General features: G+C 53.4%; 67 protein-coding genes. 28 read left to right on the top strand and 39 right to left on the bottom strand.

The annotated features are described in order from the left end of the window. The first annotated feature begins 429 nt into the window (after positions 1 to 429). Positions 430 to 855, top strand: a complete 426-nt coding sequence (locus AC0Z7K_RS21475) for a hypothetical protein (protein WP_485615873.1) — start codon at positions 430 to 432, stop codon at positions 853 to 855. A 76-nt stretch (positions 856 to 931) separates the two neighbouring features. On the opposite strand, the gene AC0Z7K_RS21470 is transcribed toward AC0Z7K_RS21475, so the two are convergent. Then, entirely contained in the window at positions 932 to 2,443 is a 1,512-nt protein-coding gene (locus AC0Z7K_RS21470) for an anion permease (RefSeq protein ID WP_112167685.1), read from the bottom strand. Positions 2,444 to 3,013: 570 nt separating this feature from the next. Here AC0Z7K_RS21470 and AC0Z7K_RS21465 point away from each other — a divergent pair. Next, the gene (locus tag AC0Z7K_RS21465) at positions 3,014 to 5,791 is read left to right on the top strand and encodes a flavocytochrome c (RefSeq protein WP_485615872.1); all 2,778 of its coding nucleotides are present in this window, start codon (positions 3,014 to 3,016) and stop codon (positions 5,789 to 5,791) included. Positions 5,792 to 5,939: 148 nt separating this feature from the next. Here the strand turns inward: AC0Z7K_RS21465 and AC0Z7K_RS21460 are convergent, their stop codons facing one another. Continuing rightward, positions 5,940 to 7,088, bottom strand: a complete 1,149-nt coding sequence (locus AC0Z7K_RS21460; protein ID WP_485615871.1) for a NupC/NupG family nucleoside CNT transporter — start codon at positions 7,086 to 7,088, stop codon at positions 5,940 to 5,942. Positions 7,089 to 7,403: 315 nt separating this feature from the next. On the opposite strand from AC0Z7K_RS21460, the gene AC0Z7K_RS21455 reads away from it, so the two are divergent. The 3 genes from AC0Z7K_RS21455 (at position 7,404) to AC0Z7K_RS21445 (ending at position 11,271) form a co-directional block, all read left to right on the top strand. Then, the gene (locus tag AC0Z7K_RS21455; protein WP_413528810.1) at positions 7,404 to 7,712 is read left to right on the top strand and encodes a putative quinol monooxygenase; all 309 of its coding nucleotides are present in this window, start codon (positions 7,404 to 7,406) and stop codon (positions 7,710 to 7,712) included. Beyond that, positions 7,709 to 8,710, top strand: a complete 1,002-nt coding sequence (locus AC0Z7K_RS21450) for a Gfo/Idh/MocA family protein (RefSeq protein WP_485615870.1) — start codon at positions 7,709 to 7,711, stop codon at positions 8,708 to 8,710. The genes AC0Z7K_RS21455 and AC0Z7K_RS21450 overlap by 4 nt, the downstream gene beginning before the upstream one ends. A gap of 233 nt (positions 8,711 to 8,943) precedes the next feature. Next, positions 8,944 to 11,271, top strand: a complete 2,328-nt coding sequence (locus AC0Z7K_RS21445; RefSeq protein ID WP_485615869.1) for a molybdopterin-dependent oxidoreductase — start codon at positions 8,944 to 8,946, stop codon at positions 11,269 to 11,271. A gap of 173 nt (positions 11,272 to 11,444) precedes the next feature. Here AC0Z7K_RS21445 and AC0Z7K_RS21440 read toward each other — a convergent pair whose 3' ends face one another. Next, the gene (locus tag AC0Z7K_RS21440; protein WP_485615868.1) at positions 11,445 to 12,332 is read right to left on the bottom strand and encodes a LysR family transcriptional regulator; all 888 of its coding nucleotides are present in this window, start codon (positions 12,330 to 12,332) and stop codon (positions 11,445 to 11,447) included. Positions 12,333 to 12,437: 105 nt separating this feature from the next. Between AC0Z7K_RS21440 and AC0Z7K_RS21435 the strand changes: the two genes are divergently transcribed. Beyond that, positions 12,438 to 13,082 carry an NADPH-dependent F420 reductase gene (locus tag AC0Z7K_RS21435; RefSeq protein WP_485615867.1) on the top strand — a complete coding sequence of 215 codons (645 nt, stop codon included), beginning with the start codon at positions 12,438 to 12,440 and terminating at the stop codon, positions 13,080 to 13,082. Positions 13,083 to 13,153: 71 nt separating this feature from the next. Here AC0Z7K_RS21435 and AC0Z7K_RS21430 read toward each other — a convergent pair whose 3' ends face one another. Continuing rightward, positions 13,154 to 13,480, bottom strand: a complete 327-nt coding sequence (locus tag AC0Z7K_RS21430) for a SymE family type I addiction module toxin (RefSeq protein ID WP_485615866.1) — start codon at positions 13,478 to 13,480, stop codon at positions 13,154 to 13,156. A 319-nt stretch (positions 13,481 to 13,799) separates the two neighbouring features. Between AC0Z7K_RS21430 and AC0Z7K_RS21425 the strand changes: the two genes are divergently transcribed. Genes AC0Z7K_RS21425 through AC0Z7K_RS21415 form a run of 3 tightly spaced genes read left to right on the top strand, consistent with a single transcriptional unit; the run spans position 13,800 to position 15,608 of the window. Further along, the gene (locus AC0Z7K_RS21425; RefSeq protein ID WP_485615865.1) at positions 13,800 to 14,279 is read left to right on the top strand and encodes an Hcp family type VI secretion system effector; all 480 of its coding nucleotides are present in this window, start codon (positions 13,800 to 13,802) and stop codon (positions 14,277 to 14,279) included. A gap of 10 nt (positions 14,280 to 14,289) precedes the next feature. After that, the gene (locus AC0Z7K_RS21420; RefSeq protein WP_485615863.1) at positions 14,290 to 15,162 is read left to right on the top strand and encodes a hypothetical protein; all 873 of its coding nucleotides are present in this window, start codon (positions 14,290 to 14,292) and stop codon (positions 15,160 to 15,162) included. Positions 15,163 to 15,194: 32 nt separating this feature from the next. After that, a complete protein-coding gene (locus AC0Z7K_RS21415) occupies positions 15,195 to 15,608 on the top strand; it encodes a hypothetical protein (protein WP_485615862.1) in 414 nt (137 codons plus the stop codon). Between the two features lie 255 nt (positions 15,609 to 15,863). On the opposite strand, the gene AC0Z7K_RS21410 is transcribed toward AC0Z7K_RS21415, so the two are convergent. The 3 genes from AC0Z7K_RS21410 to ychF all read right to left on the bottom strand — a co-directional run bounded on the left by AC0Z7K_RS21410 (position 15,864) and on the right by ychF (position 18,325). After that, positions 15,864 to 16,502: a nitroreductase family protein gene (locus AC0Z7K_RS21410; RefSeq protein WP_413528816.1), complete on the bottom strand. Its 639-nt coding sequence runs from the start codon at positions 16,500 to 16,502 to the stop codon at positions 15,864 to 15,866. 199 nt (positions 16,503 to 16,701) lie between these two features. Next, on the bottom strand, positions 16,702 to 17,049 hold the full coding sequence (yajD, locus tag AC0Z7K_RS21405) for an HNH nuclease YajD (RefSeq protein ID WP_413528817.1): 348 nt from the start codon (positions 17,047 to 17,049) through the stop codon (positions 16,702 to 16,704). 184 nt (positions 17,050 to 17,233) lie between these two features. Then, on the bottom strand, positions 17,234 to 18,325 hold the full coding sequence (ychF, locus tag AC0Z7K_RS21400; RefSeq protein WP_112167694.1) for a redox-regulated ATPase YchF: 1,092 nt from the start codon (positions 18,323 to 18,325) through the stop codon (positions 17,234 to 17,236). Between the two features lie 216 nt (positions 18,326 to 18,541). Between ychF and AC0Z7K_RS21395 the strand changes: the two genes are divergently transcribed. Beyond that, positions 18,542 to 20,023 (top strand): SulP family inorganic anion transporter, encoded by a 1,482-nt coding sequence (locus AC0Z7K_RS21395; RefSeq protein ID WP_485615861.1) that lies wholly within the window; start codon positions 18,542 to 18,544, stop codon positions 20,021 to 20,023. A gap of 58 nt (positions 20,024 to 20,081) precedes the next feature. On the opposite strand, the gene fbpC is transcribed toward AC0Z7K_RS21395, so the two are convergent. From fbpC to pth, 7 genes are all read right to left on the bottom strand, one after another. After that, positions 20,082 to 21,158: a ferric ABC transporter ATP-binding protein gene (gene fbpC, locus AC0Z7K_RS21390; RefSeq protein ID WP_413529017.1), complete on the bottom strand. Its 1,077-nt coding sequence runs from the start codon at positions 21,156 to 21,158 to the stop codon at positions 20,082 to 20,084. A 23-nt stretch (positions 21,159 to 21,181) separates the two neighbouring features. Then, the gene (locus AC0Z7K_RS21385; RefSeq protein ID WP_485615860.1) at positions 21,182 to 23,260 is read right to left on the bottom strand and encodes an ABC transporter permease; all 2,079 of its coding nucleotides are present in this window, start codon (positions 23,258 to 23,260) and stop codon (positions 21,182 to 21,184) included. Between the two features lie 123 nt (positions 23,261 to 23,383). Then, a complete protein-coding gene (locus AC0Z7K_RS21380; RefSeq protein ID WP_413528819.1) occupies positions 23,384 to 24,424 on the bottom strand; it encodes an ABC transporter substrate-binding protein in 1,041 nt (346 codons plus the stop codon). Between the two features lie 44 nt (positions 24,425 to 24,468). Next, positions 24,469 to 25,785 carry an MFS transporter family glucose-6-phosphate receptor UhpC gene (uhpC, locus tag AC0Z7K_RS21375; protein ID WP_413528820.1) on the bottom strand — a complete coding sequence of 439 codons (1,317 nt, stop codon included), beginning with the start codon at positions 25,783 to 25,785 and terminating at the stop codon, positions 24,469 to 24,471. An 89-nt stretch (positions 25,786 to 25,874) separates the two neighbouring features. Further along, positions 25,875 to 27,404: an MASE1 domain-containing sensor histidine kinase gene (locus AC0Z7K_RS21370; RefSeq protein WP_485615859.1), complete on the bottom strand. Its 1,530-nt coding sequence runs from the start codon at positions 27,402 to 27,404 to the stop codon at positions 25,875 to 25,877. Beyond that, positions 27,404 to 28,027, bottom strand: a complete 624-nt coding sequence (locus AC0Z7K_RS21365; RefSeq protein ID WP_413528822.1) for a response regulator — start codon at positions 28,025 to 28,027, stop codon at positions 27,404 to 27,406. The genes AC0Z7K_RS21370 and AC0Z7K_RS21365 overlap by 1 nt, the downstream gene beginning before the upstream one ends. Positions 28,028 to 28,188: 161 nt before the next feature. Further along, positions 28,189 to 28,779: an aminoacyl-tRNA hydrolase gene (gene pth / locus AC0Z7K_RS21360; RefSeq protein WP_112167701.1), complete on the bottom strand. Its 591-nt coding sequence runs from the start codon at positions 28,777 to 28,779 to the stop codon at positions 28,189 to 28,191. A 290-nt stretch (positions 28,780 to 29,069) separates the two neighbouring features. Here pth and ychH point away from each other — a divergent pair, with 290 nt between their 5' ends. Continuing rightward, on the top strand, positions 29,070 to 29,342 hold the full coding sequence (gene ychH, locus AC0Z7K_RS21355; protein ID WP_413528824.1) for a stress-induced protein YchH: 273 nt from the start codon (positions 29,070 to 29,072) through the stop codon (positions 29,340 to 29,342). A 119-nt stretch (positions 29,343 to 29,461) separates the two neighbouring features. Here ychH and prs read toward each other — a convergent pair whose 3' ends face one another. From prs to lolB, 3 genes are all read right to left on the bottom strand, one after another. Next, positions 29,462 to 30,409 (bottom strand): ribose-phosphate diphosphokinase, encoded by a 948-nt coding sequence (gene prs / locus AC0Z7K_RS21350; protein WP_104921955.1) that lies wholly within the window; start codon positions 30,407 to 30,409, stop codon positions 29,462 to 29,464. 197 nt (positions 30,410 to 30,606) lie between these two features. Beyond that, on the bottom strand, positions 30,607 to 31,470 hold the full coding sequence (gene ispE, locus AC0Z7K_RS21345; RefSeq protein ID WP_485615858.1) for a 4-(cytidine 5'-diphospho)-2-C-methyl-D-erythritol kinase: 864 nt from the start codon (positions 31,468 to 31,470) through the stop codon (positions 30,607 to 30,609). Between the two features lies 1 nt (position 31,471). Continuing rightward, entirely contained in the window at positions 31,472 to 32,095 is a 624-nt protein-coding gene (lolB, locus tag AC0Z7K_RS21340) for a lipoprotein insertase outer membrane protein LolB (protein ID WP_413528826.1), read from the bottom strand. A gap of 297 nt (positions 32,096 to 32,392) precedes the next feature. Here lolB and hemA point away from each other — a divergent pair, with 297 nt between their 5' ends. From hemA to kdsA, 6 genes are all read left to right on the top strand, one after another. Then, on the top strand, positions 32,393 to 33,655 hold the full coding sequence (hemA, locus tag AC0Z7K_RS21335; RefSeq protein ID WP_413528827.1) for a glutamyl-tRNA reductase: 1,263 nt from the start codon (positions 32,393 to 32,395) through the stop codon (positions 33,653 to 33,655). A gap of 32 nt (positions 33,656 to 33,687) precedes the next feature. Then, complete coding sequence (gene prfA / locus AC0Z7K_RS21330; RefSeq protein ID WP_112167707.1) at positions 33,688 to 34,770, top strand: peptide chain release factor 1; 1,083 nt, start codon at positions 33,688 to 33,690, stop codon at positions 34,768 to 34,770. Further along, positions 34,770 to 35,600 (top strand): peptide chain release factor N(5)-glutamine methyltransferase, encoded by an 831-nt coding sequence (prmC, locus tag AC0Z7K_RS21325; RefSeq protein WP_485615857.1) that lies wholly within the window; start codon positions 34,770 to 34,772, stop codon positions 35,598 to 35,600. Before prfA ends, prmC begins: the two co-directional genes overlap by 1 nt. 44 nt (positions 35,601 to 35,644) lie before the next feature. Beyond that, on the top strand, positions 35,645 to 36,034 hold the full coding sequence (locus AC0Z7K_RS21320; protein WP_413528829.1) for a SirB2 family protein: 390 nt from the start codon (positions 35,645 to 35,647) through the stop codon (positions 36,032 to 36,034). A gap of 2 nt (positions 36,035 to 36,036) precedes the next feature. Next, the gene (gene sirB1 / locus AC0Z7K_RS21315) at positions 36,037 to 36,846 is read left to right on the top strand and encodes an invasion regulator SirB1 (RefSeq protein ID WP_112167710.1); all 810 of its coding nucleotides are present in this window, start codon (positions 36,037 to 36,039) and stop codon (positions 36,844 to 36,846) included. Between the two features lie 94 nt (positions 36,847 to 36,940). After that, positions 36,941 to 37,795 (top strand): 3-deoxy-8-phosphooctulonate synthase, encoded by an 855-nt coding sequence (kdsA, locus tag AC0Z7K_RS21310; RefSeq protein ID WP_413528830.1) that lies wholly within the window; start codon positions 36,941 to 36,943, stop codon positions 37,793 to 37,795. A gap of 64 nt (positions 37,796 to 37,859) precedes the next feature. On the opposite strand, the gene dauA is transcribed toward kdsA, so the two are convergent. After that, on the bottom strand, positions 37,860 to 39,521 hold the full coding sequence (gene dauA, locus AC0Z7K_RS21305; RefSeq protein WP_485615856.1) for a C4-dicarboxylic acid transporter DauA: 1,662 nt from the start codon (positions 39,519 to 39,521) through the stop codon (positions 37,860 to 37,862). 272 nt (positions 39,522 to 39,793) lie between these two features. Here dauA and AC0Z7K_RS21300 point away from each other — a divergent pair, with 272 nt between their 5' ends. Further along, complete coding sequence (locus AC0Z7K_RS21300) at positions 39,794 to 40,903, top strand: GGDEF domain-containing protein (protein WP_485615855.1); 1,110 nt, start codon at positions 39,794 to 39,796, stop codon at positions 40,901 to 40,903. A 71-nt stretch (positions 40,904 to 40,974) separates the two neighbouring features. Here AC0Z7K_RS21300 and AC0Z7K_RS21295 read toward each other — a convergent pair whose 3' ends face one another. The 10 genes from AC0Z7K_RS21295 to AC0Z7K_RS21250 form a co-directional block, all read right to left on the bottom strand. Beyond that, complete coding sequence (locus tag AC0Z7K_RS21295) at positions 40,975 to 42,294, bottom strand: c-type cytochrome (RefSeq protein WP_485615854.1); 1,320 nt, start codon at positions 42,292 to 42,294, stop codon at positions 40,975 to 40,977. Positions 42,295 to 42,312: 18 nt separating this feature from the next. After that, the gene (locus AC0Z7K_RS21290) at positions 42,313 to 43,917 is read right to left on the bottom strand and encodes a GMC family oxidoreductase (protein ID WP_413528834.1); all 1,605 of its coding nucleotides are present in this window, start codon (positions 43,915 to 43,917) and stop codon (positions 42,313 to 42,315) included. Further along, positions 43,910 to 44,467: a sugar dehydrogenase complex small subunit gene (locus AC0Z7K_RS21285; protein ID WP_485615853.1), complete on the bottom strand. Its 558-nt coding sequence runs from the start codon at positions 44,465 to 44,467 to the stop codon at positions 43,910 to 43,912. Before AC0Z7K_RS21285 ends, AC0Z7K_RS21290 begins: the two co-directional genes overlap by 8 nt. A gap of 59 nt (positions 44,468 to 44,526) precedes the next feature. Beyond that, positions 44,527 to 45,003: a GlcG/HbpS family heme-binding protein gene (locus AC0Z7K_RS21280; protein ID WP_485615852.1), complete on the bottom strand. Its 477-nt coding sequence runs from the start codon at positions 45,001 to 45,003 to the stop codon at positions 44,527 to 44,529. Positions 45,004 to 45,385: 382 nt separating this feature from the next. Next, the gene (locus tag AC0Z7K_RS21275) at positions 45,386 to 46,945 is read right to left on the bottom strand and encodes a serine hydrolase domain-containing protein (RefSeq protein WP_485615851.1); all 1,560 of its coding nucleotides are present in this window, start codon (positions 46,943 to 46,945) and stop codon (positions 45,386 to 45,388) included. Positions 46,946 to 47,012: 67 nt separating this feature from the next. After that, the gene (locus tag AC0Z7K_RS21270) at positions 47,013 to 47,798 is read right to left on the bottom strand and encodes an ABC transporter ATP-binding protein (protein ID WP_413528838.1); all 786 of its coding nucleotides are present in this window, start codon (positions 47,796 to 47,798) and stop codon (positions 47,013 to 47,015) included. Then, the gene (locus AC0Z7K_RS21265) at positions 47,795 to 48,625 is read right to left on the bottom strand and encodes an ABC transporter ATP-binding protein (RefSeq protein ID WP_485615876.1); all 831 of its coding nucleotides are present in this window, start codon (positions 48,623 to 48,625) and stop codon (positions 47,795 to 47,797) included. The genes AC0Z7K_RS21270 and AC0Z7K_RS21265 overlap by 4 nt, the downstream gene beginning before the upstream one ends. Then, positions 48,625 to 49,551 (bottom strand): ABC transporter permease, encoded by a 927-nt coding sequence (locus tag AC0Z7K_RS21260; protein ID WP_112167721.1) that lies wholly within the window; start codon positions 49,549 to 49,551, stop codon positions 48,625 to 48,627. Before AC0Z7K_RS21260 ends, AC0Z7K_RS21265 begins: the two co-directional genes overlap by 1 nt. Next, positions 49,548 to 50,561: an ABC transporter permease gene (locus AC0Z7K_RS21255; protein WP_485615849.1), complete on the bottom strand. Its 1,014-nt coding sequence runs from the start codon at positions 50,559 to 50,561 to the stop codon at positions 49,548 to 49,550. Before AC0Z7K_RS21255 ends, AC0Z7K_RS21260 begins: the two co-directional genes overlap by 4 nt. Further along, entirely contained in the window at positions 50,558 to 52,153 is a 1,596-nt protein-coding gene (locus AC0Z7K_RS21250) for an ABC transporter substrate-binding protein (protein WP_485615848.1), read from the bottom strand. Before AC0Z7K_RS21250 ends, AC0Z7K_RS21255 begins: the two co-directional genes overlap by 4 nt. Before the next feature lie 250 nt (positions 52,154 to 52,403). Here AC0Z7K_RS21250 and AC0Z7K_RS21245 point away from each other — a divergent pair, with 250 nt between their 5' ends. After that, positions 52,404 to 53,516, top strand: coding sequence for a dipeptidase (locus tag AC0Z7K_RS21245; RefSeq protein WP_485615847.1), 1,113 nt, complete (start codon positions 52,404 to 52,406; stop codon positions 53,514 to 53,516). Between the two features lie 91 nt (positions 53,517 to 53,607). Here the strand turns inward: AC0Z7K_RS21245 and ydgH are convergent, their stop codons facing one another. After that, on the bottom strand, positions 53,608 to 54,561 hold the full coding sequence (gene ydgH, locus AC0Z7K_RS21240; RefSeq protein ID WP_413528841.1) for a DUF1471 family protein YdgH: 954 nt from the start codon (positions 54,559 to 54,561) through the stop codon (positions 53,608 to 53,610). Positions 54,562 to 55,097: 536 nt separating this feature from the next. Between ydgH and pntA the strand changes: the two genes are divergently transcribed. Both pntA and pntB read left to right on the top strand, forming a co-directional pair. After that, complete coding sequence (gene pntA, locus AC0Z7K_RS21235) at positions 55,098 to 56,627, top strand: Re/Si-specific NAD(P)(+) transhydrogenase subunit alpha (RefSeq protein WP_485615875.1); 1,530 nt, start codon at positions 55,098 to 55,100, stop codon at positions 56,625 to 56,627. 10 nt (positions 56,628 to 56,637) lie between these two features. Further along, complete coding sequence (gene pntB, locus AC0Z7K_RS21230; RefSeq protein WP_213050656.1) at positions 56,638 to 58,029, top strand: Re/Si-specific NAD(P)(+) transhydrogenase subunit beta; 1,392 nt, start codon at positions 56,638 to 56,640, stop codon at positions 58,027 to 58,029. 90 nt (positions 58,030 to 58,119) lie between these two features. Here the strand turns inward: pntB and uspE are convergent, their stop codons facing one another. From uspE to AC0Z7K_RS21210, 4 genes are all read right to left on the bottom strand, one after another. After that, a complete protein-coding gene (gene uspE, locus AC0Z7K_RS21225) occupies positions 58,120 to 59,079 on the bottom strand; it encodes a universal stress protein UspE (RefSeq protein ID WP_413528842.1) in 960 nt (319 codons plus the stop codon). A 148-nt stretch (positions 59,080 to 59,227) separates the two neighbouring features. After that, on the bottom strand, positions 59,228 to 59,983 hold the full coding sequence (gene fnr / locus AC0Z7K_RS21220; RefSeq protein ID WP_112167729.1) for a fumarate/nitrate reduction transcriptional regulator Fnr: 756 nt from the start codon (positions 59,981 to 59,983) through the stop codon (positions 59,228 to 59,230). Between the two features lie 349 nt (positions 59,984 to 60,332). Then, entirely contained in the window at positions 60,333 to 61,553 is a 1,221-nt protein-coding gene (locus AC0Z7K_RS21215) for a glycosyltransferase family protein (protein ID WP_413528843.1), read from the bottom strand. A gap of 72 nt (positions 61,554 to 61,625) precedes the next feature. Continuing rightward, positions 61,626 to 62,447: a mannosyl-3-phosphoglycerate phosphatase-related protein gene (locus AC0Z7K_RS21210; protein ID WP_485615845.1), complete on the bottom strand. Its 822-nt coding sequence runs from the start codon at positions 62,445 to 62,447 to the stop codon at positions 61,626 to 61,628. Positions 62,448 to 62,482: 35 nt separating this feature from the next. On the opposite strand from AC0Z7K_RS21210, the gene AC0Z7K_RS21205 reads away from it, so the two are divergent. Together AC0Z7K_RS21205 and apbE are read left to right on the top strand one after the other, a co-directional pair. Continuing rightward, positions 62,483 to 62,614, top strand: a complete 132-nt coding sequence (locus AC0Z7K_RS21205) for a hypothetical protein (protein WP_485615844.1) — start codon at positions 62,483 to 62,485, stop codon at positions 62,612 to 62,614. Positions 62,615 to 62,706: 92 nt separating this feature from the next. After that, positions 62,707 to 63,756, top strand: a complete 1,050-nt coding sequence (gene apbE, locus AC0Z7K_RS21200; RefSeq protein WP_413528846.1) for an FAD:protein FMN transferase ApbE — start codon at positions 62,707 to 62,709, stop codon at positions 63,754 to 63,756. A 6-nt stretch (positions 63,757 to 63,762) separates the two neighbouring features. Here apbE and AC0Z7K_RS21195 read toward each other — a convergent pair whose 3' ends face one another. Further along, positions 63,763 to 64,665, bottom strand: coding sequence for a LysR substrate-binding domain-containing protein (locus AC0Z7K_RS21195; RefSeq protein WP_485615843.1), 903 nt, complete (start codon positions 64,663 to 64,665; stop codon positions 63,763 to 63,765). A 127-nt stretch (positions 64,666 to 64,792) separates the two neighbouring features. Here AC0Z7K_RS21195 and AC0Z7K_RS21190 point away from each other — a divergent pair, with 127 nt between their 5' ends. Further along, positions 64,793 to 65,407, top strand: a complete 615-nt coding sequence (locus AC0Z7K_RS21190; protein ID WP_485615842.1) for an FMN-dependent NADH-azoreductase — start codon at positions 64,793 to 64,795, stop codon at positions 65,405 to 65,407. 39 nt (positions 65,408 to 65,446) lie between these two features. Here the strand turns inward: AC0Z7K_RS21190 and glgX are convergent, their stop codons facing one another. Next, entirely contained in the window at positions 65,447 to 67,729 is a 2,283-nt protein-coding gene (glgX, locus tag AC0Z7K_RS21185; protein ID WP_413528849.1) for a glycogen debranching protein GlgX, read from the bottom strand. Positions 67,730 to 68,197: 468 nt separating this feature from the next. Here glgX and AC0Z7K_RS21180 point away from each other — a divergent pair, with 468 nt between their 5' ends. The 3 genes from AC0Z7K_RS21180 (at position 68,198) to cbl (ending at position 72,106) form a co-directional block, all read left to right on the top strand. After that, the gene (locus AC0Z7K_RS21180) at positions 68,198 to 69,868 is read left to right on the top strand and encodes a fibronectin type III domain-containing protein (RefSeq protein ID WP_485615841.1); all 1,671 of its coding nucleotides are present in this window, start codon (positions 68,198 to 68,200) and stop codon (positions 69,866 to 69,868) included. 212 nt (positions 69,869 to 70,080) lie between these two features. Then, positions 70,081 to 71,025: a 2-hydroxyacid dehydrogenase gene (locus AC0Z7K_RS21175; protein ID WP_485615840.1), complete on the top strand. Its 945-nt coding sequence runs from the start codon at positions 70,081 to 70,083 to the stop codon at positions 71,023 to 71,025. A gap of 121 nt (positions 71,026 to 71,146) precedes the next feature. After that, a complete protein-coding gene (gene cbl, locus AC0Z7K_RS21170; RefSeq protein WP_413528852.1) occupies positions 71,147 to 72,106 on the top strand; it encodes an HTH-type transcriptional regulator Cbl in 960 nt (319 codons plus the stop codon). Positions 72,107 to 72,904: 798 nt separating this feature from the next. Here the strand turns inward: cbl and AC0Z7K_RS21165 are convergent. Further along, complete coding sequence (locus AC0Z7K_RS21165; RefSeq protein ID WP_485615839.1) at positions 72,905 to 74,848, bottom strand: exoribonuclease II; 1,944 nt, start codon at positions 74,846 to 74,848, stop codon at positions 72,905 to 72,907. Positions 74,849 to 74,995: 147 nt separating this feature from the next. Next, entirely contained in the window at positions 74,996 to 77,302 is a 2,307-nt protein-coding gene (locus tag AC0Z7K_RS21160) for an FdhF/YdeP family oxidoreductase (protein ID WP_485615838.1), read from the bottom strand. Between the two features lie 472 nt (positions 77,303 to 77,774). On the opposite strand from AC0Z7K_RS21160, the gene AC0Z7K_RS21155 reads away from it, so the two are divergent. After that, positions 77,775 to 78,944 carry a serine hydrolase gene (locus AC0Z7K_RS21155; RefSeq protein WP_413528855.1) on the top strand — a complete coding sequence of 390 codons (1,170 nt, stop codon included), beginning with the start codon at positions 77,775 to 77,777 and terminating at the stop codon, positions 78,942 to 78,944. A 116-nt stretch (positions 78,945 to 79,060) separates the two neighbouring features. On the opposite strand, the gene AC0Z7K_RS21150 is transcribed toward AC0Z7K_RS21155, so the two are convergent. Next, positions 79,061 to 80,233 carry an acyltransferase family protein gene (locus tag AC0Z7K_RS21150; RefSeq protein WP_485615837.1) on the bottom strand — a complete coding sequence of 391 codons (1,173 nt, stop codon included), beginning with the start codon at positions 80,231 to 80,233 and terminating at the stop codon, positions 79,061 to 79,063. A 256-nt stretch (positions 80,234 to 80,489) separates the two neighbouring features. Next, positions 80,490 to 80,714 (bottom strand): cupin domain-containing protein, encoded by a 225-nt coding sequence (locus tag AC0Z7K_RS21145; RefSeq protein WP_485615835.1) that lies wholly within the window; start codon positions 80,712 to 80,714, stop codon positions 80,490 to 80,492. Positions 80,715 to 80,866: the final 152 nt, after the last annotated feature.

Raw genomic sequence — 80,866 nt, 5'->3', positions numbered from 1 at the left:
TAGCTGAACAGGAGGGACAGCTGATAGAAACAGAAGCCACTGGAGCACCTCAAAAACACCATCATACACTAAATCAGTAAGTTGGCAGCATCACCGAACCGCCGGAACACTTTTAGCAGAATTAGACCGAACGCTTATCGAACTGAAAAAACTATGCCGCTACGATATGCCACTGTTTGCGCCACTATTTCATCTGTCTAATATCTGCATGGAATTATATCTGTTGGCTAGATGGCCGGTTGAATAATATTTAATAATGTCCAATGCATCAATAATTCATCAGGTTTTGAAAGAGATGTCAGCAAAGAGTATCTCTTTATTTTTTAAATCATAATCCCTATCTATTAATCAAGATTTATCATTGATATATTGCATTTGTTAAGAGCGCATAACTAAGTTATAAACTCTGAAACTTCATGGAGGTTAAACATGGATAATCCTATCTTTTTGAAAGGGTTAAGTCGCGTGCTTCTCATCTTTATCACGCTGCTCATTCTTATTTTTGCCTGGAAACTGGTGTTTGCCGGATATATTTCTGGAGGTCGCGAATACACTAAGTCTGACTGGTTTGATTATTACATTCTGACATCTTCTCTTATCCGACATGCTCCAGAGGCATCTGAAAGCGCCACATATCATTTACAGGGCAGCGATGAATATCAGAATGAAGAAGAGGAAGTTGTATGGATAAATGTGAAAGATGTTCCGGGCGCAGTTCAAAAGCTAAATCAATATTTAGTGGAAAAGGGCGTCGATGTTGAAAGTGAATATCAACGCGGAAATGAATATTTTGTAATGTATTACAATGATGTAGTCATTTTAAGAATTGGAAGATGTAAGTACTCATGCCCATGAATGTGAATTTTCTCCTGCAAATAAAAAAATCCACGCTTTCGCGTGGATTTTCGTTTCTGACAGATGGCGTTTCGGATCAGAACATCATCACCATCCACGGGTAGGCGATAAGCATCATGCCGCCGAGGAAGATGGCGCCGAAGATGGTGCCCAGACGCCAGTAGTCTTTGGTTGGGAGGTAACCGCTGCCGTAGTAAATCGGGCTCGGGCCGGTACCGTACGGGGTGATGATCCCCATCACGCCCAGCGATGTCACCATCATCAGGCAGTAAACCGGCATGTTGATGCCCGGAATGGCCGCCGCAATGGTCAGCATCGCCGGTAACAGGGCAGTGGTGTGCGCGGTCGTACTGGCGAACAGATAGTGCAGAAGGAAGAAGGCAATCAGCAACATCACGGCGGCTACCTGCGGATCGAATCCGTCGAGCAGCTGTCCGCCTTCTTTACCCAGCCAGGCGATAAAGCCGACGCGTGCCAGACCGTCGGCCAGCGCAACCAGCGTCGCAAACCATGCGAACGTGTTCCAGGCCGGTTTGTTGCTGATAATGTCGTTCCAGTTTAGCACGCCGGTCCACAGCATCAGTACGACCACCAGCAACGCGGCCAGCGCCGGCTCGATCCACGCGGCGGCAAAAATCCACATTAGCAGCGCTGAACAGACGAAGATCAGCAGCAGGATTTCGTTGCGCGACAGCTTGCCCAGTTTTTCCAGCTCACTTTTGGCCCAGCGCGGCACTTCATCGTTAATTTTCACTTCCGGCGGATAGAACCAGTACGCCAGCAACGGCATGGTGAGGATCAGCAGGACGCCGAGCGGCAGGAACGCGAGGAACCACATGCCCCACGAGATTTCAAAACCGGTGATGCTTTTGACCAGCGCCAGCGCGAGCAGGTTCGGTGCCAGCGCCGAGAGGAACATCGAGCTGGTGATACAGGCGGCGGTGATTGCCACCCACATCAGATAGGAACCGATTTTACGCGCGCTCGGATCGTTCGGCTTGGAACCGTACAGCGGCGGCAGGTTGGCGATAATCGGGTAGATGGTCCCGCCGCTTCGTGCCGTGTTGGAAGGCGTGAAGGGCGCGAGCAGCAGATCGGCGAAGGTGATGGCGTAACCGAGCGTCAGACTGCGACGGCCGAGATACTTCACCAGAATCAGCGCCAGACGGCGACCAAACTGTGTTTTGTCATAACCGGCGGCGAACATAAATGCGCCGAAGATCAGCCACACCGTTGAGTTACCAAATCCGCTGACCGCCCATTTAAATGCCTCACCGGCCATTTTAAATTTCGGGTCAGCGACTTCAGCCGGGCTGAACAGCAACCACTGGCTGAACAGGGCGATGACCACCACGCCGGTCAGGCCGATCACCGCGCCTGGTAACGGCTCGAAAATCAGACCGACAATCACTCCGACGAAGATGGCAAAGAAGTGCCACGCATAAGGATTAAGCCCCGACGGCACCGGTGTCAGCAGCAAAATTACCGCCACCAGCACCGGAAGGAACAGCATGATCAAACGTTTCTTTAGCCCCGCGGAGGCAGGAGCGGCCTTGGCGGGATCATTCAAAGCGGATGTGGGTTTCATAGTTTTTTCTGCCCGTTATTTAAAGTGAGCCTTACGCCCGGATCTTTGTGTTGACGTTATCTGGTACTTTCGTTTTGAACTGTTGCTGTGGATATTTCACGACGGCATTTGAAATACATTAATTTCTCAGCGCGAATAGAGTGAGGTATTACGAAAAGACAAGGGAATAAACAACGACGGATATTATCCTTCGTACGTATCATTCCCATTCATGGCATTAACACTACTTTATGTGTGGTTATATTTTTGACCAAAATTCCTGCTTTATGAAATGTAGAGTAAATTTCTGCAAAAGCCAAATTGAGGACTTAACCTGCTGATTTTGTTCGGAGGAATCGCCATGTTAATCAAAAGTTGATTTTTGTCAACTCATGGTTAACAATTGGAGGGATATTTGCGTCAATGCTGAGTAATTAAACAACTCCCGTCCATCAGATGTTTATAACGTCACTGTCTCTTCTATATAAGAAAGCATTTTAAATTTATCACCTGCACCGGATAACTTAATTTAGCGGTAAGTCATTCGCCCACGAAAAAAATCTAAGCGTTTACATTTTGGAGTCGATCACAATGAATAAGCTCACCCCGGTTCTTAATCCTCTTACCTTGCCCAACGGCGCGGTGCTGAAAAACCGCCTGCTGATGGCACCGATGACCACCTGTACCGGTTTTTATGACGGCACGGTGACCAGTGAACTGGTGGAGTATTACCGCGACCGCGCTGGCAGCATTGGCACAATCATCGTTGAGTGTTGCTTCATTGACCGCATGGGCCCGGCCTTTCCCGGCGCGATTGCTATCGACAGTGACAACAAAATCCCCGGACTGAAAAAGATCGCCGATGCCATTAAATCCAAAGGCTCGAAAGCGGTTTTGCAGATCTATCACGGCGGCCGCATGGTCGAGCCAGAGCTGATTGGCGGCAGAACGCCGGTCGCACCAAGTGCGCTGGCGGCACCGCGTGAAGGCGCGACCACGCCGAAAGAGCTGAGCGGCGAAGAAGTTGAAGTGATGATCACCAAATTTGGTGATGCAGTGAACCGTGCGATCAAAGCCGGATTTGACGGCGTCGAAATTCACGGCGCGAACACTTATCTGATCCAGCAGTTCTACTCGCCAAACTCCAACCAGCGCACCGACAAATGGGGCGGCGACCGCGAGAAGCGCACGACCTTCCCGATGGAGGTCCTCGAAATCACTCACAAAATGGCGGATCGCTTCGCCGACGATCATTTCATTATCGGATATCGTTTCTCGCCGGAAGAGCTGGAAGTGCCGGGCATCCGCTTTGACGACACCCTGTATCTGCTGGAAAAACTCGCTGCGCGCGGGCTGGACTACGTGCATTTCTCCGTCGGGCAACTGCTGCGTCCTTCTATTGTCGATACGACTGATCCGACGCCGCTTATTACCAAATTCCGCGCGATGCGTTCTGAAACCCTGGCGAAAGTGCCGGTGATCGGCGTCGGTGGTGTGGTGAATAAAGCCGACGCCGAGAAAGCGCTGGAATACGGCTTTGATCTGGTGGCGGTGGGTAAAGCCTGCATCGCTTATCCGGACTGGGCCGATCGCATCATTAATAACGATCATCTGGAACTGTTCATCGACAGCAACAAACGCGAAGAACTGAATATTCCGGAACCGCTGTGGCGCTTCTCACTGGTTGACGCCATGATCCGCGACACCAGCACCACTGGCCGTAAATACAAAGCCGGGGTGTATCAGGAGAAAGTCGAAGCCGAAGCGCTGAAACTAAAAATCAGCGTGACGCTCGATACCGACCGTATCACCGATATCTCCCTGGTGAAGGACGACACGCTCGACGTCGATTTCACCACCACCTTCGAACAGCTGCGTTCGCGCATTCTGGTCGCCAACAGTCCGCACGTCGATGCCATCACCGGCGCGACCACGCAGAGTGAGGCGCTGAAGAAAGCGGTTTCCCGCGCGCTGACCACCTCCAGCAAAGAACACGTCATCGAAGAAGGCGGTAATCCGCAGGCACCGCAAAATTACGATGTGGTCATCGTTGGCAGCGGCGGCGCGGGGCTGGCAGCAGCCATTCAGGCGCATGACGAAGGCGCTCACGTGGTCATTATTGAGAAAATGCCGACCATTGGCGGCAATACCATTAAAGCCTCGGTGGGAATGAATGCGGCAGAAACCCGTTTCCAGAAAATCAAAGGTATCGAAGACAATAAAGAGCTGTTCTACGAAGAAACATTGAAAGGCGGCAAATTCAAAAACAACCCGGAATTGCTGCGTGAGTTTGTCGAACTGGCCCCTGAGGCCATCGAATGGCTGGCGGCGAAAGAGATTGAGCTGAACGACATCACCATCACTGGCGGCATGAGCATCGACCGCACGCATCGCCCGGAAGACCGCTCGGCGGTGGGTGGCTTCCTGATCAGCGGGCTGGTGAAAAACATCAACAAACGCGATATCGAAGTGCTGCTCGAAACCTCCGTCGCCGAGATTTTGTTTGAGAATGGCGCGGTGACCGGCGTCAAAGTCGTCGATGAGTACAACGACAGCCGCATTCTGAATGCCAAAAGTGTCATCGTCGCCACCGGCGGTTTCAGTGCCAACCGCGAGATGGTGGTGAAGTATCGCCCTGAGCTCGATGGTTTTGTGACGACTAACCATAAGGGCGCGACCGGCAGCGGTATCGCCATGCTGCAAAAAATCGGCGCGGATACCGTCGATATGGGCGAGATCCAAATCCACCCGACCGTTGAGCAGACAACGTCATACCTGATCTCAGAGTCCATTCGCGGCGGCGGGGCGATTCTGGTGAGTCAGGCGGGCAAGCGTTTCTATAACGAGATGGAGACGCGCGACAAAGTCTCTGCAGAAATCATCTCGCTGCCAGAGAAAAGCGCGTGGGTGATTTTCGATGAGCAAGTACGTGCCAACAACAAAGCGGCCGATGAGTATATCGCCAAAGGTTTTGTGCTCAGCGCGCCGACGCCGGAAGAGCTGGCGGTGAAGCTCAACATGAACCCGGTTGCGCTGACCGAGACACTGGAACGCTATAACCTGTTTGTGGTGGAGAAGAAGGATGAAGATTTCGGTCGTACCACTGCGCTGCGTCACCCGCTCAATCAGGGGCCGTTCTTCGCCATCCGCATCGCGCCGGGGGTGCATCACACTATGGGCGGCGTGGTGATCAATACCGACACCGCCGTGCTGGATGCGCAGAAACAGCCGATCACCGGTGCATGGGCGGCAGGTGAAGTCGCGGGCGGCATCCACGGTGCTAACCGCATCGGCGGTAACGCCGTCGCCGATATCATCATCTTCGGTATTCTGGCGGGGCGCAACGCAGCAGCACTGGCACGCGGTTAAGTAATATTGACAGCAACCTGTGGGTCGCGGTGAAAACAGGCAGTCATTTGAATCCACGCTCCGGCGTGGATTTTTTTTGGATGGCGCTCAAAAAAAAGTCCGCCACAGTGGGCGGACTCTTCCAGAAGTTTACGCTAATTACGGCAAATTAACGGTAGACCAGACCCACGATGGACGCAGAGAGCAGGCTGACCAGCGTTGCGCCCACCAGCAGGCGGAACGCAGCGCGGGCGACCATGTTGCCCTGAACTTCTTCGATACTTTTTACCGCTCCGGCAATAATCCCGACGGTAGAAATGTTGGCGAAAGACACCAGGAAGACGGACAGGATTGCCACGGTGCGCGGCTCGAGGTGCGCGATCAGGTCTTTCATCTGCAGCATTGCGACGAACTCATTGGCAACAATTTTGGTGCCCATGATGCTGCCAGCGGTCAGGGAATCCTGACTGACGATGCCGGTTAACCAGGCAACCGGGTAGAACAGGTAGCCAATGATGTCCTGGAAGCTTTTACCAAAACCGCCCATGAAGATGGCATTGATCATCGCCAGCAGGGCGTTGAAGCCGACCAGCATCGCAGCCACGATCATCGCCATTTTGAAACCGGCCATGATGTACTCGCCCAGCATTTCTACGAAGCTGTGTTTCGGTACAGTAAGCTTAGGCATCTCATTATCCGCTTCGTCAGAATACGGGTTCACCACCTGCAATACCGCAAAGGTAGAAAGCATATTCAGAATAAGCGAGAGCATCACATAACGTGGTTCCAGCAGGGTCATGTACGAACCCACAATCGACATGGAGACGGTCGAGATGGCGGTGGCAGATAATGTATACATGCGGCGTTCATTCAGGTGCGGGACAATATCTTTAATCGCGATAAAGTTTTCAGATTGTCCGACCAATAAAGAACTCACGGCATTAAAGGATTCCAGTCGTGGCATTCCGTTAATTTTAGATAAGAGATAACCGATCCCTTTAATCATTAATGGCAAAATACGCAGGTGCTGGAGAATACCAATCAGCGCGGAAATAAAGATGATTGGGCATAATACGAATAAGAAGAAGCTGAACTGATTATCATTGACCAGACCGCCAAACACGAAGTCGGTACCGACGCGTGCGTAGCTCATCAGATTGGTGAACACGCCGGAGAGGCCGGAGATCAGGTAAACGCCTGCCTGGCTGTAAAGCAGAACCCAGGCCAGTACGATTTCGATCACCAAAATTTGCACGACGTAGCGCAGTTTAACGCCGCGTTTGTTGTAGCTAATCAACCAGCCAATGCCGAATATCATTATAAGGCTAAGTAAAAAATGCAATATATTTGACGTCATGGAGGATCCAAATGATGTGAGTGGTGTTTTAAGCGCGAACTATAACAGCAACCTCACAAAACTCATCTGCTTTTTTCATTGCGTTGCGCACAGGTAATCGATTGCGTTCAAAAAAGAAACAATCGGAGTCTGCTATTTTAAATAACGCACCGAAGTGGTGAGAATTTTATTAGTTCGCACTGATTTGGTGAACGGAATTATATTATGCAGTGCATTTTTTCATGCAATACTGCCTGCGGTATCACCTGCAACCTTCGCAAAACCTTCGGGGAAAATATGTTTACACAAGGACATTTTGTTAACGCTGAGATCCGCATCAAAGCGGATGCAGATATTCAACAGGCGCTGGCCGCAATCGAGCAGTTTTGCGCTGATATGAACAGCGAAGCGGGCTGCTCCTTCGCGATGGCGCTACAGGACAAACAAGATCCGCGCCGCATCATCCTTTGGGAACGCTACGAAGACGAAGCGGCCTCGCAGCGTCACTTCGACGAACCGCACACTCAGCGCTTTATCCATTCCGGTCTGACAGAATTTGTGCACGCCACCTTATGCCAGTTACCGGTCCGGGAGCCTGCCGTATGACGCACAACAAAAGCCTCCGCTGGGGCGTGCTCGGCACCAGCTTTATTTCCGGCATCATGGCGGATGCGATTGAACAGCACGACGGTTCGTTGCTGTACGCCGTCGCCGGGCGTTCGCCGCAGGGGCTGGCGGATTTCGTGCGGCAGCATCCGGCGGAGCACGCTTACGACAGCTACGATGCGTTGATTAACGACCCGCAAGTCGATGTTGTGTATATCGGTTTACCGAACCACATTCACCATGAGTATGTGATCAAGGCCGCGAACGCCGGTAAAGCCGTCCTGTGCGAGAAATCCCTCTCGGTAAACATGGCCGATACCGATGCGGCGCTTGCTGCGGTAGAGCATAACGAGGTGTTTTTCCTCGAAGGGCTGATGTATCTGACGCACCCGTTTGCCGCAAAAATCGCCGAGATCGTCGGCAGCGGAATACTGGGCGAGGTGAAGTCGATCAATGCCAGCTACTGTGCCTCGATTGCGCAATTTGTGAATCCGGGCAGCAAGGGCGCCATTTACAATCTCGGTTGTTATCCGGCTTCGCTTATCCATCTGGTGATGCAAAACGCCACTGGCGATGGCACTTTCCCGGCGTGGAACCTGACGGCCCACGGACGTCGCAACGCCGGAGACGGCAATGTCGGCGAAACCGCCGCCACGATCCAGTTTGCCAACGGCGCGCTGGCGCAGCTGCACTGTGCAGAAGACTACGGCATGTTCTGGGCATTTTCAGTGGCGGGCAGCGCAGGGCGGATGGAGATCGTCTCCAACCCGTGGCTGCCGGAAGCGCAGGGTAACCAGATCCGCATCACGCCGTATGAAGGCGAAGCGCAGGTTCATGACCTGACCGCCGACGGCGACGCATTCCACTATCAGGTGCGTCAGGTCTGGCAGGCGCTGCACAGCGGTGAACGCACGCTGGCACGTCCGGCGGCCAGACCGCAGGATTCGAGAGAGATTATGGCCCTGCTGACGGCGTGGGAGGAAAGGACGGTGTGTTAACCGTATGAATTAATAAGAAGGCGCAGACATCTGCGCCTTTTTTTTACACCGGTTAGCAGACTTTCACGCCAGCCCTCACGTTGTCTAATGCTCATGGCAGATAACTGCATGATAAAAATAGAAATAACACCGATGGCGTAGCGGCAGGAGATCCGGCTGTGATAGGGTGATTTTTTGTCTTATATTGACCTGCTCATAAATAAAAACCTGCCAATAATGAAAATCTGTCAAACATGAAAAAAAACCACGATTTAGCCGTTATGCATTGGGGAACCTACCGTGTCACCACCGAGGACGGCGCGTTAACTGCCGTGGCGCCGGTGGAATGGGATCGCAATCCATCTGAAATCGGCCAGTCTCTGGTTGGTGCCGTCGATGGCAGCAGCCGCGTACGCCGTCCCGCCGTCCGGCTGGGCTATTTACAAAACGGCAGCGCGTCGCGCGAAGGACGTGGTAAAGAGCCTTTTGTCGAAGTGAGCTGGGAAACCGCCCTGTCGCTGGTCGCCGGGGAGCTGCAACGGGTAAAAGACACCCACGGCAATGCGGCGTTTTATGCCGGTTCCTACGGCTGGTCGAGTGCCGGACGTTTTCATCACGCGCAGAGCCAGTTGCACCGCTTCTTTAATCAGTTTGGCGGCTACAGCGGCAGCACCAACACCTACAGTCTGGCCGCCGCCGAGCGGTTATTACCGCACATTATCGGCGACCTCGATGTTCTGCAAAAACAACACACCCACTGGTCGGTACTGGCGGAGAAGTGCGAACTGTTTGTTGCCTTTGGCGGCCTGCCGCTGCGCAATGCGCAGGTTAACGGTGGCGGCGCGAACGATCATTCCCTGAAATACTGGCTGCAAAAAATGGAGCAGACCGGTACGCGCTTCATCAACGTCAGCCCGGTGAAGAATGATCTCTCGGGAGTACAATCCGCCGAATGGTTATCCCTCAAACCGGGCAGCGATACCGCGCTGTTGCTGGCGTTGAGCTATGTGCTGATTGACGAGTCGCGCTATGACGCAGATTTTGTGGCCAGCCACACCGAAGGCTTTGAAACATTTCGTGAATATCTGATCGGACAGAACGACGGCAGACCAAAAACGCCGGAATGGGCGGAACCGCTGACCGGCGTGAGCGCGGAACAGATCCGTGCGCTAGCCCGTGAGATGTCGCAAAAACGCACCATGATCAACATCGCCTGGTCATTGCAGCGCGCAAGACAGGGCGAACAGACGTTCTGGGCGACGGTGGCGCTGGCGGCGTTGCTGGGGCAAATCGGCACCGCCGGCGGCGGGGTGGGCTTCGCCTACGCGTCAACCAATCTGGCGGGATCGGATCGCCGTACTTTCTCCGGCCCGCGTTTGCCGATGGGGCAAAATGCGGTGAAACAACCCATCCCCGTCGCGCGACTGGCCGACATGCTGCTCAATCCCGGCGCGCCTTATCAGTTCGACGGCAGCCACTGCCATTATCCTGACATCCGGCTGGTGTACTGGGCGGGCGGCAATGCGTTTCACCATCATCAGGATGTAAACCGGCTGACGCAGGCATGGCGTAAACCCGACACCGTGGTGGTTCACGAACAGTACTGGACCGCGCAGGCTAAATTTGCCGACATCGTGCTGCCGGTGACAACGTCACTTGAGCGGGATGATATCGGCAGTTCCAGTAATGACGGTTTTATGATCGCCATGCGTCAGCATATTGCGCCGGTGGATGAGGCGCGGAGCGATTACGCGATTTTCTGCGGGCTGGCGGAGAAGCTGGGTTTTGGCGAGACGTTCAGTGAAGGACGCGATCCAATGGCCTGGCTGCGCCATATCTATGAGATTTCCACGCCGCGCGCACAGGCCGATGGCATCGAACTGCCTGATTTCGATGATTTCTGGCAGCAGGGCAAACTGGAATATACGCGGCCAGACACCCCGCAAATCTTCCTCAAAGCGTTCCGCGATGATCCGGTGGGTTCACCTCTGACCACGCCGTCCGGGAAAATTGAGCTTTTCTCGCAGACCGTGGCCGGTTTTGATTATGAAGAGTGTCCCGGACATCCTTTCTGGTACGAACCGGAGGCCAAGGCACAGCTGGAGGTCAGCGCACGCTGGCCGTTGCATCTGCTTTCCAGCCAGCCTCGTACGCGTCTGCACAGTCAGTACGATCAGGGTGCAGTCAGCCGCCGGACAAAAATACAAGGCCGCGAACCGCTGTGGCTGCATCCGCAGGACGCCGCACCGCGCGGGATCGTCGAAGGCAGCATCGTGCGGGTGTTTAACGATCGCGGGGCGATTCTGGCGGGTGTGCATCTGAGTGAAGACCTGCGTCCGGGCGTGGTGCAGATGTCGACGGGCGCATGGTATGACCCGCAGGATCCGACCCTGCCGGATTCACTGGATAAACACGGTAACCCGAACGTGCTGACGGAAGATCGCGGCAGCTCGCGGCTCGGCCAGGGGTGCAGCGCGCAAAGTTGCTGGATAGACATTGAACGCTGGGACGCGCCGCTGCCCGACGTCACCGCTTTCCAGCCGCCGGCGTTCGTGAATGCCGGTGACAGCACGCAGGAGTAACAGGAAACGTGCATCCTCTGGCGTTCCTTCGCGGGAATGCCAGAGGATTTTTGCTCCTACAGCAGGTCAGGCATTCAGCGCAGTCTTCATTTCCAGCCTTTTAAATATGAGTAACTATGAGCAGGATAAGCGCGTAAATCCAGGCCGGCCAGACACTGTCTGCGTTTCAGAGATTAGCCAAACGTTTCAGTCACCGCTTTGATAAAGCTCCGAATTTTGACTGTCTGCCGTAAACCCGCCGCCGTGAGGACGTGCATCGGTCGCGAAGGACACGTGTAATCGGGCAGTATTTGCACTAAACGCCCGGCGTTGATTTCTTCCCGCAATACGTCTTCCGGCCCCTGCGTTACGCCATAACCTCTGACCGCTGCATGCAACAGCGCCCGCCAGTCATTCGCCCGAAAACGGCCTTCAGGGCGCACTTCCTGCGTTTTGCCCTCCTTAGTGAACAGCCAGCGGCAGGGCGACTGCGGTGACCAGATCCCATAAACCAGACAGGAATGCAGCGCCAGACAGGTGGGGGTAACCGGCGTGCCATTCTGCGCGAGATACTCCGGCGAAGCGCATGCAATCAGCCGGTACGGCCGAAGCGGATACGCAATCAGCGGGCCGTCGTGCAGTTCACCGATGCGCAGGATCACTTCATAACCTTCCTCGACAGGATCGACCATGCGATCGCTCAGCGTCAGCTCCACCTGCGTGCCGGGATAGTTATCCAGATATTGTGTAATGAACGGTGCCAGCATCGATGCACCAAAGGTCACCGGCGCATTAACGCGAATGATGCCAGATGGTGTGGCTTTCATCTCCAGCGCGATGGCATCGGCCGCCTCGGCCTCGGCAAGCACGATTTTACAGCGTTCGTAGTAGCTGCTGCCGATATCCGTCAGATGCTGGCGGCGGGTCGTGCGGTTCAGCAGCGCCGTGCCCAGCCGCGATTCCAGCCGGGCGATATGTTTCGCTACCATCTGCGGGGATATGCGTAACGCCTCTGCCGCCGCCGCGAAGGATCCAAGTTCGGCGGCTCTGACGAAGACGTTCATGCTGGTGAGACGATCCACGATTCACTCCTTTTTGTTGTTTGTCTGTGCTGATATCGAGTATTTATCAACGCAGGGTGTCGAATTATTCTTAACCTTCTGACAGACAATTGAAAGGTGATAATCATGAAAATAGGCATCATCGGTGCGGGATTTGTAGGGCGAGCGGTGGCGAAACAGGCGATCAAGGCCGGACATCAGGTCATGTTGAGTAATTCCCGCGGGCCGCAGACGCTGTTCAGCCTCAAGCCAATGATTGGTTGTGAGACAGGCACCGCCACGGAGGCTGCCATCTATGGCGAGATTGTGGTTATCGCCGTCCCTCTGACCGCCATCGGGCAACTGCCGGTAGCGGAACTTGCCGGAAAAGCAGTCATCGACGCCGTCAATTATTATCCTGAACGCGACGGGCAGGTGGCGGAACTCGATCAACAGCTGACGACTACCAGCGAATATCTGGCCGGTTTTCTGCCGCAGTCGAAAATCACCAAAGCCTTCAATGCGATTCAGATGACCGATCTCGAAACCGACGGCCTGCCCGCCGGAGCCCCCGACCGCCGCGCATTGCCGCTGGCCGGTGACGATAAGGCAACCAAGCAGATTATCGTCAGTCTTTATGATGCGTTTGGTTTTGACGCGGTGGATGCAGGCGCACTGTCCGAAGGCTGGCGCTTCCAGCGTGCAATGCCGAGTTATTGCGTGCGAATGACGAAAGGGGAGCTCGAGCGGGTTCTGGCGCAGGCTCAGAGGTTTAAGCCACTGGGTAGTTAATTTGTCTCAGAATTTATATTATAAATATCAATCCACACCATCGCGTGGATTGATCCTCTTTATTAAAATATTTACACCCCTTCAGGATGTAGCAGTTTATCCTTTAATACTAAACCGTTAATCATTTGCATAAGTTCATTCTGACTTTGTGCGGAGAGTTCCCGTGCCGGTTGCAGGAATTCCTGAATATCCTTTTCCTGCGGTTGCGTGGTGATCACCAGACAGCCTTTCATCACTCTTATTGTCACGGGCATACCGGTGCTGAATCCGGCTTCCTCAAGCCATTTGCCTTTCACGCAAATCTGCGGATGACGATAAGGATTTGGAACATATCCCACAATGTAATGACGTAAAGGTTTGAGCGGGGCAGTATTTGATTTAGAATCCGTGTTAGCCATTTTTCTATTCCGTTTAATAGTTGATTGGTCAGCGGGGTTGAGGTGTTGCTGCACGTCAATTCCGCGTTTCTTAAATTTCTATTTATAAACTTCCATTTCGCACTTCTCATTTCATGACTCATTTCAATAAGCCATAAAATTAAATGCTACGCTTTAGAAATTATTAATCCAATGAAAGATATTTGTGGAAACGATGAGGTTTTTTTAGCGGACATTTAATTATAATCAGCATGTATTGATCTTGATTTTGTATTGATATATGGCATTTGTTTTAGTTAAGAGTCTGAGTTATAAAACGTGAAATTCACTGGGGGCGAAAATGGCTAATCAAATCTACATGTCAGTCACGGGTCAAAAACAGGGGCTAATATCACAGGGATGTGGTTCTTATGATTCAATGGGCAATAAGTATCAGGCACTTCATCAGGATCAGATTTTTTTACTGGCTTTATCCCACAGCACCCATCGCGATCAAAATGTATGTCATCAACCTTTATCGGTTACTAAAACCATCGATAAATCGACGCCTTTATTTGGTGTTTCGATCTCAAATAATGAAAAGTTACAATGCAATTTTGATATTTTTAGGACTGATATCAGAGGTAACATTGCAAAGTACTTTTCAATTGAATTACGTGATGCCTTTTTGATAGACGTATCACTCAATTTCCCACATGCTGTTGACCATAATGACGCTCAAGCAGAAGAAACTCTGATCTTTACATTCAATATTATCACATGGTGTCACCATCAGGCCGGAACCTCGGGTTATAGTTTTTGGCAGGATATTGTGATGTAAGGGGTAAAATATGAGTAAGCGTAACGAAATCAAAGATGGATTCAAATCACGGACTGACAAGTACGGATTAATTTATACGAGAGTATTAGGATGGATCGACCTTGGGCATGCTGGGGGTGAGGATTCAAGAAGACTTAAAGCTCTTCTACTTGAAGAAAATGGCAGAAAATTCTATCCGGAGTTCAATGACTGGTATTTTCCTATTGATTACTATCAAGATTTCGGTGCCAACTGGAAAAATGACCATTTTGAAGCCCAGGGGTGCGTGGGAATCAATACTCCCCTGATGATTCGCTCATGTTTAAGTTGGGAGGTTAAGCGTCAAATTGCACTTACAATAATCATGAAAACGGCATATCGGCTCGAAGCTTTCCAGCAATCATCATTTTTTTCCTGGTATACGGATAGTGGCTTCAGTGGGGAGGACCTAGTATCAGATTTAGTCGGTTTTTATAGAGTATTCGGGAATGAGGTTGACCCAATTGTATTTTCTTACCCAACGACTAAGGAGTATGCGCTAAGTATATGGGACTATTATGGACCAGTTGGTAATTTCAAAAATAAGGAGTTTCGCCCATTATTATTCCCTCAACCATCTCCTTTGAGAAAGGGATTACCTAGAAAAGGATATTTACCGTCGTGGTTGAACTATGTTAGGCCACTTACCGATCTCTCAAGTAACTTTATTTATAATAGGGTTGGTGATATGCCGTATAGGAGTTTATTTGAAGATAGAAATAGAATGAATCATGAGGTTTACCTATCTGGGAGAAAGAAAGGATGGAATGAAACTAATGGAATTAAAAATAATTCTAAACCCCCTATGCTTTATGTTCTTCCTCACCTGCCGTTCTCGCCTAATTACTTCGAGATCAGAATCTAAATACATCAGTAATTGATTATTAAGGGATTGAAATGAGACGATTTATTAGGCGGTTTTTAAAATACACACTGATGTTGACAGTAGTCTTTATTGCGACTGCGCTATTAATTCTTCATGTATTCCTTTCAACCATTGATGGTAAGGTTTATACAAGTTTCAACATTATTTATTACTATTTACTAACGCCATCAATCTTAAAAAATGCACCAAAATTATCAGAGGAAGTACTATACCTTAGTAAAGGTGATGATAATTATGGTTTTACACGGAATGAGGTTACATGGAAGGGGGTTGGTAATATTATGGTGGCTAAAGAAAAACTCGAAAAATTTCTAGCGGAAAACTCTATTGTTGAGGGAGAGGTAAATAAAATAGGAGAAGAGTATTCCATAGTTCTCGACGGCGATGATATTAGTTTGGAATTGATAAGCAGCACAACGAATTGATAATCTGTAAACATAATTCTATAATGTGAATTGTAAGGTTTATATTTTCTCTAATTTGAAAGTGGTTCTAACGGTAGAGATTGATGTTGATGCAGAATTCAACAGAGGTAATCAGTACTTTGTTATGCATTACGATGATGTGGTCATTCTGAAAATTGGCATTTGCCACAGTGATTGCCGGAGAAGTAATGAATATTAATCCATAAAAAAATCCACGCTCTCACGTGGATTTTCTATTCCAGTCTGAAATCCGGTTTATTTAATTTCAGTCACAAAGTTTTCGCGGCTGCGACGTACTTTCTTCAGGTTCACCAGCCAGTCACCTTCGGTGGCGCGATAACCCAGCGGGAGCATCACGACGCTGCGTAAATTTTTGGATTTCAAATCGAGAATTTCATCCACCGCCACCGGATCAAAACCTTCCATCGGCGTGGCATCTACTTCTTCGAACGCTGCTGCAATCAGCGCAGCACCAAGGCCGATATACGCCTGACGGGCAGCGGCCTGATAGTTTGCTTCGGTTCCGCGATCGGCGACGATGCCCAACAGCATTTGACGATAGTTTTCCCAGCCTTCGTTTTTAAATCCACGCACGTCGTTGGTCAGATCAAACATCATATTGACGCGGTCTGCGGTGATGTCGTCCCATGCAGCAAAGACCAGCAGGTGTGAACAGTCGGTCACCTGCGCCTGATCCCAGGACACCGTTCTGATTTTTGCGCGGACGTCAGGATTGGTTACTACAAAGAGTTCGAACGGCTGGAGCCCGCTCGACGTCGGTGCCAGACGCACGGCTTCTACGATACGTTCGAGTTTTTCAGCAGACACGGTTTTCGTTGCATCGAATTTTTTGGTCGCGTAGCGCCATGCCAGTCTTTCATTTAAGGTCGTCATCTTGTTTTCCTGAAGGATTAAGTGTGAAGCGGTGGGCTTGCCTTTTGGGGATCATTTTTATCAATAGCGGGGGATGATCGCATGATCTTTGGTGGGAGGTTTTGTGAATTTGAGCCCTGGGGACAACCGGATATAGGCGTAGAAAAAGTCCATTATTCTGAAATGCAACATCACCGACGTTGCATTTCTGTTTCTCATCTTATTTCTTCTTATTGAGCAAAGACTTCAAATCCGCAAAGGGATTATAGGTGGCTGCTTCAACATCATCTTGCGCGTCCTCTCCTGCCACAACGCGGGTACCGTACTGATCAGCCTCCGTGTACTTGGAGTGTTCATGGTCATGACAATACAGACACAATAATTCCCAGTTACTGCCATCTTCCGGGTTGTTGGTATGGTCGTGGTCGATATGGTGAACCGTAAGTTCGCGCAGATTTGAATAAACAAATTCCCGCGTGCAGCGGCCGCAAACCCACGGGTAGATTTTGAGCGCTTTTTCACGATAGCCGCTTTCCAGCCGCGGGTAGTTTTTAGGGATCAGTGCCATGACGATGTTACCTGTTACAAAGAGAGGATCTTAAAAGAATGTGTCTAATATATCGCGTAATGGGGCAGAAGGAGAAATGAAAGCGGGGCGGAGAGGGACTTTTTGCTGCGCGGTAAAAAGAAAAATCCACGCAGTGGCGTGGATTTTTAAACAACATTCAGATCTGTGCGAGCTGAATATTAACTTAGACGTTGAACAGGAAGTTCATCACATCGCCATCTTTTACAACGTACTCTTTGCCTTCTGAACGCATTTTTCCGGCTTCTTTCGCGCCTTGCTCACCTTTGTAGGTGATGAAGTCTTCGAACGCGATGGTTTGTGCGCGGATGAAGCCTTTCTCGAAGTCGGTGTGGATTTTACCTGCGGCTTGTGGCGCAGTGGCGCCGACAGGGATGGTCCATGCGCGGACTTCTTTCACGCCAGCGGTGAAGTAAGTTTGCAGATTCAGCAGCTCATAACCGGCGCGGATCACGCGGTTCAGGCCCGGCTCTTCTAAGCCCAGTTCCTGCATGAATTCTTCGCGATCGGCGTCATCAAGCTCAGCAATGTCAGATTCCACGGCGGCGCACACGGCAACGACGACGGAACCTTCGGCTTCGGCGATTTTACGCACGATGTCGAGGTACGGATTGTTCTCGAAACCGTCTTCGTTGACGTTGGCGATGTACATGGTCGGTTTCAGCGTCAGGAAGCTCAGGTAGCGGATTGCCGCTTTGTCTTCTTCGGTCAGATCCAGCGCACGCAGCATGCCCGCTTCGGAAAGCTGTGGCAGACATTTTTCCAGCGCAGCCAGTTCGGCTTTCGCATCTTTATCGCCGCCTTTGGCTTTCTTCTGCACGCGGTGAATGGCGCGCTCACAGGTGTCGAGGTCAGACAACGCCAGTTCGGTGTTGATAACATCGATGTCATCAGCCGGATCCACTTTGTTGTTTACGTGGATGATGTTGTCATTCTCAAAGCAGCGCACCACGTGGCCGATGGCTTCGGTTTCACGGATGTTGGTCAGGAACTGGTTACCCAGGCCTTCACCTTTGGATGCGCCTTTTACCAGACCGGCGATATCCACAAATTCCATGGTGGTTGGCAGGATACGCTGCGGTTTTACGATCTCGGCCAACTGGTCGAGACGCGGATCGGGCATTGGCACGACGCCGGTGTTAGGTTCGATGGTGCAGAACGGGAAGTTTGCTGCTTCGATACCCGCTTTGGTCAGCGCATTGAACAGAGTGGATTTACCGACGTTCGGCAGGCCGACGATACCGCATTTGAATCCCATGTTTTTCTCACCTTAATATCTTAGTTATCAGGTAATTAAAGTTAATTGCCTGATGTAATGACCATAATGTTTGGCATTATACACAAAATCCATGTTTTTCTCGATCCGCTTGTCGCGCGGTAATCCTCAAAGGATGGATTAAACCTTGCCTCGCTTTGCCCATTTTTAGATACTTGTCACAATTTTTTAACTGACTGGAAATGAACCGGATGTTTTATGTTTAGCCCGCGTGGTCTGAAGTTGTCGGAAGTGAAGAATGAAACGCTGGCAGGATTTGTGGTGGCGGTGTCGATGATTCCGGAAGCGGTGGGGTTCTCGCTGGTGGCCGGGCTGTCGCCGATTGTCGGGCTGCACACGGCATTTATTATCGGGCTGGTGACGGCGTTGTTCGGCGGAAAACCGGGGATGGTATCCGGTGCGGCCGGGTCTATTGTGGTGGTGCTGATGAGTCTGGCGGCGCAGCACGGCATGGGATACGTGCTGTGGGCGACGATTTTCGCCGGTGTGATTCAGATTTTGATCGGCGTGTTCCGGCTCGGGAAGTTTATCCGGCTGGTGCCGCTGCCTGCGGTTCACGGATTTGTGAACGGGCTGGCGATTGTGATTATGCTGGCGCAGTTGCATATGATCTCCGGGCAGGGGCCGCTGATGTACGGGCTGGTGCTGCTGGCGATTGCCGTGGTGGTGCTGTTCCCAAAACTGACCAAAATCATTCCCGCGTCTCTGGCGGCGCTGATTGTGGTGTCGGCGGTGGCGATTGGTTTTAACCTGCACACGCTGCGGGTCGGCGATCTGGCGGATATCTCCGGCGCCTTACCGCACTTCAGCCTGCCGGTCGTGCCGTTCACGGTCGACATGCTGAAAGTCGTGCTGCCGTATGCGGTGGTGATCGCGCTGGTCGGGCTGATTGAATCGCTGCTGACGATGACGGTGCTTGATGAAATGGGCGGCCATAAGGGCAACGGTAACCGTGAAAGCATCGCGCAGGGGGCGGGTAACACGATCTGCGGGCTGTTCGGTTGCTTCGCCGGTTGCGCGATGATTGGGCAATCGATCATCAATTTCACCTCCGGCGGGCGCGGGCGTATCTCAGGTATTGTTGGCGCGATTTTGTTGATCTTGTTCGTGGTGAGTCTTTCCGGTTACATAGGTCTGCTGCCGGTGGCGGCGCTGGCGGGGATCATGCTGGTCGTGTGCTACAACACTTTCGAGTGGAGTTCGCTGCGTCGTTTTCGTCGTATGCCGAAAGCCGATGCGCTGGTCATGGTGATTGTCACGGTGATTACGATATTTACCGATCTGGCTGTCGCGGTCATCAGCGGCGTGATTATCTCAGCGCTGGTCTTTGCCTGGCAGCAGGCGCGGATCCGCATTCGCGAGCACAAAACTAAGGGTGATCTGACGGTGTATAAACTGGAAGGCCCGTTATTTTTCGGCTCGGCGGCGTCGTTCTCGGAGCTGTTTGAGCCGAAAAATGATCCGCAAAACGTGGTGCTGGATTTTGCCGGTACGCGGGTGATGGATTCCAGCGGTGTCGAGGCGATTGATAAGCTGACGGCGCGTTATCTCGAGGCCGGAAAAACCATCCGGCTGCGGCATCTGAGCAACGACTGTGTGAGCCTGCTGAAAAAAGCCGGGCCGTTTTGTAGTCACGAATTAGACGATCCTGAGTATTACGTCGCAGAAGATACCCTCTGAAATGCAAAAGGTGCCGCATAAAAACGGCACCTTTTTTCATTGCGTCACCATGACGTCATTACACCAGAACAAACATCCCGTACGGGTGGATTTGCAGGAAGAAGTTGTCACCGGCGGTAGGTTGCAGCTGCGTGGCGTTGACCTGCAACAGCAGAGACTGTCCGTGCCATTCCACCGTCACTTCATACTGCGGGCCCATATAGGCAACGTGGGTGATGGTGCAGCGCTGGCTGTCGTCACCCTGTAGCCCGAGGGTGATCGCTTCCGGACGCACGCCGACCGTACATTGCTGCATTCCCGGCGCGAACGCCGCCGGTTTTGGGATGTGGTAGCCGAAAATCTCCACCGTGTCGCGGTGTAAATCCGCCGGGAAGACGTTAGCATCACCCATAAAACTTGCCATAAAGCGCGAGGCAGGCTGGCGATACAGCTCCTGCGGCGCACCAATTTGCATGATTTTGCCCTTGTTCATCACCAGTACTGTATCGGATACCGCAAAGGCTTCGCTCTGATCGTGCGTCACGTACAACGAGGTGATGTTGAACTGCTGCTGAAGCTCGCGGATTTTTTCGCGCATGCTGCGGCGCAGGTTGGCATCGAGGTTACTCAGCGGCTCATCAAACAGCAGGACTTTAGGTTTGAGGATCAACGCGCGCGCCAGCGCCACTCGTTGTTGCTGGCCGCCGGAAATCTGATCGACATAGCGGTCCTCAAACCCGTCCAGATCGACCAGCGATAAGGCTTCACGCACGCGGTCACGGATCTCGGCTTTAGGCCTTCCCAGCATTTTCAGGCCGTAACCGATATTTTCTCCCAGCGACATGTGCGGGAACAGTGCGTAGGACTGAAACACCATGCAGATATCACGCTGCTGAATGGAGCGATCGGTGACATCTTCGCCGTCGATGAAAATACGCCCCTCAGAGGGTTTTTCCAGCCCGGCGACCATGCGCAGAACGGTGGTTTTGCCGCAGCCTGACGGGCCGAGCAGGGTAACCATTTTGCCTTTCGGGATCGCCAGATTCAGGCCTTCCAGTACGGTATTGGTGCCGAAACGCTTGGCGACGCTTTTCAGTTCAACAAAACTTTTGGTGGCTTCTGCCGGTGCCGGTTTAACCGGGTGTTCAGTGGTCATGGTCATGTCAAAGCACTCCAGAATTATTGGCCGGTTTTGGCTTTTGAGCGGGAAATACGCGCTTCGCCAACCAGATAGTCAAAGATGAAAATGATCGCCAGCATCACGACGATGAGGATTGAGCCGTAAGCAATGGCCACGCCGTATTCGCCGTCTTCCACGCGGTTGAGGGTGTAGGCGGTGGCGACACGGGTATCCGGCGTGACCAGAAACACGATGGCGCTGACGGTGGTGATGGCGCGCACGAAGCTGTAAATCAGCGCCGAAAGAATGGCCGGTCGCAGCAGCGGCAGAAGGATGTACATCACCGTACGCATGGATCCGGCACGCAGGCTGAGTGAGGCTTCATCCAGCGATTTATCCAGTTGCCCGAGCCCGGCAATACCCGCGCGGATACCCACCGGCACGTTACGCATCACCATGGAAATAATGACAATCGCCGCTGTCCCGGTCAGGTAAACCGGCGCACTGTTAAAGGCCAGAATGTAGGAGATCCCGGCGACCGTGCCCGGCACCGCAAAGCACAGCATGGTGCTGAACTCGATGGTTTTTTTGCCACGAAACTGCTGACGCACCACGATGTAGGCAATCAGGAGGCCGAACAGCGCGGTGATCGGTGCGGCTATTCCCGCGTAGAGCAAGGTATCGAGCAGCGAAGGCCATGCGCCGTCGGAGAAGCCCTGACCAAACAGTTTGGTGAAGTTGGCGAAGGTCAGCGTGTAATCCACGCCCCAGTTGACGGTGAAACTGCCGTAGAAAATGCTGCCGTAAAGCAGCGCGTTGAACGCCACCCACACCGCCAGCAACGCGGTCACGCCCCACACCAGCGTCACCGGCAGTGGCTGAACGTCGCCGCGTGAAGTTTTGCCGGAAATGGTGACGTAGGAGCGTTTGCCGATCCACATGTACTGCACGCAGAACACCAGCAACGAGAACACCAGTAAGATCACGCCGAGCGTACTGGCGGCCTGATAGTCCAGCTGCGCGCCGGTGATGTAGAAGTAAATTTGCGTGGCGAGTACGTCGAAATTGCCACCGAGCACCAGCGGGTTACTGAAATCTGCCAGCGACTGAACGATGACGATCAAAAACGCGTTAGCCAGCGCCGGTTTGAGTAGCGGCAGGAAGACGCGGTGGAAGGTCTGCCAGCGGCTGGCGCGCAGGGTGTACGACGCTTCTTCCAGCGACGGATGAATAGTTTTGATTGCGCCGTCGAGGATCATAAACGCCATCGGCGTGAACGCCAGAACCTGCGCCAGCCAGATGCCGGTAAATCCATACAGCCAGTTGGTGTTGGTCAGCCCGAACCAGTCCGCCATAAACTCGGTGAGATAACCGGAGCGGCCCATCATCAGCGTCACGCCGAGGCCAACAATAAACGGCGGGGTGACGATCGGCAGAATCGAGAAAATACGGCCAATCACCGCTGACCGTTTGGCGATGCGCGTGGTGTAAATCGCCAGCACCAGCCCGAAGAAAGTACAGCCGATACCGACGGCGACGGAGAGCAGGAACGAGTTCCAGATCACCTGCAAAATATGCGACTGGCCGAGCACTGCCATAAACGCCAGCGGTGCGAAATCACCGGCGTCGTTGGTAAACATCGGAATGAAAATCGCAATACTTGGATAAATGATGAAGACGGCGATCAGCGCGATGATGCAGATGAGCGAGCCGAGCACGAAGCGGTCGCCGCCCAGCCATTCCAGTCGTGAAAGCGCCAGTGAGCAAATCGCGCCGAGCGCGATAAACATCAGAATGCTGCCGTAGCCCAGACCGCGACCTATCAGCGTGGCGCTGACAATCATAAACAGCGCGCAGAACACCGACCAGGCGGCATCAAACTGATGACGGCGACGGGCTTCCAGCCGCTGCGCGTAACGCGGGCGGAACAGCAGAGCCATCGGCAAGATCAGCCACAGCAGGCTGAGGTTCAGCCCGGACCAGCCGTAGGCGGCAAGGATTTCATCCGAAGTGGATTCGAGCAGACCGTAGTCCAGGCTCCACGACGGCAGCAGCACAAAAGCCGCCAGAATCAGCCCCAGCCAACCGAAAACCGGGTCACGGCGTCGGGTGTCAGGCAGGGTTAGTGAATGAGACATAGCGTCCCCTTATTAAGTTAGAAAAAGGTGTTGGCGATAAATAATGCTCAATGAGAAAGCCCGGCAACTCCCTCCCCTGCGAAGGGGAGGGAGTAAGGCCATATCAATAACTTACGTGGGCTTTTATTGGGTCTCTTTGCCCATCTTCACTTCGTTAACCCATTTGGTGATCAGTTCTTTACGCATATCGGACGCGCCGTACTTGTCCATGTCGTAGTTGATGAGTTTCAGGTCGCTCATTTTTAGTGAATTCGGCGACGTTTCTGCGGTGGTGTTGGTCAGGATCTGATAGGACTGGCCTTTCTTCCACGCCAGTTCCTGCGCGTCTTTAGACAGGGCCCAGTCGACAAACAGTTTGGCGTTATCCAGATTGCGCGCGCCTTTCAAAATACTGACGCCACCGATTTCATAGCCGGAGCCTTCGCACGGGGAAATCAGTTTCAGCGGTGCGCCACTCTCTTTTTCCTGAGCGTAATCGTGCAGGAAGCCGATGCCGATGGCGGTTTCGCCACGCGCCGCGTTACGGGCCGGGGCGATGCCGGATTTTGTGTATTGAGAAATGTTGGTGTTGAGCTTTTTCAGGTAATCAAAAGCCTGATCTTCGCCCCACAGTTGCGCGAAGGTGGCAAGCGCAGTGTAGGCGGTGCCGGAACTTTGCGGATCGGCAATCTGAATCTCGCCTTTGTAGATTGGGTTGGTCAGGTCTTTCCAGCATTTCGGTTCGGGCAGGTTTTTCTCTTTCAGGCGATTAGTGTTCACGCCGACGCCCAGAATGCCGATATACACGGCGGAGGAGTAGTTACCTTTGCGTTTGGCCGGATCCTGGAAGTTCGGCATGATTTGCGCGAGGTTTGGAGATTTGTACGCCTGCAACAGATCCATCTCACCGGCCTGCGACTGAGGATCTAAGGTCCCGCCGTACCAGACGTCAGCCTGCGGGTTTTTCTTCTCCGCTTCGACTTTCGCCAGCGTGCTGCCGGAGCCGTTGCGGATGAATGAGGTTTTGACGTCATACTTCTCGCCGAAGGCTTTGGTTTCTTCTTCACACATGGCGTTGGTGGCGCTGCAATAGACCACCAGACGACCTTTGGCCTGTGCGGCACCGGTGAATGCGGTCATGGCAACGGCCGCGGCGAGGAGGGAGTAGGTGAGTTTAGATTTCATGGTGTTTACCTTTTTCTTGTTATGTTGCAGGACAGAGAACCTTGTCAGTTGTCCGGCGGAGCGGACTGTAATTCGCGTTTACTGATCCCGGCCATCATCATCGGCATCAGCAGCAGCCCGACGAAGGCCGAAGCCATCGTCAGTACGGCAAAAAATCCCGACCAGCCGTAGTGTTGCATCACCACGGCCAGTGGCCACCCGGCCAGCGCCGCGCCGAGGTAGGCGAACAGGCCAAGGAATCCGGTCACCGTACCCGCCGCGTCTTTGTGTGAATATTCCGTGGCCGCAAGGCCTATCAGCATTTGCGGGCCGAAAACAAAAAATCCGATGCTGAAGAAACTCAGCGCCAGCAGCCCGAAGTGATGCACCGGTGCCAGCCACAGGGCGGTGACGGTCAGAAACAGCCCCAGAGAAAACAGTAAAATCATCGGCGCGCGCTGCCCGCGAAACAGCAGGTCAGAGCCCCAGCCGGCGAACAGGGCACCAAGCAAACCGCCGAGTTCGAAAAGTGACAGTGTCGCGTTTGCACTGAGCAAATTGACGCCGTGATTCTCCGCCAGCCAGATATTGCCCCAGTCATTGAGCGCAATGCGGATCAGGTACACCAGCACGTATGAGACACCGAGCAGCCAGATCGTCCGGTTCTGCAAAATTGTCTGGCGCAAAATCTGCATCATGCCCATCGGCGGGCTTTGCTGTTCCTGCCGCAGTTCCAGCGGGTCACGGCGCCATTCGCCTACGGTCGGTAAGCCTTCCTGCTGCGGTGTGCCGCATAACTGGCGACACAGCCACAATCCGAGGACAATTCCCACCGCGCCTGGCACCAGCAACGCCGCCTGCCAGCCCCACGTCGCCGCCAGTAATCCTGACAGCAGCGGAACCGCCGCACCGCCGATGTTGATCGACGTATTCCAACAGCCCCACCAGAAGCCGCGTTCGTTGCGCGAATACCAGTGCGTCAGCAATCTGGCGCACGGCGGCCAGCCCCAGCCCTGAAAGAATCCGTTCAGCGTCCACACGATCAGCAGCGCGGTCAGCGAATGACAAAAGGCGAACAGAATATTCAGCACGCCGGTCATCAGTAATCCGACGCCCATAAACCAGCGGGCTCCGGTACGGTCGCTGTAGATCCCCGAGATAAATTTCGAGCCGCCGTAGGCCAGATAAAACAGCGTGCCGAGCAGGCCGATATCGCCTTTGGTCAGTCCCAGTTCCAGCTGCATCACCGGCATCGCGAAGGTGACGCTCCGGCGGGTGAGATAGAACGCGGCGTAACCGATAACCATCGACAGCAATAAATGCACGCGCCAGTAACGGTAGTTTTTATCCACATCAGCGGCGGATAACGGCGTTGCGGTCATGGTGTTCTCCAACGTATTGAGGCGAGTGTAGGCGGGTGTTTTGTCGGGCGGATGAGACAAGGTTTTAGATGACTAGGAATTATTCCTAGTCAGGGCGGTGTTCTTTGCAAATCTGTGGGCAACTTAACAATTATGCGGGTGCCATCCTGCTGGCTGAGCAGCCATTCGCCGCCGAGTGCCCGGACCCGTTCTTCAATTCCGCGCAGCCCGAAGCCTTCTTTCACCGGCTGAGTGAAGCCGATGCCGTTGTCGCAGACGTCCAGCACCAGCATGTTATGTTGCTCTGTCAGGCTGACGCGTACCTCGGTGGCTCCGGCGTGCTTGTTGATGTTGTTGAGCAACTCCTGCACCAGGCGGTACAGCGTGAAAATCAGGGTATCGTCGGTTGGCACCCCCGGCAGCCGGTAGTCGAGCTGAAAATCGATCCCCTGCTGCGCGAAGGCAAATTCACCGGCCAGGTGATGCAGGGCTTTATCGAGCGCCATCTCATCCAGCACCGGCGGACGGAGCTGGCGCAACAGTTGCCGCGTGGTGTGGTGAATACGCTGGGAAAGTTCGCCGATCTGCTTTGCTGCCGCGTGCGTGGCATCACCGTGCGGGCTGCGGTCGACCAGCATCGCCTGGATCTGAATCGCGGTAATATTCTGGCCGATTTCATCGTGCAACTCGCGGGCGATTTCTTTGCGCACGGCTTCCTCGGTATGCACCAGCCGTTCGGTCAGCTGGCGGCGGGTGTGGAGTTCCTGCTCCAGCTGTAACCGGTAGCGATTGAGATGCGATGCCAGCTGTTGCTGACGGCTGATGGCGATCCCAAGCCCGATGCCGAGCAGCGCCTGCGTCGAGAGAAACAATTCCAGCTCCAGAAGATCGTGAAACGCGCCGCTCATCTGGCGGGTCACGGTGATCATCAGGCTGCCCAGCACCGCCGCCAGCACGCCGCCTTGCCAGCCAAAGGCATAGGCCATCACCACGTTGGGCAGGAAGACCAGAATGATCAGCAGCCTTTCCACTTCGGGTGCCAGCGTCATTTGCAGACAGACGGCGAGGGCGAAAAACAGCGAACACCAGATCAGCAGGGAAGTGCGCAGCGGCGGATCGGGGATCTCCTGCGCAAGCAGGTTTTGCAGATGTTGCTGTTTGAGGTATTCATAAATCAGATAGATAAAAGGCGTCAGCAGAATGCCGCCGGTGAACGAAGCGAGCAGCGTCTGGCTTAGTGGCGAATTCAGCCACAGACCTGGCATTGCCATCTGCAACAGGCTGTTGCCTGCCACGGCGCCGAGCAACAGCAAAAGTCGTTGCCAGTAGAGGGTAAATCGCCGCCAGAAATGCTGCACCAGCGCGGCGGGGATCAGGCTCAGGAACGGCGAAAGCAGAATAATCCAGTGGGTCTGCAACTGTTCGCTGTGCAGCCAGAAGGCAATGCCGAGTTCCGACGCCAGCATCGCCGGCCAGTAACGGCGTGAAAGCAGCGTCATCAGTGCCAGGCGCAAGCCCTGCGGCAGAAGCAGCATTGCCTGCTGACCGTTTTGCGTGAGGTAAAAACTGATCGACCACAGCGCCAGCCAGCACAGGCTGTAGAAAATGGCGAGAAACAGCGTCAGGCCAAATCTGCGCATCAGGCGAGCAGGTTATGCAAAATGGCGAAATGCACCAGTTCGATGGTGGTTTCGCACTGAAGTTTGCCGAGGATATTGGCACGGTGGACATGCACAGTTTTATGGCTGAGTTCGAGCTGTTCGGCGATTGCCTTCACGCTCAGCCCGTTGACCAGCAAGTCGAAAATCTCGCGTTCGCGCGGCGTCAGCGCCTGTAGCGCTTTCGGTGTTTGCTGGCTCTGGCGCAATGCCAGCAGGGCATCCGAACAGAGATAACGGCCACCGGCGTGAACCGTTCGCACTGCCTGTACCAGCTCTTCCGGGCCGCAACGCTTGGTGAGATAGCCGCCGGCACCGGCGTCGAGCGCGCTTTGCACGAATGCCGTGGTGTCGTAAATGCTCAAAATAATGGCGCGAAAATCAGGCCGCTGATGCCGTAGGCGCGCAAGCAGGCTCAGTCCGCTTTCGTCGGGCATGGCGATATCCATCACCGCCACGTCAATGTTCATTTTTAGCAGCGACGACCAGGCGTTCGCCGCCGAAGCATACTGGCCGACAATCTGGATATCCGGCTCAAGGCCGAGCAGCTGGGCAAAACCGGAACGAACCACTACGTGGTCATCAATCAAAGCAACGTTAATCATTAGGCGTAACTGAATGTAAATGAGATTCGCATAATGCTCATGAATAGTTGCAGTTGGCAACAAAGCCGTGAGGAATTGCAGGGCAGGTAACGGAATTTAAGTTACGGCGGGAGGAGGGAAAGGAAAGGGCGCGGGGAATTCCCGCACCCTGGCAGAATGTCTTACAGTTCGGCTTTGAAGCTGTGCAGGCGGCGCATGGTTTTTTCCAGGCCTTCTTTCATCAGCAGTTCGGTGCAACGCAGTGCTTCGTCGATCGCATCGTCAATCAGCTTTTGTTCATTGGCCGGCGGCTTGCCGAGCACAAATCCCACCACTTTGCTTTTATCGCCCGGATGACCAATGCCGATGCGCAGACGGTAGAAGTTCGGATTATTGCCGAATTTGCTTTGAATATCTTTCAGACCATTGTGGCCGCCGTTGCCGCCGCCAAGTTTGATTTTCGCCAGCCCCGGCGGAATATCCAGCTCGTCGTGGGCGACCAGAATTTCTTCCGGCTCAATGCGATAGAACTGTGCCATCGCCAGCACCGCTTTTCCGCTGAGGTTCATAAAGGTGGTCGGCACCAGCAGACGAACGTCCTCACCGGCCAGAGACAGCCGCGCGGTATAACCGAAAAATTTACTTTCTTCTTTCAACTGCTGATTGTGCTGGCGGGCGAGGAGGTCGACATACCAGGCACCCGCATTGTGACGGGTTTGGGCATATTCGGCACCGGGATTGGCCAGCCCGACAATTAATTTAATGCTGCTCACGGTTTTCGCTTCTTCATCTGGTGAGGTTTAGGCGCACAGTTTACCTGCCTGTCAGTGCCATGCCAAATAAAGGGCGGGGGAAAAGCCGCAGATAGTGTCGAAAATGAATAATGCCAACGGATAACTATTCACCCTACGAATGTATATGTCTGGAAAACGTAAAGTTTTGTCACTCATTGTTCTTTGAATGTGATCGTTGCCGCAAAGTGAACCGGTTGGGACGTCTATAGTTAAGGCAGGAAAAGACAAGACAGCAATGATGCTAAATGAACGCTATCTGGAGGTGACATATGAAACGTAAAACCGCAACAAGACTGGGCAATGCCCTGATGGGTCTCGGTTTGCTCACAATGGTCGGTGGCGTTGGTTATTCCATTTTAAATCAACTGCCTGAGCTCGGGCTTCCACAGTTCCTGGCGCACGGCGCGATCGGCAGCATCTTTATCGGTGCGATTTTATGGCTGACCGGTGCGAGAGTCGGTGGTCGCGAACGTGTAGCAGATCGCTACTGGTGGGTACGTCATTACGACTCACGTTGCAGTAAGTCTCATCGCCACTCCTGATTTAGCCTGAAGGCTGGACATAAAAAAACCGTTGTCGCTCACGCCACAACGGTTTTTTTGCATTTCTGATGAATCAAAACATTTAAAACAAAACGCCCCTGAAAACAGGGGCGTGATGATTAATGCTCGAACATTGCAGAAATGGATTCTTCGTTACTGATGCGGCGGATAGCCTCAGCCAGCATACCTGACAGCGTCAGGGTACGGACTTTCTTCAGCGCACGAATTTCCGCGGAGAGCGGGATGGTGTCGCATACGATCACTTCGTCGATAACGGAGTTACGGATGTTTTCCACTGCATTGCCGGAGAAGATCGGGTGAGTTGCATAGGCAAATACGCGCTTCGCACCGCGTTCTTTCAGTGCTTCAGCCGCTTTACACAGCGTGCCACCGGTATCGATCATGTCATCAACCAGAACGCAATCACGGCCAGCGACGTCACCGATAATGTGCATCACCTGAGAAACGTTTGCGCGTGGGCGACGTTTGTCGATGATGGCCATGTCGGTATCGTTGAGGAGTTTAGCGACGGCACGGGCGCGGACAACGCCACCGATGTCCGGAGAAACCACGATTGGGTTTTCCAGGTTTTGTTGCAGCATGTCTTCGAGCAGGATTGGGCTGCCGAACACATTGTCTACAGGCACATCGAAGAAGCCCTGAATTTGTTCTGCGTGAAGATCCACGGTCAGAACGCGGTCAACGCCAACGCTGGAGAGGAAATCAGCCACCACTTTCGCGGTGATAGGGACACGGGCTGAACGAACCCGGCGATCCTGACGTGCGTAGCCGAAGTAAGGAATAACGGCGGTGATACGACCGGCGGATGCGCGGCGTAAGGCATCAACCATCACGACCAGTTCCATCAGGTTATCGTTAGTAGGCGCGCAGGTGGACTGGATAATGAAAATATCTCCGCCACGTACATTTTCGTTGATTTGCACACTTACTTCACCGTCACTGAAACGACTGACGGCGGCGTCACCAAGGCTGGTGTATAAACGGTTGGCAATACGTTGTGCTAGTTCCGGGGTGGCGTTACCAGCAAAAAGCTTCATATCAGGCACGAGAAGAACCTCAGGCTTGCGTCCAGGGAAGACATTGGCTTTTGGCACCACCGGGCGGTGAGCGGTACCAAAGCATTATGCTCACGAGAAAATAAAAATCTTTAAAACTTTAAAGCTTGAATCTTAAAACAAAACTCTTTGTGAATGAGTTGTAGCAAGTAGCTGGCAAAGAACAGACACAAAACTGCTGTGACACTCTACGCTTTGCCCGCATCCCTCAACCAGGTTTCACGAAAACGGTGCAAGGGCGAAATGTTAACGCCTTTCGCGACAAAACCCCGCATCCACGATGGGGCTTTGTCTAAAACGTGACGGGCAGCAGATTCGGTGTCGAATTCGGCAAACACACAAGCCCCTGTCCCAGTCAGTCTTGACGGCGCGTATTCTAACAGCCAAGAAAGTAGCTGTTCAACCTCGTAAAATCGTTTTCTCGCAATCGGTTCGCAATCATTTGCGTAAGGCGTGTTCAAAAGCACATTAACAGTGCGTTTTGGTGTATTTCTGGTCAGTTGAGGATCACCGAAAATCACCGGGGTCGGAATACTCACGCCGGGATGGGCAATCAGAAACCATTTTTCCTGCGGTGCCACAGGTTGCAAAATCTCGCCGATGCCTTCAGCGAAGGCCGCATGACCCATCACAAAAACGGGCACGTCGGCACCAAGCTGGATACCCAGCTGCGCCAGTTCGGTATCAGAGTAGCCACAATTCCATAACGTATTGAGCGCGATGAGCACGGTCGCCGCATTAGACGAACCGCCACCCAAACCGCCGCCCATCGGAATACGTTTTTGCAGGGAAATCTCCACGCCCGGAGAGACGCCCGCGTGTGACTGCAACAGACGCGCGGCGCGGATAACCAGATTCTCGTCATCCGCCACGCCTTCCGTTGGCGTGGTCAGCACGATCGCGCCGTCATCACGCACGGTAAAACTCAGGCTGTCGCCGTAATCTACAAACTGAAACAACGTCTGCAAGTCGTGATAGCCGTTCGGACGCTGCCCGGTGATATAGAGGAACAAATTGAGTTTAGCCGGAGACGGCCACAATTGCTGCGTCATCTCAGTTAAGCGTCCAGTTATCCATTTTCAGTTTGATGCGTTGTTCGCCCTGGGTCATTTCCAGACGCTGCGGCAGGGAAGGTTTTGCATCGTCATCGTAGCTTTGATAAACCACGGTGCCCGGTTTGCCATTCTGGGTGAATTTCACCTGAGACAGGCGGTACTGGCTGTCGAGTGTGAAATCAGTGCCATCACCCGGCAGGCCAAGCATCCACAAACGCAAATTATCCAAAGGGATCGACATACCGGTCAGCTTTTGGATCATGTCGTCAGGATTGTCGCTGGTGTAGTGCTTGCCTTCATTATTCGTCAGCTGCGCCACGCCGCTTTGCACTTTCAGCTCCATTTCGGTGCTGCCGAGCGGATTAGTCAGCAATAAACGGTAGCTGTCGCGGGAATATTGTTGCCAGAAGAAGCGGGCATAGACTTTCTGTTTATCGGAAAGGTAAGCGAAAGAGCCGCGGGTCTGATAGTGGTCAAGCTGTTTGACCTGAGCTTCGTGTTCACGCCATTGCGCAGACGTCGGGCTGGTCGCCGGGCCTTTCGGCGTATTAAAAGAACACGCGGCAAGCACTAAGCTTGCAAGAGGAAGAAGGCGAACAAAATGGGCTTTACGCATTGGCATAACAGATTAAATCCTTTGTGCGATGGCGGAATGTAGTTTTGGTCAACAAAATGTCTCAATAAACCAAAAGGTGCCAGGACAAATTCGGCGTGCGCTAGTTTAGCACAGCCAAAGCATCGGGTGTTCTCAACCCGAAGCAGATGATCGGCGATAAAGCCGTTTTGGGAAAATGCTGATTTGTAATTGGATTTAACTGTTGGTGCTGTACGCCTTTTATTGATCTCGCGCATCTTGTAGAATGCGCACCAGACGTAAACCCATACTATTATAAAGTATAAGCCGATAACCGCTTCCCATATGACCCTGCTTGCATTAGGTATCAACCACAAAACGGCCCCGGTGTCTCTGCGGGAACGGGTAACCTTTTCGCCCGAGACACTCGACCAGGCGCTCTCCAGTCTGCTCCAGCAACCGCTGGTGCAGGGCGGCGTGGTGTTGTCTACGTGCAACCGCACTGAGCTGTACCTCAGCGTTGAACAGCAAGGCAATCTGCAGGATCAATTGGTGAAATGGTTGTGCGACTATCATCATCTCAGTGAAGATGAAGTGCGCAAAAGCTTGTACTGGCACCACGGGAATGAAGCGGTCAGCCATCTGATGCGCGTCGCCAGCGGGCTGGATTCGCTGGTGCTCGGCGAGCCGCAAATTCTCGGGCAGGTCAAAAAGGCCTTTGCCGAATCTCAAAATGGTCAGGCGGTATCCGGTGAGCTGGAGCGACTGTTCCAGAAATCTTTCTCCGTCGCAAAACGGGTGCGTACTGAAACGGATATCGGTGCGAGTGCCGTTTCCGTTGCGTTTGCCGCCTGTACGCTGGCGCGCCAGATTTTTGAATCCCTGTCAGACGTCAGCGTGCTGCTGGTCGGTGCGGGGGAAACCATTGAACTGGTGGCGCGTCATCTGCATCAGCATAACGTCCGTCATATGATGATTGCCAACCGTACCCGCGAACGTGCGCAGGCGCTGGCGAGCGAAGTGAACGCGGAAGTGATCAGCCTGCAGGATATCGATTCTCGTCTGGCTGAAGCTGACATCATTATCAGTTCGACCGCCAGCCCGCTGCCGATCATCGGTAAAGGTATGGTGGAACGCGCACTGAAAGCCCGTCGTAACCAGCCAATGCTGATGGTGGATATCGCCGTTCCGCGCGATATTGAGCCGGAAGTCGGCAAACTGGCCAACGCCTATCTGTACAGCGTTGATGACCTGCACAGCATCATTCAGAACAATCTTGCCCAACGCAAAGCCGCTGCTATCCAGGCGGAAACTATCGTTGAGCAGGAGAGCTCCAACTTCATGGCCTGGCTGCGCTCGCAGGGAGCCGTTGAAATTATTCGTGATTATCGCTCGCGTGCTGATATTATTCGCGCCGACGCAGAAGCCAAAGCCATCGCAGCGATTGCGCAGGGCGCTGACGTCGAAGCGGTGATCCATGAATTAGCCCACAAATTGACAAACCGCCTTATTCACGCGCCAACCCGTTCTCTACAACAGGCAGCCAGCGACGGTGATGTGGAGCGTTTGCAAATTTTACGCGACAGCCTCGGGCTGGGTCAGCAATAGTTCCTCTTTTCTCACAGGGTTAAACACCACGCATGAAGCCTTCTATTGTTGCCAAACTGGAAGCGTTACAAGAGCGCCACGAAGAAGTGCAGGCGATGCTCGGCGACGCCAGCGTTATTGCCGATCAGGACAAATTTCGCGGTCTGTCCCGCGAGTACTCCCAGTTAACCGCCGTTTCTGAGTGCTTTCTGGCCTGGCGCCAGGCGCAGGAAGATTTAGAAACTGCCGAAATGATGCTCGACGATCCCGAGATGCGCGAAATGGCGCAGGATGAAATCAAAGACTGCAAAGCCACCATCGAAGAGCTGGAAGAAAAATTACAGCTTCTCCTGCTGCCGAAAGATCCTGACGATGAGCGCGGCTGTTTCCTTGAAATCCGTGCCGGAACCGGTGGCGATGAAGCGGCGATTTTTGCCGGTGATTTATTCCGCATGTACAGCCGTTACGCCGAAATGCGTCGCTGGCGGGTGGAAATTGTGAGCGCCAGCGAAGGTGAGCACGGCGGCTATAAAGAAGTGATTGCCAAAGTGATCGGCGAGGGCGCTTACGGCCAATTCAAATTTGAGTCGGGCGGACACCGCGTTCAGCGTGTGCCTGAAACCGAATCTCAGGGGCGCATTCATACTTCCGCCTGTACCGTGGCGGTAATGCCAGAAATTCCTGAAGCCGAAATGCCGGAAATTAATGCCGGTGATTTGCGCATCGATACCTTCCGTTCCTCGGGCGCGGGCGGTCAGCACGTTAACACCACCGACTCCGCCATCCGTATTACGCACATTCCTACCGGTATCGTGGTGGAATGTCAGGACGAGCGTTCACAGCACAAGAACAAAGCCAAAGCATTGTCCGTGCTGGGTGCGCGTATCCGTGCCGCCGAAGTGGCCAAACGTCATGCCGAAGAAGCCTCGACGCGCCGTAACCTGCTGGGCACCGGTGACCGCTCTGACCGTAACCGTACCTACAACTTCCCGCAGGGGCGCGTGACCGATCATCGCATCAACCTGACGATTTACCGTCTGGATGAAGTGATGGAAGGCAAACTGGATGCACTCATTCAGCCGATCGTGCAGGAATATCAGGCCGATCAGCTTGCTGCGCTGTCCGAGCAGGACTAATGGATTTTCAGCACTGGCTGCGTGACGCCACCGCGCGTCTGGCCGGGGGCGAAAGCCCGAAGCGTGATGCTGAAATCTTGCTCGGTTTTGTGACCGGCCGGGCAAGAACTTTCATTATGGCGTTTGGCGAAACGGCGCTTACGCCTGAGCAACGTCAACAGCTTGAGACTCTGCTGACGCGACGCGAGCAGGGTGAGCCGGTTGCTTATCTGACCGGCGAGCGCGAATTCTGGTCGCTGTCGCTCTCGGTTTCTCCCGCCACACTGATTCCCCGCCCTGATACCGAATGTCTGGTGGAACAGGCGCTTGCGCGCCTGCCACATGAACCGGTTCGGGTCCTGGATTTAGGCACCGGCACCGGCGCGATTGCTCTGGCGATTGCCAGCGAGCGTCCGGACTGCCAGATAACAGGCATTGATCTGCAACCCGCCGCGGTCAGTCTGGCGCAACATAATGCGCAAAAGCTCGCCATCCCCAATGCACATTTCCTGCAAGGCAGCTGGTTCACGCCGGTTACCGGTCAAACCTTCGCGCTTATCGCCAGTAATCCGCCCTATATTGACGCCGCCGATCCGCATCTGGCGCAGGGTGACGTGCGTTTTGAACCGGCGAGTGCGCTGGTTGCCGATAATGCAGGTCTGGCTGATCTGGCTCATATTATTTGCAGCGCACCGGCGTATCTTCAGCAGGGCGGCTGGCTGTTACTGGAACACGGCTGGCAGCAGGCGAATGACGTTCAGACGCTGTTGCGTGATGCCGGTTATCACCAGGTATCGACCGTAAAAGATTACGGCGACAACGATCGCGTAACGCTCGGGCAATGGGCGTAGCCCTCTAACCCTATAATAATTCGAAATATCCAAGGAAGCGGGCAATGATCTACGTCTGGATAAAAAATCTGCATTTGCTTACCGTTACGCTGAGTATTTCGCTGTTTGTTTTACGTTTTTTCTGGAAATGGGCGGGTTCTGCTATGATGCAGAAACGCTGGGTGAAGGTCGTGCCACACGTAGTGGACACGTTGCTGTTATTAAGCGGTATCTCGCTTATCTTCATCACACACTTTTATCCGTTCAGCCCACAGGGAACCTGGCTGACCGAAAAGCTTTTCGGCGTTATTATCTACATCGCGTTAGGTTTTGTAGCCCTGAGCAAGCGCCCCGTTAGCCAGAAAACACGCTGGCTGGCCTTTATTCTGGCCCTGGCTTGTCTCTATCTGGTTCTCAAACTGGCGCTGACGAAAATGCCGCTGCTATTGGGATAACTATGAGTACCCTTGCTGATTTCGAATTTAATACTGCCCGTCTCAGTGCCGGAGTGATCAAAGTGACAGAGTCCGTTCGCTTTGATTTCAATGCGGAAGATGTCCGCCGTCAGTTGCAACTGCTGGTTGATGAAGCGCGCCGCGCCGTGCCTGAAGATCTCGATCAGGATCAGCAGCTCGAAGTCCTGATTGAACTATTTTACCGCACCTGGGGGTTTGGCGGCGCGGGCGGTGTGTATCGCCTGTCCGATGCTATCTGGATCGATAAAGTGCTGGCCTCTAAGCAGGGCACACCGGTCTCGCTGGGTGTGATTTTTCTGCACATCGCGCATGAGCTTGATTTGCCGCTGATGCCGGTCATTTTCCCCACGCAGCTGATCCTCCGCGCAGACTGGCTGGATGAAGAGATGTGGTTGCTCAATCCTATCAACGGCGACACCCTTAACGAACATATGCTCAGCGTCTGGCTCAAAGGTAATCTCGGCATCACGGCCGAAATTGAAGACGACGATCTGGAAGAAGCGGAGAACACCGTGATCGTGCGTAAAATGCTCGATACGCTCAAAGCAGCGCTGATGGAAGAAAGACAGTTTGAACTGGCGCTGCGGGCAAGTGAAACCGTGTTGCAGTTTGACCCTGAAGACCCGTATGAAATCCGGGATCGTGGCCTGATTTACGTACAGCTCGACTGCAATCAGGTGGCGGTGTCTGATCTTAATTATTTTGTCGAACAGTGCCCGGAAGACCCGATTTCAGAAGTGATCAAAGTGCAGATCCATGCGATTGAACACAAGCACGTGACGCTGCATTAATTTATTATTACCTTACGTTATCATCTGACGAGTAGTGAAAAGCGCCTCTGGAGGCGATCTCAGATGAAGGATTTATCACTAAAAAGGCCAAAGCATGAAACATAAAGTGGTTAGCATTCAGGACATCAACGTCGCCAACGATCTGCCGTTTGTGTTGTTCGGTGGGATGAACGTACTCGAATCGCGCGACATGGCGATGCGCGTGTGCGAACACTACGTCACCGTGACGCAGAAACTGGGCATTCCTTACGTTTTCAAGGCGTCTTTCGATAAAGCCAACCGCTCATCGATTCATTCTTACCGTGGTCCGGGTCTGGACGAAGGCATGAAGATTTTCCAGGAGCTGAAGCAGGCTTTCGGCGTGAAAATCATCACCGACGTTCACGAATCCTGGCAGGCACAGCCGGTCTCTGAAGTGGTTGACGTTATCCAGCTGCCTGCGTTTCTGGCGCGTCAGACTGACTTAGTGGAAGCGATGGCGAAAACCGGCGCAGTCATTAACGTGAAAAAACCACAGTTTGTCAGCCCGGGTCAGATGGGTAACATCGTCGATAAATTCAAAGAAGGCGGTAACGATCAGGTCATTCTGTGCGATCGCGGCAGCAACTTCGGTTACGACAATCTGGTTGTCGACATGCTGGGCATGAACGTGATGATCAATGCCACTGGCGGTCATCCGGTGATCTTCGACGTGACCCACGCTCTGCAAACCCGCGATCCGTTTGGCGCAGCGTCCGGCGGCCGTCGTGCTCAGGTTGCTGAGCTGGCGCGTGCGGGTATGGCGGTCGGTATCGCCGGTCTGTTTATCGAAGCGCATGAAGATCCGGCTCACGCGAAATGCGACGGCCCGTCTGCGCTGCCATTAGAGAAACTGGAACCTTTCCTGGTTCAGATGAAAGCCATCGACGATCTGGTGAAAAGCTTCCCGGCACTCGATACCAGCAAATAATCTGGCGGTATCAGAATGAACAAAGGCGACCGCTGTGGTCGCCTTTGTTGTTTACGGGCTGCGCTTAAAGCGCTTCCTCCAGCTTGCCGTAGAAACTCAGTTTGCCTTCTATCGGCTGCATTCTGGCGCGGGCCAGGGTTTTCAGCGGCTGGAAGGGAATTTCAGCGATGCGAACTTCGGTACCTTCCGTCAGGTTGTCGACGAAGTTGCGCAATGCATTCACGCCACCGGCATCCAGTACCGCGACGCGATCCCACAGTAATACGATCACTTTCTTGCCTGCGCTGCGCGACTGTAATTCGCTAAAGATTCGTTCGGCGGCGGCGAAGAACAGCGGGCCATTGATGCGCATGACCAGCATATCGTCCGGCGTTTCGACCGGGACTTCCGTCAGGCGGGTGAGCTTAGCGATGCGGCGCATAAACAGCAGCGAGGCCATCACAATACCGGCGGTGATAGCGATCACCATGTCGAACAGCACGGTGAGGCTCATGCAGGTCAGCATGACCAGAATGTCGTCTTTTGGCGCGCGGCGCAGTAAATCCACCACTTTATGCGCTTCGCTCATGTTCCACGCCACCATCAGCAGCAGGGCGGCCATCGCCGCCAGCGGCAGCCACGAAAGCCACGGCGCCAGCACCAGCAGGGCGAGGATCACCAGCAGTGAGTGAATAATGGCAGAAACCGGTGAAGTCGCACCGGCGCGGACGTTGGCCGCCGAGCGGGCAATGGCGGCCGTCGCAGTGATCCCTCCAAAGAACGGGCTGACGATATTACCGATACCCTGACCGATCAGTTCATTGTCCGAGTGGTGTTTTTTACCGGTCATACCGTCGAGCACCACGGCGCACAGCAGCGATTCAATCGCGCCGAGCATCGCCATCGAAAAGGCTGCCGGTAATAACGCCTGCACCAGCGACCAGCTCAGGCCGCTGCCCTGATTCCAGGGTAGCGTGAGCTGCGGCAGGATCGCCGGAATGCCGTTGCCCTGTGAACCATCAGGCAGAAGATAATGAAAACGCGAACCGATGGTGGCGACCGGATGTCCGGCCTGCATGAAAATTGCCATCACTGCGCAACCCGCCAGCAATGCCGGAAGATGCCCGGGTACGCGCAGGCCCAGTTTCGGCCAGAAGATCAGTACGCCGAGCGTCACGATACCAATTGCCGCATCGCCATAATCCAGCGTCGGCATGGCCATCACCAGCGCCGCGACTTTACTCAGATAGTGCTCCGGCACCGTGGCCATTGTCAGCCCGAAGAAGTCTTTGAACTGCATGGTACCGATAGTAATGGCAATCCCCGAGGTGAAACCGAGCGTCACCGGCAGCGGAATGTATTCGATAAGCCGGCCAAAGCGTGCCATGCCCATCAGCAGGAGAATGAAACCGGACATCAGCGTCGCCAGTAATAAACCGGAGAGGCCAAATTGTTGTGAGACCGGAAAGAGGATCACCACGAACGCGGCGGTCGGCCCGGACACGCTGAAGCGAGACCCGCCGCAAATGGCGATCACAATCCCTGCTATCGCTGACGTATAAAGCCCGTATTGCGGCGGAACACCACTGGCAATGGCCAGTGCCATGGCGAGTGGGATCGCGATGATCCCGACAGTGACACCGGCAATGGCATCTTTGAGCAGACGTGGGAGAGAATATTTTTCATGGAAACAGGCATCAATCAGAGCACTGAACAGCCTGATACGGCGACTTCCTGAGGTATTCATACGGCGTAAACCACCTGACGAAAAAGGATTGAAAAGAACACGGGTTGTCCATTACCCGAAAGCACTAGCTTACGCCGATCCTCCTGACGTCATCTAGATGTAAATCAAGGAGTGACAAGGCTGCGGCCTGTATCCTGTGCGCCAGTTTAATTCCCGGCAATGTGACACGTCCCGCTATATTTAAGTGTCGGGAACAATCAAGGCATTGATCATCTATATTTAAGTTAATGCCCGTAATTTGGAGAGAAAAGCGTGAGGGGACGCATTTATCTATGCCGGATATCATATCGCTCAATAGCTTGTATGCGGATATTTGCGTTACGTATGCCACGCTGTCGATTATCTTTTTTGTCCTGAGTCGCAGCGAACCCTTCACCTTTAAAGGAGCGCACTGGAAACGCATCGTCTTCGGCGTCGTGGCGGGATTTACCGCGCTGTATTTGCGTGGCAACCGTCTGGTACTGGTCGACGACTTATCCTTCAGTTTCGAAATGCTGCCGATGATTTTAGTCACCTTTTTTGGTGGCTGGCTCAGCGGGCTGTGCAGTTTTATTGTGGCGTTTTTATTCAGCGGCATGTTCACCCTCAATAATCTGTTTATCGCCATCATTCTTTGTACGCTGTTCACTTTCCGCGTCTGGCGCAGACGCAAACATCGCGAACTCTATATCACCATTATTCTGGTCGGAATTTTCCGCCTGGCGCTGGTGTCGAGTATTCATGGGATCGACGTTCCCTGGTCAGAACTGCTTTTTTATCAGGCAATTGCCGCCGGTTGTATGATCCTCTGTTATCACGCGCTGAATTATAAAGAGATGTACATGAGCAAAGTCTTCACCATTCGGGTGAAGGCGGCCACCGATGATCTGACGCAAATTAACAATCGCGCCAGCATCGATTACTGGCTGGCGCAACGGCAGGTGCAGCGTGAAGCCTGCGGGCTGATTTTGCTGGATATCGATAACTTCAAACACGTCAACGACACGCTCGGGCATCTGGCCGGGGACCGGGTTTTGATCGAAGTGGGGCGGTTACTACGGCATCTGACGCGAAATGATGATTTTGCCGGTCGCTACGGCGGTGAAGAGTTTCTGGTGATGACCTCGAATTACGATCCCGATACGCTGCTGGCGATTGCCGAACGTATCCGCAAAGAGGTCGAAGATTGCCTCATTATTCTTGAGGATGGTAGGGAGCTAAAAGTGACAGTGTCACTTGGTGTATCGCTCTATCTGCCGGGAATGATTATCCGTAAATCCCTGAAACTTGCCGATTTATCTTTATACGAGGCCAAGCGGCAGGGGAAAAATCGTGTGGTCGGCAGTTCTATTCTGACGCTGGCCGCGCTGGGGGATAAACGTCCGCCTACCCGATATCCCTGATAATGAAAATGAAAAGGAGCCGGTCATCGGCTCCTTTTTGCGTTTATGCGTGTGTCCTTCTTCTGCGCCTGTTACTTCTGCGTGCCTTCCTCAATCTTTGGCGGAGAAGTCAGATCTGCGGCTTTACGCATTTCCCCGACGTCCTTCGCCGTGACCGTGGCGGCCGCCGGATTGCCAAACTGCTTGCTGACGTAGTTGCTCAGCGTAGCAATCTGTTCATCATCCAGCTGGTTGGCGAAAGACGGCATCATCACTTCACCTTTTTCCATGTGACGCTGGACGCCATTGAGGATCACCGACACCTGATTGCGGTTGTCATAAGAACCGGTGCTGGAGTGGTGGAAGAGTGAAGGATAGGCGTGGAAGCCTGCGCCAATTCCTTCTCCGCCTTTGCCGTGGCAGGCGGCACAGCTGGCGTTGAACAGCGCTGCGGCGGATTTATCCATCGACAGACCCTGAGCGCGCACCGGATAGACATCCCGATCTTTCTGGCCCCATGCATCGCGCGGTTTGGTTTGTTTCTCATCGCCCACCGCCGGAACCGAACGGATGTAGGTGGCGATGGCGTTCAGATCGCTGTCAGAAAGATGTTGCAGGCTGTGCTCAATGGCTTCAGCCATCGCACCCGACGCCGAGGCTTTTCCGGCGACGAAACCGGTTTTCAGATAAGCCACCAGCTCTTCCTGCGACCAGTTGCCAATGCCGGCGTTTTTATCTGGCGTAATGTTAAACGCCGTCCATGCGCCCAGATCGCCACCGGAAAGGGCTTTGTCGTTGTCCATGCCCATGGTCAGCGTGCGCGGCGTGTGGCAGGTGCCGCAGTGCTCGAGGGCTTCCACCAGATACGCGCCCCGGTTCCAGTCGGCGGACTTCGACGGATCGTTTTTCAACTCGCCTTTGTCGAAGTTAAACCACTTCCAGACGCGCATACCCCAGCGCTGGTTGAACGGGAATGACAAATCGGTCTGCGGCCCGGCGGAATACACCGCCGGTTGCGACATCAGATAGGCTTTGATCGCCAGCACGTCGTCGCGTTTCATTTTGGTAAAGGAGTCATAGGGCATGGCCGGATAAAGCTGCTGACCTTCTTTGCCCACGCCTTCGCGCACTGCGCGTACAAACTCCTCGTCCGTCCAGTTGCCGATCCCAAACTCTTTATCGGATGAAATATTCGTGCCGTAAATCACCCCGAAAGGGGAAGCCAGCGGATAGCCGCCGCCAAATTTTGCGCTTTTATCCGCACCCGGCGCGGTATGGCAGGCAGTACAGTCACCGGCGATCGCCAGATATTCACCACGTTTAATGAGCGCGGTATTCTCTGGCGTATCCGCTGCCCAGACGCTGGTCGCCACCATTAACGGCAACATCGCCAGCGTGAAATTCATTTTCATTGCTCAATCCTCAGAAAATCAGGCCAGGCTTTTCAGCACCGTATCCGCCATGCGTAAAGCCAGCGCCGTACCGGACAGCGTGGAGTTCACCGTCGAGGCCGACGGCATGATGCCGGTACCGGCGATAAACAGGTTCGGATGATCGTGTGTGCGACAGTCGCCATCCACTACCGAATCCTTCGGATCACTGCCCATGATCATGGTGCCGGTGATGTGCTGGTTGTTGTCATACACGCCACGTTTGCTGTACACCACGTCGGTACCGCCCATTTCTTTGACGATCTTCTGGAAGTCGAGCATCGACTGGTCATAGCCGCGATGAACGTATTCCGGGAATTTGTAATACACCTCAAGACGCGGAATACCCCATTCATCTTTTTCGGTTTTGCTTAAGACGACGCGATTTTCCGGCTCCGGCAGCATCTCCAGCAGGCATTTGAGCTGAATAAACCGCTCAGACTGAAAAGTCAGTTTGTCGTTCAGCGCTTTGCCGTAATAGCCCTGGCGTACCAGACGCTCGGTCAGATATCGCACCGGTGAGGTGTTTGCCACATCGATGCGCAGCGCGGAACGTTCGCCACGGAATTCACCGTCGCGCAGGTTGTTGATACTGCCCGGACGCATCGGACCGCGGCCAAAATACACCGGCTCATCGGCGTAGAACTCCACGGAGGTCCCCGGATGATCCATCAGGTTTCGTCCCACCATGCCGGAGCTGTTGGCGATACCATTTGGGTATTTTTCGCTGGTGGACATCAGCAGCAGTTTCGGGCTTTCAATACCGTTGGCGGTCAGCACGAACCGTTTACCGGTGACTTTGTGCATCACTTTGTCGGCATCGAGATAATGCACGGCGACGATTTCGCCACTGTCGTTGGCTTCAATTTTGCACACCACGGCGTTGGCAATGACACGCACGCCGGCTTCGATGGCTTTACGGGCGGAGATGCCGCCGTGGTATTGCGCATCGATCGGGCAGACCGGCATACAGTTATTGTTACCGCAGCAGGCAGGACGGCCATCATAAGGAATACTGTTGCGCGCCTGCGGACCAATACCCAGCACATAACCCAGTTTGGCGATGCGTTTACTGATGCGGTCAAAACCGTAAGGCAGCGGAATACCCGGCAGCGGATAGGGCTGCGAACGCGGAGAATCCAGCGCATCGTCCCCGGATACGCCCATCTGGATTTCGGCCTCGGTGTAATAAGGTTCGAGATCGTCATAGCCGATCGGCCAGTCGCGACCGATGCCGTACAGGGTTTTGATCTTCATGTCGTTCGGCAGCAGGCGAAACGCTTGTCCGGCCCAGTGCCAGGTGGTGCCGCCGACGCCGCGCAGGTATTGCGCCGCGTATAAATCCGGGCCTTTCTGGATCAGATAGTTATTATCTTTTGGCTGGAATTTCGGCTGCGGAGCCCAGGGTTTCGGGGGATACGGCTCGGTGAAATCGCCTTTCAGCGGCGACTGACGAAACAGTTCCACCGCTTCATCGCGTTTAATGACCGGCCCTGAATCGAGCATCAGCACGGAAACCCCGGCTTTGACCATTTTCAGCGCCGCCAGGGAGCCGGCAATACCGGCACCGATAACGACAACGTCTGCGTTCAGTGCATCAGCCATGAGCGTTTACCTCCTGAGTGTTTTGCGATGCGGCAGCAGGTTTGTGGATCCAGAAATTCGGTTCACCCGGCGCATAGCTGGGAGGCAGCAGGTTATTTTTCAGCAGCTGATAGCTGACGATATTTTCGAATCCGATGCATTGCTGACTGCCCGGCTGACCGACCACGCCGAGATACCAGCCGCTGACCAGTTGCTGATACAACTTCGCCATTTCAGCCGGTTGCTGTGCTAACAGCAGATGCAGGGAGTCGCCGACGACGTCAGTATTTTCAGCGATCAGTGCCGAAAGTGCATCGAGCTGGGTGTCGAGTTTGGCATGATGCAGCCAGCTATAGAGTGCCTGCGCAAGATGGGGTTCCAGCGCATCCATACCGGTCAGCTGTCTGGAAAGCTGCATAAAACTGGCGGGCATAGTCACGGCCGATGCCAGAGGCGGCGCGGCGTGAGCCAGTGTGGCAAACACGCCACCGCCGAGTAGCTGGCTGCCGATCCCGGCTGCCAGCACGCCCGCAGTGCCGAGAACCATCCGGCGACGAGAGAGGTTGATCATTGTGTCTTTTCCATAAAACGGCCATGGCGTGGCCATTAATCAAACTGTTTCGGGTGGGGTTATTTCAGAACGCTGGCGGCTTTTTCAGAGGACTGGTTGTCAATCTCCTGCTTCGGCGTGCTGACGCCAACCGCGCCCACCACTTCGCCGTTAAGCGTCAGCGGGAAGCCGCCGCCCAGTGCGACCGCGTGAGGGATCGCCAGAACCGTGGTTTCGCCGCCCTGCAAACGCTGCATGAATTTCAGCGAAGGGGCGTGATAGAGGGCGGACGTGCGGGCTTTGCCAATTGACGCCTCAACGCAACCGGCCGGAGAACCGTCCAGGCGCTGGAAGGCCAGTAATGAACCAGATGCATCAACAACGGCCACGCAACCGGTGCTGTGTTGTTCCGACAGCGTCGATTTCACGCTGTCGATCACGCTGGCGGCCTGCGCATTATCCAGCTGAGGGTGATCGGCGGCAAACGCAGATGTGGCAGAAAAAAGAAATGTGGCGGCACAGAGTAACGCGCGCGCGGAGTGTTTTTTAACAGACATAGACTCATCCCTTGTAACAGTTGCAACAGCATTGCTTCGAATAAAAAATTTATAAAAATCATTACTTTTAAAACAATAGCGTTTACTGGCCGGACGCCTTTCGGCGTTTCTTAAAGCCAAAGTAACCACAAGGTTATTGTTTTATGTTTCGTGGATGTTAATTCAATTAACAAAATAGAAGAAGTGACGATTACGGCGGGCAACTACTCAAAAAGAAGATTTTCAGATGATAAAGTGCGCAAATCGGGCTGGCAGGCCTTATGGAATAAGGACTGAACATTTTGTGCGAATATGTACCAGATGATCCATTGTGATAAATGAAATGTGATCGGGTTAACAAAAAAGCCCTCCGGGCGGAAGGCTTTGTGCGGTGTGAAGGGGATTATTTCGTCGGCTGCCAGCCGCTGCGACATTCGTCGCGGCGGAAGTTCAGCACGCGGCTGCGGTTAGAAATCAGCTTTACGTTATAGCCCTGAAAATAGAGGCAGAAGTTTTTCTTCCACGGGCCGTCCGGTAGTTCCACCAATAAACGCCCGGCACCCAGCGACGACAGCTGACCGCTGGCGCGTAATGTGCCGACGCCCATCAGCAGCCGGTCTCCCTCAATATCAAACGCGGCTTTTGATTCCGGGTGATACCAGCGTCCCTGAACCATTTTCAGGCAGTCATTAGGTTCGACCGGCGTGAAGTAACGCGGTGCATGGCCGATTTCGCCTTTAATGGCTTTACCGTCCCAGCGCAGACGCATTGGCATATGCGCCGACAGCGTAATGGCCTCACCGGCATCCTCGCCCTCATACAGGTTATCTGCACAACCCAGATAGCTGGCCGTACCGTTGCTGACGTTTAGCCAGTACGGTTCAGCGGTGCTGGCGTAAAGGCCATCCGGCAGGGCGTGGCTGCGTGGCGGAAGCGGGGTGGCCAGCAGCGCCGACATCACCTCCAGCGCATGGGTGTACGCCGTGGTGTCTTCGCGGTTAGAGACCAGCGCGACCCCGATATCCCGTTGCGGATGCAGCAGGAAATAGGTTTTGTACCCGGCGTGCGAACCGCCGTGGCCGTAAACCGTATGTTCACCGATTTGCGTTGAGGTGGTGCCCAGTCCGTAGGCGGAGGGAATATCGCCGTGCAGGTAACGCGGTTCCGTCAGGGTTTTCAGCACGCCCTCGCCGGGACCGGTATTGCTCAGCAGGCTTTGCAGCCAGACGGAAAGCGACCGGACGCTGCCGGTCAGGCTGCCGGACGCCGAAAGATGCAGACCGGCGACGGCGGTTTTCCAGCCGGTCACATCCTGCCAGTAACCGGGTGCCAGATCGGGCACGATATCGAACCAGGTTTCCGGCGCGTGGAAAGCGATATCCAGCGGACGTGCGATGTGCTGTTGCAGCAGATCTTCAAACAAAATGCCTTTTTGTTTCAGGATCTCTTCCACCAGCCGGTAGCCGGTGTTGCTGTAAGAAATCTCAGTGCCCGCCGGGAAATTCAGCGCGCCGTCTTGTGCCAGAAACGCCATGATATCTGCGGCGTCGCTGACGTTATAAACCGACACACCGAGCAGCGAGAGCGTTTCGCGCACGTCCGGCAAACCGCCGGTCATATCCAGCGCCTGGCCGACAGTCACCTGCGACATCGGTGCTTTCAGCTGCGGTAAATGCTGGCCTAGCGTATCGTTAAGCGTAAGGCCGGCGTCGCTGCGCAGTAACGCCAGCGTGGCGAAAATGTGCTTGGTGACCGAGGCGTAGCGCACCACCGAATCGATGCCAAAAGGTTCGGCGGTGGTCAGATTCGCCAACCCGCCGGTGGAGCAGCTGCGCAGAGTTTTGCTGTCGAAAAGGGTGATGGCGCCGCCCGGTTCGCCGGGTTTGTTCCAGCTCTGCGTGATGCGTTTCGCCGCAGTCTCTGCCGCCTGCCACTGTAATGCAGACTGTGTGGTGGATGTCATGAACGTCTCCCAATACTGTCAGTCAGTGAATACTTTTAAATATGCCTGATATGAACGTGCATTTGGCTCATTCGGGCTCTTCAAGACTGAGACTCAACGATCGCAATTCTGCTGTATGCGGATGGCTGACGTTGCCCATCCGTAAATCGTCCGCGCTCAGAAGCTCAACCATTTCACCACCAATCATCACGCCAATGCTGGTGCAAAGATGCGTTACGACCGCCAGATTGTGGCTGACCAGAATATAAGTGAGTTTGCGGCGCTCGCGCAGATCGCTCAGAAGGTTCAGGATTTCGGCCTGAACCGAGACGTCGAGGGCGGAAGTCGGTTCATCAAGCAGTAAAATCTCGGGTTCTGAAATCATCGCCCGCGCAATCGCCACGCGCTGACGCTGTCCGCCGGACAGCTGATGCGGGAAACGAAAGCGCACAGCCTGCGGCAATCCCACTTCGGCCAGCGCATCGGCAATACGTTTCTCGATGTTGAGAAAACCGTGCACGATCAGCGGTTCGCTGAGGATGCGGTCGATAGTCTGGCGCGGATGCAGCGAGCCATAGGGGTCCTGAAATACCATCTGCACGCGGCGGAAAAAGCGTTTCTGACGCACCGGCATCTGGTCTTCACCACCGATTACCATTTCCCCTGACCATGACTGATTAAGCCCGGCCAGCGCGCGCAAAATAGTGGATTTCCCCGAGCCGCTCTCGCCGACGATGCCGAAACAGCCGCCCGGTGGGACGCTGAAGCTCACGCCCTTGACGACTTCGTTATCATCGAACGCAATGCGCAAATTATTGAGGGTAATCTTGCTGTTATCAAAAAATTCGCGGTTAAACGTAGAGTGTTCTGTCATGAGGTTTTCCATGCTTCATCACGCACCAGCACCGGCAGTCTGTCGCGCGGATGTTTCAGCGACGGCAGGCATTCCAGCAACCCGCGTGTGTAAGGATGTTGTGCTTTCAGTAAGTCTCCGGCCTGTAACGTTTCGACAATCCGCCCGGCGTACATTACCGCCACGCGATCGCAGAATTTCGACACCAGCGGCAGATCGTGGCTGATCAGAATCAGCCCCATGCCACGGCTGGAAACCAGATCGTCAAGCAGACGTAAAATCTCCGCCTGTACGGTGGCATCCAGCGCGCTGGTCGGTTCATCGGCAATCATCAGCTCCGGATCGGGCGCCAGCATCATGGCGATCATCACGCGCTGGCCCATACCGCCGGACACTTCATGGGCATAACGCTGCGCGACTTTATGCGGATCGCGAATGCGAACCTGATCAAGCAGTTCGATCGCGGCGTTCATGGCCTGTTTTTTTGTACCGCCCTTGTGCGTCTGCCACGCTTCCGCGACCTGTTTTCCCACCGGCATCACCGGATTGAGTGAATATTTCGGGTCCTGCAAAATAAAGCCGACGCGTTTGCCACGGATCTGGCGCATCTGTTTTTCACTGGCGTTGCGCAGATCGATACCGTCAAACGACAGGGTTTCGGCGCGGCATTTGGCGCTGGATGGCAGCAGATTCATCAGGCATCGCGCGGTCAGAGATTTGCCCGAACCGCTTTCGCCCACGATGCCGAATTTCTCTTTACCCAGCGTCAGCGAGACACCGCGTACGGCATCAAAACTGCCGCTGTTGGTTTTGAATGTGATGTGCAGATCTTTGATATCAACCAGCATCATTGCTCCTTAGGATCGAGGACGTCACGCAGCCCGTCGCCGAGGAAGTTGAACGCCAGAGACGTCACGAAAATCGCAATTGCCGGAATTAATGGCACCCACCATTCGCTGAACAGGAAACGGCGTGCGGTGGCAATCATCGCCCCCCATTCCGGCGATGGCGGCTGTGCGCCCATGCCCAGAAAACCGAGGCTGGCGGCGGTGATAATGATTGAACTCATGTCGAGGGTGATACGCACCACCAGGCTCGGCACACACAACGGCATAATGTGGCGCAGCACGATGCGGGCAGAGGTCGCGCCGGTAAGACGGCAGGCGGCAATGTAATCGGTGCCGCGTACCTGCATGGTTTCGGCGCGCGCCAGACGGGCGTATGGCGGCCAGGCGGTGAGGGCGATCGCCAGAATGGCGCTTTCGATGCCCGGACGCAGGGCGGCGACAAACGCCAGCGCCAGAATCAGACGCGGGAAGGCGAGGAAGATGTCGGTCACGCGCATCAGCAAGCGATCCACCCATCCGCCCGCATAACCGGCCACGCAGCCTATCAGCAGACCGAGCGGCGCCACGATCGCCACGACGATAATCACCATACCCAGCGTGATGCGACCGCCATACAGAATGCGGCTCAGCGTATCGCGACCGAGTTCATCGGTACCCAGCCAGTGCAGGGAAGACGGTTTGGCTAAACGATGCGCCAGATCTTGCGCGCCAGGGTCGTAAGGCGTCAGCCACGGCGCGCAAATTGACACCAGCAGTACAACCAGCACGGTGAACAGGCCGGTGACGGCCAGGGGATTTTTGCGCAGCCCAAGCCAGATGCGGTAACGGCGTCCCCACACGGCCTGCGTGCGGGTCAGCGGCGTATCCGCCAGCAGCCAGGCGCGGCTTCCGGCGCGGGGTGGCGAGGTAACAGGGATTGAAGTCATTTTACGCGGGGATCCAATAGTCGGTAGAGAAGGTCGGCCAGCAGGTTAAGCAGCACGTAAATCGCGCCGATCAGCAGCGTGGAGCCGATCACCGGGTTCATATCCGCATTCATCAGCGAGACGGTGAGATATTGTCCGAGACCCGGCCAGGAGAAGACGTTTTCAGTGACCACGGCACCTTCCAGCAAACCGGCATAAGTCAGTGCCAGCACGGTGATGAGCTGCACGCCGACGGTCGGGAAGGCGTGTTTCCAGATAACCCGTTGAGCCGATAATCCCTTGGCGCGCGCGGTGATCACATATTCGCCTCTCAGCGCATTGAGCATAAAGGTACGTGTCATCCGGGTGATGTACGCCATGCTGAAATACGCGAGGATCAGCACCGGCTGGGCCATGTGTGCCAGCGCATCCCAGAACGCGCCCATGTCACCAGCGATCAGGGAATCCACCGTTAACAGCCCGGTGACCTGCGGGATCATGTCCTGATAGATGATGTCCTGACGTCCCGGCCCCGGCGCAATTCCCAGCGCGGAGTAGAAAATCAGCAGGCTGAGCAAGGCCAGCACAAACACCGGCAGCGAATGACCGGCCAGACACACTACGCGGATGGTCTGATCAATCCAGCTGCCCTGACGCGTTGCCGCCCAGACACCAAGCGGAATGCCTACCACGGCTGCAATAATGATGGCAGCGGTCGCCAGCTCAAGCGTCGCGGGGAAGAAGCGGGCGATATCGGTGGTGACCAGATTGGAGGTCAGGGCGGAACGGCCTAAGTCACCGTGAAACACCTGACTGAGGTAGTGAAAGAACTGCAACCAGAGGGGCTGATCCAGCCCCATTTCGTGACGAACCCGTTCTACGACTGCCTGCGGGGCGTTGTCGCCGACCGCAGCCAGAACCGGATCCGTCGGCATGACGCGACCAATAAAAAACGTCACTACCGACAGACCAAACAAAGTAAGACAAACGCTGATGCAGGTACTCAGATAGCCTTTGAGTCTCTTGCTCACGCTTTAACAACCTTCTCGTAAGGGCTGGTGTTCATTACGGTTAATGCCACGCCGGAAATCACGTTACGGCAGGCGGCGGTATTCGTCGGTTGCAGCATGATGATAAACGGGCTGTTTTCCATATGTCTGGTCTGCAGCTCTTCGTAAAGTTTGATACGCGTGGCCGGATCCGGCTCTTTCAGCGCTTTGGCGCTGAGATCGGAAATGCTTTTATCCTGCCAGCTGCAACGCCACGCCAGCGTGCGGCTCTTCGCGGCATCGGTGTTATCCGGATTGCTGCAAAATGCTTCGGCGTTGGAGTTCGGATCGAAGTAATCCGCGCCCCATTGGGTCAGGGCCAGCTGCTGTTGACGCGCACGCATCTTGGTCAGCACCTGACGGCTTTCCGCAGCCAGTAACGTCACTTTTATCCCTACTTCGGCGAGATTTGACTGCAATGCCTGCACGATGTCGGAAGAGGGTGATGCGGAATAGTGATCGAGCGTGATTTCGAAGCCATTCGGAAAACCGGCTTCGGCCAGCAACGCTTTGGCTTTGGCAACATCACGCTTATACATGATGGTGTTCACCGCTGCCGGGAAACCTTCGGGCAGGAAACTCTGATGAATTTTGTGGGTCAGCGGCACGATATGCTGCTGAATATTTTCGTAATCCACCGCCCACTTCAGCGCCTGCCAGACCTGCGGTTTGGCCAGGTTCGGGTGTGCTGTATTGGCGGAAAGCATATAAGTGCCGGCGATGCCTTTACGTACCAGCGTGAAGTTTTTGTCGTTCATCAGCGGACGCAGCTGCTCGGTGGTCAGATTACGTGCGATGTCGATATCGCCTTTTTGCAGCATCAGCAACTGAGCGGAAGGGTCGACGATATGACGCATGATGATGCGCTGAATATTGCCCGCGTGCGGGTTATTCTTATTGCTTTCAAGAATGACGGATTCGCTGACTTTCCAGTCGCGCAGTTTGAAGGCACCGGAACCGGCGCTGTTTTTCTTTAACCAGGCGTTGCCCAAATCTTCGCCCGCCTGATTCGCCAGACACGCGGATTTCTGCACGATGCTGCCGACGTTGGCGGTCAGGCAATACAGCAGGAAGGATTCTGAGGCCGGTTCGGCGGTCGTGATCACCAGCGTTTCGGCGTCCGGCGCGGTGATCATGCTTTCCACGTTATCTTTGGTGTAACCAAACTGGTTGATGATGTACGCCGGGCTTTTATCCAGTTTCACCACGCGCTGCAGGGAAAATGCGGCATCTTCTGCGGTCAGGGGTTTGCCGTCAGCCCATTTGGCTTTCGGATCCAGCTTGAAGGTAAAGGTTTTTTTATCGTCGGAAACGGTCCATGACAGGGCCAGATCGCCTTCGATTTCATCAGGGGAGGCCAGCTTAGGTTTCACCAGTTGCTGATACATATTGCCGGTTATTTCACTGCCTACGCTCTCGAAACTTTCATGTGGATCAAGGCTGGTAATGATGTCGAGCTGAATGGCCATCACAAGAATTGACGCTGGCGTGGCTGCAAACACAGAGTCAAATTTCAGGTAAGACAGTGCAGGTATTGCGGAAAAACCGGTAACGAATTGACGCCTGGTAACCATAACAACTCCCATAGTGTTGATATATAAAAGTAAAATTAAGTATTACGTGGGCAAACCCTTGACTTCACCGCGGGCAACTGGCTTAAATGAAAAACCGTTGCTTTGCATGTTTCGACTTTTCATATCGAAAAATCTAATGTGAACGACAACGGCTCTGTTCATCTTTAGTGCAACATGGAACCGGTGATGCACCTCATGCGAGCAAATCTCCGTTGTCTTTGTCACGCTCAATCAAAGGTAGACCTTTTTTATGAATAACGTAGCGCACGGAACTGAAGAGTTAATGCCGGTTTTTGATGGACATAACGACGTTTTGCTGCAACTTTGGACAGAACATCGTCAAAATCCGGAGCACGCATTCCTTCAGGGCCCGGCCAGCGGACAAATGGATCTGCCTCGCTGCCGTGAAGCAGGCTTTGCCGGCGGGCTTTTCGCCGCCTGGGTGCCGACTCCTGCCGTTGATCTTGCAAAGACCGCGCCAGATCGTTCTGTCGATACCCAATTCTTGCTGGAAGGTACTCAAAAACATCCGGATTTTTCTCCGACGCCTTCTTTCGATTTTGCGCGTGACGTCACGTTTGGCATGATGGCGTTTCTGTTGCGCATCGAACAACAGTCGCAGGGAAAAGTAAAAATCTGCCGTACGGCGCGTGATATCCGTCACTCGATGGATAACCATGCATTAGCTGTGGTTATGCATATTGAAGGGGCGGAAGCGATTGATGCCGATCTCTATAATCTCGATGTGCTCTACAGCATGGGATTACGATCGCTCGGGCCGGTGTGGAGTCGTCCGAACATCTTCGGACACGGTGTACCGTTCAAATATCAGACCTCGCCGGACACCGGACCCGGCCTGACAGACGCCGGTATCCGTCTGGTGAAAGCCTGTAATGCGAAACGCATCATGATCGATCTGTCGCATCTGAACGAAAAAGGGTTTTGGCAGATCGCTGAACTGAGCGATGCACCGCTGGTGGCCAGTCATTCCAATGCCTTCAGCATCTGTCCGCAGTCGCGTAATCTGACTGACAAGCAACTGGGTGCTATAAAAGAGAGCCAGGGCTTTGTCGGGCTGAACTTTGCCGTGCCGTTCCTGCGCGAAGATGGCAAGAGAAGCGACGATACCGGCACCGATATCATGGTGCATCACGTGGATTATCTGCTGGAACATTTGGGTGAGGACGGCGTGGGCTTTGGATCAGATTTCGATGGCGCGTCAATGGCCCCGTTTATGGCTGATGTGCGCGGATTGCCGGTGCTGGTGGACGCATTGAGAAAAGCAGGGTATGGGCAGGCATTGCTGGAGAAGATTTGCTACAAAAACTGGGTTAACGTTCTGGAAAGAACCTGGGGCGAATAAACGGGACGCGAGACCTGATGCCCGATTCGGTGTGATAAATAAAAAGGCAGCCATCAGTGGCTGCCTTTGTGCTGTGCTGATTGCGTCAGACTTATTTGAAGAAGTCTGCGCTTACGGTCAGGTTGCCACCGCTTTTGTTCTGCCACTGGCGGGTAATGTGGTAGAACTTGGCGCCTTTGGCAGCGGCACGGTTGGCCACTTCCTGCGAAACATCCGTGGTGCTGTTGAAATGCCCGGTGAAGGTTGTGGAGTCAAACGGAACCATCTGTGCGGCGGTCACGTCGTTCACTTCCTGAATTTTAGCACCGTTAGTGGCAGTGACAGTGTAACGCTTGCCGGTAGAGGACTGCGTTTCAAAGAAACGGCCAACGTCACGGCTTGGGCTGCCCGAAGAGGCAACGCCAGGAATTTCAACTTTCTTCGCAGCTGCGCCACCGGCGGCCAGTGCGGCTTTACCGGCTTCGGAATCCGCAGGTATGGCATCCGGATCCTGTACTACGCGTTTCGGTGCATCTTTTTTGTAGATAAACGCAGTGATGTACTGGTTGCCGCCGCTGTTGGCATCAATCTGGCGTACGATGAAGAAGGAATAAGCCCCTTTATCTTTCGCCGCTTTGGTGATGGCATCATTGACGTCTGGCTGGCTGCGGTAGAATCCGCTGACCGTGACGGTATCAAAAGGCTCAAGCTGATAAGCGACATCTTTAGGCAGCTCAACCACGCCGTTGATCACACGATAATTTGGGTCTTTGCTCACTTCCGGCGCATCTTTTTTATAGATATCTGCAACGACGCGCCAGTTACCGCTATTGTTAGTAGTGTTGGTGTCCTGAATGTAGAAATAGTCAGCGCCGAGTTTATCAGCGCGACGTGACACGGCATCAGCCGCATCGCCAAGCGTGTTAAAACGCCCGGAAATAACAATGCGATCAAAGGGTTTGATGGCTGCTGCTTTCTGCGGGCTAATTTCCTGCGCGGCATGTGCAGCAGACAGCGCAGAAACAGAAAACAGGGCCGATACAATGATCGTTTTTGTCAGCTTCATAAAAAATCCTTTCACCTTGCGCAGTAATGTTGAAACGTGCTGAATTATTGATGTGTAACAGGTTAGCGGCCGATTATTGCATGTAACAATACCGAGTGTCTCAGTAATTTATGGCAGTAATGCAGGCGTGGGCGCCATTACACCGTTCTTTTTTTGCTGAACCTAACTTATATAAGTTTGAGGAATAATCCAAGTAGTGAAATAAATGTTAATTATTCACTATTTTCTAACTTTTATGCCTGCTGTCAGCGGCTCAGGGGAAAAAAGGCAGAGTGATAGATCCGGTTTTAATCGCCTGATGAAGTGGATCAAAGGCGTGTTTCTCAGGGTTTGCAGCAGGTTTGCGGTCCATATCAATTTTTTTATTATTAATTATCCGACTATCACTGCGATACGTAGATTATTGATTAGATATTCAGTAGGTTATAACCAGCCTGAAAAAACACGTTCCGGCGTTCTACATAAGCCGGCAGGCAGGTAATTGAATTGTTATGACGATGACACAAATCATCAATGAAAAGGGTGAAGGGAATACTATGCGTATTGGTGTACCAAGAGAGCGGTTGACCAATGAAGCCAGGGTTGCAGCCACGCCGAAAACGGTGGAACAGCTGCTCAAACTCGGCTTTACGGTCGCTATCGAACAAGGTGCCGGGAAGTTAGCCAGCTTTGAGGACGCCGCTTATGAACAAGCGGGCGCGTCCGTGGTGAGCGGCGAGGAAGTCTGGCATTCAGATATCGTGTTGAAGGTGAATGCACCTGAAAACGATGAAATCGATAAATTACAGGCAGGCACCACGCTGGTCAGCTTTATCTGGCCTGCACAAAATCCCGAACTGATTCAGAAGCTGGCTGACCGTCAGGTCACTGCAATGGCAATGGATTCCGTGCCGCGCATCTCACGCGCACAATCTCTGGATGCCCTGAGCTCAATGGCTAACATCGCCGGTTACCGTGCGATTGTCGAAGCCGCTCACGAATTCGGCCGTTTCTTTACCGGGCAGATTACCGCCGCAGGTAAAGTACCACCGGCAAAAGTCATGATTATCGGCGCTGGCGTGGCGGGTCTTGCGGCCATCGGCGCAGCTGGCAGCCTCGGTGCTATCGTACGTGCTTTTGATACCCGACCTGAAGTGAAAGAGCAGGTTCAGAGTATGGGTGCGGAGTTCCTTGAACTGGACTTCGAAGAAGAAGCAGGCAGCGGCGACGGTTATGCCAAAGTTATGTCCGAAGCCTTCATTAAAGCGGAAATGGCGCTGTTCGCCGCTCAGGCCGAAGAAGTGGATATCATCGTGACCACCGCGCTGATCCCCGGCCGTCCGGCACCGAAACTCATCACCAAAGAAATGGTTGCGTCCATGAAACCGGGCAGCGTGATCGTCGATCTGGCGGCGCAAACCGGCGGTAACTGCGAACTGACCGTGGCGGATAAAATCACCACCACTGAAAACGGCGTGAAAATCATCGGGTATACCGATCTGCCAAGCCGTCTGCCGACGCAGTCCTCTCAGTTGTACGGCACTAACCTGGTTAACCTGCTGAAACTGCTGTGCAAAGAGAAAAACGGCGAAATCGAGATCGACTTCGAAGACACCGTGGTGCGCGGCGTGACCGTTGTGAAAGCCGGTGAGGTTACCTGGCCTGCACCGCCGATTCAGGTGTCTGCGCAACCTCAGGCGGCCAAAGCGGCTGAGCCTGTTGCCAAAGCCGAAGCCAAACCTGCGTCGCCGTGGACCAAGTTCATCATCATGGCGGTGGCCATTGTGCTGTTTGGCTGGCTGGCAAATGTTGCGCCGAAAGAGTTCCTGTCCCACTTCACCGTCTTTGCGCTCTCCTGCGTGGTCGGTTATTACGTGGTCTGGAACGTCAGCCATGCATTGCATACTCCGCTGATGTCGGTCACCAACGCCATTTCCGGGATCATCGTGGTGGGCGCGGTATTGCAGATTGGTCACGGCGGCTGGGTCAGCTTCCTGTCCTTTATTGCGGTACTTATCGCCAGTATCAATATTTTCGGCGGATTCACCGTCACTCAGCGCATGCTGAAGATGTTTCGTAAGAATTAAGGGGTAGCATATGTCTGGGGGTTTAGTTACAGCAGCATATATTGTTGCCGCTATTCTGTTTATTTGTAGCCTTGCGGGGCTCTCTAAACATGAAACGTCTAAGCAGGGGAACATCTTCGGTGTGACCGGGATGGCGATCGCGTTAATTGCGACCATCCTTGGCCCTGACTCCGGTAACGTCGGCTGGATCATCGTTGCGATGGTGATCGGTGGCGCAATTGGTGTCTATCTGGCGCGTAAAGTCGAAATGACTGAAATGCCGGAACTGGTGGCGATCCTGCACAGTTTCGTCGGTCTGGCTGCGGTTCTGGTCGGCTTCAACAGCTACCTCGATCACGGTGCAGTGCCGATGGAAGGTGTGATGGAAAACATCCATCTGACCGAAGTCTTCCTTGGTATCTTCATTGGTGCGGTGACTTTCACCGGTTCTATTGTGGCCTTTGGCAAACTGCGCGGGATTATCTCTTCCAAACCGCTGGCATTGCCACATCGTCATAAATTGAATCTGGCGGCGCTGGTGGTGTCTTTCCTGCTGATGGTGACGTTCGTTCGTACCGAAAGCGTGGGTCTGCAAGTCTTCGCACTCTTGATAATGACCATCATCGCGCTCGGCTTCGGCTGGCATCTGGTCTCTTCTATCGGCGGCGCGGACATGCCGGTGGTGGTATCGATGCTGAACTCCTATTCCGGTTGGGCAGCAGCAGCGGCGGGCTTTATGCTCAGCAACGACCTGCTGATCGTTACCGGTGCGCTGGTTGGTTCTTCCGGTGCGATCCTGTCCTACATTATGTGTAAAGCGATGAACCGCTCGTTCATCAGCGTTATTGCAGGCGGTTTCGGTACTGACGGTTCCTCAACCGGAAATGCGGAAGAGATGGGTGAGTATCACGAAGTGAGCGCGGAAGACGTGGCAGACATGCTTAAAAACGCCAGCTCTGTGATCATCACTCCTGGCTACGGCATGGCGGTAGCGCAGGCTCAGTATCCGGTTCACGACATCACGGCCAAACTTCGCGCCAAAGGCATCAAAGTGCGTTTCGGTATTCACCCTGTTGCCGGGCGCTTGCCGGGCCACATGAACGTTTTGCTGGCGGAAGCGAAGGTACCTTATGACATCGTGCTGGAAATGGACGAAATCAACGGTGACTTCACTGATACCGACGTCGTGCTGGTGATCGGTGCCAATGACACCGTGAACCCGGCCGCGTTAGAAGATCCACGCAGCCCGATAGCCGGTATGCCGGTGCTGGAAGTGTGGAAAGCGCAGAACGTGATTGTTTTCAAACGTTCGATGAATACCGGTTATGCCGGCGTTCAGAACCCGCTGTTCTTCAAAGACAACACGCAGATGCTGTTTGGTGATGCGAAAGAAAGCGTAGAGAAAATCCTGCGCGCGCTGTAATACATGACGCATTGATTTGAAATGAAAAAGGCCAGTCAATCGACTGGCCTTTATTTATTTCGTAAGAAGTAAGGTTTAATGACTCAGACGTTATTCGTCGTCGTCCTCTTCATCATCGTCTTGCGTAATCGGGCATTCAAAATCATCCGGCTTGATGGCCAATAAATCGCATTTCAGATGGTCGATCACCTGTTCGGTGGTATTGCCGAGGAAAGCCGCCGATAATCCGGTACGGCCAATCGCACCTAATACCACGACACCGGCCTGCAGATGCTCAGCCAGATCCGGGATCACTTCTTCCGGCAGGCCTTTTTCCACGTGCGTGAATTTCTCATCAATTTGGAATTTCTGGCGCAACGCTTTCATGGCAATCAGGTGCTGACCACGGATTGCATCGTTATAGACACTGGGGTCGAAGTCCGGCAGTTCGATGGCAATATTGATTGGCGTGACCGGATACGCACCGACCAGATGTACTTCTGTCTGATTGACGTGAGACGCCAGATCGATGGTTTCTTTTACCAGTTTGATGTTCAGCGGGTCGTGATAGGGTTCTTCACTGGAAAGGTTAACCGCAACGACGGCTTTACCGCCTTCGGGCCAGGGCTGATCTTTAACCATCCAGACCGGGCAGGGGCATTTGCGCAGCAAATTCCAGTCGGTAGGCGTGAAGATCACCGATTCGAGACGGTCGTGTTGATGAGCCATTTTTAGCAGCAGATCGTGACCGGCTGCAATCACTTCCTGAATAAGTGCTTCGAAGGGTTTGTTGTGCCAGACCACTTTCACTTCAATTCGGATACCGGCTTCAATGTAATACTTACACTGCTCTTTAATCCATTCGGCCCGCTCATTGATCACACTCTGTCGCATGCTGGTCCGTTCGTCCGGCGACAGCATGGTGGTCATCTCATAGGAGAAATCATAAATAGACAGGAAAGCTTTGATCTGTCCACCGTTACGTTGCACCAGATAAACGGCGCGACGCAAAGCAGGTTGATCATCCTGATTGGGGTCTATAGCAACGAGTAAATTTTGATACTTAGCCATGGGGACTCCTTAACACCTGTGAGAGAACAGCGTTAACTGTATTAATTACAGAGTAAACCAAGATTAAGCAATCGGACAGAGGAGAAATTGAGTCGGATCAACAAATTATTCATTGCTGAGCCGACTCAAAATTTAACGAAGTGGACTATCAGGCAGATACCGCGACAGACTGGCCGGCTAATTGAGAAAGCATCGCGTGATTCTCAATGGTGATGTACTTGCCTTTAACGCTCAGCATTTCTGATTTCTGGAAACGGCCAAGCAGACGGCTGATGGTTTCCACGGTCAGACCGAGGTAGTTGCCGATGTCGCCACGGGTCATCGTCAGGCGGAATTCGCGCTGGGAGAAACCACGCTCTGCGAAACGACGGGAGAGGTTATAGATAAACGCGGCCAGTCTTTCTTCCGCATTTTTCTTCGACAACAGCAGGATCATATCCTGGTCGCCTTTGATCTCACCGCTCATCAGACGCATCATTTGCTGGCGCAGATTGGGCATTTTACCGGAGAGATCGTCGAGAGTCTCAAACGGAATTTCACAGACCATGGACGTTTCCAGCGCCTGTGCGAAGCTTGGATGTTGCAGACCGCCAATCGCATCAAAGCCGACTAAATCGCCAGCCAGATGGAAACCGGTGATCTGTTCATCACCCTGTTCGGTGATGGTGTAGCTTTTGATGGTCCCGGAGCGGATAGCATAAAGGGATTTCAATTCATCGCCGGCTTTGAACAGTGCCTGACCTTTTTGGATCGGCTTTTTCCTTTCGATGATGTTGTCGAGCTGATCGAGTTCATGCTCGTTCAGCGTAAAAGGAATACAAAGCTGGCTGATGCTACAGTCCTGACAATGGATCGCACAGCCACCAGATTGGATACGTCGAATAATACGCTTTTCCGGGATCATAAGAGTCACTCAGGCAATATTGATATGGGTCAATTTTAACATCTTTTGCAGCGAGTGATAAGTATCAAGATGGGGCGAAAAGAGCGAAATGTTAAAAAAGCACGATTTTTAATGAGTTTTTTTTCCAATTATTTTGATCTGCATGAGGTATTTAGACGAATTGAGAATCAATGAGATTTAGATATGGGTCAATTTATTCGTAAAATTTATATAATTTTTTTAACAGATACATTGCCTGAATCAATTTATCGTGGCTGAGGATATTCTTAGCATCGGTTTTTTGATTTACGAAATGCAAAAAACGCTGCAATTGCAGCGTTGATTTGTACCATCGAATTATCTTGCGAAATTATACGTCGCCTTCATTATCTTTTTCCACCGCTTCGTGAAGACGGTCAAGCATATCAGGGAAGGCCGACTGCACGCGGCTCCAGCTCGGAATAAATGGCTTTTCACTCGGCGTATCGACAAATGCCTGACCCGCTTCAATAATCGCGCCCGAGAACAGCTCTACGGCGGATTCCTCACTGTGGCGATCGAACGACAATCCGTTCATACGCGCATCATTTTCAAACCCGTCGATCATATCCAGCGCATTGCGGTAGTAGGTGGCTTTCAGAATGCGGAAAGACTCACTGGTAATGTTGACGCCCAGAATCGCCATCTTGCGGTACAACGCTTTGGTGATGTCGATACTCATGCGTTGTAAACCGTTGGTGGCGTCATCTTCTGACATCGGCTGGTGTTTGTGGTCGTAATTATCGGCGATATCCACCTGACAGATACGGCGGGTGGCGGTGTTGCGGTGTAGTTCCGAAAGTACGCCTATCTCCAGACCCCAGTCGCTCGGAATACGCAAATCATTCAGAACGTGGGTGCGCATGGCAAATTCGCCGGAAAGCGGATAACGGAAAGTCCGCAGATACTCGAGGAAATCGGAGTGGCCGTAGACGATTTGCAGAGATTTCAGCAGCGGGAAGACCAGCAGGCGGCCCACGCGTCCGTTGAATTTCCCATCAGCCACGCGGGCGTAATAGCCTTTACAGAAATCGTAATGGAAATTGGGATTGGCGACCGGGTACATCAGGCGGGCCAGCATCTCGCGGCTATAGGTGACAATGTCACAATCATGTAGGCCTACGACAGACGTGCGCCGCGAGGCCAGCGTGTAGCCGACGCAAAACCAGACGTTACGGCCTTTGCCCGGTTCCATCGGTGAGAGATTTTCTTTTTTTAGCTCTTCATCCAGCGCTTTAAGGCGCGGGCCGTCATTCCATAAAATACGGTGACGCTGCGGCAGGCGGGAAAAAAACTCACGAGCAAATAAAAACTGATCGCGGTCAGCGCGATCTAAACCAATAACAATTTCTTCCAGATAGGGGACTTTTGTCAGTTCATCGACAATTTTTGTCAGCGCGGGACCTTCAAGTTCTGAAAAAAGCGAAGGTAATATTAATCCCATTGAGCGTCGGCCCGAAAACACCTGCAAATCGTATTCCAGTTCTTCAACTTTACGGTGAGTCAAATTATGGAAATTAGTAATGACACCATCCTGATAAAAATCACTCATGCGGTATTCTCCAATTTTAAAATTGATAAAATTATTGGGAACAAACAACAGCTAAAGTATTTTTCTTCTCATTCATTTTAGATTTCCCGTGCCCGGGAGCGTAATAAAATGGTCCAGTCCCTGAACCCACCCGTGCGGGCCAAACTCCGAAGTGCGAAACACCTGTGAGACAGGGTGACGGCTCAGCGGCATCTGGTGATCGTGATGGCCTTTGATGACTACGGCGTGATCGACCGCTTCCAGCATAGATAAATCATTCGGGCCATCGCCAAGCCCGAGAGTGATGACTGGCTTGCCGCGCTGGCGCTGGTATTCGGCGGCTAACCACTGCACCGCCGGACCTTTTCCCGCATCGACTCCCATTACATGCCAGAAACGACCACCACGGGTCAGCGCCAGGCCTTCGCGGGTCAGGCATTTTTTAAAATGGCTAAAGTCCAGATCGTTGCCAAACCAGATCAGCGGCTCAGAGGCTTCACGCCGCATCGCCAGTGCTGCATCCGGCTCAGACAGTCCCGTCCAGATAGCGACCTGTTGGGGCGTGACATCGCCAAAACCGCGAAACTCAAAATCATACCGATGTCGCAACTCCTCAAGCGTATGGCGGATATCGGCGTAGCGTACGCCAGGCATCGGACTTTCAGGCCTCCAGCCGGAGGGGAAGTGGATCATGGCACCGTTTTCGGCAATAAAAGGGAGATGCGTTAACTGTAAAGCAGACTGCAAGACCGCCACTTCTGCGGACGTTTTACTGGTGGTCAGAATCAGCGGGATCTGCGCGGTAGCAAGCCTGTCCAGCCATTGCTGCGCCGGTTGCCAGCTGTAATTGTGGTGGTCTAGCAGCGAACCATCCAGGTCGGTGAAAATAATTAAGGGATCATCAAGGTACGGCATTCTTTCTCCTCAATTGTGTGGCAGAACAGAGGCTCATGCTTGCAAATGACTTTCTGTTCCAGCAGCTAAGTATAGATTCAAAAATGCCATTTATTGCCGCAGTGCACATTTCAGGAATTTTTACCGGCGATGACGCGCCTTTACCCGGCGGTGAAATATCTGGATAATTTGCCGCAGTTCCACTGCGGTTTAGATGTCATCCTTTACTATTGCGCACCTTTTCTTGCCCGGTTTCGGGCATTCAGACGAGTCTTTCTTCATGTCTTTATCACCGGTATTACGGCGTCACGCTTTGTTGCTGTCCGCCGTCAGTCTGTTATCCGCCTGCGATGGCGCGCCTTCCGCACAGGACAGCGCGCTGGTCATCGAAGGCAAAACCATGGGCACGTTCTATCGTGTCAGTCTTGCGGGGGTCGATAAAAACCGGGAAGCGGCGCTGCGCGGGCAAATCGAGGCGCAGCTCAAAGAAGACGATCACCAGTTGTCGACGTACAAAGACGATTCGGTACTTTCACGTTTTAACCAGTATCAGGGTAACGCGCCGCAGCCGATAAGCGCCGGTATGGCGGATGCTATTGTCACCTCGATGCGTATCGGGACATTAACTGACGGCGCGATGGATATCACCGTTGGCCCGCTGGTCAATCTGTGGGGATTTGGCCCGGATAAGCAGCCGGTGAAAACCCCGACGCCGGAACAGATCGCTGCTGCGCGTGAGCGGACTGGTTTGCAGCATCTGAAAGTGATTGAGCAAAGCGACGGGCAGTATTTGCAGAAAGATTTGCCGGGCATGTATGTCGATCTCTCAACGGTCGGCGAAGGCTATGCGACCGATCATCTGGCGCGGCTGGTGGAAGGCAATGGTATCAGCAATTATCTGGTGTCGGTGGGCGGTGCGGTGGTATCGCGCGGCCATAACGCCAGGGGTAAACCGTGGCAGGTGGCGATTCAGAAACCGACCGACAAAGAGACGGCGGTGCAGGCGATTGTGGATTTGCAGGGCATGGGCATCAGCACGTCCGGCAGTTATCGCAACTATTACGAGCTCAACGGCAAACGCCTCTCGCATATCATCGATCCGGCGACCGGAAAGCCCATCACCCACAAACTGGTGTCTGCCACGGTGATTGCGCCGACCGCGCTGGAAGCTGACGGCTGGGATACAGGCCTGATGGTGCTAGGCACACAAAAAGCGCTGGCGCTGGCCGAGCAGCAACATCTGGCGGTGTATCTGATCACCAGGGACGGCGACAGCTTCAAAAGCCATATGACGCCGCAGTTCAAAGCCTATCTCAAAGACCCGGAATAAAGCGTTTTACAGAGTATTATTCAGCGTCTCACTGAGGAAATCCAGAAAGACCCGCAACGCCGGAGACTGGCCTTTGTGGCTGGCATACAACGCTGAAACCGAAGAGGGCGGCGTATGCCACTCCGGCAAAAGATGTTGCAGTTCTCCTTGCGCGATCCGCAGTGCGCAGGCGATTTCCGGCAGCAGTGCAATACCCAGCCCGTCCGCAGCCGCCTGACACAGCACCAGCAAATTGTTACTCACCATGCGCGGCGTCAGCGAGATCTTGCGGCTACCTTCCAGCGGGTGCACCAGCTCCCATTGTTCATCCGCCCACGGTGTTTTACGAACCAGCGTCGGCAATGCGCTCAGTTGTTCCACGGACGCGGGTGCAGGCAGAGCGGCGATAAAGGCCGGGCTGGCGACCAGCACGTAGCGCAAGGTGCCGAGCGGTTTGCGATGCAGCCCGGAATCCTCCAGCGGTTGGTTGTGCGAGCGGATCATGACGTCGAAGTTCTCCTCCAGTAAATCTACTGCCCGGTTGATCGCCAGAAGCTCGAGCGTGATCTCCGGATAACGTGTCAGAAATGTCTTCATCAGCGGCGCAATCACAGTTTCTGCCATCATTACCGGTGCTGAAATGCGCAAAAGCCCGCGCGGACTCTGCTGCAAATCATCAATCACCTGTTGTGCGAACTGCGCCTGTTCCAGCAGTTTCTGACATTCGGCCGCATACCGTTCGCCAACGCTGGTGACGGAAAAATGCCGCGATGTGCGCTGCAACAGACGTACGCCGAGGCGCGATTCCAGCGCCTCCACGCGGCGGCTGAGCAGGGATTTCGACACCCCCAGCGCCCGCCCGGCGGTGGTAAAGCCCTGATGCTTTACCACGGCGGCAAACAGCGCCATATCATTAAGATTGTCCTGCATGTCCGTTCTTCCTGTTGAGTGTCGTTGCAGATATGCGACGATATGTTGTCATATCAGGTATTTTAGATGATTACCACAACGATTACCCTGTGCTCATTCTAACTAAGAGATGAAAACAGAGACCCTTATGAAAATTTTACACCTTGATTCCAGCCCGTTTACTGAAGGCTCCGTCTCCCGCGAACTGTCTGCGACGATTGTTGCCGAGCTTTGCGCCCGTCACCCTGACGCGGTGGTGACTTATCGCGATCTGGGCACCACGCCGCCACCGCATCTTTCCGCCTCCGCGATGAGCCTGCTGCACAATTCCCAGGATGAAGTGATTACGCCTGAGCTGCAGGCCGAACTGGACGGCATCTATCAGTCGATTGAAGAGTTGATCGCCTGCGACGTGCTGGTTATTGGCGCGCCAATGTACAACCATTCTATCCCCAGCAATCTCAAAGCGTGGCTGGATCAGGTCTGCCAGAAAGGGCTGACGTTCCGGTATACGCCGCAGGGCGTGGTGGGGCTGATCCCCGGAAAAACCGCGTATATTGCTTCCACGCGCGGCGGGGTGTACAGCACGCCGGAAGGCAAACTGCATGATTTTCAGGAGCCGTATCTGGCGTCGATTCTGGAGCTGATGGGCGTGGCGGATTGCCACGTGATCCGCGCAGAAGGCGTAAGCCGTCAGGCGATTGGTCGGGAGAAAGGGCTGGCGGAAGGGCGTGAAACGCTGCTTCAGATCCTCAATGCCTGAAGCAGCGCGGCGATGTCGTTTGGCGTTTGTCGTTTTAGATTAATGTTTCGCGGTGCTGATCAATTCGAACAGCACCACGGTTCGCGAGGTACACACATATTCGCGGCCAAAATCGAAGTTATGTTCATTCACGTCATCGGGTTGGAAGGTATCGAGAATATGCCGCCAGCTCTCACCGTGCGCCACCGATGGCAGGGTGAACATAACGTCTTTGTGCGAGGCGTTGAACAGCAACAGCACGGTACTTAGCGATCCCTGACGCAGCAAGCCGGTCGGCTGTGCACGGCCATCGAGCAGCATGGCGATGCATTTCGCGTGCGGATCGCTCCACGCGGCATCCGTCATTTCGGGCCCCTGCGGCTGGAACCAGCTCACATCCTTCACGCCGAGCTTTTCATGCACCGCACCGGTCAGGAAACGTCCGCGATGCAAAATCGGAAAACGTTTACGCAGGGCGATCAGCCGGTAAGTAAACAGCAGCAGCGATTTGCCTTTATCGCCAACATTCCAGTTCACCCAGGCAATGTCGGTATCCTGACAATAAGCATTATTGTTACCTTCCTGCGAACGGGCGAATTCATCCCCGGCCAGCAACATCGGCGTGCCCTGCGAGAACAACAGCGTCGCCAGCATATTGCGCATCTGCCGCAGGCGCAGCTCGTTGATCTCCGGATCGTCAGTCGCCCCTTCGACGCCGTAGTTGGCCGAGATATTGTTATCGCTGCCGTCCTTGCCGTTTTCCCCGTTGGCGCTGTTGTGCTTCTTCTCGTACGACACCCAGTCATTGAGCGTGAAACCGTCGTGGGCGGTGATGAAATTCACCGAGGCGTAAGGCTTGCGTCCACGGTGATTGAAGAGATCTGCCGAGCCGGAAAGCCGGGTGGCAAACTGCGCCAGCTGGCTTTCGTCGCCGCGCCAGAATTTACGCACCGTATCGCGAAATCGATCATTCCATTCCATCCAGCCCGGCGGGAACCCGCCCACCTGATAGCCGCCGGGACCGCAGTCCCAGGGTTCGGCGATAAGCTTGCACTGGCTGAGGATCGGATCCTGACGGCAGGTGTCGAGAAAACCACAGCCCTCGTCGAAACCGTAGCTTTCGCGCCCGAGAATGGTCGCCAGATCGAAGCGGAATCCGTCCACCTGCATTTCCGTCGCCCAGTAGCGCAGCGAATCTGTCACCATCTGCAACACGCGCGGATGGCTGAGATTGAGCGTATTGCCGGTGCCGGTATCATTGATGTAATAGCGTTTGTTATCGGGCATCAGCCGGTAATAACTGGCGTTGTCGATGCCTTTGAACGACAGCGTCGGGCCAAGTTCATTGCCTTCTGCCGTGTGGTTATATACCACGTCCAGAATCACCTCTATACCCGCTGCGTGGAAGGTGGCGATCATCTGTTTGAATTCGTTCACGGTGTGCGTCGCCATATATTGCGGATGCGGCGCGAAGAAGCTCAGCGTGTTGTAACCCCAGAAATTATGCAGCCCTTTATCCTGCAAATGGCGGTCATCGGTAAACGCGTGGATCGGCATCAGCTCGACCGACGTCACACCGAGCGAGCGGATATATTCCACAATGTGCGGCGTGCTCATGCCCGAAAACGTACCGCGCAGATGCTCCGGCACTGCCGGGTGGCGCATGGTGTAGCCGCGCAAATGCGTTTCGTAGATCAGCGTTTTTTCCCACGGAATATGCTTTTTGCGCGAACGTGCCCAGGAGAACGCCGGGTCGATTACGCGGCACTTGGGCAGGAAAGGCGCGCTGTCGGTGTTATCAATGTGCAAATCCTTCTTGGCGCTTTGCATATCATAGGCGAACAGGGCGTCGTCCCATTTCAGGTCGCCGACGATTTGCTTGGCGTAAGGATCGAGCAACAGCTTGGCCGGATTAAAGCGGTGGCCGTCGTGTGGCGCGTAAGGACCGTGCACGCGATAGGCATACAGCAGGCCGGGGCGGGCATCCGGCAGATAACCGTGCCAGACTTCGTCGGTATACTCCGGCAGTTCGATGACATCGTACTGTTCGCCTTCCTCGTTAAACAAACACAGTTCGACTTTGGTGGCATTCGCGGAAAACAGCGCGAAATTGACGCCCAGACCGTCCCACGTCGCGCCGAGCGGAACCGGTAAACCTTCGCGTACGCGGGTGGTATGGCCGGAATCGAAACTGCGGACAATTTCGCCGTCGCTGTAAGGATGCATGATGCGCACACCGAGTTCGTCAACAGCGATGTTGACCTGGGAATTAGAGGGGACAGTGCGGACTTCATCAGTGCTGGCTGTAGGTTGGGTCACTTTGCTGGATCGGGCTTTTGCCATTCGTTTCACACTCCTGAGCAGGTCAATCAGAATAAATCCTGAGAAAGAATTGGGCACAAAAGAGGGGCAGCTCTCACGGCTGCTGGTCTGTTGCTTTCAAATCAGTGTAGTTGCAGTTCCGGCTTTTCCCCTGTCAGCCGCTAATTAACCGCCAAATCCAGTTTCCCCGCATGACAAAAAAGAGGCGTCTAACGCCGCATCGCAAAAAATCAGTGTGATGAAAACATTCCTGAATGATGCGTTTTGGCATCTCACCGGCACTCACAAATATGCATGTTACTGACTGAATTTAAAGCCTTCAGTTCTCACGAGAATTTTTGATGCAGTGTGATTTTCTCTTTTGAAATCAGGCTCCGATACTGGCTACAGAGAAAGCAGCGGCGAGCGATGAGACAACGAATTTTACCCGCGCTCATCGTCTGCTTTCCGTCATTCACTTACTTACATCTCTCTTTGGAGTTACGATTTATGAGCACTACCAAACAAAAGTATATGGTTTCCGCAGCATGGGAAAATGCTGACGACGTCTGGTCAGCCGCCTGTTTTATTGACGTATTTAATATGACGGATACCGATCTGGAGTCTGGCAAAGTAGAATTCACGCTCGATAATTCACAGAGCGCATCTGCGAACATCAACTTCCAGTTCGAAACCTGGAGCAGTCCTATCAAAGGTACGCTGATTGACGCTTGCAGCGTTATTCCAGCAGGCGGTAAGGGCACCTTCGCCATCATGGTCGGCAACAACACCGGCGTGAGCATCGGTAATCTGCCGCACGGCTTTAAAGTTAACGGCGAAGCGGCCGATCAGGTAGCTGATACTCAGGCTCCGACCGTGCCTTCCAACGTGAAAGTTGTGGCGAGCGGCGCGGTGACCCTGACCGTTGGCTGGACGGCATCTACTGATAACGTGATGGTTAGCGGTTACGAAGTCACCTATACCAACACCAAAACTAAAGTTGCCAAAACTCAAAAAACCACCAGCACGTCACTAACGCTGGTCGGGCTGACGGCCGAAACTGCCTACAGCGTTCAGGTCCGTGCTTACGATCTGGCCGGTAATTTCTCGGCTAAATCACCCGCGCTGAATGTCACCACTGACAAAACCTTGCCGGATTCTGGCGACTACAGCTTCAACCACGCACCGTTTATGGATTTCACCGGCTGGCCGACGCCGCGTCCCAGCGTCTTCGGTAAAGAGTCCGGTCTGAAAGCCTATACGCTGGGCTTTATTACGTCTGCTGATATGAATGCCGGTAACGGCGCACCGAACTACCGTCCTTGCTGGGGTGGTCTGGTGAGCATTACTGACGCGAACGTGGGTGACTACGGTGCTGAATTCACCGGCGATGCAACGGTTTCAGATTACGGTAAAGCCGATATCGCGGCGTTCCGTGCAGCAGGCGGCGACGTCGCTATTTCCTTCGGCGGGGCGAACTCCAACTTCCTCGAAGAGCACATTACCGACGTGGGTGAGCTGGCTGCGCTGTATCAGGGCGTGCTGGATAACTACGGCGTGAACCATATCGACTTTGATATCGAAGGCGGCGCGTTACAGCAAACCGAAATGCTCAGCCGTCTGGTGGCCACCATGGCGGTGGTGCAGAAAAACAATCCGTCACTGCAAATTGCGTTCACGCTGCCGGTTGACGGCCAGACGTCCGATGATTCGCAGGGGCTGACGTCCTTCGGTATTGATTTCGTGCGCATGGTGCATGATGGCGGGCTTTCACCGGCGCTGTTCAACGCCATGTCGATGGACTTTGGCGACGTTGCGCCACCGCCGGACATGTATACCGGTGTGGAAATGTCGATGCTGGCGATGCATCGTCAGATCAAAACCGTCTTCACCGAGTGGTCCGATGCCAAACTGTGGCGCCGTATTGGTGTGACGCCGATGTTCGGCATCAACGATACCGGCCCGAGCTTTACCGTTGAACATATGAAAAAACTGATCGAGCTGGCGAAGAAATACAATTTCGGCACCATCTCCGGCTGGGATGCGACCCGCGATTACAATCAGGGTCTGGAAATGTGCCACACCAGCGATCACAACAACCTGTATCAATGTACTTATGAAGGCACAGTGTCTTACGCCTACAGCAAGATTATCGCGACTTATCAACACAAGGCGGTGTAATCCGCTGCCAGAAATACTTTTCAGTTTTTTAATCCGTGCTGTTTAATTTCGCCGGTGTGAACCCTTCACACCGGCATTTTTGCGTCTGCATCATTCTGTAAAGTTTAACTTCTGTACATGACGGCAGCGTTCGCTGATATTCACTCTGACCCGCTGCAAACAGGGCGGGCGCTGAACGTATTAGATGTCCTTAAATAAATACAGGAGCCTCCATGACTATCGCGTTGCTAAGCCATGTCCCGCTGGACACTGGTTACCCTGAGCGTTTTGCCGCCGCCGGATTCACCCTCTATTTCGCCACCACGCCCGGGCAGCGCGCCACGCTTTCCTGTGAACTTGCACAGCAAATTCAGGCGGTGTTAACCATCGGCAGTATCGGTCTGAGCGATGCAGAAATGGCAACGATGCCGAAGCTGGAAATCATCTGTGCACAGGGTGTGGGGTATGAACATATTGACGTCGCGGCGGCAAAAACGCGCGGTATTCACGTCACCCATGGGCCCGGCACCAATAATTCTTCCGTCGCTGACCACACACTGGCGCTGATGCTGGCAATTACCCGCCGCATTCCGCAGTTTGATCAGGCTGTTCGCGACGGTGAGTGGAATAAAGCGCGCTGGAACGTTCCCGGTATGGCAGGCAAAAAGCTCGGTGTCGTGGGGTTAGGAAACATCGGCGCGCTGATTGCCCGTCGCGCAGCAGGCGGATTTGATATGGCGATTGGCTATCACAACCGTAAACCCCAGGCGGATACGGCTTATCCCTATTTCCACAGCGTGACCGAACTGGCCGCCTGGGCGGATTATCTGGTGGTCGCCACGCCTGGGGGAAAAAATACCGTCCGGCTGGTGGATGCTGCCGTATTGCGCGCGCTCGGCGCTGACGGCTTTTTAATTAACATTGCGCGCGGCAGCGTGGTGGATACTGACGCGCTGGCCGCCAGCCTGCAAAGTCACGAAATCGCCGGCGCGGCGCTGGACGTGGTGGACGGCGAACCGCAGGTGCCGCCCGCGCTGCTGACGCTGGATAATCTGGTGATCACGCCGCATGTAGCGGGGCGCTCGCCGGAGTCGGTCGAAAATATGCTGGCGCTGGTACTCGATAACCTCAGCGCGCATTTCTCTGCCAGACCGGTGCTGACGCCAGTGCCGGAGTAAAATCTTAAACCGTTGTCACTCTCTATAGTCGGAAAAAGCATAAGTAACCGCTTTTTCTTATTTGTCTGGCATACCCGCAGGCCGTAACAATAGGGTTTTAGAACAGACAGGGGCGACGGCGGTGAATTTTCAACAACTCAAAATTATCAGGGAATCAGCGCGATGCAATTACAACCTGACCGAAGTATCGAACATGTTGTTCACTTCGCAGTCAGGTGTCAGCCGCCACATCCGCGAGCTGGAAGACGAGCTGGGCGTCGAGATTTTCATCCGTCGTGGCAAGCGTTTGCTGGGGCTGACTGAGCCGGGTAAAGAGTTACTTGCCGTTGCTGAGCGTATTCTCAACGAAGCCCAGAACATCCGGCGGCTGGCGGACGTCTTCTCGAAAGAGGACGCAGGGGTGCTGACCATCGCCACCACGCATACGCAGGCGCGTTACAGTCTGCCTAAAGTCATCAAAGCTTTCCGCGCCATCTACCCCGGCGTCAGGCTGGAGCTGCATCAGGGCTCTCCAAACGAAGTGCTGGCGATGTTGCTCAGCGGACAGGCGGATGTCGCGATTGCCAGCGAAAAACTGATGAACGATACCTCCGTTGCGGCATTCCCGTATTACCGCTGGCATCACGCCATCGTTGTTCCGCAGGGACATCCGCTGACGTTGCAGCACCCCGTCACGTTGCAACATCTCAGCGAGCAGCCGTTGATCACTTACCGTCAGGGCATTACCGGCCGTTCGCGTCTCGACGAAGCCTTTAGTCGTGCCGCACTCAGCCCGGATATCGTGCTCAGCGCGCAGGATTCTGATGTGATCAAAACCTACGTCGAACTTGGTTTAGGCGTGGGTATTCTCGCCGACAAAGCTTACGAAATCGCCCGCGATACCGGCCTTCAGCTCATCAATGCCGAACATTTATTCGAAGCCAACACCGTCTGGCTGGGTCTGAAAAGGGCGCAGCTGCAGCGCAACTATGTCTGGCGATTTATCGAATTATGTAATCCGGGGTTATCGGTGAATGATATTAAGGAGAAGGTCTTTGCGTCGGGGCAGGAGAGTGAGACGGTAATTGACTATCAGATCTGATAGTGCCGGGCTGCGCACTTGGCGGAATTTAATTTTAATTTCAGTTTCATGGTTAAGACCTTGGGCTGCCGTCCAAATTGGCCCAAAGGTCAAGGTCGTGGGTTGCCACCCACACTGGCTTCAGGGCAAGACCGTGGGTTGCCACCCACACTGGCCTTAAGGGCGGCTTATCGCCGCCGCCCTTAAGAATCCCGGGCTCTTTAAAACACGTGCCATGCATCCCGGCTATGTTTCAGCGGCTTTCGCTATTGCCGCAAAATCCCGCCGCTGCGCGGTTCCCTCCGGTCGGGTTACAACCCGCGCAAACAGACGCGCGGTTTTCCACCTCTTCCTCGGCGTGATTTTTGAACGCGGCCACAGGCTTTTTAGGTCACAACTTCACCGGCTCAGGATCATTATAAAAAACCAAATGCGCTGTTCAAACTTTCTGTTTTTTGTTTTTTTTAAATGGTGAGATGGCGCGATCAAAAATCCAGCTGAACGGAGCGGCTTCGAGACCAATGGCTCGAAGACCGAGTGAAGGCAGCACGAAGTGCCTGGATTTGCGGCACCCACGGAATTTACAGAACACGGCCATCGTTCCAGTGATAGCGCGTGTTAAAAAAGAGTGGGAGATCAAATAGGGAGGCGTTTTCCTCCCTATTTGGCGGTTTCGGTGCAGTGGGTAAAGTGGTCACTGCAATTGAGAAACCGAAATATTCTCGGTCAGGTTTAAAAGCCGCCCCGTGCGCGCCCCCCGCACAAAAAAAAGCCGGTTATAAACCGGCTTTTCACTCACATCAATAATCCCAGCGTTTGCTAAGCAGCGGGCTTAGCAATAACGTTGCGATTTTCCATCCGAACTTCTGCGATCGCTACATCAATGATGTCACTCTGACGGTAGGCCACTTCGCCCTTAATCAGAACGGTGCCGGTGTCTGCGCTGCATACCAGCTCGTCGCGCACGCTGTGCAGGAACGGAGCCGGAATGAAAGCGACGGCGCCGATATCTTGCAGGCGGACACGCAGGCCGCCACGGGTGACATCGATGATTTCCGCGCTGAACTTAACGTCAGTGCCGACTTTATCTTCCAGATAACGTGCATACAGCCAGTCACCGACGTCGCGCTCGGCCATGCGGTTGGCGCGGCGGCGCTCAGCCAACTGGACAGTCATCTCATCCTGTGGTTTCTCAGCAGACTGGTTCAGGATCATCGCTTTCAACAAACGATGATTCACCATATCGCCGTATTTACGGATAGGTGATGTCCAGGTTGCATACGCTTCCAGACCCAGACCGAAGTGCGGCCCCGGCGTGGTGCTGATTTCTGCGAACGTCTGGGAACGACGAATGCGGCTGTCGAGGAACTGCGTTGGCAATGCGTCAAGCTTGCGGCGCAATGCGCAGAAGCCCGGCAGGGTCAGCAACTCTTCGGCGTTGGCCTCCACGTCGTTGGCCTGCAATATAGTCACAGCGTTCTCAACCAGCAACGGATCGAAACCGGTATGCACGTTATAGACGCCGAAACCGAGGCTGTCGCGCAGGGCGATAGCAGCACACACGTTGGCGGCGATCATCGATTCTTCCACGATGCGGTTAGCGATACGGCGGTGCTCGGCGACAATCTCCAGCACGTTGCCTTTCTCACCCAGCACGAAGCGGTAATCAGGACGATCTTTAAACACCAGCGCGTGTTCGGTACGCCATGCGCTGCGCACGTCACAGACGCGTTTCAGCAGGCGAATTTGATCGGCGATCACATCGCTGGCTGGCTGCCATTCGCTCTTCTCATCCGCTTCAAGCCAGTCAGAGACATTGTCGTAGGCCAGCTTGGCTTTGGATTCAATGGTGGCGGCGAAGAAACGAATGTCCCTGCCCAGTGCGCCATCGGTGCTCAGCGTGACGGAACACGCCAGAACCGGGCGGCTGACGTCTGGCCACAGGGAACAGATATCATCGGACAATTCGCGCGGCAGCATCGGGATATTAAAGCCCGGCAAATAGTTGGTGAATGCGCGTTTTTTAGCGGTGTTGTCGAGGTCGCTGCCTTCGGCGACGTACGCCGTCGGGTCAGCAATCGCGATGGTCATTTGCAGGGTGCCGCCGCCATTGTCTTTCACAAACAGCGCGTCATCCATGTCCTGCGTACTGCCGCTGTCAATCGTGACAAAAGGCAGGGCGGTCAGATCTTCGCGGGTCAGACCTTCATCGCGCAGTTCAGCTATCTCAGATTTTGGTGCTTCACGTTCCAGATTATGACGTGCCAGGGTGACCCACCACGGCGCGAGGTCGTCGGTGCCGGTGGTGATCCACTCGGTGATTTCAGCCTGGAAGCTGTGATCGCCTTCTTTTAGCGGATGACGGCGCATTTCGGCCACACACCAGTCGCCATCGCTCACTTCGTGATTGATGTTGCGCATGACGCGGCACAGAATGGCATCGCGCAATAAAGGATGATCGGGAGTGATGGAAAGGCGGTCGTCTTTCTTGGTGACGCGACCTACAAAGCGGCTGAGGAAAGGTTCAACCAGGGTTTCCGGCTGGACGACTTCACGCTCTTTTTCGGTTTGCAGGGAGGCGATCACGCGGTCCCCGTGCATGACTTTTTTCATGTACGGAGGCGGAATGAAATAGCTTTTTTGGCCGTCTACTTCAAGAAAGCCAAAGCCTTTCTCAGTGCCTTTCACGATGCCTTCGACACGTGGAGTCTGAGAGTGAAGTTGCTGTTTTAGCTGCGCGAGCAGCGGGTTATCTTGAAACATATCGTCCAGAGAATTGGGGGTTAATGTGGCTCGATTAGCGGCAGACAGTTTTACGCGATCTGACCCCGTCGGGCAAGCTCTTATCCCCCTTTCGCCTCATAACCCTGAAGCGAAAGAGGGGATTTACGGCATGCCTCGCAAAACGGTTTAGGCGATACGTTGCAGATCGACAGTTTGCTCGCAGCGACGAATAGTCACCGGAACGGCTTTCGAGGTCGGGGTGTGGGTTTGGTCACCAAAGCTGGACATCGGCACCAGCGGGTTTGTCTCCGGATAATAGGCCGCCAGATTGCCGCGCGGAATATCGTAGCTCACCAGTTTAAATCCGCTGACTTTGCGCTCTACGCCGTCGTTCCACAGTGTTTCGATTTCCACCAGCTCGCCGTCTTTCAGCCCCAAATCAGCCAGATCCTGAGGGTGAATGAACAACACTTCGCGCTGGCCATACACGCCGCGATAGCGGTCATCAAGACCATAAATCGTGGTGTTGTACTGATCATGCGAACGCAAAGTTTGCAGGGTAAACGGCGCATTCTGATCCCCCATCGGGATCAACACTTCCGGCAACGGTGCGGCGCTGAAATTGGCTTTGCCGCTTAAGGTATTGAAGTTCAGCTCTGCCGCTGCATTGCCCAGATAGAAGCCACCTTTGATGTCGCAGCGTGCATTGAAATCTTTGAAACCAGGAATGGTCGCTTCGATGTGATCACGGATCAGGTTGTAGTCATCCGCAAGAGCCATCCAGTCGAGGTATTTGTCACCAAGCACCGCATCGGCGATACCGCAGACTATTGCGGTTTCGGAACGCTGCTCTTTCGACAACGGGATACCTACGCCTTCGGAAGCGTGAACCATGCTGAAGGAATCTTCGACGGTGATAAATTGCGAGCCGGTGGCCTGCATATCCAGCTCGGTACGGCCCAGCGTCGGCAAGATTAATGCTTCGTGACCCGGCGTCAGGTGGCTGCGGTTCAGTTTCGTACTGATTTGCACTGACAGATCCAGATTGCTCAGCGCCTGCAAAGTACGCGGTGTATCCGGCGCGGCAGCGGCCAGATTCCCGCCGAGGCAGATAAGGACTTTGGCATCGCCACGCAGCATCGCTTCGAGCGCTTCCACGGTGTTATGGCCCGGCGTGCGCGGTGGCGTAAAGTTGTAGTGTTTTTCCATCGCATCCAGCAGGGCTTTCGGCGCTTTCTCGTCGATGCCCATGGTGCGGTTACCCTGCACGTTACTGTGACCACGCACCGGACACAAACCGGCGCCCGGTTTGCCGAGTTGCCCGAACAGTAATTGCAGGTTGGTGATTTCGCGCACGGTTGGCACGGAATGTTTATGCTGGGTAATGCCCATCGCCCAGGTACAAATCACGCGGTCGGCATGCATATAGATAGCCGCGGCTTCGCGCAGATCCTGTTCACTCAGGCCGGACTGCCCGGTGATTTTTTCCCAGCTGGTAGCATCAACTATCGCCAGATAGTCGTCCACGCCCACGCAGTTCTGCGCAATAAATTCATCGTCGAACAGGGAAGGCTGGCCGGAGGCGATGCGTTCGCGGTGCGTCTGCAACAGCGCTTTGACGATACCGCGCACGGCGGCCATATCACCACCGAGATTCGGCTGATAGTAGGCAGAGCTGATGCGACCGGCTTTCGGTGTGACGACTTCCAGAGGTTTTTGCGGATCGGCGAAACGTTCTAAACCGCGTTCACGCAACGTGTTGAAGCTGACGACTTTCGCGCCACGATCGGCGGCGTGACGCAGGCTGTGCAGCATACGCGGGTGGTTGGTGCCGGGATTCTGGCCGAAAACAAAAATCGCGTCGGCCTTTTCAAAATCATCCAGACGGATGGTGCCTTTACCGACGCCGATACTCTGTTTCAGGCCGACGCCGCTGGCTTCGTGGCACATGTTGGAACAGTCAGGGAAGTTGTTGGTGCCGAACATGCGGCCAAACACCTGATAAAGATAAGAGGCTTCATTGCTGGCGCGACCGGAGGTGTAGAAATCCGCCTGATCCGGGCTTTCCAGACCTTTAAGATGGCTGGCGATCAGCGAAAAAGCCGCGTCCCAGCTGATCGGTTCGTAATGGTCGGTGGTGCGGTTATAGCGCATCGGGTGGGTGAGCCGTCCCTGATATTCAAGGAAGTAATCACTCTGTTCACGCAGTTTGCTGACGCTGTGCTGCGCGAAGAATTCAGGCTCGACCGCTTTGCGCGTTGCTTCCCAGCTGACGGCTTTCGCGCCGTTTTCACAGAAACTGAACGTACTGTGGTTATCATCACCCCAGGCACAACCCGGACAGTCAAAACCGCGACCTTTGTTAACACGCATCAGGTTGCGCAGGTTGGAGAGGACTTTCTTACTGTCGAAGACGAAACGGGTGGTAGATTCCAATGCACCCCAGCCACCGGCCGCGCCGTGGTAGGGTTTGATCTCAGTTTTGAATTTCATAATTATGCTTCGCAGGTGGCTTTTATCTTGTCTGGAAACAATCGGATCGACCAAATGTTAATCCGTTTGTTAATTTTATGTCACAAGTTTAGGAGGGGGATGGAGTTACGTCTAATCGAATGCCGTGATGGTGTGATAGAAACCGTCTATCGCGGGGGTTTATCGCAGCGTAATGCAAATTTTTCAAGACGGGCGGGCGTTTAAAGTCAATTTCAAAGGTTTCAAAAACAGTATCTTGCGATAAAGAAAACTGATTACGTCAGTCACTGCCTGTTTTGGCGTTAAAGCAACCAACTTGTAACCGAATCGTTTCATTATGAAATGCTTAGCAAAAGACTAAGGGTTTTTCTGAAGGCTGTTTTCAGGCACCCTATGCCGCAGATCTCGATCTATGACTTTTTTGTATGATTATTTGTATAGATGCTGAGCGGATTTATGTTCAGGTCAATGCGGCACGTTTAAGGAAGATTCAGTGAAACGTAGTGTAATAAGTGTTTTATCTTGTGTGTTGTTGTTCTCTGCGGGCAGTGCGAGCGCTGTTGCGCCACTGGATTTCCCGGTTGTTCCCCCGAGCATTGACGCCGCGTCTTTTGTCCTGATGGATTATGCCAGCGGTGATGTGCTGGCGGCAGGGAACCCGGATGACCGTCGCAACCCGGCCAGTCTGACCAAACTGATGACCGGCTACGTGATTGACCGCGCGCTGGATCAGAAAAAAATCACGATGAACGACATCGTGACCGTGCCGCAGGAAGCGTGGGTCGCCGGTAACAAGAGTCTGGAAGGTTCCTCGCTGATGTTCCTCAAACCGGGCGATCGCGTTTCAGTACGCGATTTGATCCGCGGCATTATCATTACCTCCGGTAACGACGCCTGTGTCGCCATGGCCAATTACGTGGCGGGCAGCCAGGACAGTTTCGTCGGCATGATGAACAAATACGTCGTGAGCATGGGGCTGACCAATACCCATTTCGAAACCGTACACGGTCTGGATGCGCCGGGTCAGTACACGACTTCCTATGATCTCGCCAAACTTTCCCGCGCGATTATCGGTGGCGAGCCTGAGGAATATAAAATGTATAGCGAGAAATCGCTGACGTATGACAACATCACTCAGCAAAACCGTAACGGCCTGCTGTGGGATAAAAACTTACAGGTTGATGGCCTGAAAACCGGTCACACCGAAAGTGCTGGTTTCAACATTATCGCATCGGCCACGCAGGGCGATCGTCGTCTGATTGCTGTTGTTATGGGGGGCAAAAGCTCGAAAGGGCGTGAAGAACAGGCGCGCAAACTGCTGACCTGGGGCTTCCGCGAATACACCAGCAAGCAAATATTTAAAGCCAATCAGACAGTCTCCAGCGAGCATGTCTGGTTTGGGGCGAACGATCAGGTGAAAGTCGGTTCACTGAGCGACGTGTTTATTAGCGTTCCGCAAGCCGATGCCGACAAGCTGAAAGCCCAGTACGTGCTGACCAATCCGCAGGTCGAAGCGCCGCTGAAAAAAGGTCAGGAGCTTGGCAACATTAATATCGTGGACAACGGTAAAGTGATCAAAACTGTTCCGCTGGTGGCGCTGGAAGACGTCGCGCAGGGCGGGATCATCAGCCGTGCGATTGATTACATTAAACTGAAGATTTAAAACGAGTAAAAATTTTACTCTCTGCACTTTAAATCCCCGGCATTATTGCCGGGGATTTAAAGTGATCGGCATTACCATTCGGATACTTTTTCTATTTCCACTTAATGCATCCAAATTTAGGGGCTGACATTCGAGACGTGTTTCATAAATCTCCTCTCAATGAAAGTATATGTAATTATACTGAAAATGGACGTGAAGATTAAAGCACTGCCTGTCGCTAAAAGATATGAGTCTCGGAATATATAAAATGATAACGATAATGCAAGACCATGTAAAAGATAAATGCTATAGCTGGCAGTTCCAGAAATTTGTAGAGGTTTAAATTTGAGCAAGCCAACTAATGATGAACCGAAACATACAGATAAGAAAACAAAAAACAATGGTGGAATAACACTCAGTTTGTAGACATTTAGTCCTGACTGCCATATCGAAAATACTAAATAAACTAACGATGCTAATGAAAAAAGAGTGCTACCAAGAAGTTTGCTGATCATCTCCCCAGCATTATTTTTTATTATTGAACATAGTAGTCCACACAAGAAACAACATATCAAGGTTGTATTTATTTCATTGATTAAATCAAAATAGTAGAGATTTCCTATTATAAATATCATGCAAATTGTAAAGTAAAGGTATGTTTTTCTTGAGAAGAAAAATGATGAGAACAAAGGGATGAGTAAGTAAAAAAACCACTCATAGATAAGCGTCCAAATTACTCCACACACTATAAGTGAACCTCTAAACTCATCCGTAAGGCCAGCAGGTTCTAGCATGCCAAAAGTGAGCCACAAAATAATCGTTTTAAAAAATAAATTTAAGTTCAAATCACTACGGAACCCGATAAAATATGCCAATATCAACATGAGAGCTAACATTGTAAAATATAAAGGAAGTATTCTTTTTGCTCTTTTTTTATAAAAATCCCTAACATCTAAAACAGGATTATTTATTAGTTTTCCAAAAAAAAGATATCCTGTGATCATGAAAAAAACCATGACTGGAATGTATCCAAATGAAAGTAATGTGGTTTTCTCAATAGTTGACAAGTCTTTAAAAAATACACTGGGCAGTAATATATTCCAGTTTTTTGTATTAGTATAATTGTACATAAAAACAGAATGATGTATCGTTATTAATAACGCTGCAACCCCTCTTAACGAATTAATGTAAGAGGCGCTTTTTTGCTCGTAATTACTATCTCTACAAAGACCAGTTTGGAAAAATGAAATGATAAAAAAAGGAGTTAATAGTAAAGTTGTAGACATGATAATACTTTCAATGATATGCATCAAATTCCTACCTGTTCCTATTTGAGTGTGGCGGTTTTAATTATTAATCTTCTTGTATGTATTATATGTTATGTTCTTTTTTTTTGATATGTAAATTTGACGTCATGTGATTTCAAGCAGATATGTCAGACTTTTACTCTGTAAAAGTGTGATTGTATTAAGTCAGCCCCGCTGTGGAAAGTGCAGTATCTACATTTCTAATAATTTAAACTGTAAATCCCAGGGTTTTCCTTAAAAAAATTGAAATCCAAATCGTCTACAACTTTATATCAAACTTTCCGGTTTGATACTCGAGGGTTGCCTGATTTATTTCATGCACAGTGTTCATCACCGGCTTAACCCACTGCGGATCCGGGTCGAAGGGCAGACCGAGATTGTCCGGTGCATACATCTGCGGGCCGTGATGATTGAGAAACAGGAATGGAACCAGCTGTTCGAGTTGCGGTACTGGAACCGGACGGCGGCTTTGCAGGTCACGCATACCATCGTGATACGATTCATATTGTTGAACAATTTACAGGTCATGGGATGCTCCGTTTGACTAGTCCTGCTATAGGTTGACACTTTTTAGCCTTATAACGCCCGATGAATTTCATCGGGCGTTTTGTATTTTAACGACAGGTGGGGTCGCCG

The sequence above is a fragment of the Rahnella sp. 1L-D-7-B-C2 genome, from assembly GCF_057290995.1.
Note: the sequence above shows the minus strand (reverse complement) of the source record. Positions and strands in the feature narration are given on the sequence as shown.

What these genes read in the sequence shown, in the direction of transcription:
- AC0Z7K_RS21475 (WP_485615873.1), top strand. Translation starts at nt 430, where the DNA reads ATGGATAATCCTATCTTTTTGAAAGGGTTAAGTCGCGTGCTTCTCATC.
- AC0Z7K_RS21470 (WP_112167685.1), bottom strand. Translation starts at nt 2,443, where the DNA reads ATGAAACCCACATCCGCTTTGAATGATCCCGCCAAGGCCGCTCCTGCC.
- AC0Z7K_RS21465 (WP_485615872.1), top strand. Translation starts at nt 3,014, where the DNA reads ATGAATAAGCTCACCCCGGTTCTTAATCCTCTTACCTTGCCCAACGGC.
- AC0Z7K_RS21460 (WP_485615871.1), bottom strand. Translation starts at nt 7,088, where the DNA reads ATGATATTCGGCATTGGCTGGTTGATTAGCTACAACAAACGCGGCGTT.
- AC0Z7K_RS21455 (WP_413528810.1), top strand. Translation starts at nt 7,404, where the DNA reads ATGTTTACACAAGGACATTTTGTTAACGCTGAGATCCGCATCAAAGCG.
- AC0Z7K_RS21450 (WP_485615870.1), top strand. Translation starts at nt 7,709, where the DNA reads ATGACGCACAACAAAAGCCTCCGCTGGGGCGTGCTCGGCACCAGCTTT.
- AC0Z7K_RS21445 (WP_485615869.1), top strand. Translation starts at nt 8,944, where the DNA reads ATGAAAAAAAACCACGATTTAGCCGTTATGCATTGGGGAACCTACCGT.
- AC0Z7K_RS21435 (WP_485615867.1), top strand. Translation starts at nt 12,438, where the DNA reads ATGAAAATAGGCATCATCGGTGCGGGATTTGTAGGGCGAGCGGTGGCG.
- AC0Z7K_RS21430 (WP_485615866.1), bottom strand. Translation starts at nt 13,480, where the DNA reads ATGGCTAACACGGATTCTAAATCAAATACTGCCCCGCTCAAACCTTTA.
- AC0Z7K_RS21425 (WP_485615865.1), top strand. Translation starts at nt 13,800, where the DNA reads ATGGCTAATCAAATCTACATGTCAGTCACGGGTCAAAAACAGGGGCTA.
- AC0Z7K_RS21420 (WP_485615863.1), top strand. Translation starts at nt 14,290, where the DNA reads ATGAGTAAGCGTAACGAAATCAAAGATGGATTCAAATCACGGACTGAC.
- AC0Z7K_RS21415 (WP_485615862.1), top strand. Translation starts at nt 15,195, where the DNA reads ATGAGACGATTTATTAGGCGGTTTTTAAAATACACACTGATGTTGACA.
- AC0Z7K_RS21410 (WP_413528816.1), bottom strand. Translation starts at nt 16,502, where the DNA reads ATGACGACCTTAAATGAAAGACTGGCATGGCGCTACGCGACCAAAAAA.
- yajD (WP_413528817.1), bottom strand. Translation starts at nt 17,049, where the DNA reads ATGGCACTGATCCCTAAAAACTACCCGCGGCTGGAAAGCGGCTATCGT.
- ychF (WP_112167694.1), bottom strand. Translation starts at nt 18,325, where the DNA reads ATGGGATTCAAATGCGGTATCGTCGGCCTGCCGAACGTCGGTAAATCC.
- AC0Z7K_RS21395 (WP_485615861.1), top strand. Translation starts at nt 18,542, where the DNA reads ATGTTTAGCCCGCGTGGTCTGAAGTTGTCGGAAGTGAAGAATGAAACG.
- fbpC (WP_413529017.1), bottom strand. Translation starts at nt 21,158, where the DNA reads ATGACCACTGAACACCCGGTTAAACCGGCACCGGCAGAAGCCACCAAA.
- AC0Z7K_RS21385 (WP_485615860.1), bottom strand. Translation starts at nt 23,260, where the DNA reads ATGTCTCATTCACTAACCCTGCCTGACACCCGACGCCGTGACCCGGTT.
- AC0Z7K_RS21380 (WP_413528819.1), bottom strand. Translation starts at nt 24,424, where the DNA reads ATGAAATCTAAACTCACCTACTCCCTCCTCGCCGCGGCCGTTGCCATG.
- uhpC (WP_413528820.1), bottom strand. Translation starts at nt 25,785, where the DNA reads ATGACCGCAACGCCGTTATCCGCCGCTGATGTGGATAAAAACTACCGT.
- AC0Z7K_RS21370 (WP_485615859.1), bottom strand. Translation starts at nt 27,404, where the DNA reads ATGCGCAGATTTGGCCTGACGCTGTTTCTCGCCATTTTCTACAGCCTG.
- AC0Z7K_RS21365 (WP_413528822.1), bottom strand. Translation starts at nt 28,027, where the DNA reads ATGATTAACGTTGCTTTGATTGATGACCACGTAGTGGTTCGTTCCGGT.
- ychH (WP_413528824.1), top strand. Translation starts at nt 29,070, where the DNA reads ATGAAACGTAAAACCGCAACAAGACTGGGCAATGCCCTGATGGGTCTC.
- ispE (WP_485615858.1), bottom strand. Translation starts at nt 31,470, where the DNA reads ATGACGCAGCAATTGTGGCCGTCTCCGGCTAAACTCAATTTGTTCCTC.
- lolB (WP_413528826.1), bottom strand. Translation starts at nt 32,095, where the DNA reads ATGCCAATGCGTAAAGCCCATTTTGTTCGCCTTCTTCCTCTTGCAAGC.
- hemA (WP_413528827.1), top strand. Translation starts at nt 32,393, where the DNA reads ATGACCCTGCTTGCATTAGGTATCAACCACAAAACGGCCCCGGTGTCT.
- prfA (WP_112167707.1), top strand. Translation starts at nt 33,688, where the DNA reads ATGAAGCCTTCTATTGTTGCCAAACTGGAAGCGTTACAAGAGCGCCAC.
- prmC (WP_485615857.1), top strand. Translation starts at nt 34,770, where the DNA reads ATGGATTTTCAGCACTGGCTGCGTGACGCCACCGCGCGTCTGGCCGGG.
- AC0Z7K_RS21320 (WP_413528829.1), top strand. Translation starts at nt 35,645, where the DNA reads ATGATCTACGTCTGGATAAAAAATCTGCATTTGCTTACCGTTACGCTG.
- sirB1 (WP_112167710.1), top strand. Translation starts at nt 36,037, where the DNA reads ATGAGTACCCTTGCTGATTTCGAATTTAATACTGCCCGTCTCAGTGCC.
- kdsA (WP_413528830.1), top strand. Translation starts at nt 36,941, where the DNA reads ATGAAACATAAAGTGGTTAGCATTCAGGACATCAACGTCGCCAACGAT.
- dauA (WP_485615856.1), bottom strand. Translation starts at nt 39,521, where the DNA reads ATGAATACCTCAGGAAGTCGCCGTATCAGGCTGTTCAGTGCTCTGATT.
- AC0Z7K_RS21300 (WP_485615855.1), top strand. Translation starts at nt 39,794, where the DNA reads ATGCCGGATATCATATCGCTCAATAGCTTGTATGCGGATATTTGCGTT.
- AC0Z7K_RS21295 (WP_485615854.1), bottom strand. Translation starts at nt 42,294, where the DNA reads ATGAAAATGAATTTCACGCTGGCGATGTTGCCGTTAATGGTGGCGACC.
- AC0Z7K_RS21290 (WP_413528834.1), bottom strand. Translation starts at nt 43,917, where the DNA reads ATGGCTGATGCACTGAACGCAGACGTTGTCGTTATCGGTGCCGGTATT.
- AC0Z7K_RS21285 (WP_485615853.1), bottom strand. Translation starts at nt 44,467, where the DNA reads ATGATCAACCTCTCTCGTCGCCGGATGGTTCTCGGCACTGCGGGCGTG.
- AC0Z7K_RS21280 (WP_485615852.1), bottom strand. Translation starts at nt 45,003, where the DNA reads ATGTCTGTTAAAAAACACTCCGCGCGCGCGTTACTCTGTGCCGCCACA.
- AC0Z7K_RS21275 (WP_485615851.1), bottom strand. Translation starts at nt 46,945, where the DNA reads ATGACATCCACCACACAGTCTGCATTACAGTGGCAGGCGGCAGAGACT.
- AC0Z7K_RS21270 (WP_413528838.1), bottom strand. Translation starts at nt 47,798, where the DNA reads ATGACAGAACACTCTACGTTTAACCGCGAATTTTTTGATAACAGCAAG.
- AC0Z7K_RS21265 (WP_485615876.1), bottom strand. Translation starts at nt 48,625, where the DNA reads ATGCTGGTTGATATCAAAGATCTGCACATCACATTCAAAACCAACAGC.
- AC0Z7K_RS21260 (WP_112167721.1), bottom strand. Translation starts at nt 49,551, where the DNA reads ATGACTTCAATCCCTGTTACCTCGCCACCCCGCGCCGGAAGCCGCGCC.
- AC0Z7K_RS21250 (WP_485615848.1), bottom strand. Translation starts at nt 52,153, where the DNA reads ATGGTTACCAGGCGTCAATTCGTTACCGGTTTTTCCGCAATACCTGCA.
- AC0Z7K_RS21245 (WP_485615847.1), top strand. Translation starts at nt 52,404, where the DNA reads ATGAATAACGTAGCGCACGGAACTGAAGAGTTAATGCCGGTTTTTGAT.
- ydgH (WP_413528841.1), bottom strand. Translation starts at nt 54,561, where the DNA reads ATGAAGCTGACAAAAACGATCATTGTATCGGCCCTGTTTTCTGTTTCT.
- pntA (WP_485615875.1), top strand. Translation starts at nt 55,098, where the DNA reads ATGCGTATTGGTGTACCAAGAGAGCGGTTGACCAATGAAGCCAGGGTT.
- pntB (WP_213050656.1), top strand. Translation starts at nt 56,638, where the DNA reads ATGTCTGGGGGTTTAGTTACAGCAGCATATATTGTTGCCGCTATTCTG.
- uspE (WP_413528842.1), bottom strand. Translation starts at nt 59,079, where the DNA reads ATGGCTAAGTATCAAAATTTACTCGTTGCTATAGACCCCAATCAGGAT.
- fnr (WP_112167729.1), bottom strand. Translation starts at nt 59,983, where the DNA reads ATGATCCCGGAAAAGCGTATTATTCGACGTATCCAATCTGGTGGCTGT.
- AC0Z7K_RS21215 (WP_413528843.1), bottom strand. Translation starts at nt 61,553, where the DNA reads ATGAGTGATTTTTATCAGGATGGTGTCATTACTAATTTCCATAATTTG.
- AC0Z7K_RS21210 (WP_485615845.1), bottom strand. Translation starts at nt 62,447, where the DNA reads ATGCCGTACCTTGATGATCCCTTAATTATTTTCACCGACCTGGATGGT.
- AC0Z7K_RS21205 (WP_485615844.1), top strand. Translation starts at nt 62,483, where the DNA reads ATGCTTGCAAATGACTTTCTGTTCCAGCAGCTAAGTATAGATTCAAAA.
- apbE (WP_413528846.1), top strand. Translation starts at nt 62,707, where the DNA reads ATGTCTTTATCACCGGTATTACGGCGTCACGCTTTGTTGCTGTCCGCC.
- AC0Z7K_RS21195 (WP_485615843.1), bottom strand. Translation starts at nt 64,665, where the DNA reads ATGCAGGACAATCTTAATGATATGGCGCTGTTTGCCGCCGTGGTAAAG.
- AC0Z7K_RS21190 (WP_485615842.1), top strand. Translation starts at nt 64,793, where the DNA reads ATGAAAATTTTACACCTTGATTCCAGCCCGTTTACTGAAGGCTCCGTC.
- glgX (WP_413528849.1), bottom strand. Translation starts at nt 67,729, where the DNA reads ATGGCAAAAGCCCGATCCAGCAAAGTGACCCAACCTACAGCCAGCACT.
- AC0Z7K_RS21180 (WP_485615841.1), top strand. Translation starts at nt 68,198, where the DNA reads ATGAGCACTACCAAACAAAAGTATATGGTTTCCGCAGCATGGGAAAAT.
- AC0Z7K_RS21175 (WP_485615840.1), top strand. Translation starts at nt 70,081, where the DNA reads ATGACTATCGCGTTGCTAAGCCATGTCCCGCTGGACACTGGTTACCCT.
- AC0Z7K_RS21165 (WP_485615839.1), bottom strand. Translation starts at nt 74,848, where the DNA reads ATGTTTCAAGATAACCCGCTGCTCGCGCAGCTAAAACAGCAACTTCAC.
- AC0Z7K_RS21160 (WP_485615838.1), bottom strand. Translation starts at nt 77,302, where the DNA reads ATGAAATTCAAAACTGAGATCAAACCCTACCACGGCGCGGCCGGTGGC.
- AC0Z7K_RS21150 (WP_485615837.1), bottom strand. Translation starts at nt 80,233, where the DNA reads ATGCATATCATTGAAAGTATTATCATGTCTACAACTTTACTATTAACT.
- AC0Z7K_RS21145 (WP_485615835.1), bottom strand. Translation starts at nt 80,714, where the DNA reads ATGCGTGACCTGCAAAGCCGCCGTCCGGTTCCAGTACCGCAACTCGAA.